Consider the following 115,343-nt stretch of genomic DNA (forward strand, 5'->3'; position numbering starts at 1 on the left):
TATCGTCACGATTTACGAAGCTTCAAGTGAAGGTGATGCAACCTATATTGCAATGGAATATCTGCAGGGGCGCGAACTCAACAAGATGCTGGATGGCGGCCATCGCTTCACGGCCAGCGAAGTAGCTTCCATCAGCTGGAAGATAGCCGATGCGCTCGAACATGCACACAAGAATGGCGTCGTGCATCGCGACATCAAACCGGCCAATATCTTCCTCAGCGCCGACCTGCAACCGAAAGTGGTTGATTTCGGTATCGCCCGTGCGCCGAACCGGGTCACAGACCAAATGCACAAGGCGGAAGAGCCTTACACCCTGTTCCATGACAACCTGCTCGGCACGCCGAACTATATGTCGCCGGAACAGGCGATGGGACATGCGGTCGACGCCCGCACCGATATCTATTCGCTGGGTGCGGTGATGTATGAAATGCTGACCTTCCGCAAACCCTTCCAGGCCGAAGATACCGACAAGCTACTACACCAGATTTCATTCAAGGCGGCAGCCGACCCGCATGCGATAGAAGCAAGCGTGCCACTGGCCTTGTCGAAAATCGTCATGAAAGCGATGAGCAAAAAAGTCGACAAGCGTTATCAAACTGCGGAGGAAATGGCGCTCGATATCAAACGTTTCCTGGCCCGCACCCGGCGTGACCAGGGTCGCAAAGCCAAGTTGGAAGATATAGAAGCGATAGTCGAACCATTGCCGCTGCGGCACTCCCGCCTGTTCTGGCCTGTATGCGGCGGCATCGTCGCCTTGCTGATCGCAGCCTATTCCATCTGGCGCGGCTAAGCGCGCGGCGACACACGGTACTGGCGGGCAAAACCCGCAAAACCGAATCGTATTAAAATCTCGTGTTTGGAAAACTGTATTTCTCATGAGTCCCACCGATATCCTGCTTGCACTTGCGATAGTCAGCATCTGGGGCCTCAACTTCGTTGTCATCAAAATCGGTTTGCAAGACCTGTCACCGATTGCGCTCACCGTACTACGCTTCGCCTTCGCTGCTTTTCCGATGGCTTTCTTCATCAAGCGCCCGGCGATTCCATGGCAGCTGTTGTGCGCCTTCGGCCTGTTCCAGTTCGCGTTGCAATTCACCTTCCTGTTCACCGGCATGCAGCTGGGGCTGACATCTGGCTTGGCTTCGCTCGTCATGCAGTTGCAGGTATTCTTCACGATCGCACTCGCCATCCTGTTCGTCGGCGAACGTCCGCGTGTCACGCAGTTGGTCGGTGCGCTTATCTCCTTCTGCGGCATGGCGCTGGTTGCCTACAAACTGGAAAGCAAGGCGACACTGATAGGCTTCATGCTGGTCATCATCGCCAGCATGTGCTGGGCCAGCGGCAATATCGTCACCAAGAAAATCGGCAAGGTAAATCCCCTGGCCCTGATGATCTGGGGCTCACTCATCTCGCTACCGCCATTGCTGATTGCATCGCTGCTGATGGAAGGTACGCAAGGCTGGGTAACAGCCGCCCACAACATGAACTGGCGCGCCTTCGCCACCGTCCTGTATCAGGCTTATCCGAATACGATGTTTGCCTTTGGTGCGTGGGCGGTATTGATGCGTAAATACCCGGCGGCTACGGTTGCACCGTTCACCTTGCTGGTTCCCATCATAGGAATGGCGTGTGCTGCATTGATACTGGATGAGTCTTTGCAGTGGTGGAAATTTGCCGCTTGTGGGCTGGTGCTGGGAGGCTTGGCGTTTAATCAGTTCGGACAAAAATGGCTAGCGCGGCGCGGGATCATTTGAGTTGCAGTCGCTTATCGCATGATCCGTTGAGCCATAAAAAAAGCGCACTTCACAGTGCGCTTTTTTTCAAGCATGCCAACAATTATTTGCCGGCGCTCTTCTTGTAAGCTTCAACGCCAGACAAGATTTCGGCTTTAGCTTCATCCGGACCAACCCAACCATCAACCTTCACCCATTTGCCTTTTTCCAGATCCTTGTAGTGTTCAAAGAAGTGCTGGATCTGCTGCAAACGCAGGTCGTTGATATCTTCCGGCTTTTGCCAGTGGCTGTAGATAGGCAGGATTTTGTCGATAGGTACTGCCAGCAATTTTGCATCGCCGCCGGCTTCGTCCGTCATTTTCAGCATGCCGATTGCGCGGCAGCGTACAACTACGCCCGGGTACAGCGGGAACGGTGTGATCACCAATACGTCAACCGGGTCACCATCGTCCGACAAGGTTTGTGGAATGTAGCCGTAGTTGCACGGATAGTGCATCGCGGTGCTCATGAAGCGATCAACAAACATCGCGCCCGACTCCTTGTCAACTTCATACTTGACCGGATCGGCGTTCATTGGGATTTCGATAATGACGTTGAAGTCGTTCGGCAGATCTTTGCCGGCTGGGACGTGATTCAGACTCATATTTGTTTTCTCAAAAGTGGGGAACAGTGCTGCAAACCCTGAATTATAGCGGCTTTCAGCATTTTTCTTGCTGGGGTATTACGGATGAAATGGCAGGAAATATTGCCCGGCGGCGATACCGGCAGGTGTGAAGCTACACACCTGCCATTACAGCAGTCTTACAGGATGGTCGCCACCGCACATTGACGGTAATGCGACGCAGCCTCTTGTTCATGACCCAGTGCTTCATGCAATTGCGCCAGTTTCAAATGTACTTCCTGCAACATGCGCGCACCGTTTGCATCTGACAACGCTTGTTCCAGATGACGCTGCGCCTTGCCCCACAGGTTTTGGCGCAGGCACAAAGTACCCAGCGTCAACGCCAGCTCAGGATCGGTCGGATGGGTTTTGCTCCACTCTTCGCAACGCTCGATCTGCGCCAGCAAAGCCGGTGAACCCTCGCCTGCAGCCGACGCACGATAAGGACGCAACAAACGCTCGTCCCATTCAACGGCCATTGATTTTTCAATAATTGCACGCGCGTCATCATGCAAGCCGCGCTGGTTGAAAGCATTTGCACCGTGGATCGCGACATAGGCCTTGACGCGGTCTTCGGCCGGGATGGCCCACCAGATATTGCGCAAGGATTCAGCATCGTTGGATGGATTCTTCAGCAAGTCCTGATACGCCAGCTCGCGCAAACGGCTCGACAAGGCCGGATGCAAGGCATTGTTCTTGTCCAGCGTGCGCACCAGGCGCAAGACTTCCGGCCAGTTGTTCGCACGTTGGTTCGCCTTCAATGCCATGCGCAAGGCATGGATATGGCGTGTTCCGTTTGCGTTCAATTCCTTGACCACGTCCAGCGCCAGTTCCGGCTGGCGTTCATCGACCAGCAATTCGATCGCCGTCATCAGGCGTGCGGTTTTCAGCGACTGGTCTTCTTCCACTGTCGCCAGCCAGGTATCGCGGCGCTCGGTCTGTTGCATCCGATGCGCAGCACGTGCGGCGATCAGTGCGGCCAGGCCCGAGTTATCCGGCGAATCCGACGCGCGCATCGCGGCTTTTTCGGCATGGCCGAAGCGACCTTCAAAATAGGCTTTCAGTGATTCACGCAAAGCCAGGTTGCCCTTGCGCTCCTGTTTGTCGCGACGATAGGCGGCGACCTTGCCCGGCATTTTTTGCGCCACGCGTACTGTTTTGAGTACTGCATAGATCAGGAAGAACAGCAGGACCGACAGCAGGATAAAGAAATTCAGCGACAGGTCGACCCGGTACGGCGGGTAGAAAAACACCACGTTACCGGCGTTGAAGCGTGCCACCACCGCCAGTCCGATGGCAGTGGCAAACAGGACGAGGAGCCAGAGGAATATGCGCATATTAAAAACGGTAGGCAATCATTGTGGTTTTAAAGCGAAGCTTGCAGCCGGAAGCCGGCATCAAGGCTTCGCTTTGTAATTACGGACTGCATTCAGGCTTTCGGCCAGGGTCGGCATCTCAATTGCCAGATTGCTCGACTGCACTTGCTTCAACAGCGCCTGCACAGTTTGTGTTTGTTTGGCACGCGTATCGAAGTATTTGCTGATGGCATCCTGCGACGCGATCATATCGCTGCGGAATGCGACTTCATTGCGCGACAACAAAGCCAGGCGTGCGTTGAGCAAGCGCAGCTTGAGGTTTTCACGTGCGTAGTAAGCCTGGGTCGGCGACAACAGCAAGGCATCCGAAGTATCGACGCTGCGCACCCGTATCAATTGTTGAATATCGCCCCACATTTCATTGCTCAGGCTTTCCCACTTGGCTTTGGCCACAGGCCACCAGTCATTCGCAAGCGGCTCAGGAGCTGGTGCAGCCTTGGCATTTTTTGCCGCAGGCTTGACCGGTGCCGGACGATTTTTCGGTTCGCTGGCTGGCAACGCCGGTTTTTCATCGGACAACAAAGGCATGGTGTCGATCTGGCCGATGACGCTGTCCAGGCGCAATGCGATGCCGGTCAGGTCCAGGCTGGGCAAGGCTTTCAGGCGCGCGATATCGTGACCAATGGCGCGACGTACACTGACGAATTGCGGCGTGTCGGCACGCGACAGGCGGGCATCGGCGTTTTGCAAAGCGATCAATGCACCTTGTACATTACCGGCCAATTGCAGCTGCTGGCTGGCGGTAGACAACACTTGTTCGATTTCCGCCAATGCCCAGTCTTCACGCTTCTTGAACAGATCCTGATACAACTGTTCCAGCGCCAATTGCTGGCTTTGCGCTTCTATCTGTTTGCCTTCCAGTACATTTACCTTGGCTTGCAGCTCGGTGATGGTTTCCTGTGCCGACTTCACAATGACCTTGGTTTCGGTATTGATCGCATCGCCACTCTGAATACGGCGTGCCACTTCAGTCCGTACCGTGGACAATTCCTTGTGCGACATCCACCACTGCACGCCTACCAGGGCAGCGAGTGCAACTAGTGCCACATAGACCAGGCCTTGCTTGCCGGCAGCGCTATTCTTGTTCGCCGGCGGCGGGTTCGGCGGCACGCCATGGGATGGCGCCGCAGCAGGAGTTGGCGGCGGCGTAGATTCGGGAGATGTTGGCATATCGTTCATGAGCAAGATTGTAACGCGGCTAACAGCCCGTCGTCGCCTGATCTGGTTAGCGTAATATTGGGGAAACCCAGCAACTGCGCGGTTTCTGCGATGCGAACGTGGGATACGATAATTCTTTGTTGTTGCATTTTTGCGACGCTCCCTGCTTCATCAAGTTGTGCAACCATCTCTGTCAGGAAACGCAAACCTTCGGAGCTGGTCACGATCCAGTCATTCTGACAACTTAATAAACGTTTCAGTTCGCTACGTTTTGCATTATTCAATTCCGGCGCTATCCGCCGATACGCTGCAAGTGGCGTCACGCCTACGCCTGCGGCACGCAAGGTATCACCCAATAATTCGCGTCCGGTCTCACCACGTACGATCAAAACCTGCTTGCCGCGCAAAGCGGGCAGGTCAAGTTCAGCCAGCAGGGTCTGCGAGTCGGTACGATCCAGGTCGGTCGGGCTGATGATGGTGGCCTTGGCCTCAGTCGCGCCATGCCGCAGCAAAGCCATGCGACTGCCCTCGCCCACCACCGCCAATGGAATATGCCAGGGCCAGTCGGGTCGGGCGCTAAAGGCGGCATCGATGGCATTCGGACTGACAAAGGCGATCAGCGCATATTGATCGAGCTCACGCAAAGCCCGGCGCAGCGGTTCCTGATCATCCAGCGGCAGGATTTCCAGCAAAGGGAAAATCACCGCCTTGCGCCCCAGCTCCGTCACGCGTTGTGCCAGCACATCGGCTTGCGCCGATGGCCGTGTAATTACTACAAACTCAGACATCCCCGTCCGCATCCGATTTACACAAAGCCAGGATCGCAGCAGCATCCTGCAGCTTCAAAGCGTCGGCGATCTGGCGTCCCAGTGCTTCCGGCTCATTCGCCGCAGCGCTGAGATCAGCGCTGGCGATTTTTGAACCGTCCGGCGTCGCAATGATGGCGCGCAAACGCATGTCATCACCGTCGATGGTGGCAAAAGCCGCCAGCGGAATCTGGCAACTCCCGCCAAAATTACGCGAAACCGTACGCTCCGCGGTGACAGCCAATGCAGTTGCTCTATGGTTCAACGGTGCCAGCCATTCCTTCAGGTCAGCACGCTCGGAGAGGATTTCTATCGCCATCGCGCCCTGCCCGGGTGCGGGCAGGCTTTGCTCCGGCGGCAGGTAGGAACGGATGCGCTGCGCCAGGCCGAGGCGCTTGAGACCGGCTGCGGCCAGGATGATGGCCGCGTATTCGCCACCGTCGAGCTTGCCGAGGCGACGATCCAGGTTGCCACGCAAGGGGCGTATTACCAGTTGCGGATAGCGCGCGGCGATCAGCGCCTGCCGACGCAGGCTGCTGGTGCCGACTATCGCACCGGCAGGCAAGGCTTCCAGCGAGTCAAACTCGTTAGAGACAAAGGCGTCACGCGGATCTTCGCGCTCCAGCACAGCTGCCAACTCAAATCCGTCCGGCAGCGTCATCGCCACATCCTTCAACGAATGCACGGCGATATCCGCCCGTTGTTCAGCGATCGCAACTTCCAATTCCTTGACGAACAGGCCTTTGCCGCCGACTTTGGAAAGGGTACGATCGAGAATTTGATCACCCCGAGTTGTCATGCCGAGAATCTCTATCGAACACTGCGGATATAATATGGCTAGTTTTTCGCGGACATGCTCGGCTTGCCACATGGCCAGACGACTTTCGCGCGAGGCAATGACCAGTTTTTTCGGGGGCGGAAATTTCAACACGGCTTCTTTCGATTTTCTGTCAGGGGCGGCCAAATTTGCTGAATTCTTCTTTGTTTTCAACAAGTTCGATATGCTTTCGAGATCATCACAGTATCGATGACCTCGCAGATTGTTGCATCATGAGTTCCTTGAAATTTTAGCATGTACCCTCGTAGAAGACGCCGCATTACTCCATCCTTATCACTCTGAACAAGCTGACTGCATTTTTTCAATATGGCAAAACAACCGACAACCCCGCTTCGCGTGCGCGCTCCATCTGCCAATAAAGCTGTGAACAAAGCTGCAAATCCAGCCGCCAATAAAGACGCCCCACTCAAAGAAGATATTCGTTTACTTGGGCGTATCCTGGGTGACGTCTTGCGTGACCAGGAAGGCGATGCCGTATTCGAAGTGGTGGAAACCATCCGCCAGACCGCCGTGCGTTTCCGTCGCGAAGCCGATGTACAGGCAGGTACCGACCTGAACAAATTGCTGAAGAAGCTGACCCGCGAACAAACCATTTCGGTGGTGCGCGCGTTTTCCTATTTCTCGCACCTGGCCAATATTGCGGAAGACCAGCATCACAACCGCCGTCGCCGTGCACACCTGTTGGCAGGTTCGGCACCGCAGGAAGGCAGCGTTGCCTTTGCACTGGAAAAGCTGGCGCATGCAGGCGTCAACGGCGCGACCGTACGCAAATTCTTCAAGGATGCACTGATTTCCCCGGTCCTGACCGCGCACCCGACCGAAGTGCAGCGCAAAAGCATACTCGACGCAGAACACGACATCGCCCGCTTGCTGGCGGCACGCGACCTGCCGATGACGGCCAAGGAACGTGCAGCCAATACTGAATTGCTGCGCGCACTGGTCACCACCCTGTGGCAAACCCGCTTGCTGCGCTATTCGAAATTGTCAGTCGAAGACGAAATCAATAACGCGCTGTCTTACTACCGCATTACCTTCCTGCGCGAACTGCCTGCGCTGTATGAAGACATCGAAGACGAAATCGCCGAACAATTCCCGCAGCGTGCAAGCAGCGCCCATGCCAACCGCGACCAGCACTCCTACGTGCAAATGGGTAGCTGGATCGGCGGCGACCGCGACGGCAATCCAAATGTCAACGCCGGTACCATGCAACTCGCATTGGCACGTCAATCAACCACCATCCTTGAGTTTTACCTGGAAGAAGTGCACGCACTCGGCGCGGAACTGCCGGTCTCGACCTTCCTCGCCGGCGTCAGCCCGGAAGTACAGGCCCTGGCCGACAAATCGCCGGACACTTCCGAGCATCGCGCCGATGAACAATATCGCCGCGCGCTGATCGGCATCTATGCGCGCCTGGCGGCTACCGCACGCGCGCATGGCGCCACCAATATCCTGCGCAAGGAAGTCGGCCCGGGCGCACCGTATGAGAGTGCAGTCGAATTTTCGGCCGACCTGCAACTGCTGGTCGATTCGCTCAAGGAACGCCACGGCACCGTACTGATCAAGCCACGCCTCGCGCCATTGCTGCGCGCTGCCGAGATTTTCGGCTTCCATCTGGCAACGCTGGATATGCGTCAAAGCTCGGACGTGCACGAACGTGTACTGGGCGAATTGTTCAAACGCGCCGAAGTCGAAACTTCGTATGCAGATTTGCCGGAACAGAAAAAAGTTGAATTGCTGCTGACCGAGCTGGATAAACCTCGCCTGCTCTACTCGCCGTATATCGATTACTCGGACGAAACCAATTCCGAGCTGAACATCCTGCGCGCCGCACATCACATCCGTCAACGCTACGGTTCACGTGCGATCCGCAACTACATCATCTCGCATACCGAAACCGTCTCCGATTTGCTGGAAGTCCTGCTGCTGCAACGCGAAACCGGTTTGTTGCGCCCGGATACCGATGTTGCATCGGTCGGTGAAGTCGAACTGATGGTGATCCCGCTGTTTGAAACCATCCCTGATTTGCGCCTCGCTGCAAACATCATGGAACAAGTGATGGCGATCCCGAAAGTGCGCCGCCTGATCGCCAAACAAGGCCACTTGCAGGAAGTCATGCTCGGCTATTCGGATTCGAACAAGGATGGCGGCTTCCTGACATCGAACTGGGAACTGTACAAGGCAGAAACCGAACTGGTGAATGTATTCAACCGTGCCGGCGTCAAGCTGCGCCTGTTCCACGGTCGCGGCGGCACCGTCGGTCGCGGCGGCGGACCAAGCTATGAAGCGATCCTGGCGCAGCCGCCGGGCACCGTGAACGGCCAGATCCGTCTGACCGAACAAGGTGAAATCATTGCGTCCAAATTCTCCAATCCGGAAATCGGTCGTCGCAACCTCGCGCTGCTGGTTGCCGCCACGCTGGAAGCCAGCCTGACGCCGCCACCGGCAGATCGCAAGGCAGCGAAGAAACTCGCTGAATTCGAAAGCGTGATGGCCGAGTTGTCCGAGCTGGCTTACAAAGGCTATCGCAACCTGGTGTATGAAACACCGGGCTTCACCGACTACTTCTTCTCGGCCACGCCGATTGCAGAAATCGCCGAATTGAATATCGGCTCACGCCCTGCGTCACGCAAGGCGACCCGCCGGATTGAAGATTTGCGTGCGATTCCATGGGGCTTCTCGTGGGGCCAATGCCGCCTGCTGTTACCGGGCTGGTACGGCTTCGGCAGCGCAGTCGAACAATGGCTGGAGCAAGGTGAAAATAAGGCGAAACGTGTCGCAACGCTGCGCGCGATGTTCAAGGAATGGCCATTCTTCGTCACGCTGCTGTCGAATATGGACATGGTTTTGTCGAAGACCGACCTGGCGGTCGCTTCGCGTTATTCGGAAATGGTGGTTGACCGCAAGCTGCGCAACAGCATTTTCAAACGCATCGTAGGCGAACATGAGCGCACCTCGTCGTGCCTGACCCTGATCACCGGCAAGAAAGAACGCCTGGCAAATAACCCCTTGCTGGCCCGTTCGATCAAGAACCGCTTCGCTTACCTCGATCCGCTGAATCACTTGCAGGTCGAGCTGATCAAGCGTCACCGTGCAGCCATGCGCGATGGCAAGGTTGATGACCGTGTCCGTCGCGGTATTCACCTGTCAATCAACGGTATCGCTGCCGGCTTGCGCAACACCGGCTAAGCATGCGCCAGCCAACAAAAAAGGGAAGCAAATCTGCTTCCCTTTTTTTATGCATCGAAGATTTAACGCACCAGCGCCTTGACCCCGGCCCATTGCCGACGCGAAATCGGCAGGCGGTCATCAATATGCTGCAGGATCACCTGCCACGATTCCTGCGCCTTGTCGGCCTCGCTGTCGGCATCCACGATTTGCGCGCCACGCTCCACGCCTATGATGGCTTCGCGGGCCACCAGTGCATTGCGATGCACGCGTATGAATTGCGTCGCGAACTCCTGCTCCAGTGCGGACAGTGATGCTTCCAGCAAATACTCCCGTTGGCGGGTGCGTAAAGTCACATACTTTGCTTCTGCTTTCAGGTACAGCACATCCGCTACCGGTACCAGCAGCAAACGCCCTCTTTCCTGCACCGAAAAATTCTTGCGTACGCTTTGCAAGGTAGCGACCGCATCGCCCATCATTTTTTTCTGCGCACCGGCCTGCAAACTGCCGACGCGCCGTATCGCATCAGCCAATCGCGATGCGCGTACCGGTTTCAGCAAGTAATCAAGTGCGTGCACCTCAAAAGCCCTTAAAGCATATTCATCGTAGGCGGTCACGAAGATGACCGCCGGCGCAGCTTTATCGTCCTGCGCCAGGTGTGATGCCAGCTCTATGCCGGTCATGCCCGGCATTTGCACATCCAGTAAAACAATGTCCGGCGCCAGCGCGGCGATGCTATCGAGCGCCTGCTGCGCTTGTGCCGCCTCTCCTACCAGTTCATGCGGACACTCTGCCGCAATGTCGGACAGCAAGGTCGTCAGGCGCGCCCGTGCCGGTGCTTCATCGTCAACGATCAGGATGCGCGGTCTCATGCACCCGCCTTTTGGTAAGGGAGATAGAGACGTACTTCGAATTGTCCATCCACCACCTGCGTCGTCAATTGCGCCTCCATATCGTATAAAAGCGTCAGGCGTTCACGGATGTTATCCAGCGCCATATGGTTACCGGTCGATTCCACATCGGCATGATACGGATTCGTCATCATGATTTCTATACGGTCACTCACGCGGGCAATACTGATTGTGATCAGGGCGCTGTCCGGCGACGGCTCGACACCATAATGCACGGCATTTTCCAGCAAGGGCTGCAACAGCAAGGCTGGCGTCCGGGCCCGTTGCAGGGTATCGGCGGAAATACCGTCGGTATCCCATTTCACCAATAGCCGCTCACCGAGGCGTACTTTTTCGATCGACAGATACTGCATGCCGATGCGCACCTCATTACCCAGGGTAGTGATATCGCGCGCATCCCGCATCAGCACGCGAAACAGGTCGGCCATATCTTCCAGCGTGGTTTCGGCGCGGCGCGGTTCACTGCGGATCAGCGACAAAACGGCGTTCAGGCTATTGAACAGGAAGTGCGGCCGGATACGTGCCTGCAAAGCCTGCAGGCGGGCTTCAGCCAGCGCCGGCGAAAAAGCACGGGTCCGCAATTCAAAGTAATGCTGCAAGGCGATGCCGAACAAGGCGGCACACACTACCCCCTCCAGCGCCGACAACCGGCTCAGGCTGGCCAGCAATAACGCGTCATTCAGCAGGTAATGGATGATGAGGCCGGTAATCGCAGCCGGTACCAGCGCGCAAGCCAGGCGCTGGCCCCACGGCGGGATCGAACGCACCAGCCGCCGCAAACCGCACAATGCAAACAGTGAAGTCAGGCAAGCCAGCTCCAGCAACATCGACGCTTCGCCAAATGCCAGCAAACCGGCTTGCAGTGAGCCCGCATTAATCAGCATCACCACCAGCACCACGCCGTTGACGCACAGCAAAGACCTGACCATGATGCCTATATTGCAACAGTCTGGGATCACGATTTCCAGCGGGGAGATGGACACGGAATCTAGCGATGGCGGCATGAGTGAAGGATTTATCGGGGCTAGGGTGGGATTGCGGGGTGCGCTTGTTCTATAATCGCGTATTCATTAGGACCCAATTATGACAGCACAACTCTCCAAAAAGAGCGAGGCCTGGTCGGCACGCTTCAACGAACCCGTTTCCGATCTGGTCAAACGTTACACTGCTTCTGTATTTTTCGACAAGCGCCTGGCCCAGGTAGATATCCAGGGTTCGCTCGCACATGCAGAGATGCTGGCGCACCAAAACATCATCAGCCAGCAAGACCACGCGGAAATCCAGCGCGGCATGGCACAAATCCAGGAAGAAATTGCTTCCGGCAAGTTTGAATGGTTGCTGGACCTGGAAGACGTCCACCTGAATATTGAAAAACGCCTGACCGAGCTGGTCGGCGATGCCGGCAAACGCCTGCACACCGGTCGTTCGCGCAATGACCAGGTTGCCACCGATATCCGCCTGTATGTACGTAGCGAAATCGACAATATCGTCGGCTTGCTGCGCGACCTGCGCCTGGCACTGCTGGACTTGGCTGAAAAACACGCCGACACCATCCTGCCTGGCTTCACCCATATGCAAGTGGCACAACCGATTACTTTCGGTCACCACATGCTGGCCTATGTTGAAATGTTCAGCCGTGACGCCGAACGCATGCTGGATTGCCGCAAGCGCGTCAATCGCCTGCCGCTGGGTGCCGCTGCACTGGCCGGCACCACCTTCCCGATCGACCGTGAACGTGTCGCACGTACACTGGACTTTGAAGACGTTTGCCACAACTCGCTGGATGCGGTGTCGGATCGCGACTTCGCGATTGAATTCTGCGCCGCTGCTGCGCTTATCATGACGCACGTGTCGCGCATGTCGGAAGAATTGGTGATCTGGATGAGCCCGCGCGTCGGCTTCATCGATATCGCCGATCGCTTCTGCACCGGGTCGTCGATCATGCCGCAAAAGAAAAACCCGGACGTCCCTGAACTGGCACGCGGCAAGACCGGTCGCGTCAATGGCCACCTGATCGCATTACTGACCCTGATGAAAGGCCAGCCGCTGGCCTACAACAAGGATAACCAGGAAGACAAGGAACCGCTGTTCGACACCGTCGATACCGTGGTGGATACGCTGCGCATCTTTGCCGATATGGCGACCGGCATCACGGTCAAGCCGGATGCCATGCGCGCCGCCGCTTTGCAAGGGTATGCAACCGCGACCGACCTTGCCGACTACCTGGTGAAAAAAGGCCTGCCATTCCGTGATGCACATGAAGCCGTCGCACATGCAGTGCGTGCCTGCGTCGACCGCGGCTGCGACCTGAGCGACCTGACACTGGAAGAAATGCGCGTCTTCTCGTCCCTCATCGAAGCCGATATCTTTGAAGTGTTGACACTGGAAGGCTCGGTCGCTGCACGTAACCACGTCGGCGGCACCGCACCACAGCAGGTACGCCTGGCTATCGCCCGGCACCGCAGCAAGCTGAATTAAACGGTAATTCCGGGCATGCAACTCTGCATGCCCGTTTTGTATCCGGCCTTAAGTTTTTCAGAATATTACATAACCCATTTTTTGTAGGGTCTTTATGTGATCAATACCCTCTGAAAATCGCATCATTTCCCTCTGTCGTAATCTTCATGTCAGCTAGGCGCTGTATTGTGCTGCCTTGTGAAAATGGGATATGTGTGTACGTATTAAAAACGCTTTCGTAACATGGGCGTCAATTGATATGACTTATACTCACATGGCAATAAAAAGCATCTTCGCAGGCATTAATAAACAGGGGCATGCGCACGTGCTTCATTCAAAATCAATCTGGAGACAAAAATAATGTCTTTTTTGCTATCGCTATCGCGATTCATTGATGCCCTCAATGAAAAAATAGGCCACGGCATCAGTTGGGCTTTATTGCTCGCTGTCCTCATCTGTACCGGCAATGCCGTTATGCGCTACATATTCAACATCAGCTCCAACGGCTGGCTTGAAATTCAATGGTATTTGTTTGGCGCCATCTTTTTGCTGGCAACCTCGTACACGCTGCGTCGCAATGAACACGTCCGCATCGACGTGATCGTAGGCCGTTTTTCCAAACGTACGCAAGTCTGGATTGATTTGCTCGGCTTCCTGCTGTTCCTGATGCCTGCGACTTTGCTGATCTTGTACTACTCCACGCCTTACGCGCTGATTTCGATCGAAAACCAGGAAGTTTCCAGCAATGCCGGCGGCCTCATCGTTTGGCCTGCGAAACTGCTGATTCCGATCGGTTTCGTATTGCTGGCCCTGCAAGGCGTATCGGAAATCATCAAACGGATCGGTTACCTGAAAGGTGTGGTCCCTGCCAGCGCCTTTGAAAAACAGGCCGCTACTCCGGAAGAAGAAATTGCGGCGATCAAAGCTGCGAACAAACTTAACTGATCGCCAGGAACAAACATGACTGAATTTCTCATTGCGAATATGGCGCCGATCATGTTCGGCGCGCTCGTGGTATTCCTGCTATCAGGTTTCCCGGTTGCTTTTTCACTGGCCGCCAACGGCCTGTTCTTCGGCTTGATGGGCATTGAACTGGGCCTGCTCAAACCGGAACTGCTGCAAGCCTTGCCGAATCGTATTTTCGGCATCATGGCGAACGACACCTTGCTGGCGATTCCATTCTTTACCTTCATGGGCCTGATCCTTGAACGTTCAGGGATGGCGGAAGACTTGCTCGACACCATTGGCCAGTTGTTCGGCCCCCTGCGTGGTGGTGTAGCGTATGCGGTTATTTTCGTCGGTGCCTTGCTGGCGGCAACTACCGGTGTGGTCGCTGCATCGGTGATTTCAATGGGCTTGATTTCGCTGCCTGTGATGTTGCGCTATGGCTATGACAAGAAAATCGCCAGCGGCGTCATTGCCGCTTCCGGTACCTTGGCGCAGATCATTCCGCCATCGCTGGTGCTGATCGTGATGGCCGACCAATTGGGCCGTTCCGTTGGCGATATGTACCAGGCAGCCTTCTTCCCAGGCCTGATGCTGACCGCGATGTATGCAGGTTACATTCTGCTCATCTCCATCCTGAGACCAAAATGGGTTCCAGCCTTGCCGGCTGAAGCACGCAACTTGCGTCAGCCTGACGGCTCCAGCGGTGTTATTTCCTTGCTGATTTTGATCGCCGGAACTGTCGGCGCTTGCCTCGTATTGGAAAAAATCCTGTTGGCAAGCAATTCGAAGCTGCATGCAGATGAAGGTTTGATTTACGCAGCAACATTGAGCATTGCCGGTGCTTTCCTGATCGCCTACATCAATCGCAAGATGAAACTGGGCATGTTGTCGAAGATCGCTGAACAGGTTGTTTTCGTACTGGTTCCGCCACTTGCACTGATTTTCCTGGTGCTCGGCACCATCTTCGTCGGTATTGCAACCCCGACCGAAGGCGGCGGCATGGGTGCTTTTGGCGCGATCGTCCTGGCATTGATGAACCGTCGCTTGTCATGGGGCTTGCTGAAACAGGCCATGAATTCGACTTCACGCCTGTCCTGCTTCGTGATGTTCATCCTGATCGGTTCCAGCGTGTTCGGCCTGATCTTCCGCGGCGTCAACGGTGACCTGTGGGTAGAACACCTGCTGACCTCTTTGCCAGGCGGTACTGCCGGCTTCCTGATCGTGGTCAACATCCTGTTCTTCGGCCTCGCCTTCTTCCTCGACTTCTTCGAACTGGCGTTTATCCTGGTACCTTTGGTTGGTCCGGTAGCCGAAAAAATGGGTATCGACCTGATCTGGTTCGGCGTGTTGCTGAGCGTGAACATGCAGACTTCCTTCATGCATCCACCTTTCGGCTTCGCCCTGTTCTATTTAAGGTCAGTCGCGCCGAAAGAGGTCAAAACCTCGGATATTTACTGGGGCTCGGTACCGTTCGTGCTGATCCAGGTCATCATGGTGACGCTGATCATCGCCTTCCCGAAACTGATCTCGGTCGACTCCAAAACCGATATGCATGAAAAGATCGAGTTGAAGATCGACATGGGTGAAGGAGGCGTCGACTATGGCAATGATGGCGCTACGGATAGCAGCAGCGACAAACCTGCCGCCAGCGACGATGAAGCACCACAACTGAACTTCTCGACTGAAGAACCGGCCAAGAAGTAATACAGGACTCCCCTGACAATCCCGCACGATGCCTGTGCGGGATTTTTTTTGCCCGTAGCAAATACCCGTCACCAGAGCAGCCCTGCCGCACCCTTCTCATGCTTTTATCAACAAACGGCGCGATGGAAGGCTGTTTCAGGCAGGCATAAAAAAACCCGCAGCACAGGCTGCGGGTTTTAATGAAGCGGTAAGGATTACTTACGGCCGATCATGAAGTTCTGGATAGGCACTTCAGCCACCGAGAACCATTGGTTCTGGTCTTGACGGAAGCGTTTCCATGGTTCGTAGATCTTCTGGAACTTGGCATTCTTCGCGGCTTCTTCATCCATCGTTTCAACGGCAGCCTTGTAGCAAGCTTCCATGATCGGTTTGGAGAATTGACGCAGCTTGACGCCGTTCTTCAGCAAACGTGCCAATGCGGCTGGATTACGTGCATCGTATTCCGCTTGCATCACGACGTGTGCTTCGTAGGAAGCGGCTTCTACTGCAGCCTGGTATGCCTTAGGCAGTTTTTCCCATTCCTTGATACCGATGTAGAACGAGAGTTGCAGGCTAGGCTCCCACCAGCCTGGTGTGTAGTAGAACGGCGCGACTTTGTTGAAGCCGAGTTTTTCATCGTCGTAAGGACCGATCCATTCTGCTGCATCGATGGTGCCTTTTTCCAGTGCCGGGTAGATATCACCACCGGCGATCTGTTGCGGTACCAGGCCGAGGCGTTGCATGACGCGACCGGCGAAACCACCGATACGCATTTTCAAGCCTTGCAGGTCTTTAACTTCCTTGATTTCCTTGCGGAACCAGCCACCCATCTGGGTACCGGTGTTACCGCCCAGGAAGTTGACGATGCCGTAGTCTTTGAAGAATTCGCGGGTCAGTTGACGACCACCGCCCTGGTCGAACCAGGCGGTTTGCTGACGCGAGGTCAGGCCGAATGGAACAACAGCGTCGAATGCGAATGTAGGGTCTTTACCAAAGTAGTAGTACGAAGCGGAGTGACCGATTTCAACGGTACCGGCCTGTACTGCATCCATCACTTGCAGGGCCGGGACGATTTCGCCGCCTGCGAAAGGACGGATATTGAATTTACCATCCGTCAGTTGCGATACGCGTTTGGTAAATACATCCGCTGCGCCATAAATCGTGTCTAGCGATTTAGGGAAGCTGGAAGCCAGACGCCAGTTAATCGTCGGGTTGGTTTGTGCAAAAGAAGGCACGGCAACCGCACCTGCGGTAGCGCCGACTGCTGCTTTCTTAAGGAATGAACGACGTTCCATTTTGTCTCCTGGAGTGGTTAACGACAACAGCTATTTGAAATTTTCTTGCCGATAAAATCAGCCGTTAAATCTCATTCAAATTATTAGTTGTAAGGGTGACGTAAGTTGCCCGAAGTAGAAAAAATCTTCCTGCTTTACGCTATAAACAACTGGTATAACCATACACCGAAAATGCCGTATTAACCACCCGCAACAACCATATTTTCAATTAACACCGAACCGGTTTGTTTGGTTCCACGCACCAGGGTATCGGCGCCGATCGCGACTACCTGCATGAAGATATCCTTCATATTGCCGGCGATCGTAATCTCTTCGACCGGATACTGGATCACACCCTTCTCGACCCAGAAACCGGAGGCGCCACGCGAATAATCGCCGGTCACATAATTGACGCCCTGGCCCATCAATTCGGTTACCAGCAAACCGGTGTCGAGCTTCTTCAGCATCGCCTTGAAGTCGTCGGTGGATTTCGTCAATGACGAAGTCATCGCAAGATTATGTGAACCACCCGCATTGCCGGTGGTTTGCATGCCGAGTTTACGGGCCGAATAAGTCGACAGGAAATAACCTTGCACGATGCCGTCCTTGACCACATCACGGCGGCTGGTCTTCACGCCTTCTTCGTCAAATGGCGACGAACCGACGCCGCCTATCACATGCGGATCTTCCACGATCTGTACATGGGGTGCGAACGCAGGCTTGCCCAGCGAATCCAGCAAAAAAGTCGATTTGCGATACAAGGCGCCGCCGGATACGGCCTGCACGAAAGCACCGAGCAAACCCGCCGCCAATGGTGCTTCAAACAGGACCGGGCATTTGCGGGTGTCAATCTTGCGCGCATTCAGGCGTGCCAGTGCACGTTGCGCCGCGTACTGGCCGACCGCTTCCGGTTTGGCCAGCTTCTTGGGATCGCGCATCGATGAATACCAGTCGTCGCGCTGCATATTGCTGCCCTTGCCGGCAATCGGTGCGACCGAAATGGTGTGGCGCGAATATGGATAACCGCCGATAAAGCCGCGTGAATTGGCCGAAACGAAGTGCGATTGCTGCGCATAGACGCTGGCACCTTCGCTGTTCGTGATGCGTTTATCGACAGCAAACGCCGCCGCTTCACCACGTTTCGCCAGTTCCACCGCTTCTTCACTGGAAATCAGCCATGGATAGCACAATTGCAAATCCAAGGGATTCCGCTCCAGCATGTCGGCGTCCGGCAAACCGGCGCAATCGTCTTCCGCGGTAAAGCGGGCGATGTTGTATGCCGCCTCTACCGTGTCTTTCAGCGCCTGTTGCGAAAAGTCGGAAGTACTGGCATTGCCGCGGCGCACGTGGCCATCGCCGCCCAGGTAGACGGTGACGCCCATACCCTTGTCTTTATTCTGTTCTATCGTCTCGACGCCGCCTTTACGCACCGAAACCGACAAACCACTGCCCTCATTGATCTCTACGGCGGCATCGGATGCGCCTTTTTCCTTCGCATAACGCAGTACGTCCTGCGCCAATTGCTTTAACTGATCTTGACTATGTATAAACACTGATTCGCTCATGAGGGGTCGTTTTCTTCGGAAATACCTATAAAACAGTTATCATAGCAGTCGTTTACAGAATGGCTCTACGCCTTATCAAATCAGATCATGCCAAATCCTAACCGAGGCTCCTGCGGCTTCCAGTCGACCGAATTCGAACAGGAATACGAACGCCCATCAAAATCCGAGCTGAAGCGCCAAATGACGGCCTTGCAAAAGCTCGGTGAAGAGCTGATCGCCGAACCGCGCGACCGCGTCAAACGCGTGCCGATGCCGGAAGATGTGCGCGACGCCATCCTCGAATGCCAGTTGATCAAGGATCACGAAGGACGCCGCCGCCAGACACAATATGTCGGCAAAAAAATGCGTACGCTGGAACCGGACGAAATCGCCGCTATCCAGAAAATGCTGGATAGCTGGAAAGGCGCATCCAAATCCGAAACCGCAGCCCTGCACGCGATTGAACGCAAACGCGACAAACTGCTGGCCGACGACAAGGCCTTGACCCAGTTACTGGAAAGCAATCCGGAACTGGATGCACAGCACCTGCGCACTTTGATCCGCAACGCCCGCAAGGAACAGGCAGAGAACAAACCGCCGAAAGCCTATCGCGAAATTTTCCAGATCCTGAAACAACTGCAGGCAGCTGCTGCCGCATCAACCACGGATGAAGAAGACGATGTCGAAGAAGACTAACCCGGATGAATTGAAGATCGGCCTGGTATCGATCTCTGACCGCGCCTCCAGCGGTGTGTACCAGGACGAAGGCATACCTGCGCTGCAAGCGTGGTTCACCTCGGCCCTGACCAGTGAATGGCAAGTGGAAACCCGCTTGATCCCGGACGAACAATCCGCCATTGAAAAAGCCTTGATAGAACTGGTCGACATCGAACGCTGCGACCTCGTCATCACCACCGGCGGTACCGGTCCGGCCCGACGCGATGTCACGCCGGAAGCAACCATTGCTGTCGGCACAAAGGAAATGCCGGGCTTCGGTGAACAAATGCGCCAGATCAGCCTGCACTTCGTTCCCACCGCGATCCTGTCGCGCCAGGTCACCGTCATACGCGAGACCGCCGATCATGCGGCGCTCATCATGAACCTGCCGGGCCAGCCGAAATCGATCAAGGAAACGCTGGAAGGTTTGAAAGATGCCGACGGCAAACAAATCGTAGGCGGTATCTTCGCGGCCGTGCCTTATTGCATAGACTTGATGGGCGGCCCGTATATCGAAACCAATGAAGCGGTCTGCAAAGCCTGGCGTCCGAAGCACGCAATCCGTCCGGCCAAATAATTTTTTAACTACCCGTAATTTTTACTCACGATCATCATGACCTTAGAAACAGTCGAACTTGAAACAGCACCCAACCCAACCGTTTCCATCATCTGGATGCATGGCCTAGGCGCCGACGGCAACGACTTTGTTCCTATCGTCAGAGAACTCGACCTGAGCGGCTTGCCTGGTATCCGCTTTGTATTCCCGCACGCACCGGAAATCCCGGTTACCGTCAATGGCTTCCGCGAAATGCCGGCCTGGTACGACGTCGTCGTTACCGAATTCGGCCGTGAAGAAGATGAAGCCGGTTTGCGCGCATCGCAAGTGTCGATCAATGAATTGATAGAACGCGAAAAAGCACGCGGCATCGCCGCCAACAAGATCCTGATCGCCGGTTTCTCGCAAGGTTGCGCGATGACCTTCCAGGTCGGCCTGCGCTATCCGGAACGCCTGGGCGGCCTGCTCTGCCTGTCCGGCTATGTACCTATCGACTCGACGCTGGAAGCCGAAGCCAGCGCAGCCAATAAAGACATCCCTATCTATTACGGCCACGGCCGCGGCGACCAGGTCATCCCTATTACGCGCGCACAGCGTTCGCTGAGCCTGCTGCAAGCTTTGGGCTATAACGTGGAGTGGCATGAGTACAATATGCCGCATTCGGTTTGTGGTCCGCAGCTGGATGATATTTCCAATTTCCTCAAACGCGTTCTGAATTAAGCGTTGGGTTAGGTAATAAAAAAGCACGCTATATGCGTGCTTTTTTCTTTTTTGGATGAACCTAAGAGGCTGTGGTGGTTGCCCGCTTTGACGCAGCCGTTTGTGCGAGGCAAAAAATGGAAAAAGAAGTGGACGTTGTTTGAGCGTAGCGAGTTTCGTCCGCTTCCCATTTTTTGACTTGCACAAACGGGGACCCCGTAGGGGCTGTGGCTTCGCGGTCGCCTTCTTTTGCTTACTTTTCTTGGCGAGACAAGAAAAGTGAGCGGCTGCCGGGCCGCTCCCGGCAACCCAAGCATGATCGAAGAAAGAGCAGCATCAAGACCAGGAAACCAGAACCTACTTAAACACCACCGTCTTATGTCCATTAAGCAAAATGCGATGCTCAATGAAATACTTAACCGCGCGCGCCAGCACCACACACTCAACATCGCGACCAATCGCAGTAAGCGTAGCCGGATTCATCGCATGATCCACCCGCTCCACATCCTGCTCGATGATAGGACCTTCATCCAGATCACCAGTCACGAAATGCGCAGTCGCACCGATCAGCTTCACACCACGTTCATGCGCCTGGTAGTAAGGCTTGGCGCCCTTGAAACTGGGCAGGAAGGAATGATGGATATTAATCGCACGTCCTTGCAAGGCCAGGCACATTTGCGGTGACAGGATTTGCATATAGCGCGCCAGTACCACCAGGTCGATTTCCGCACTCTTTGCAATTTCCAGCACCCGATCTTCCTGTGCGCGCTTGGCCCCTTCTGATGCACCGGGTGCCAACGGTAAATGATGGAAGGGAATGTTGTAACTGGCTGCCAGCTGATAGAAATCAGTGTGATTGGAAACAATGGCAGGAATTTCCACCGGCAACAAACCGCTTTTATAGCGGAACAGCAAGTCGTTGAGACAATGCCCTATCTTCGACACCATCAACATCACACGCGGTTTCTTTTGCGCATCGTGCAGTTGCCATGTCATCTGCATCGTTTCGGCCATCGCAGCGAAATCGGCGCGCAAGACTTCATCGTTGACAGATGAATCTTCCGCGGCGAAGTAAACACGCATGAAGAAGAGTTGCGACTGTGCATCACCGAACTGCGCCGACTCAATAATATTGCAGCCGTGCCCGGCCAGAAATCCGGATACACGTTGCACGATACCGCGTTGGTCGAGGCAGGATAGATTAAGAACGTATTCGGGATGCATGATGGGTACCTGAATGACAGCGCTTGCAGTTCAAGCGGGGAGCCATATTGTCGCACGGCTTTCTTGATCGCGAGAAACCCTGCCTGCCCAGGCGCACAAAATCCCTCGCAGCACCACTGGCGGTGCTGCGAGGGATCAGCTTACTGCTAATGACCAGCTTAAACGATCAGACGCTTTTTGCGACTGCCAGGCCTTTCGCCTGGGCGCTGGTGCCACCGACTTGCACATCACCCGCCAGTTGGCCACCTTCTTCGATTACGACATTGCCGTAACGAATTTTTCCGGAGACTTTACCGGATGCATAGATCACCAGCTTCTGGCGTACCGTCAGCTCGCCATCGAAGGTGCCGTGGATCTCAGCGATATCGATACCGGCCGAACCTTTGAAAGAACCGTCTTTCGCAATCTGGATCACGCGTGAATCCATCGTCGCTTCAACGAAGCCTTCCACTACCAGCGTATCGCAATCCGTGATCTCGACACCTTTGAGTTTGATGTTGGGGCCGACAATCAGCTTGCTGCCAACTTCATTGGTATGTTGGTTCGATGTTGCACCGGACGAATTGAAACCGGTAGCAGGAGTTGATGCTTTAGGAAAACTGGAGCTGCCTGTGCTTGAACTGGACAAAGGGGACGAATTGGTTGTGCTCATAGGAGGGTTTGGCGTATTGGATTCTCGCTTGCCAAAAAGCGTGTCTGATCGAAGCATGAAATCTCCTGAAAATAATTGTCGCGATGACGTAATAAAAATAAATGAATACGCTGGCAGCATCGGCAGTACATCGCGCGTAACGGCATTCCGGCTTATCTGTTTTGCGTGGTGGCAATGCGACGTGTAGAAAAAACATACTCTCTACCTCACACAACCAACGCTTGGTGTCCCACGCGTTTTTAAAGTTCACATTTGTTACATTTTTATTAAAAATATTTTGCTTAAATTTTAGGCAGCACATTCCTGTCGCTTGAATTTGAAATCAGCAAATAAAATGTGAAATGAAATGCCGTGTAATAACTACATGCAAGCAGACGGCATGCGATGTGCACAGAGAAATGGATGGAGCAATTTATTGCCGGGAGTTATCTGAAAGAAAAATCACAAGACGTCCGCAAACATCCGCACATCTCCATCATCCACTTTATCCGCCCCCACCTCCATCGAGAGCTGTCATATAGCCGATATATTTGGCCTGCATACTCGGCGCACGACTGTGCTTGACAATTACTTATCAACAAGTAACCTTGTGCAGTCTTACTCGCAGTACTTAATAACAATAAACCCGCAGGGAGCAAAAATGACCGACGCAGCTGTAGTCCACGAAATACCCGAAAGCAATTCCTTCCAGTCCGACACACCGATACGTTTTTCCTTCAGCGGTACCGGCAGCGAATATTTCCGCATCTGGATCGTCAACTTGCTGTTTTCCATCCTCACACTGGGCATTTATTCCGCCTGGGCAAAAGTACGCCGCACCCGTTACTTCTACGGCAGCACCAGCGTCGCCGGTACCAGCTTTGAATATCACGGCAATCCGGTTGCCATCCTGAAAGGACGCATCATTGCCGTCCTCTTGATCATCATCTACAACCTTGCCTTCGAAATGTCCGGTGTTATCGGCCTGTTGATGGTGCTGCTGGTGATGGCGCTGACGCCGTGGTTGATCTGGAAGAGCCTGCAATTCAAACTGTACAACTCCAGCTATCGCGGCATCCGCTTTGGTTTCCGTGGCGCATTGAAACAAATTTACTGGGTGTACCTGGCTTTGCCTATCCTCACCATGCTATCCGTCTTCGTGCTGGCACCCTTCACGCATCAACGCGTCAAGAAATTCCAGCATCAGGAAAGCCGCTTCGGCACCAGCCACTTCTCTTTCAGCGGCACAGTTGGCAGTTTTTACAAAGCTTATCTGCTGGTCTTCGCCATCTGGCTGGCTGGCGTCATTGCCATCTCAATCGCACTGGGCGGTTCTTTATTTGCCATCATTACAGCTGACAACATGGACCGCGAAGCAGCAGCAGCTGCAGGCGCTGCCGGTGTCATCCTGTTCTTTGGTGCGCTGTATGTCTGGATGTTCCTGCTCTTCCCTATCTTTGCGACCCTGATCCAAAACCTGATCTGGAACAATACGCAGCTCGAAAAGCATCGTTTCCTCAGCGATATGAAATGGACACGCATGACCTTCATTACCGTCACCAACATCATCGGTATTATCTGCACCTTGGGACTGTTCCTGCCATTCGCCCAGATACGGATAATGAAGTACCGCATCGAGTGCATGTCCATGCTTCCTAACGGCAGCCTGGAAAATTTCATTGCAGCAAGCCAGCAACAGGTTTCCGCAACTGGCGAAGGCGTAGCCGACCTGCTTGATTTTGATTTGTCGCTGTAAGTGCGGCAGTCAGGCATGAGCATCCCCGCCCTTTATTTCGATGGCAAGACTTCGCGTGCGCATCACGTCACGCTATCGGTAGAGGGCGGGCTAGCAACGATCTCAGGTGATGCTGAGCGCAGCTGCCCCATCAGTGAGTTGCGCGTCTCCGAGCGTGCGCGCAACACCAAGCGCAAGGTTACCTTCCCGGATGATGCATATCTGGAGATAGTCGATACCGCAGCTTTCGATGCACTGCTGGCAGATACCGGCCATCAGGATTCCTTTGTCGTACGCATGCAGCAAAGCTGGCGGGGAGCGCTTACGGCCGTAGTCGCGACCCTGGTCGTGCTGACGCTGAGCTATCTGTACGTGTTGCCGCTGGCATCCGAAGGTATCGCCAAGATGCTGCCGGAAAAGGTCGAACGTTCCATCGGCAAAGGCATGCTGGATTTCCTCGATAAGCAAATCTTCGCGCCAAGCAGATTGCCACCGGCACGACAACAAGCGCTGATCGAGCAATTCAAGCACCTGCAGCCACCACGGGGAGACCTGCCGGATTACCGCATCCTGTTCCGCAGGAGCAAGATAGGTCCGAATGCATTTGCCCTGCCCTCGGGTGAAATCATCATCACCGACGAACTCGTCCAACTGATGAAAAATGATGAGCAAGTCATGGGAGTACTGGCACATGAACTCGGCCACTTGCATGAACGCCACCTGATGCGACGGGTGGTGCAGAGTTCGGCGATAGCTGCTTTGACCACCGTGGTGTTTGGCGATGCATCGGCGATCGTGGCGAATATTCCGACCTTACTGCTGGATATGAAGTACTCGCGTGATGCTGAGCGTGAAGCGGATGACTATGCGATCGCGATGATGAAAACAAACGGCATAGACCTGGCGCATATGGCCGGCGGCTTTGAACAGTTACAAGCGGCGACCAAGGAAAGCACGCCACCGCCCTATCTGTCCAGCCATCCTTCAACTGACGAGCGTATAGAGCACATACTCAAGTCACGTTAAGCCATGCATATGGCGCAGACGAAAAAAAAGCTGCCTGATCGGCAGCTTTTTTATTTTCAAGCGCTGATTAGTTACGAACCACGCGTTTGTATTCATTGGTACGGGTGTCGATTTCGATCACGTCGTCCTGGCTCACGAACAGTGGCACCTGGACAGTGTGGCGATGTGCTTCAACCGCATTTTCGATTTTCGCTTCTTTCAAAACGTTACCCGAAGTGTTGCCCTTAACTGCCGGCTCCGAGTACACAACTTGACGTGCGATGGTGATAGGCAATTCAACCGAGATTGCTTTACCGTCATAGAACACCGCTTCGCATTCCATACCGTCTTTCAGGTAGTGCAATGCATCGCCCAGGTTTTCTTCTTCGATTTCATACTGGTTGTATTCTTCATCCATGAATACATACAGCGGATCAGCAAAGTACGAGTAAGTAACTGGTTTCTTGTCGAGAACTACAACGTCGAACTTGTCGTCACCGCGGAATACGTTTTCCATCGGGGTGTTCGTCAGAAGATTTTTCATCTTCCATTTGTATGTGAAGCCCGTGCGGCTAGAACCATTGACATCAGAACGCAACACGATCATAGGTTTGCTATCAACCATAATGATGTTGCCAACGCGAATTTCTTTTGCAGGTTTCATAAAAAGTGTACGTAAAAAGTGGGTTGCATAAAAATCATCGGTCGCCTCCCGCCCAACAGCGCCGTAAGCTCACGTTTGATCGAATTCTAAATTAGCCGAGAATTATACCTTTTCTGCGCGCACGACTTAAGGCAGCGTAGTGGCAAATTTCAACAAATTTGACGCTAAATCGCCATTTTTCAGCATTTGACGCTGCCAATCGGCTGATTTTTCTACTATTTCAGCCATATCGGCTTCTACCGCAGCCCATAAAACACCCCAGTCCACGGCTTCATCGCCATCTGTCACCCCGGCACCGTTCCAGTACAGGGAAAATGCCGCGAGGCTGGGTACAGCCGCCACATAGCGTTGCAAAAATGCACGCAACTTCTTGTGATGCAGGTTTTCATCCTGCGGATAGATATGCCAGACAAAAGGCCACCCGGCCCATTGTGCGCGGACAAAGGAGTCTTCCCCGCGCACGAAATTGAAGTCGCATGCCCATAGCAACTTGTCGTAATCCGGCTGCGGTACAAAAGGCAGTACGCGCACCGTCAAGCTGCCGTGGCTGGCAAACGCACCGGCTTTGGCTTCTGTACCGAGGAAGGCTTGCACCGCTTCGGTTGCCACGCCTTCCGGCACCAGGCAGCAGACTGGCGCAGTACCGCTTTGCCATACCCGGAACAATTCGGCGACCGGCGCATACGGATAACAAAACAAGGAAACCCTGGTCGCCGCCATCTCTGCCGGCGTCACCCCAAACCGGGCGAGGAAGTCCACCATCGCAGCCGGATCAGCCTGGAACTGCAAGCGCTGTTGCTCCAAACCTGCTTCACGCAACAAACCACCGGTTTTATCCGTAAAGCCTGGAAAGAAAAAGTGCTTGGTCAGCGGCAAGCGTGGATGCGGCGAAGTCAACAGATGACAACCTTCAACCCACTCCTCTGCGGTCAGGCCTTCGAGGTTAAACCAGCGCGGACGCGGTTCGCATTGCGCCATGGCGGCAATGTAGCCGGGAGGAATATCCACCGCAAAGAATTCGATCACGATATCAGCCACGTCGGCCGTCGTGTATTCACCATCCTGGCCCCGCCAGTGGCGGACGGTGACGCCGGCCACCTGCTGCAGTTCGAGATCCAGTACAACTTGCGGACAAATACGCCGGAAGCTGGCCAGGTCATCAACCCACAGGGTGACCGCGATATGGTGTTCTTGTTGCAGCTGGCGCGCGAGGCGCCAGCAAATGCCAATGTCGCCGTAGTTATCGACGACACGGCAAAACAAATGCAGGGTAGTTGGAGAAGTCATGCTGCCGGCCAAAATTCAATCCCAGCATGATAGACGATCAGCCACCCGCTGCGCTGAATCAATGTGCGCCTGCGGCATCGGCACCACCAGCCGCCTTGCTGCGTTTGGTAATCCAGATGAAACCGATCAGGCACAGGAACATGATGGCCGACATCCAGAACAGGTCGGTTGCCGCCAGCGTACTGGCCTGCACCGTCATCTGACGGTCTATCACCGCCCAGGCCGCCTGCTCCGACATGCCGCGCGCCATCAGCGTACTCACCGCCTGGCCGAAGGCCGGGTTATGCGCACCGGTGTATTCCGCCAGTTGCGCATGATGCAGGATGGTACGGTTATCCCACATGGTCGACATGACCGAAGTACCGATACCGCCGAACATGATACGGACGAAGTTAGACAAACCCGCAGCTGCCGGAATCTTGTCCGGTGCCTGTCCGGACAGGATGATGGACGTCAGCGGAATAAAGAACATCGCCATCGCCGCACCCTGGATCACGGTCGGGATCATCAGCGTCATCATGTCCACGTCCTGCGTGAATTGTGCGCGCATGAAGAACACCAGTGAAAAAATCAGGAAGGCAGTCGTCGCCACCCAGCGCGCATCGATCTTCGGCAGCATCTTGCCGACGATAGGCGACAGGATAATCGCGAAGATACCCACCGGTGCCATCACCTTGCCGGCCTCGGTGGCGGTATAGCCTATCTGCGTCTGTAACCAAAGGGGCAGGATCACCAGGCTGCCGAAGAACAAACCATAGGCAACCGAAATTGCAATCACACCGCCACTGAAGTTGCGCCCCTTGAACAGGGACAAGTCCACCACCGGATGTTCTTCACCTATCTCCCAGATCACGAAGTAAATGAAGGCCACTACCGCGACGGAAGCAAGGATGATGATTTCGCCAGAATGGAACCAGTCCAGTTCCTTGCCCTTATCCAGCATCAATTGCAGTGAGCCTACCCATAACACCAGCAAGACCAGGCCGACCTTGTCGATAGGCAGCTTGTAGGTTTTGGATTCGCGCTCTTTATATATGGACCATGTCGCCCACGCAGCAAAGAGGCCGATCGGAATATTGATAAAAAAGATCCACGGCCAGGTGTAGTTATCCGAAATCCAGCCACCGAGCAGCGGCCCCATGATAGGCGCCACCAGCGTCGTCATGCCCCAGAAGGCAAGCGCCATCCCACTCTTGGCGGGCGGATAACTGGACAAGAGCAAAGCCTGCGACAAAGGAATCATCGGCCCCGCCACCGCACCCTGTAACACGCGTGCTGCAATCAGGATTTCAATACTGGGGGCAAAGCCGCACAGGCAGGAAGCCAGCACGAACAAGAGGATGGAACCGATGAAGAGGCGTACCTGGCCTATGCGTTGCGTCAGCCAGCCGGTCAGTGGAACCGAGATGGCATTCGCCACCGAGAACGAGGTGATAACCCAGGTGCCCTGCTGCGGCGACACACCAAGGTCACCGGAAATTGCAGGGATCGATACGTTTGCAATCGAAGAATCGAGCACGTTCATGAACACTGCCAGCGATAAAGCCAGCGTGCCAATAATGAGCGGCGTGCCGCTCAGTGGCGGCACGACAGAACGAGGAGTGGCGCTCATGATTTAGTGTTTGCCTGTGTTCGCAGTGCTATTGTTGTTGGCGGCAATAATCTGGGTGACGCGAGCTGCGGCCTGGCTGCCTGCATCTTCAAACACGGCGGTCTGGTATGCCGGTTCGGCGCGCGGTGCAATCGTCGAAGTCAGCGAAGTCCCTTCCGATTTGGCGACATCGACATCAACCTGCATCGACAAGCCTACGCGCAAAGGACGCTCTTCCAGCTCCTTCGGATCCAGGGTAATCCGCACCGGAATACGCTGCACCACCTTGATCCAGTTGCCGCTGGCGTTCTGTGTAGGCAACAGGGCAAACGCAGCACCGGTACCGGCCGACAGACCCGCCACCTTGCCGTGATACTTGACGCCGCTACCGTACACATCGGAATACAGTTCTACCGGCTGGCCGATACGCATCTTCGCCACTTGTACTTCCTTGAAGTTGGCATCCACCCACAAGGCATTCAAAGGCACTACCGACAACAATGGTGTACCGGGTGCAACGCGCTGGCCGACCTGCACCGAACGCTTGGCGACATACCCGGTGATTGGTGCCAGCAAGGTATTACGCGACAAGGCGAGGTAAGCCGCTTGGACCTGCGCTGCTGCACGCTGCACATTAGGATGCTGCGCAACCGTCGTCCCATCGGTCAAAGCCTGGTTCGAAGTCAATTGATCACGCGCCGCCTGCAAGGCAGACTCGGCAGCGATCAATGCAGTCCGTGCATGTTCGAGATCTTCTTTCGCTACCGCACCGGTGCCGCTCAATTCCTGGCGACGTGCCAGGTCGTCACGGGCACGGGCGACATCGGCGACACGCTGTGTCACTGCGGCACCCAACGCACCGTTGTTGACGAACAGCGTACGTACTTCACGTACCGTCTGTGCCAATTGTGCTTCGGCCTGGTCCAGCGCGACCTTGGCATCACTGTGATCGAGGTCTACCAGCGGTTTTCCGGCTTGCACCAGCTCGGTATCATCGGCATGGATCGCCACCACCGTGCCGCTTACCTGCGGCGTCACCTGTACGACATTACCGGCGACATAAGCATCATCGGTATCTTCAAAATGGCGCGCGTAAATCGCCCACCAAATGCCGTAGGCGATCAGTAACAAGGCCAGCAGGATGGATACCGCAATCAGGCGTTGGCGGCGTTTACCGTTGGATTTAGGTGTTTCTGCTACTTCTGGGCTGGTCGTATTCATGATGCACTTCTCACGGAGGTGGAAACGGTAGTTGAATTGGAATGATCTTTATCGAGGTCCAGCGCCTGCGCGTCGAAACCACCGCCCAGCGCCTTGATCAGGGTGATGCGCAAATCGCTGCGACGCGCCTGTGTATCGAGGTCTATCCGGCGTTGCGACAGCAAGGTCATTTGCGCCGACAGTACCGGCAGCATATTGGTGGTACCGACACGCTCGCGTTGTTGCGCCAGCTGGAAGCTGTTCGACGAAGCCTGGGTCGCCAGGCGCTGCTGTTCACTTTGCAGGGTAGCCGCGCGCAAGGATTGCACCTGGTCAGCCACATCATGCAGCGCTTCGTTCAGGGTTTCGTTATACGTCGCGACCAGGCCGTCATAGGAAGCGACCTGCCCTTTCAGATTCGCGCGCAGGCTGCGATCGAAAATCGGCAAATAGATGGCGGGTCCGACGCCAAACGTGCGGCTTCCGCTTTTGAGAAAATTAGTAAGGCCCAGGCTGGAGAAACCGGCAAAAGCCATGATATTGACGTTCGGGTAAAACTCGGTTTTGGCGGCATCGATATTGCCTTGCGCCGCTTCGACATTCCAGCGCGCAGCGACGATGTCCGGACGACGACCGACGAGATCCAGCGGCAATGCATCCGGCAGGGCAATTGCTGTTTCGGCCGGCAAATAAGGACGGGCTATTTGCAAGCCACGATCCGGGCCTTGGCCCAGCAAGGCCGCCAATTGATTGCGTGTGAGGGAGATCGCTTCATTCAGTTGCGCGTTTTCCGCACGCAGGCTGGCGAGGCTTTGATTCGTTTGTTGATTCTCGCTTTGTGTACCGAGGCCGACTTTAAAACGCAATTGCGTCAGGCGCTGGATTTCCGCACTGGCTTGCAACTGCTGCTGGTTCAAATCCAGCTGCCCATACTGGCGCGCCAGCTGGACCCAGGCACGCGCGACTGCGGTGGCTATCATCAGGCGTGCATTGTATTGCTCGGCCTGCGCTGCTTTGCCACTCGACAAAGCACTGCGCAATTCAGCCGCATGCTTGCCCCAGAAATCAAAATCGTAGGAAAAGTTCAGCGACAGTTCATTGTCCGATTTATAGGAACCGCCCAGGGGTGGCGGGAAAATACCATTTTCGGAATAGCGCTGGTAAGTACTGCTGGCATTGGCCGACCACGATGGACGCGCCCGCGCGCCGGCGGCATCAACAGCGGCTTGCGCACCGGCGACGCGTGCCGCCGCCACCTGCAAGTTTGGATTACCGGCAATCGCCTCATCCACCAAGGCCTGTAAAGGTGCACCACCTATTGCCTGCGCCCATGACGCATCCGGCCATTGCCCGCCCTGCTGCGGCAAGGATGCGGTACTCGTGTAATCGCTGCTTTGCTTCAGGCTGGCGCTCGGCTCTATGCCCTTGAAACTGGCACAGGCACTCAGCAAGACGGCAGCACAACAGGCCGTCACTACACCGCGGAGCGGGAAGCTGAAACCTTGGTATGAAGAAGTTTTCATGATTGATCCTGCTAGTTATTTACTGCTTGCTTGTCGCTTTTTCTGCGACGGGGACATCACCAGCATTGCTATCCAAAAATTTGCGCAACAGGCTTTTCAATGTCGTTACTTCTTCCACGCTGAAATCGGCAAAACTCTGGTTCAACACCACGGAATACAGGGTCGGCAACTGCTCGGCCAGCGCAGCACCGGTTTCGGTCAAATGCAGGTCGATCACGCGGCGATCATCAGCACGCGGTTTACGCACCAGCATGCCGCGCTTTTGCAGGCGATCAACCATGCGCGTCATTGAAGCCGAATCAAGGTAGAGCTCGCGCGACAATTCGGCCGCGGTCGAAAAATTACCGCTGGCCAGCATCATCACTACCGCACCCTGGGCCGAGGTAATGTCATGCGCAGCCAGTTTGGCATCGACTCTTTTCGCCAGTTTGGTACGCGAACGGGCGAGCAGGTAACCAACGCTGTCTTCAATGCAATAGCTGCCGGGAGGAAACTTTTCTTTCATCTTTGTCAAAATAGGGGTCATGTCAATAACTGCATAGGCAGCTATTATGCCGAAAAGTTCAAAAGCTTGCACGAGGCCGCCAAATCCGGGGCAGCGCGTTTTTTTGGCTATCGGGATGGAGGGAGTTAAACGACGTCCTGGTGCAGCAAATCCTGATAGAGCGCGTGTAGTGATCCGCCTTTGGCGAATTCAGTCTTGATCCACTGCGTCACTTGCCCAGATGTACTTTGCTGGGTCGCCAGCAGCATATTGGAGTTTTGTCGCGGGTTCTGTACCTGCTTCCTGACCAGCGCGCCGCTTTGCAAATGTTCGGCTACCAGGTAATCCGGCAGGAAGCCGATGCCATTCCCCAATATCTGGCATTGGCACTTTGCATTGAAGTCCGGCACCTGTATCGCTTCCTGTCCGTACAACAGCCATCCCACCTTCTTGTTGATCGTATAGGCGCTGTCTTTTACCGTGATCGCGGGGAACAGGCGCAATTGGCTCTCGGGTATCGGCTCCTGCTCACGTGCCAATGGATGGCTGGGCGCGAGGACAAATTCCCATTTGATATAACCGATCTCGGCATAATCAATGCCACCGCCTTCCATTAAGGTACCCGGCGCACCAATCGCAATGTCGACATTATTATTGATAATCGCATCCCACACGCCGTTGTAGACCTCGGTGGTTACCGCAATCTGGCAGGTCGGGAAATGTTTTTTCAGGGCTTGCAGCAACAAGGCGGTGTGTCGCGGCGTGTGCAAGAGGCTATTGATGCATATCCTGATCTTGGCTTCTATGCCCTGCTCCATCGTATAGATGCCACGTTTGATGGCGTGGAATTCATGCAGCAGTTCTTCGGCCTTGCGATAAAAGTAAAAGCCTGATTCAGTCAGTTCAATATTGCGCGTATTGCGTATGAAGAGCGTAACCTCCAGATAGGTCTCCATCCGTTTGATCGTATAGCTGACTGCCGAGGTCGTGATCCCCAGTTCTTCGGCAGCCTTGCGGAAGCTGGCGTGTTTGACCACCGTAGTGAAGGTGTGGAGGTTTTCTTCTGAAAAAATCGAATTCATACGGTCTCTGCAGGAAACTGCTTACGCTCAAAACGGCGGAACTGGGAAATTCATACTACCAGTTAGCGTACCCATCCCGCCGTTCAATCACTATACCGTCACGATATGGGTTCCGGTTTCCCTTTTTATCGCCTGTGGCAATTTTTCCGGTGTAGTAATAATGACCCGGCTGCCACCGCTGGCGAGGAAATTAAGGCTGGCCTCGATTTTAGGCAACATGCTGCCGGCCGGGAAGTGCCCTTCCGACATATAGCGGCGCGTCTCTTCCGAAGTAATCTGTCCGAGTGCCTGCTGATTCGGTTTGCCGAAGTTGATGCAGACTTTTTCCACGCCGGTCGTAATCGCCAGGATATCGGCATCCAACTCCTTCGCCAGCAAGGTCGTGGCAAGGTCCTTGTCAATCACGGCATCCACGCCGCGGTACAAATGATCGCCATCCTGCACCACCGGTATGCCGCCACCACCCAGCGCAATCACCACGAAGCCACGCTCCAGCAATGAAGTAATCGCATCGGTTTCCAATACTTTCACCGGCACCGGCGACGCCACGACGCGACGATAACCGCGTCCCGAATCTTCGACGAATTTCCAGTCCGGATGCTCCTGCACCAGCAAATCACGTTGCTGTTCGCTGAAGAACGCACCGATGGGCTTGGTCGGGTTGCTGAAGTTGATATCATCAGCGGCAACCTCGACGCGGGTAATCAGTGTAATCACCTGTTTATTAATGCCGCGTTGTGTCAGCTCGTTGACCAGTCCCTGTTGCAACTGATAGCCGATACCACCCTGCGTATTGGCAACGCAATTTGCCAGCGGCACGATAGGAATGTCTTCATACTGGCTCGCCACTTCGGCACGACGCAGGTCCAGGCCAACCTGCGGACCATTGCCGTGCGTAAGAACAATGTTATATCCCCCTTCCAGCATATCGGCGATATTGCTGACGATGGCCTTGATCGCCTTTTCCTGATGCTGGATACTTTGCTGTTCATTACTGGTAATAATGCTATTACCACCGATGGCGATAACTACGAGTTCGTTCATGAGTATGATCCCGAAAATTAATCTGCACGGAGGGCCAGTGCCGCCCCGTGCAGCGCTACAAAAAAATGTTGAATAAAGCCAGATACTTACGACGCCAGCTTGCCGCCGTCTGCGTCAACCGCCAGCGGCACTGCCGCCTTCACATCCATGTAATGCTTGACCAGGAATACGCCAGCCATCATCAGGTAGGCATACACAAACGGCATCGAAGCAGGAGCTGCAAAACCAACTACCGGTGCATGGATAATTCCGAGCAAGGCCAGCAATGCGCCGGTGCCAGCCGCCACCGCACCACGCAATGGATGATTCAGGATTGCGAAGATCGCGATACAACCCCACAACATGCTGGCCAGCGGCGCACCACTACCCAGGTGCAGCAGCCCGTTGTAATACACACCCTTATGGGCCAGCGCTTGCGTGCCCAATACCTTGGCTGAAGTTCCCGCCGTGGCCATCACGTTGTTGACGATCGTCAAAGCCCAGTTGGCGATCCACGGGAACATGCAAATGAAGATGACAGGTACCTCGACCTTGGGTGTCTCTCGCACCACCTGATTGGCCGTGACAACACCGATGAAAACCAGGATGGGGACGATCGCCGTCATCGGGATCACCGCCAGCAGGAAGGCACCCAGGCCAAACAGCGATACCAGCAGCATGGAGACACCGGTCGCGACCGTATAACCGATGCCTGCACCCATCGCTTTCCAGCCGGCATGACCAACATACACGGTGACCGGGAATGGATTGCCGCAGAAGCAACCCAACGTGGACGACAGGCCGTTAGCCAGCATCACATTGCGGGTATCGTATGGATCACCGGCAGCGTGGGCGCTTTCAATGTTTTCCAGATCGAAGATGTAGTTAGCCAGGCCCAGCGGTACGGCAGAAGCCAGGTAGGGCAAAGCGTGCGGCAAACCTTGCATGAAGCTATCGATGTGCACGGATGGCGGATTGAAGCCAAACGAAGCCAGCGATGCCTTGATCGCTTCCGGGCTCTGCAAGCCGAAGGCCCATGCCAGCACCGTGCCGACTACCAACAACAACAAACCGGTAGGAATACGTGCGAACAATGGCGACTTGCCAAACCAGTTAATGAAGATCAGCAACAGGACGATGAAAGAAACCGTCGGTGTTTCAAATGCCTGCAGCATCGGATTCATCGCCAGCAACAGCAAGCCGAGGCCGGACAGGCAAGACAACAGCACCGTGCGTGGAATCATCTTCCTGACGGTTTCACCGATGAAGGAGCCACCTACCAGGATCATCGCTTCGACGAAGCACCAGACCAGCGCGATCTGCAATGCAAACTCGGCATCCTTGGTTTGCTGGTACACCGGCATCAGGACCAGGAAAGTCACCGTGAAAATCGAAGGTGCGCTCGGTCCCGAAGGCAAGGCGGTAATGTCCTTGCGATGTCCGGACTTCGCCATCTTGATCCCGAAGTAACCATAAAACATACTGGCGCAAAACACGGCCAGGCCAAATGCCGGCGTGATCCGGCCATAGACCATTTCTTTCGGCAAACCGACCACGAAGAGCAAGAGCCCCATCATGGTTAATAGATTCGTCAGGTTGTTGGTCAGCAAACCGAAGTAGGCTGCCCAGTCACCTTTTTTCCACCATATCTGCTTTTCCATACAGTCAATCTCCTCGATATAGACGAGTTATTTTTTATGTGTATTCACTTTCTGCAGGCGCGAGTTGTCCCACACCCGAATCGGATGAACAAAATTTTTCTGTCGTTTATTTAGCGGCCGGGATTACGGCGCTTACTGAAGTACTTGCTTATGAAGAATTCATCGCATTTCTCCCCCGGGATCACCCTGCCACCAGCCGATGGCAGGGTTGCTCACATAATGAAATCAGCCGTGGCGATAGCGCTGTGCGTAAGCAACGATCGCTTGTTCGAAGCATTCGAATGGCGGATAAACGATGCCGGCACCGATCATGCCTATGCCCGCATCCTTATGCGCGATCGCCGTATTGATGACCGGCAGGATGCCGCTTTGCGCTACCTTGATCAGGTCGATACCGGTCGCAATGCCCTGAAATTCCAGCAAGGGAATAGTGACGTTGGGATTTTGTGCGGTGGTGATTTCTGCCATCTGGCGCGAGAAATCAATCGCTTCATCTACCGTGCCGCCGACCAGCGCCACGATGGCAGGTGCCGTCGCCATCGCAAAGCCGCCTATGCCATAGGTTTCGGTAATCGCGCTATCGCCGATATCAAGGCCTGAATCTTTCGGTTTGTAACCGGCAAACATAGGACCTATCACCTGCTGCGATGGTCCGGTGAACCAGACATTGCCCGGAATGCCGCTGATACGGATGCCGAAGTCCACGCCATTACGTGCCATGGTGGTCACGATGGTGCTGTACTCGATGCCGTGTGCGGAATCCATTGCCGCCTTGCACATCGCCATCCAGGTCGGACCGGAGAAGTAATCGCTGCTGGCCACGAACTCAAACACTTCTTTCTTTTGCTGCGTCGTGAAATCGGTCTGGATGATGTAAGGCGTCAGGGCCTGGATCAGCAAGACGGTACCGGCGTTGTTGCGGTTGTGGCATTCGTCGCCCATGTGCAGCGCCTGTGCCAGCATCAGGCGCAAATCAATTTCCTTCGCCAGTTTCATCGCATCGCGCAGGATAGGACCCAAGGTGTCACGCATCCAGTTCAGGCGTGTAATCACGCTTTCATCGTTGGCACCCATGCGCAGGATTTTTGCCATCTGCTCACTGAGGTTGGTGTAAGCACGATTGCCATAGGTTTTGTTTTCCACGATGTGCATATACATCGAAGCCGAGGTCACGCCTGCCATCGATCCCACGCAGTCATGTTCATGACATGGCGAGAAAGTAATCGCACCGGAAGCCGCCACACGTTCTGCGTCAGCCAGATCCTTGGCCAGTCCCTCGAATACCAGTGCACCGGTCACAGCACCTTTCATCGCACCACACATGCGTTCCCAGGTAATTGGCGGACCGGAATGCAGGATGGTGGTCCTGGTCATGCCAGGCACCACATTGATTGCCTGGTCAAAACCGATCAGTACCGGTTGCGACTGGATGATGCGTTCAACCGCCTGCGCATTGGCCTTGGCGATTTTTTCACCCAGTGCCGATTGCTCTACCTGATCCAGCGCGCGGATGATGTCCACGTTGCCGCGCCCTGGCGGCATCCAGTTCAGGTGCGTGACAGGTACCTGTTGTTCTTGCAGGTCATCGCGGAACATTTCGATGCCGACATTGATAACGCTCAGTTTCTCTTTAAACAATTGTGGGCTGGCCATCATTTCGCCTCTCCTTTGCAAACAAATTCCCGCGATAACAAGCCGGTATTGGCACTGCTGCTGGCGACCGTGACGCCGGCCGCACTCAGCCGCTCAATCTGGTCCTGCAGATTCGGACGATCCAGGTCCGTACCCAGTACATAAGCCAGGATTTCCAGATGGCGCTGCTCTTGCGCAGCGATCGATTTCGCTTCATGGATAGCATCCAGCATGACGCCGACCGGATCGGCATGCGAGCCGTAACCGAGGATGAAATCCATCGTGATTACGCCGACTTCCGGATCGCGCGCTTCCTGCAGCAAGCGTTCGATACGATTGGATGGGTCTATCATTGGATGCGGCTTGCCGTTGGTGAAATCGTCGTCACCAAAATCGAGGAAGGTGTGTTCCTTGCTCTTGCTGACATCCTTCAGGCGATATTCCGGATTGAGCTGGATGTTGCTGTAGACCTGCGGATACTTTTCCATCGCGGCATACATGGCTTCATCACACAGCGTGCCGCCGCAAAATAATCCGCGGATATATTTTTGTTCCGGCTTGAGCTTGGCGCGGACTTCTTCTATCAGTGGCCAGTTCAGTGGATGCAGGTCGAGGTCCTCTTCCTTCACACCTGTCAGCAATACCGCCTTCAACGCCGCTTCTTTGGTTGACTTGGCGAACACACCGCCGGCCTTCACCACATCTGCTTCCTTGCCGCCGATGAAACAAACCACGACCGGTTTGCTGCAACGGCTGATTTCGGCCAGTACCTTTTTTTCCACCGATGCTGCCGGCGGTTTGGAGATGAGGACGATGACCTTGGTCTGGTCGTCAGCGTCCAGCATGCGCATTGCATCCAGCATCATGATGCCGCCGATTTTTTCATGCAGGTCGCGTCCGCCGGTACCTATCAGTTGCGAAACGCCGCCGCCGAAATCGTGGATACGTACGCTCAGCTCCTGGCTGCCGGTACCCGACGCGCCTATGATGCCGATATTGCCCTGGCGCACATGGTTACCAAAACACAGTGCCTTGTTATTGATAATGGCGGTGCCGCAGTCCGGCCCCATCATCAGCAGGCCCTTGCTATGCGCCAGCTGCTTCAATGCCAGTTCATCCTCGACACTGACGTTATCGCTGAACAGCATGACATTCAGTCCCTGCTCCAGCGCAGTGCGTGCTTCGCGCACTGCATATGCACCATTGACTGAAACCACGGCCAGGTTGCTGCTCGGGACGTTTTCCATCGCCGAAGCCAGCGTTGCATACTTGGCTTGATGTTCGCCTTTCGCGCCCGGCTTCTTCTTGAACAATTCTTCTATCGCCAACAGGGATTGTTCATTCAATTCATCGCTGGCCCCTTTGATCAAAATCATCAGGTCGCCATTTTTTGCTTCTTCGAGTTCAGGCGTCAGCAAGTTCAGGTTACGCAATACGCCTTTATTCATCTCTGTCGCCATCGCGACGAAAGCCTGCTCCACGTCCGGCAATTGATTCGCCTTGGTGGATATCGACATCAATGAGACCGAGTCGAAGTAAGTGTTTTTCTTGATTAAAATCTTAAGCGGCATGTGGACTCCCCAAGTGATTACTTAGTAACAAGCCGGCCGTGATCCCGCTGAGAATATCCGCTCCCGAGCTGGAACCTATGTTTAAAACCGGCTTGATACGCTCCTTTAACAAAGACAATTCCCCGTTAAATATTGTTGCCAGCAAGGCGCCGATACTGGCCCGCGTCTTACCCTCTACGGCTTTGATCAAAGCCATATAGCTAATCGTGTTGGTGCGTGACTTACCGTCCCTGATAACTTCGGCTATCAATCGCATATAGCCGTGCGCCGGATGCTGCGGCAAAGCCAGCACCGCACACAAACCAACGATGTAGTCATCTCCGGATGGCGTCAGCCCTATTCCCAAGCCCAGCAATTCGGTCAGCCCCTTGCGTATTTGCGGCTCATGCGCAGTCCGCATGCCTTCCATCAGGCGCGTACTGCCACGCACCAGGTGTTGACTCATTGCCTGGTAGAAAACGTCATTGCCGTCGTACTCAAAAAACGATATGCTATTGTTTGCAAATTTTTCGTCCTGAATCCTTGAGCTAATATTTAAAAAATATTCGGGTGGAAAGGCACGAAACACCACTGGCGGCGGCAACCATTCGCCACACGCATCCAGCTCTATCTCCAGCACCTTCCCCAGCCGCAACATCCCGCCACTCAGCGACAACTCTGCATCTTCGCCCAGGGGCAAGGTGTCGAATTCGCTCAGGCCTATGCGCAAAGTATTCGGCGCATCATCCAGCGCCGAAGAGACCACTGAATACAAGAGCCCGCTCTGGCTGCAACGCAAATTGACCACCCGGCTGAAGCGACTGTGCATCCGCAACTGGAAATCACCTTGCTTCAGTCGCGACATGAAATCCGCATCTGCCGACAAGGCGCGCACCCTGAGCGCTCGCATTTTTGGCTCTCCAGTGTGCAATCAGATTTATGCGCCGGCCGCGATCAGCAGCTTGGCAATTTCGGCATACCCTTTTTCCTGCGCCAGGAACAAAGGTGTCTTGCCCCACATATCGGTCATGTTCGGATTCGCACCATGGTCCAGCAGCAACTTCACGATCTCTTGCTGTTTGGCACCACCGTCATTGAGGACAATCGCCTCCAGCAGGGGAGTCCAGCCGACGAAGTTCGTATGGTTGACGTTGATATCGGTACGCGTCACCAGCTCACGCACAATTTCGACATGCCCTTTTTCACTGGCCGGCGTAATCCCGACACCACCGAAACGCGTGAGGCGCGTCAAATCAGGATGACCTTTCAGGACGATACGCAACAGCGCCAGATCGTTGTTCAGGCAGCTAAGGAGGAATGGATTGAAGCAGGTTTCGTCCTGCTTGTTGATATCTGCACCTGCGGCGATCAGATATTCAACACTGGCATATTGCTTCTTCAGGCTCGCCACCACGATAGCGGTACGTCCCTGGCGATTCGTGACATTGATATCCATACCGCTTTCCAGCAACGCTTTCAACGTTGGGATATCGCCATTTTCGGCAGCCAGCAAAAATTGAACGGCAGATTCGCTATTCGACATAAAATTCCTCTTGAGTCAGTCTCGTTGTAATAATTTTTCCTGTATCCCCCCTGGTGGGAGACACGGTTGTATGTTTTGTTCTCAGTACTAATGGAGCTTTATTGGGACTCACAGTAGCAAGAAGTTTTGCTTTGCATAAGGCACCTAAAATTAATTCATCACTCGCCCTTTTATCCTTGAATTTTTTTTAACAGTCGACTTTTGGCACTGGCAACAGCCGTCAACCACGATACACAGCCGTACGCGCAAGCGACACCCGCATCAGGCAAAACGCGAGCGTAGGCATCACAGATCAAACACACACGAAAAAGTGAACGCGGATTAAATACTCGCATACGGAGCAAGCAGGAGGGATCCCTGGCAAGGCGATACTGAAGGATGAGGCATGGACCGGCGGCAAACCGAAAAGACAAAAAAAAAACACCACGCAAAAGCGTGGTGTTTTTAACTTGGCGTCCCCAAGGGGATTCGAACCCCTGTACTCACCGTGAAAGGGTGATGTCCTAGGCCTCTAGACGATGGGGACAGAAAACTGCCCTTATTACTGGCCTTACTACTTCCTACACATTCTCAACCACAAGTTGGTGGTGGAGATAAGCGGGATCGAACCGCTGACCTCTTGCATGCCATGCAAGCGCTCTCCCAGCTGAGCTATACCCCCTCGAGTGCAGAAGCGAGATTATAGCAAAGCATTTCTCTCTGTGTAAATGCCCTTTTGAAAAAATATTAAAGATTTTTTTCCAAACGCGCCAATACCACCTCGCGACCGAACAATTCGACCACTGCATCGATGGATGGCGTCTGCAATTGACCGGTGATCAGCAAGCGCAAAGGCATCGCCAGTTGCGGCATCTTCAGCTTGTGTGCGGCCAGCACTTCTTTCAATGTAGCCGACAGCGCTTCCTTGCTCCACGCCACTGTCTTCAATTGCCCGACGTATTGCGCCAGCGCCGGTTTGATTGCATCGGTCAGGTGTTGCGCCAGCAATGCGGCATCCGCCGCCGGTTGGCGATAGAACAGCATCGCCGCAACCGCCAGTTCATTCAGCGTATTGACGCGCTCCTTCATCAAGGCGATGACAGCAGCCAGGTCCGGCGCATTCTCAAACTGCGCACCCAGGCCTTCCATCATTGGTCGTACCAATCCGGCCAAGCGGGTATTGTCGGCTTGCTTGATGTAGTGGTTATTCAACCAGTCGAGTTTTTCCGGATTGAATTGCGCCGGCGATTTGGTTAAATGGTCGAGGTCAAACCATTGCGTGAATTGCTCCATCGAGAACACTTCATCATCGCCATGGCTCCAGCCCAGGCGCGCCAGGTAATTCAGCATCGCTTCCGGCAGGTAACCTTGCGCCGGGTAATCCATCACACTGACCGCACCATGGCGCTTGGACAACTTCTCACCGTCAGTACCCAGGATCATCGGCAGGTGGCCGTAATGCGGCAGCGTCGCGCCCAGGGCTTGCAGGATGTTGATCTGGCGCGGCGTGTTGTTAACATGGTCATCGCCACGGATCACATGCGTAATCTTCATGTCGGAGTCATCTACCGCCACGCAGAAGTTATAAGTAGGCGTGCCGTCCGGACGCGCAATCACCAAGTCATCCAGTTCACGATTCGAAATCGTGATCGAGCCCTTGACCACATCCAGCCAGGTCACATCGCCTTCGGTCGGATTGCGAAAGCGCACCACCGGCTTGCGGCCTTCCGGAATCGCCGGCAGGGTTTTGCCCGCTTCCGGACGCCAGGTGCCGTCGTAGCGCGGCTTTTCACCGGCCGCGCGTTGACGCTCGCGCATCGCTTCGACTTCTTCCGGCGATGAATAACAATGGTAGGCAGTACCGGCCGCCAGCATCTGGCCTATCACTTCGCGATAGCGATCCATGCGCTGCATCTGGTAGAACGGACCTTCGTCGTGATGCAGGCCGAGCCATTCCATGCCTTCGATAATCGCCTGTACGGCTTCCGGCGTCGAACGTTCCAGATCTGTATCTTCGATACGCAAAACAAAGGTGCCGCCGAAATGGCGTGCATAGGCCCAGGAAAAAAGTGCGGTGCGCGCACCGCCGACGTGGAGATAGCCGGTCGGGCTGGGAGCAAAACGGGTACGTACTGTCATGGCAAATAAAAACGGCCTTGGAGTGCCAAAGCCGTCCTGTATAAAAAGGCTATTTTACCTCGCCGGCCCCTGTCTAAGCCAGCCTTGCTCGTGATAACTGCGCCCCGGCAAATCAATATGTAAATGCATATATATAGAGGCAACTATGACAGCGGACTGCGCTTAAGCCCCTGTCACTGCTAAAATTACGTCTTTATTACCTTATTGATCGCAAAGTACCGCCTTATGAGTAAACCATTGCCACGCAAATTATTCGTTACAACCGCCCTCCCTTACGCCAACGGCGCATTCCATGTCGGCCACATCATGGAATACATCCAGGCAGACATCTGGGTCCGGTTCCAACGAATGCAGGGCAATGAGGTGCATTTTGTCGGCGCGGATGACGCGCACGGCGCACCTATCATGATTGCGGCAGAGAAAGCCGGCCTGACGCCGCAGCAATTCGTTGCCAATATTGCTGCCGGACGTAAACAGTACCTGGACGGCTTCCATATCGAGTTCGATAACTGGAGCTCGACCGATAGCCCGGAAAACCACGAACTGTCGCGTGAAATCTATCGCCGCCTGCGCGACGACGCCAAACTGATCACGACCAAGTCGGTCGAGCAATTCTACGACCCGGTCAAGGAAATGTTCCTGCCGGACCGCTATATCAAGGGTGAATGCCCGAAATGCGGTACCAAGGACCAGTACGGCGATTCATGCGAAAACTGCAGCGCGGTCTACGCCCCGACCGACCTCAAGCATCCATACTCGACGCTGACCGGTGCCACACCGGTACGCAAATCGTCGGATCACTTCTTCTTCCGCCTGTCGGATCCGAAGTGCGTCGCCTTCCTGCGCGAATGGGCGCTGGATGGTCAACGCCTGCAATCCGAAGTGGCGAACAAGGCCAAGGAATGGCTGGAAGGCGAAGGCGGCCTCGGCGATTGGGATATCAGCCGTGACGCACCTTACTTCGGTATTGAAATCCCGGATGCACCGGGCAAGTACTTCTATGTCTGGCTGGATGCACCGGTCGGCTACCTGGCGACGCTGAAGAATTACTTCGACAAGACCGGGCGCGACTTCGACGCCTTCATGGCCGATCCGACTACCGAGCAGTATCACTTCATCGGCAAGGACATCACTTACTTCCATACGTTGTTCTGGCCCGCGATGCTGAAGTTCGCCGATATGAAAGTGCCGAACAATGTCTTCGTGCACGGCTTCATCACCGTCAGCGGTGAAAAGATGTCCAAGTCACGCGGCACCGGCATTTCGCCGTTGCGCTACTTGGAAATCGGCATGAATCCGGAATGGCTGCGCTACTACATCGCCGCCAAACTGAGCTCCAAGGTGGAAGACATAGACTTCACGTCGGATGACTTCATTGCGCGTGTCAACAGCGACCTGATTGGCAAGTACATCAATATCGCCAGCCGCGCCGCTGGTTTCATCACGAAGAAATTTGATGGCCGCGTTGCGACCGACTGGGCCACCAGCGATGATGCTTTCCTCAGCCGACTGCGCAATGTCGCACCGGAAATCCAGGCACTGTACGACCAGCGCGAATACGGCAAAGCCTTGCGCGCGATCATGGAACAGGCTGATGCGATCAACGCCTACGTTGATGCGAACAAGCCATGGGAACTGGCGAAAGATCCGGCCAAGGAAGCCGCATTGCAGGAAGTTTGCAGCCGTTTGCTGGAAGCCTTCCGCATCCTGACGATTTACCTGAAACCTGTGCTGCCTGCACTGGCGAAGCAAGTTGAAGCACAGCTCAATATTGCGCCGCTGGAATGGCCTCATATCATTACGCCACTGCCGCACGGCCATCAAATCAATCCATACGTACATTTGATGACACGCGTTGAACCGAAAATGCTGGATGCTTTATTCGATATGCCCGCACTGGTAGACGCTACCGTTGGCGTACCGACCGCGCCGTCGAGCAAGGACAGCAACGGTAATGGCAATGGTCACGCCGCGATCGAAAGCATCGCGCCGGAAATCAAGATCGATGACTTTGCAAAAATCGATTTGCGTATCGCAAAAATCGTCAATTGCGAACATGTCGAAGGCTCGGACAAATTGCTGCGCCTGACGCTGGATGTCGGCGAAGGCCGCACACGCAATGTGTTCTCCGGCATCAAGTCGGCGTATAAGCCGGAAGACCTGATCGGCAAACTGACGGTGATGGTCGCCAACCTGGCACCACGCAAAATGAAGTTTGGTATATCGGAAGGTATGGTACTGGCCGCTTCAGCTGCGGATGAAAAAGCCGATCCTGGCATTTACATCCTGAACCCATGGCCGGGTGCGGAGCCAGGCATGCGCGTCGGCTAAGACTTCCTGCATTTACAACAAGGGCCATGATCGTCATCGATGATCATGGCCCTTGCTTTATGCAGGCCGGCCCTGCGTCTTATCCAGCCATGCCAGGGTGTCGGCCAATACCTGTTCAGATAAGGCAGAATCATCCACTAGGCGCGACAACATCACTGCCCCCACCATCGTCGCCCACGCCCCGGTAGCAGCCTGTCGCCGCTCTGCTGCGGTTTTACCCTGCGCAGTCTGCGCGAAGTTCTCGATCCGGTACTTCACATTCTCAGTCAACGCATGGCGTGTCGCATCTGAAGAGCGCACCGCTTCGGTACCCAGGCTGGGGAAGATACAGCCCTCGCCCGGATTATCCCTATGCTGGTCACTCAGGTAGTTCGCAGCAAAATCCATGATGCCCACCACCGGCGCATCCTCGGCCCGGAACGGCGTCAACACGTGCGTACAGGTCTGGGCGATCAGATCATCCTTGGATGCGAAGTGCCCGTAAAAGCCTCCATGCGTCAGTCCGGCCGCTTTCATCACTTCCGCCACCGTCACACCCTCGAAGCCGCGTTCGCGAAACAGCGTCGCAGCGGCGTCCAGTATGGCCTGTCGGTTTTCAGCAACCTGCTCACGGGTAATTTTCATGGCAACTCCTGCTTCCTTGGATTTATTTACAAATTATTTTTCAACTTAGGCTTGACATTATACATGACGATCATCATGATTATATTAATTATGATCATCATGATTAAGAAAATGACGATTTTAAGCGCCGGTTTCAGGCGGTAACACCCCTATTCTTGTCTTAACAGCAGCCCACACACCAAGGAAATGATATGAACCAGCAAGATCGCGATACCCAAGTAAGCACCGCCCTGATCACAGGCGCATCCACCGGCATAGGCGCGGTCTACGCCGACCGCCTGGCGCGCCGTGGCCACAATCTGGTGCTGGTCGCACGCAACGCCGCCCGCATGGAAGAACTGGCGGCCAAGTTGCGCCAGGAAACCGGTGTCCGGATTGAGGTCATCGCCGCCGACCTGACCAAGGCCGCAGACCTGGCCCGGATCGAAGCCCGCCTGCGCGATCATCGTGATGTCGGCATCCTCATCAACAATGCGGGTGCAGCGGCACCCGGTGGTTTTGAAACCTCAGACGTGGAAGCACAGGACAATCTGATCAAACTGAATGTCACCGCCCTGACCCGCCTCGGTGCCGCCGTCGTTCCACGCTTCCTGGCGCAAGGACAAGGCGCAATCGTGAACATCGCATCGGTCGTCGCCCTCGCTCCGGAATTCCCGCTTGGCGTATATGGCGCAACCAAGGCTTATGTACTGGCCTACTCACAGGCATTGCAGGTTGAACTCGGTGCACGCGGCTTGTATGTACAGGCCGTGCTGCCAGCCGCAACGCGTACCGAAATCTGGGAACGCTCCGGCCGTGACGTGGAAGAGATACAAGGTGTGATGGAGGTGGATGAGCTGGTCGACGCGGCATTGGTCGGCTTCGATCGCGGTGAATTGATCACGATCCCGCCGCTGCCGGATGCCGCGCAATGGGAAAGCTTCAATGCCGCACGTCAGGCCATGCTGCCTAACTTTGCGCAAACCCACGCGGCAGCGCGTTATCAGTCTTAAAAATTGAAATGAAGTACGAAGCAGCGCAGGCAGCCCTGCCTCGTATTGTCGCTGACAGGTCCTGCTGCTAACATGGCCCATGCCGTGCCACGCGCGTCTTACGCGTGGCACGCATTTGATCGTGAAGGCGCAAGACCATGAAGCCGTTCAAGTTTTCATTTCATCCGCGTTTAATCGACTGCTTACGCGCATATGATGGCAGCAAGTTCTTCCAGGATTTGACCGCCGGCCTGACGGTGGGCATCGTTGCGCTGCCACTGGCGATGGCGTTTGCGATTGCCAGCGGCGTCAAACCCGAAGCCGGCATCTTCACCGCAGTGATTGCCGGTTTCCTGGTGTCTGCGCTCGGCGGTTCACGTGTACAAATCGGCGGCCCGGCCGGTGCCTTCATCGTCATCATTTACGGCATCGTGGAAAAATACGGTGTCGCCAACCTGCTGATCGCCACTGTCTTTGCCGGCATGATGTTGTGTGCCATGGGGGTGTTCCGCCTCGGCTCCCTCATCCGTTACATCCCGGTTCCCATCGTGATCGGCTTTACCAGCGGGATTGCGGTGTTGATCGCGCTTTCGCAAATGAAGGATTTTTTCGGTTTGCATATCGAAAAAATGCCGGGCGACTTCTTCGCACAAATCCAGACCCTGGCGCAAAACGCCGATAGCTTCAACCTGACCAGCATCGTTATCGGCGTGCTGTCGCTCGCACTGATTTTCGGCTGGCCGCTGCTGCTCAAACCCAAAGCGACCGAGCTTGAACTCCCGCCACGCGCAACTACCCACCGTATGCGCCGCCTGCTGCGCGCGCTGCCCGGCACCATCATCGTATTGGTACTCGCAACGCTTGCAGTCAGCCTGTTTGACCTGAAGGTCGACACCATAGGCAGCAAGTTCGGCGGCATTCCGCAAGGCGTACCGGATTTCGCCTTGCCGGAATTTTCATGGGCGCTGGTCCAGCAACTATTCGCACCAGCGCTGACCATCGCCTTGCTCGGTGCGATTGAATCATTGCTGTGCGCCCGCGTGGCCGACAATATTACCGGCGACCGCCACGATCCGAACCAGGAATTGATGGCGCAAGGCATAGCGAATGTAGTCACGCCATTCTTCGGCGGCATCCCCGCTACCGGCACGATTGCACGTACGGTGACGAATATACGTGCCGGCGCGGTCTCACCGGTGTCCGGCATCCTGCATGCGCTGACCTTGCTCTTCATCGTCCTCATCGCGGCACCATTGGCCAACAATATCCCGCTCGCGGCGCTGGCTGCGATCCTGCTCTACGTCGCTTACAACATGGGGGATTGGCACGAATTTGCACGGCTGCGGCATTTCTCGATGAATTACCGCATCCTGATGCTGTCGACTTTCTTCCTGACGGTGATTGTCGACCTGACGGTGGCGGTACAGGTCGGCCTGGTACTGGCTTGCGTGTTCTTTATTTACCGGATATCGAGCCTGACGCGGATCGAGCAAATTCCAAATGAAGAGATGGTCGTCGAGCTGCCGCCCGGCGTGCACGCCTATTCGATCTTCGGTTCACTGTTTTTTGGGGCGGTAGGCAAGCTCGAAGGCTTGATCGAGCCGAAGGCAATGCCGGAAAGAGCCTTGATCCTGGAGTTGCATCAATTGATCAATCTGGACGCCACCGGCCTCGATGCGCTGGAAACCATACGCAAGTCTTTGCAGAAACACGGCAGCCAGCTCATCCTGTGCGGACTGAACCGGCAGCCACGTGATCTGATGCGGCGCAGCGGCTTCCTTGATCGCCTCGGTGCCGACCACTGCCTGCCCAACCTGCAGGCGGCGATCGATGTCAGCGCCGCACTGGACGGCACATTGGAGAGATACCCGGCTTAACCGTAAGTAGGGTCGGACACCGAAGTACGCGTGACCTTGCCGGTTTCCAGGTCAAAGTGCACATTGAAGAAGCGCTCGATCGACGGTCCTTCCAGATAGCGCCAATCCCATACTTCTTCATTCTTCAGGTTGAATTTACCGACAGTGCGCGGCTTGCCCAGCTTGCGGCGCACTTCTTCCCGCGTCATGCCGACCTTGATGGTGGCGAAGTTATCGTTCGTTAACACTTGCGTGTAATCGCGCAACTTGCCCTGCGCATCGATATCGACCATATAGGTACGATGCCCGGCCGGGCCTTTCGGATATTCCAGTGTGCGGGAGCCGTTATGCTCTTCCCACACGATTTCGGGCTCGCCCATGGTGCTGCGCACATCGGCTTCGGTAGAAACGCCTTTTGTCAGTTTTTCCAAACCAAACTCCGATTGTTGGCAGCCCAGCATCAACAGGCTGCAAAAGAAGCCCAATAAGGTACGCATGATTTTTCCCATTCTCAACCTCTTCCAGGGCACTACATTGCGGCCGGAATACGACCGCCCGGTGACATTCATCCTTATTGCAGAAAACACATGATAACAATATTACAGGCAACAAAATAATGCCGGATTGACATATCTGAGACACTTACCGTTTCGATAGCAGCTTAGCCGACAAGACAAGGTAAAATAGCGTCTGACTCTAACTTGTTGCCAATTTATTCATGAAACTTAGCAAACAGCATTCCAACTACCAGTCTGAAATCACTCAATTCATCAGCTCGCTGAAAGAAAAGAATCCGAACCTGGAAGAATCGCAGCGCGCAGGCCGCGCCTTGCTGTGGGATAAAAGCCCGATCGACCTCGACCAGCAAGCGCGCATCAAGGCGTCCAACGTCAGCCAGCAAGCCTACGTGTATCAAAACAAACTGAAATAAATGAGCACGGGCCCGAACACGATGCTGGCGCACTTGCCCTCAAGCGCGCCTGATCTTGTAGTCGAAGGCAGACCGGATACCACGCCGGATGTCATCGATGGCGTCGCATATGCACGCCTGTACGGTGAGCCCTTGTTCCGCATGCCGACGGATTTGTATATTCCGCCGGATGCACTCGAAGTTTTCCTCGAAGCCTTTGAAGGTCCGCTTGATCTCCTGCTGTACCTGATCCGCAAGCAAAACTTCAATATCCTCGATATCCCGATGGCGCAGGTTACTAAGCAGTACCTGCAATACGTCGACCAGATCCGCCTGCACAATCTGGAACTGGCTGCCGAATACCTGCTGATGGCAGCCATGCTGATTGAAATCAAATCGCGCATGCTGCTGCCGGTACGCAAGGCCGATACCGGCGAAGAAGCGGCCGATCCGCGTGCGGAACTGGTACGTCGCCTGCTCGAATACGAGCAAATGAAACTGGCTTCGCAACAAATCGATGCGCTGCCGCAGCTGGGCCGCGATTATGTACGCACGCAGATTTACATCGAGCAAAGCATAGTCACGCGCTGGCCAGAAGTGGAAGTCGTCGATCTGCAGCAAGCCTGGGCTGATTTGCTCAAACGCGCGAAGCTGACCGCGCATCACATGATCAGCCGCGAAGAATTATCGGTGCGTGAACACATGACCGCCATCCTGCGTCGTTTGCAATCCACCAAATTTGTTGAATTCGCCGACCTGTTCGACCCGTCACGCGGCGTGCCGGTAGTCGTGGTCAACTTCGTCGCCCTGCTCGAGCTGGCCAAGGAAACCCTGATCGAAATCACGCAGGCGGAACCGTTTGCGCCAATTTACGTGCGACTGGCCTACGCGCCAAGTTAAGTTAAATACTCGCCCTTATCATCCCGGATTACTCACTCGTCGCCTTCGCGCTGAAGCACTGAGGCGGCGACCAATTCACTAAGACAGATTTATGAAGATCATCTCTTGTATCGAAGAATTGCGCGATCATTTGCGCGGACAATTACGTACTGCTTTCGTCCCGACCATGGGCAACCTGCATGACGGTCATTTGTCGCTGATGCGCCTGGCGCGCAAGCATGGTGATCCGGTAGTCGCCTCGATCTTTGTGAACCGCCTGCAATTCGGTCCTAACGAAGACTTCGACAAATATCCACGCACTTTCCAGGCTGACGTCGAGAAGCTGGAAAAAGAAGGCGTCTACATCCTGTTTGCACCAACCGAGAAAGACCTGTACCCGGAACCGCAGGAATTCCGCGTACGGCCGCCGGACGATCTCGGCAATACGCTGGAAGGTGAATTCCGCCCTGGTTTCTTCTCCGGCGTCACTACCGTCGTATTGAAATTATTCTCTTGCGTGCAACCTAGCGTCGCGGTGTTCGGCAAGAAGGATTACCAGCAGTTGATGATCGTGCGCAATATGTCCAAACAATTCGCACTGCCGACCGAAATCATAGCCGCCGATACCTATCGCGCCGAAGATGGCCTGGCCTTGTCGTCACGCAATGTCTATTTGTCGGCGCAAGAACGCGCTGAAGCACCAGCCCTGTTCCAAAGCCTGAATGCGGTCGCCAATGAAGTCCGCAGCGGCCATCTGGATATCTTCGAACTGGAACGCAAGGCCATGGCCGACCTCAGCCAGCGCGGCTGGAAACCGGACTACATCTCGATCCGCAAACAGAGCAATCTGCAACCACCATCAGCCGGCGATATGGCCCAAGGTGAAAAACTGGTGGTACTGGCCGCTGCCAAACTCGGCGTCACCCGTTTGATCGACAACCTGGAAATTTAATCATGCGCGGCGGACCTGGAACGCTGTAGCTAATCAGCCCAGGTCACGCGTCGTGGTCGAACAAGTAGCAATAATTTTCTGCAACTGCAGTTGATGCACTTCCACGCTGCCATCGATATATAAGCTGGTACGAAACCCCTGGATACCTGCGAGTGTGCAATCCACCGCCTTGCCGGTGAACTTCAATTGCATCATGCGTCCGCCCACCAGCGCTTCCAGCATAATGGCGCACACCTCGCCGGTCCGGACTGGTTCCGGCCCCATCACTCCCATCCCTTGCGTGGAAACATCGACAGTATGGATTTGCGTGGTCGTCGCACCACGCGTCATCAGCCCGCGTCGGCGAAAGACGAAGCGTTGTTCCTTGCGACGGGGTTCGGAATTGGGTAAAGCACCATGCGCATTCATGAAGACACACTCTCCAGGATGAGTAAGTGTCTGCATGCTACCCACGCTGCATTACTTCTTGATGACAGCTGTCACCATTGATTACGTCTCTCTTGGCATCATCATTAAATCAGTCGCGCCGATATCGACACGCTGCTGCGACAACAAGGTCGTCACTTGTCCTCTATGATGAGTCTGGTGATTGAACATATGCGCGACAGATTGCCAGGCCGGGCCACTGCGCATGCTTTTGGTCATGCCGCTATACCAGCTGAAATCATTTGCCAGCCAGTTCGCATCCAGGCTGGCGGCCCATACCAGCAACTCTTGGTCCAGCACAGCACGTGCCGCTTTCAACTCATCCCAGTCAGCATGTACATCGACGCCGCCGGGTGTAGTCGGCATAGACCGTTCCAGCGCGGTGCCTTTGGTGAAACGCCCCAGCCACATTGCGTCACCCCATACCAGGTGGTTCAGGGTGGAATGTATGGATTTGAAGAAAGCGCCGCGGTCAGCCTTGCGCTCGGTGTCACTTAACTGCTCGCTGGCGGTGTAGATCTTGTCATTCATCCAGCGGTTGTAACGTGCCAGCAAATTCGCGTATTCAGGTGTAATCATTTCTTCCCTAGCCACTGCACCAGATCCTGCCACTGCTCCAGGTCCTTTTCCACACGTGACGGTGCGATATCCCATACGGTGCTGCCATGTGCGGCGAGCTGCACATAATTTTGCGTATCGCGCAAAAAGCCCAGTACCGGGATTCCGAGTCCGTTCACGTATTGTGTCAATTGGTCGGCAGCGCGGGTGCGGCCATTCACCCGCATCCCGAGCACGCCCAGGTCAAATTTCTCTTTGCGCCCTGCCAGCTTTTGCAGGAATTCCTGCGTCGCCAGGATATCGAACATCGACGGCTGCAAAGGTACGATGACCTTGTCCGCGATTTGCATGACTTTTTCAAAGCGCTTGCCGCTAAAACCGGCTGGCGTATCGAGCACGATATGCGTAGTGCCTTTGGGTGGTTTGGCGACATGGCCGTCATCAATTTCCCAGGCCTGGATGGGTGGCAGCGTAGCGGGTCGCAAGGAAAGCCAGGAACGGGAAGATTGCTGTACGTCGACATCACCCAACATCACACTATGTCCCTGCGCGGCAAAGTAGCCGGCAACGTTGGTGGCTAGCGTACTCTTTCCTACGCCGCCCTTAGGATTGGCGATGACGATCACTGGCATGAATTTCCCCTTTTAATGTGGTATTCCGCACTCGCTGCTGGCACTCAGGGTGAGGCCGGGCTGGAAGCCAGGCTACAGGTCAAATGCCCCTGCAGTCCGCAAATTGACTTTCAAACAAGAATATCATGCTGCGTTGCAAGGTCAATACGGCATTGTGCTAACAGCCGCCGCGTCGCAGGAATGCTACAGTCAGCAGGGAATCGGGGCCTGGTCAGGCTTGGTAGTCGGGCAAGGCGCGCAAGGCCGCCAGCAAGGGACGCGCGGCATCCGCCAGACGCTGCAGGCTGGCTTCGCGCAACTGCGCGGTATCTACCGTCACATCGCTGTCCAGGCCGGCCCAACGCAACAAGGCCGAGCATGCCGACGGTGTATCGAACAAGCCGTGCAGGTATGTACCCAGTATGTGGTCGTCGTCCGAACGCGCGCCCTCTGCCCGTCCATCTATCATAAAGACAGGGCTGGAACGTGCCGCACCTTCCGAGGTACCCATGTGGATTTCATAGCCGCTGACTCCGGCATCTGCGAATGCACATGTACCGCTGACTTGTTCCAGACGCTTTTCACGTGTCAACTCGGTGGCGATATCCAGCAAACCCAAACCTTGCGAAACGCCAGGCCTACCCTCGACACCGTGCGGGTCAGCCACCGTCATGCCCAGCATTTGATAACCACCACAAATACCGATGATCTTGCCACCGTAACGCGCATGGCGCAGCAGTGTTTCGCGCCAACCGTTGGCTATCAGCCAATCGAGGTCGCCGCGGGTGTTTTTACTGCCGGGCAGGATGATCAGGTCGGCAGGCGGGATCGGCTGTCCCGGCCCCACCAGTTGCAGGTCGACTTCCGGATGCGCACGCAAGGCATCGAAGTCGGTGTGATTGCTGATGCGTGGCGGCACCGGTACCACCACGCGGAAAGCGCCGCGCGCAGCCTGCGTCGTTTCCACTGCATCTTCCGCATCAAGGAACAGTCCATGCAAATAAGGAAGAACTGCCAACACCGGTTTACCGGTTTGTTCTTCCAGCCATTTCAGGCCGGGTTCCAGCAAACTGATATCGCCACGGAAGCGATTGATGACAAAACCCACGGTACGCTTGCGCTCACTCTCGGACAGGCAGGCCAGCGTGCCGATGATGTGCGCGAACACACCGCCGCGATCTATATCGGCCACCAGGATGACCGGGCAATCCACGGCTTCGGCAAAACCCATATTCGCGATATCGCGCTCACGCAAATTCACTTCGGCCGGACTGCCGGCACCTTCCACCAGCACCGACTCGTACCGCGTTTGCAAGCGTTGATAAGATTCCAGCACCGCCTGCATCGCGACCGGCTTGTACGCATGGTAATCGCGCGCATTCATATCGCTACGCGCCTTGCCATGGATGATGACTTGCGCACCGGTATCGCTGGATGGCTTGAGCAGGATGGGATTCATATCCGTATGCGGCTGCAAACCTGCGGCGATCGCCTGCAATGCCTGCGCACGCCCGATCTCACCGCCATCCGCCGTGACTGCACTGTTAAGCGCCATATTCTGCGGCTTGAAGGGCACGACCCTGACACCTTCCTGTGCCAGCAAACGGCAGAGCGCGGCAACCAGCGTCGTCTTGCCGGCGTCGGAAGTGGTGCCTTGCACCATCAGTGTGTGTAGTTTCACTTTGTTTATGGCTTGTTGGTGCGACGGCTGCGTGCGAGTTCCAGCTTTTCACACACCATCGCAGCGCCTTCGATCAGGCGTGGACCGGCACGATTCACCAGGTCGGCATCGACCGAAAACATATTGTCGTTTTTAACCGCGAGCATATTTTTATATTGTTTCCAGATTTCGAGTCCGCCCGATTTTTCCGCCTGGCGATCACCGGTCATCATCACTTCCGGGTTTTCCAGCAATACCGCTTCCGTCGTCACGATCGGTGCAGGAATCGATAAATTGGCAAAGATGTTTTCACCACCGCACAGGCGGATCACGTCGCTCATGATATTGCCACCATTCAGCGTATACACCGGCTTGCCCCACACCTGATAAAACATGCGTACCGTCGGCCGATTGCGGTATTGCGCCGCCAGTCGCGCCAGTTCGACACGTTCTGCCGCGGCGACTTTACTTGCTTGCTGCTCGGTACCCATCAGCATACCCAGGCGTTCTATGCTGGTCGGGATATCGGCCAGCTTCTTCGGTTCACTGAAATAAAAGGGAATGCCGAGCTTGCGCACATGCTCGAGCTGGCGCTCGGAATTGCCGTGCAGCCAGACCACCAGCAAGTCTGGTTTGAGCGCGATGATGCGCTCCACATCAATTTGCTGATGGCTGCCGACGCGCGGGATCTTCAAGGCTTCCGCCGGATAATCGCTATAGCCGACCGTGCCGACAATACGATCACCACCACCGGCGGCAAAAATCAATTCGGTTGCATGCGGTGCCAATGAAATGATGCGCTGTGCCGGTTTGTTCAGCGTAACGGTATTGCCGCCATCGTCCTTGACTGTGATTACAGCACTCGCACCGCCAGCGATAAAGGCAGTGCTCAGTAGCAGGGCTTGCAAGAAAAACTTATTCATATCATTTCCCGTGAATTTTTTATGTCTGTGGCGCATCTTCCAACGTCTGTTGCAAACGCTGCCAAGCTGCTTCATCCGGCGGTAAACCAAGACGGACACCATGCGAAAAAATCCTGATCCAGATGCCGTGCTGCGCCATATACGCGACAAATCCTGCGGCATTGGATGTCGGCCAGTATTGGAACAGCTCGGTGCCGTTTGACTGTATCCCTTGTGCCTGCAGCAACTGCTGCAAGCGTTTGCCGCTATCCTGCAATTGCCTGCGCATCTGCTGCTGCCAAACGGTATCAGCCAGCGCTGCAGCGCCTATCTGTTGCGCCGGGCCGCTGACGGTCCAGGGGCCCAGCAGATCCGCCAGTTCTTGCAGTAAGTCAGGATGCGCAGCAACAAAACCCAGGCGCAAACCCGCCAGTCCAAAAAACTTGCCGACCGAGCGGAATACGATCAAACCTTTTTGCGCCGTATATGCAGCCACGCTTTGTGCCGGCATGGTATCGCCAAAGGCTTCATCCACCAGCAGCCAGCCGCCACGGGCCGCGAGTCGCGCCGCCCATTCGAGTAATAGCTGCGGGCTGATTTTTTCACCGGTCGGATTATTCGGATTACAGATGGACAGCACATCGCAGTGATCAACTTCCGCTGCCAGCCGGTCGTAGGCCACTTCACGTACTTCATGACCTGCCTGCCGCCACTGATAACTGTGTTCCGCATACGAAGGAGCGGCAATCACCACGCGGCTGTGCGCACGCAAGCGCGGTAATGCCTGTATCGCCGCCTGGGTTCCGGCCACCGGCAAAAGTTGTGGCGCGCCATAATAAGTCTGCGCCGCCTCCAGCAAAGCGGTACTCGGCTCAGGCAAGCGATGCCAGGCATCAGCGGCCAACGGCGGCACCGGATAAGCTTGCGGGTTGATGCCTGTCGACAAGTCCAGCCACTCTGCGCGTGGCCGCCCATAACGCTGTATTGCATCGCGCAGGTTGCCGCCATGCTCAAGCATAGAATACTCCCGCGATACAAATCAGCAGCAGCCACAAAACAGTCGTCAAACGGACCAGGCGCCAGGCGCGTGCGATATCTTTACCGGTTGCCAAGGGGCCGGTGCCGAGCGGCGGACGCTGCTCCAGCTCACCGTCGTAAATTGCCGCACCACCCAATGATATGCCGAGCGCACCGGCACCGGCCGACATCACTGGCCCCGCATTCGGGCTCGACCAGGCCGGTGCTTGCGCACGCCAGCATTGCCAGGCCTGCTTCGTATTACCGAGTACGGCATAAGAGAGTGCCGTCAGGCGCGCTGGAATGAAATTCAAGACATCATCGATGCGTGCTGCGACACGACCAAATTCGTTATAGCGTTGCGTGCGGTAACCCCACATCGCATCGAGGGTATTCGCAAGGCGGAACAAAACCACTCCGGGACCACCGCCCAGGGCAAACCAGAACAGGGTGCTGAACACTGCATCATTGCCGTTTTCCAGCAGGGATTCAACTCCGGCTTTCGCCAGCTCGGCTTCTTGCGCCTGCGTGGTATCGCGGCTGACAATACGTGCGGTTAACAGACGTGCCTGCGCCAAATCGCCATCCATCAAGGCATGTGCTATCGGTAAGGTATGGTCGCGCAGGCTGCGCAAGCCGAGACTGAAGTACAGCAACAAGGCATGCACGCCAAGTGCGAACAAGGCATCGAATTGCGCCAACCAGAAAGTCAGCAACCAGGCGATGACGACAAACGGTGTGACGACCAGTATCCACGCCCATGCACCGAGTGCAATCCGCGAGCCACCGGTGTTGAGCTTCTTTTCCATGCGTATCGCCAGGTTGCCGAAGCCGACCAGCGGATGCCAGCGTGTCGCTTCACCCAGGCGCATATCCAGCAATACGCCGAGCAACATCAGGATCGCGATCGCACCGCAAGACAAACCAAATAGCATCTCAGCCCTTCAGCGCCAGCGGCAAACCGGCCACGACCAGCACCGCACGCTCACATGTTGCCGCTACTGACTGGTTCAGGCGTCCGGCTTCATCAACAAACCAGCGCGAAATCGCGCCTTGCGGCACGATACCCTGTCCGACTTCGTTCGAGACCAAGATGATGTCACCGGCGGCTTGCGCCAGGGCTTGCAAGAAAGCAGCGCGCTGCTCGGTGAAATAAGCCGGTTCGGCGATCACACCGACCTCGGGGAATTCCCGGTTTTCAGAGAACAGCAAATTGGATAGCCAGACTGTCAGGCAATCAAGCAGGATCAGGTTGTCCTCGCGACTGTATTGCTGAATCGCGTCGCCGAGCGCGAGTGTTTCTTCTACCGTTTGCCACAGGCTATCGCGGCGGGCGCGATGATGTGCGATGCGCAGCTGCATCTCAGCATCACCGGCTTGTGCGGTGGCGATATACACGACCGGCTTGCCGGATGCGGTTGCCAGCGCTTCCGCATGCGCACTCTTGCCGGAACGTGCACCACCAATTACTAGTGTGCGTGTCATTACTTACCCTCCGCCGTAAAAATCCGCGCGGTCGCCGCCGGGCAGGATGAGAAGTAGGCGTGGAAGTAGGTCGCAGTCAATGCACCTTGTTTGTACACCGCCTCACCTTGTGCGCCATTTGAACGTTTGACGGTTTGCGCCTGTGGCTCGACCGGGGTACTCAGCGTCGAGTAATGAAAGGCATGGCCGCGCAATTCGCCGTCTTCAGTTGCCAGCGACTGCATGCCAAGACCGGCCAGTTTGCCTTGCATTACCACCTCACCTGGCATCAAACCGACCATAGGCCATTGCTGGCCCTGCACATCGGTCAAATGATCGGCAATCACCATCATGCCGCCGCATTCAGCGAGTATCGGCATATGCCGCGCATGGGCCGCACGCATGGATTCCTGCCAGTTCTGCGCTGCCGCCAAAGTCGCGCAGTGCAGTTCCGGATAGCCACCGGGGATATACACGGCATCCGCATCGGCCGGTATCGCTTCATCATTCAGTGGAGAAAAGAATGCCAGCTTCGCACCGGCAGCGCGCAGGCATTCAAGGTTCGCGTGATACACAAAGGCGAAGGCTGCATCGCGCGCAATCGCGATGGTTTTACCTGCCAGCAATTGCGGCGTTGTCGCTGCAGCCAGGTTCTCATCCAGCGACACGGGCGCGATCGCTTCCCATGCCGCCATATCGATCTCGATCTGGTCGGCCATCTGGTCGAGGACCTGGTCAACTTGTGCAATTTCGTCCGGCTGCACCAGTCCCAGGTGGCGCTCCGGTAAAGCCTGCACCTGCTTCGGCAAAGTCGCGAGGATAGGCACATTGCGTATGCCCTGCGTCACCATCTTGGCGTGTGATGCGCTGGCAATACGATTGACAATCACGCCGGCCAGCTCAACCGGGCCGTATTGCTGCAAACCGAGTACTACCGCCCCCACCGTCTGCGCCATCTTGGCTGCATCCAGTACCACGACTACCGGCACCCCAAACGCACGCGCCAGGTCCGCCGATGAAGGATCACCATCGTACAAACCCATTACGCCTTCGATCAGGATCACATCAACTTCGCTTGCTGCCTTAGCCAGCAATCGACGGCAATCGTCAAGTCCTACCATCCATAAATCGAGCGCATAGACTTCAGCTCCGCTGGCACGCTGCAAAATCATGGGATCGAGGTAATCAGGCCCGGTCTTGAACACGCGTACACGCAAACCCTGCCGTATCAGCTTGCGTGCCAGGGCTGCGGTGACCGTAGTCTTGCCCTGGCCGGATGCGATGCCGGAAATCAGGACGATGCGTGCGCTAGCCATTTACCACTCCACGCCCTGTTGCGCGGCGATGCCATTCGCAAAAGCATGCTTGACCGGCTGCATCTCGGTGACGGTATCCGCCACCTCTATTAATTCCGGCGGCGCACCGCGACCGGTGACCACGACGTGCTGCATCTCCGGACGTGCCTGCAAATCGGCGATCACCTGTTGCACATCCAGGTATTTATATTTCAATGCGATGTTCAATTCATCCAGTACCACGAGGCCGATGGCCGGATCGCTCAGCAAGACTTGCGCGCGCTGCCAGGCTTTCTCCGCATTCGCCACATCGCGTTCACGGTTCTGTGTTTCCCAGGTATAGCCTTCGCCCATGACATGGAAACTGATTTCATCCGGAAAGCGCCGGAAGAAGTTTTCTTCACCGGTGGCGATTGCACCCTTGATGAATTGCACCACGCCCACCTTCATGCCATGGCCGAGTGCACGTGCCGCCATGCCGAAGGCGCTGGAGCTTTTGCCTTTGCCATTGCCGCAGGTAATCACCAACACACCTGCATTGCGCTTGGCGGCCTCTATCTTTTTATCGACGACTTCCTTCTTGCGCGCCATACGCGCATTGTGCCGCTCGTTCAAGCCGTCGACATCCTTGCTGTTCTGTTCTTCACTCATTGTTCTTCCTCAACTGCCAGGTAAATTGTGCGCTTGCCATGCTGCACGATTTCAATCGGATGGCCCAGGCATGCACTTAATAATGATGCCTGCATCACTTCAGCGACCGGACCGGCATGCCAGCGTCCGTCACCCATCAAGAGCAAGGCATGCGTCGCCACGCTATGTGCGAGATTCAAATCATGGCTGACCATCACCACGGCCTTTTGCTGTTCACGGCACAGTCTGGACAAGAGGCTCATCACACTGACCTGATGCGCCAGGTCCAGCGCGCTGGTCGGCTCATCCAGCAACATCAAAGGCGTATCCTGCGCCAACACTGCGGCTATTGCCACGCGCTGCCGCTCCCCACCTGACAGCGAACGCACATCGCGTTCCGCCAGGGTATCGGCATCCATGACCTGCAAAGCCGTGTGTGCGGCCGCATAATCCGCATCGGACTCCCAGTAAGCCGACTCATGGTAAGGATGGCGTGCCGTCAATACTGTTTCAATCACACGGTAACCAAAAGCATCGCTGCGCCCCTGTGGCAAATACGAACGTTCACGCGCCAAATCCTGTAATGGCCATTTCGCCAGCGCGCGTCCACCCAGTTCCAGCTGGCCGCCATCCGCGTCACGCAAACCAACCAGGGTGCGCAGCAAAGTACTCTTGCCTGCGCCATTGCGACCTATGACACACCAGCATTCACCGGGGCCGACCTGCCAGTCCAAAGCGTCGACCAGTACACGGTCGGCAATACTTAATTTGAGTTTGACGGCCTTCATCAGCGTTTCCTCAACTGGTGCAATTGCAGGAGGAAAACCGGCACACCGATGATGGCGGTAATGACACCCACCGGCAACTGCTGCGGCGCGACGATAGTGCGCGCCAGCGTATCCGCCAGTACCAGGAAGGTACCGCCGACTAAAGTGGCGGCAGGCAATAACAGGCGATGATCAGGGCCCAGTACGAAGCGACAGGCATGCGGCACGATCAGGCCGACAAAACCGATGCTGCCGGCATTGCTGACAGCACTCGCTGTCAACAGCGCCGAACATATAAACAAACCACCTCGAAATCTCGCGACATTGATACCCAGCGTAGACGCCGCTTCCGCATGCAGCGCAATCACATTGATCGCACGTGCCGCGCGTACCGAAAACGCGAGCGCTCCCGCCAATACTATCCACGGCACCCAACGGAACTGGGTACCGGACAAATCCCCTATCAACCAAAACACCATGCCACGCAAACGATTATCCGGCGCAACCGACAGCATCAGTGTCACCAGCGCGGCACAACCGGAGGCGAGGATAACGCCTGTCAGCAATAGCAAAGGCGCACTGCCATCCGCACCGGACGCACCGCGTAAATCGCGACGCGCCAGCAAAAATAGAATCAGCGATATCGTAATCGCACCGGCAAAAGCGGCCACATCGATTACCCACGCCAGCGTACAAAACAGCATCGCCGCCAATGCACCGACCGCAGCACCGCCCGACACACCCAGCACATAAGGTTCCGCCAAAGGATTGCGCAACAAGGCCTGCATCATCACCCCGGCCAGCGTCAGCGACGCCCCGGTCACGAAAGCGGAAAGTGCACGACTCAGGCGCAGCTCAACCAGGGTCGCCGCCATCGTCGAGGCCGTACCCTGCAGCAATTCACGTGTCGCGTCGGCGATATCGCCAAACGACAAGGTAACGGAACCCATCACGCCTGAAACAACAAAACTCAGCAAAGCGAGCACCAACAAAACAGACAACACCGCCCACGCGCGGGTCCGCCCCTGCAACGCTGCAATATGCGTACTCTTACCGGCCACCGTACTCATGGGCGCAACAACATTAGGACTTCCTCATAAAATTTGCGCATGCGATGCCGGATGACATCTCCGGGCATGCATGCGCAATCGTGCAACAAACGCTATTTTACTGATGCTTTATTTAAAACCGTAGCGCACACCCAGCAAACCGTTTGAACCCGGGGTGTTATAGCCACGTGCCAACACGTAGTCCTTATCAAGGACATTGTTCCAACGTGCAAACAATTGCCAGTCATTGCTCAAATTATAAGTGGCATTCAGGTTAAGCAAGGCATAACCGCCCAGTGGCTGGGTATTTTCGGAATTTGAAAAACGTGAGCCACTGAAACCGATATCGGCACCGGCGGAGAATTTCTCATTGACATAGTCAACACCGAGGGTGCCGTGATACCGGGCCCGACGTTCCAACAATGTATTCTTTGTCTTGTCTTTCGGATCCTGCAAATCAAGCGAACCATACAACCTGAAGTCACCAATCCGTCTGCCACCACCGACTGATAAGCCGGTTAACAAGGCCTCGTTGACGTTATAAGCACAGCTGCCGATACCTGTCATGGAACAAGGACGTTGCGTGATAATCATATTAGTCACACGATTACGATAGAAGGCAACGCTAAAATCCGATTTACCATCATCGTAGTAAATCCCGACTTCCGCATTTTTACCTTTTTCCGGTTGTACGTTAGGATTGCCGTAGCCGGTGTAATACAACTCATTAAATGTCGGGGCACGGAAGCTGGTTCCGATACTGCCACTGACACGGAGTACCTTACTGATGTGATAGCCATACCCGAGGCTGCCCGTGACATTGGAGCCGTAAGTGGAGTTATCGTCATAACGGGTGCTGATACTTCCCAAATGTGCCCCGCGCTGAAGCTGGTATGCAAGTGCCAGCGACTTCGTCGTACGTTCACGGTCAATCGGCAGGTTTGTTACAGCTGCTTCCTTCCGATGTTCGGTAATGACCTGCAATAAATCCGTACCAATTTTGATATCGTTTTGCCAGCTAACAAGTGTGCTGTCTGAGTTGATTGAACTCGTGCCTGTCGAGGTATAGCTATTTTGTTTATCGTAAGCCTTCGACACCTGGAAAAAACTTCCCCAGTTCGACGTGATCTGGTTTCGTGAATAGACCGAATAGACACCGACATCGCCTATGCTGCGTGCATCATAAGCGGGCGAACCACTATCGTATTGAGAATTACCGTGGCTTTGCAAGAAACTGGCACCAAGTTCCTGGCCTTTTGCCAGTTCCCATGCGAGTTGACCACTTATGCTGTTTTTGGCGTAACCATCCTTGTCTTTGCTATAGCCGCTGCCAACCAGCGGTACTGTTGCATTAAAACCTGTTGCCTCTTCTTGCGATGCATTAAACGAATAACGGATTTTGTGATCGCCATCGGTGGAACCCGCCACGCCCAATGAGTATTCTTTTGTGCCATAGGTTCCGGCACCAGCAGAAGCTGTCACACGCGGCGCGCCTGCGCCTTTCTTCGTGAAAACCTGAATCACGCCACCGACAGCATCTGCACCATACATACTGCTCATCGGGCCAAAGACCACTTCAATACGATCAATTTGCGATAAGGGAATCGAGGACCAGCTCGGTTCACCTGTTGTCGCCGAAACCGAGCGGACACCGTCAATCAACAAAACTACTTGTTTGCCGGAGGAACCGCGCATGTACAAGGTTGACGAGCTGCCGGCACCGCCATTGCGGGCAATTTCAATACCGCGCTTGCGTTGCAACAGATCGATCAGCGACGATTGTCCGGACTGCTGGATTTCTTCTGCACTAATTACGAGGTTATCGCTCAGTACATCGCCGGCTTTTTGCGCGGTGCGCGAAGCTGTTACCAAAACTGGTGTTAGCGATTGATCGGCAGGAGTTTGCGCAAAACTCAAAGGAGAAAATGCAGCGGAAACGGACAAGGCAATAGCCAGCGGCGGAAACGCCAGATTGGCGCGCCGTAAAACAGATGAGCTCATGATTACTTTTCATAGAAACAGCACCCAGCCCACCTCCCCGCAGGCTGGATTGAAAAGAAATACCGGAACCGATTAACGACGCAAACAGACAGGAAGCAGCTCGAAGCGGCACATGAACGAATCGCGTCGCGAACATCCCCGTTCGCGGCATTTCCACCTGTCCTGGCCGGTATCCGGGCTAGCAAGCACGAGCGCCCCACCTTCCCATGCAGCTTGCACAGTGGTTTGAGAGACGATCTGTCATTGAAAATGACGCTTGATTACCGTTGCGGGGGCAGCACACGTTAGCCTGAGGCATCGTGTTTCCCGTTTAACTACAGACATGAGCATGTCCGCGAGCACCAAAACTGGCGACATTGTAAGGGGCATGCGGGTGAGCCGCAACTTTGCAGGCGATTTAGCCTGTTGTGACGTCCTATTTGTGCAACACACAATAATATCCGGGGCCGGAAAAAAACAGTTCCATCCCCTGTACAGCTGATGGCTTCGTGAAGCAAGCCACCGCCACGCAAGCATCGGCCATAAAAATTGCGCATCCGGGATCGGGGCCTCTGCCCTATCTTCGGATGCGCAACAAGTTTTCAAAGATTCAAACTACTAGAAATCTTTACGCACCGACACCCTCAAGGAACGACCTGCCTCAGGATATATATTGGCGTCACTGCTGCACTCACCATAAGCCTGGGTGTAATAGTTTTTATCGGTCAGGTTGGCACCGCGAACGGCGAATTCCCAAGTTCCGACACGCACTGCATAACGCGCATCAAGCGTCGTGAAAGCCGGGATTTTCGAATTGCATGCGTTTGTAAAATCACCCGCATAACGTTGTTTATCGACCCACTGCAAACCAACATCAGCACTTTGACCGTTGCCCGGTACCCAATTCAAACGCAAGGTCGCAGTATTTTTTGGAACCAGCGTCATTTCCTTGCCGGCATAAGGGCCTTCGATAAATTTAGCGGAAACATGCTGCAAGACCGCCGACAAGGTAAACGCTTGTGCCAAACGTGTACTTGCCTCTATCTCTACACCTTCGCGTTCGGTCGGATCCAGGTTCACATTCGCGCCGTTACAGAATCCAAAACCACACGGCGGTACCAAAGGATCAAAATATATCTCGTTCTTCAAACGATGCCTGAACAACTTGGCTGTCAGCTTCCGGTTAGCATTACCCAGTGTCGCACCCAACTCATAGTCATTGGATACTTGCGGTTTGAGCGGCACATTGTTTTGTGTGTAACCGTTATCGTCCACATTCGCTACGCGATAACTGCGACCCGCTTTGGCAAAAATACTGGCGATTGGGGTCAGTTGATAACTGCCTTGCAGGTCCCAGGCATTGAGCGAAAATTTCTGGTCATACGGAATACCGCCCCTGAAAGATTGATCGAATTGCTCATGCCGTGCACCTACTGCAACGCGCGCATCGCCAAAACGCAACTCATCTTTGAGATAGATGGCCTGTGATTTCTGGTCACCGTTTTTTACCAGGGGATTGCCATCCGTACTCACCCGGCGGCTGGCGTCGGAAAAATCCAATCCAACGACAAATTCATTCTTTATCGCCCCAGCTTGTGACAGATAACGTGCCCTTGGGGAAAACTGCGTTGCGTGGCCGTCATAGGTCGACACCGGCCCTTGCACCAGGGGTTGGAAGAACGGGGAATAAGATGTTTTTACTACACGATCCCGATATGAAAGATCGGCAGCCAATTCCCAATTTCCCAAACGCTTTTCCGCAAATATTGTGTAAAGGTTTGAATCGATAGACGCATAGTCCAATGGCGTCGTTGTTTGTCGTGGATTCTGGGCAAACTGTGCCGGCGACAGGGCCCCCGCCAAACCGGAATCCTGGCGCGCTGAAGCAACACGCAGACCAATCCGGCCATCGGCAAACGCCCATTGCATACTGCCGCTAAAGTTATCCTGCCGGAGCTTGTTATTGTCCCGGTAATTGTCAGTGTGGATACTGCTTAAATTCGCATCAATCGAGAAGTTATTCCAACCCTTGGCAAGCGATGCGCGTACCTCTTTCGAGTTAAAGCTACCAACTTCGGCAAACAAAGATGCGCGTGTCGCCCCGGTCATTCCTTTTTTGGTAATGATCTGAATCGTGCCGCCGGTTGCTCCTTCGCCATACAGCACGCTGCTACCACCACGCACTATCTCTATCCGCTCTATCGCATCGATCGGAATCGCTGACATGAGCGGAACGGCCTGTTCGTTTTCAGAAATACGAATACCATCGACCAGCACCACCATATTTTGATCACTGGTTGCACCGAATCCGCGTAAATCCAGCGAGTAATCGGATGTGCCGTATGGGCTTTGTCGACCATACACGCCACCAATCTTGCGAATGGCCTCATTCACATTCCCTATCCCCGCTTCACGGATCTGCTCCGCGGTTATCACCGTTGCGCCTATCGGTGCAAACGACGGATCGTTTTCAAACCGCGAAGCCGACACAGTAACCGGCGCCAGCTTCTGACCGGTTTCAACTTGTGCAACAGCAGGAAAACTTAAAGTGGCGAGTGCGGAAACCAGTGCGAGCGGTTTCCATGCAGCGGTGCTGCGAGGTGGTGGCAGGGATTTCATTTTTTGCTTTATTCAATGGGAAGCACCCGACCAGCCTCCCCGCGGATCGAGTTCAACGAAAGCACGGGCGGACAGCGCCGCATTGCTTTCACCTGTCCTGGCCGGTATCCGGGCTGGCAAGTCTGAACGCCCCACCTTCCCATGCACCTGCACAGTGGTTTGAGGGGCAATCTGTCGGCCTGCGCCGACGCTTGCTTACCGTTGCGGGGGCAGCACACGTTTGCCATCGGACATCAGGCATCGTGTTTCCCGTTTAACTGCGGACATGGACATATCCGCGGGCACCAAAACTGCGCCATTGTAAGGGTGGCGCCACTTATCGGCAAATTCACAAGGAATTAACAGCGCCTTTCCTGTGCCTAAACCACCACAGTCGCAAGCAGCTTTCTGGCCATGCAGAATGCCACCTGGCAAGGGCTCTGGTCTATAATCCAGCCTTCCCTGCTTACCCGCTCCTCGCATGCTAACTCCCGACCAAGTGCAAACGATCACCGCGCAACTGGCGCGCAAGAATGACCGCACGCAATTGGTGGATCTGGACGGCACGCCCGTTATCGTCAAACGACTGGAAGCACCTCTCAAACACTGGGGTTATCCGGTACTGAATACGCTCGCCCGCTTGCTCGGCCAGCCTATGCTGCGCGCCGTGCCGGCACCGGGCGGTAGTGAAGCCCAGGCAATTGAAGTGGCACGCCTGCGCGCACTGGCCGCCGCCGGCGTCTCGGTGCCTGAAGTCCTGCATGTGACACCGCAATGGTTTGCGCTGTCTTTCCTCGGCGCAAACTCGGTCGATCAATTACTGCGCCAGCAACCGGCACAAGCACGGGACTACTGGCAAATGGGCTTGCAGGCGATACTTGAGCTGCATCGCCAGGGCCAGACTGCCAGCCAATGCTTTGCACGCAATATGATTGCGCATGAAGGCAAGATCAGCTTCATCGATTTTGAAGATGATCCTAGCAAAGTCATGCCATTGGCCGCTGCGCAGGCCCGCGACTGGCTGCTCTACCTGCACTCGACGGCTTATATCCTGCCGATGGACAGACAAGAGATCGCCCGGTTGTTTATCGATTATTTATTGCAGGATGATGTCGCTGTACAGCGTGAAGTACGACGTGCGGGAGCTGCATTCAGTTGGTTGCGTATTTTGCCCAAAGAACGCAAGCCATGGGGACGTGATGTGGTGTCGGTACAGGCGGCGGCACAAGTGCTGAATATCGTTGTACAGCTGATGCGCAAGCAGGCGCGCTAACAATCCACTACCAGTAATTCACCGTAGCGTATCTTGTGCGGCTTTTGCGCTGCATATAAAGCCATTTCCGGCACCGACAAGCCATGTTCACAGGCTGCCAGCAAACGGATAATCCCGGCATGGCAAATCACGATCGCATGCTCGATTTGCAGCTCGGTCAATTCATCCCGGAAGGCACGTACGCGCTGTGCCACCTGCATCACGCTTTCGCCACCGCCGGGCTGGTACTCGACCATATCATTGCTCCACGCATCAATCGCGGTGCGCGGGATGTCGTCCCAGGTACGCATTTCCCAATCGCCGAAATGCATTTCCGCCAAGCGCTCGTCGTAAGTAGGCTTGGCACAGCCCAAGGTTTGCGCCAGGCTTTCCGATAAATCCATGCAGCGCCGCAAAGGGCTGGAAAACACCATCGCATTCCTCGGCAATACCGGCAACAAGGATGCATGCGCCGAAGCCAACTCTTCCGCGGCAACAGCCAGATCAGTGCGGCCATAACAAGTATTGGCAGCAACAATGGGACGTGGATGGCGGACGAGATAGAGATGCATGGCACTCCTCAATGACTGATGACGGTCAGGACTCCAAGATAAAATGCAACTTCGGCAACTTGCTGGACAGCGCCCAGGGTGTCACCGGTATACCCTGCGATACGGCGCTGGAACATGCGCGCCAGCCAAAATGCGGCAAGCGCGGCAAAGAATATCCCGCACGCGACGCCAGAAACAGGGAGTAAGCCGGTGAGGCAAAGCAATGCTATTGGCAAAAAGGTGGTGCCGGCGGCAATGCCGAATTCCTTGTTAGACATCTGTTGCGCAATTGGTTTCGCTTTGCCGTTGGCTTTTGCATATTCCATGCGCCACACCAGGCTGATCGCTGCCAAACGGGATAATGGATGCGCAATCAGCAAGGCGGACACCACCGCCGGCGATGGCAAACTGGAAAGTGCCATCCACTTCAGGGCCAGCATCAAACCTATCCCGATCGCACCATAAGCACCTATGCGCGAATCCTTCATGATTTCCAGCGCACGCTCCGCTGTACTGCCACCACCGAGCCCGTCGCAGGTATCAGCAAAACCATCTTCATGAAACGCACCGGTCAGGTAAATCCCGGCTATCGTCGACAGCAACACGGCTATCGACTGTGTCCACAATAACGAAGCAATGATGTAGACAATAATCGTCGCCAATGCCACCACGATGCCGACCGCCGGAAAGTAGCGCGATGCATGCTGCAACCATTGTGCATCAAACCCTACCCAGCGCGGAACCGGGATGCGTGTAAAGAATTGCAAAGCTACAAAGAACAGGCGCAGCTGATGCAGGCAACGTGCAGTGAAACTGTGGTGAGGGACGATTTCCGATTCCATGATGTGCAGGTGTTATATGTTTATGCGTTTTGTTGACTGACGTCAGCCGATTCAAAGGTGGCCATTTCGCGCAGGAAATTGACGGCTGCATGCAACAAAGGCAAAGCCAGCACACTGCCGGTGCCTTCGCCCAGGCGCAAACCCATTTGCAGCACAGGGCGACCACCGAGGTGCTGGATCATTTGCCGGTGCCCATGCTCATCCGAGCAATGCGCAAAGACACAGTAATCGAGGATAGACGGTTGCAGGCGCGCCGCCACCATCAAGGCGCTGGTAATAATGAAACCGTCTATCAGCAATACCATGCGGCGCTCTGCCGCCTTCAGCATGGCGCCAACTATCATCGCGACTTCAAAGCCGCCGAAGGTGGCGAGGATGTCCAGAGGCGCATTCGTCGCGACAATCGCCGCGTGGTGCGCGACTGCATCCTGTACCACCTTTTGCTTGTGCAATATCCCTTCCTGCGCGAGGCCGGTACCGGCACCGACGCATTCTGCCGCCGGTAAGTTGGTCATCGCATGCATGATGGCCGCCGCCGCCGTGGTGTTGCCGATCCCCATCTCGCCGAAGCCCAACACATTGCCCTTGATCCCGTCGACCAGGTCCATCCCGGCTTGCATTGCTTGCGCACATTGTTCGGCACTCATCGCCGCTTCCCGTGCAAAGTTGCGCGTACCGTAAGCGACCTTGCGATCCAGCAATCCGGCACGCAGACCGAAATCATGGTTCACACCGGCATCCACGATATGCAAGGCACATTGATTTTGCCGGGCGAAGACATTAATCGCCGCGCCGCCGGCCAGGAAATTTTCCACCATCTGCCAGGTCACGCTCTGCGGATAGGCAGAGACATTCTCGGCCACGATGCCATGGTCGGCGGCAAAAACGATTAATGCAGGATCAATAATCTGCGGCTGCGTCGTTTGCTGGATCAGGCCGATCTGGCGCGCCAGGACCTCCAGCATGCCGAGGCTGCCCAGCGGCTTGGTTTTGTTATTGATCGCAGCCGCCAACCCGGCGGATAAAGCGACGTTCTCGGTAGAAGGAATGGTAATCATGTTTGTTATGCAAATCGGGGGCTTGGATACTCCAATAGCGCCCGTGGAATAAATGCCAATACGTTAATAAGGTTCTGCAGATCCGCAGTGCACGAAAGGCTGGCAGGCTATGCCCAAAATGCGCGGGCATGAAAAAGTGTTTGCAGTGTAGGCGCGCGCTCCCGCTGCGTCAAACGACATCCGGGCAGGCATGGCCCTGCCATTTCCGACCATATACATGCAACACCGACCAGCATGGCAGGCGGCGATGACAAGCCGGTTACAGAAATACAATGTAAATCCGGTCCGTTTAACAATATTTTGCAAGTGTTGCCAACAGCCGCCAACTTCGAGTGATTTACTATGCGCCCCTCTCAAATCTGGGTATTATTGCCTTGGATCAACGCGCAAATTGCGCGTACCAAAATCCATAGTCTGCCGGGCTTTTAGCGCCAATCAACGCGCGCATCGCGACCGGCATCGATATAAATGGATAACAGACAGGGAAAGGTATTACATGAGCGGCGATTTAGATGATTTTGATGCACTGTTTGAAGAGATTTCCGCGCAACGAGCGGAAACGATAGCTGCGCCTGCCGCTACACCTGCCAGCCCGCCGCCTGCCGCAGTGACGCCCGCTGCGGCAGCCCCTGCTCCTGCCGCCGCTGCCGCGCCATCGACACCAGCCAGCGAAAACAGTGAAGACCTCGGTGACAAACCGATGTTTGAACGCCTCGGCGGCATCGTTCGCCTGCTGCACGATTCCCTGCGTGAGCTCGGTTATGACCGCTCGCTGTCCGATGTCGCGTCGGAAATCACCGATGCACAAGGTCGCCTCGAATACGTCGCGACCCTGACCGAACAAGCGGCCAACAAGGTATTGAACGCGATTGATGTCGGCATGCCGGAACAGGATGCATTGTCCAAAAGCGCCAAGGATATGGATGCGCGCTGGGCCCAGTTATTCGAAGGCAAACTCAGCGTCGATGAATTCAAGGCACTGGCCCATGATTCACGTCAATTTGCCGGCAAGGTCACCGAAGTGACCGAGGCGGAAAAAGCCCGCCTGCTGGAAATCATGATGGCGCAGGACTTCCAGGACATCACCGGCCAATTGATCAAGAAAATTGTCACCATCACGCACAAGGCCGAAAGCGAACTGGCGCAGCTGTTGCGCGACAATGCACCGGCCGAAGTCAAGGCAGCCCATCCGGAAAGCAAACCTGCCGAACTGATGAACGGTCCGTCTGCACCTGCGATCGCAATGGTGCAGGATGATGTCGATAGCCTACTTGCCGATCTGGGGTTCTGATGGATGACATGCTCAAGGATTTCGTCGTTGAGGCGCTGGATCTGGCGACGAATGTAGAAGAGCACCTGCTTACACTGGAGCGTAATCCAGGTGATCTCAATACGCTGAATGCGGTTTTCCGTTCCTTCCACACGATCAAGGGCGGTGCCGGTTTCATGAACCTGCCCGCGATGGTCTCGGCCTGCCACCTGACTGAAAACCTGTTCGATGCCTTGCGCACCGGGCAAGTACCGGTGACGCCTATCGCCATCGAAGCGGCGCTGCAGGCGAGCGGCTTTGTCGCCGATCAACTGGATGAACTGGCGAACGGTGCACAGCCGGAAAGCCTGTCGGCCATGCCAAGCTCGCTGGAAGATATCCTCAACAGCGCGATTGCAGGCACCAGCGAAACCAGCGCACCGGTGGCCGAAACAGTCGCCGCTGCGCCCGCAACAGCGGTTAGCACAGTCGGTGCCGACGGCCTGGACTGGAACGCACTTTACCTCGCGGTAGTGCCAGCTGGTACGGCGCCTGAATTGGTCGCAAATGCAGCCAGCACTGTGCCGTCAACAAGCGCGGCCCCGGTAGCGGCCGCACCTGCGAAAGCGGCGGAAGCCGGTGCCAACAAACCCTGGGACGGCATAGACCGGCGCGGTGGTGGCGACAAGCAAGGCGGCGCAACGCTCAAGGAAGACAGCATACGGGTCGACGCGGTCAAGCTCGATACCCTGCTCGAAGTTGCCGGTGAATCGGTACAAGCCGCCAACCAGGCCAGCGTGTTGCTGGAAAAACTGGCACAGTTCCCGGTCGAAGGACATGCCGCAACCCTGATGGCCGCATTGGCGGAAACCCTGAATCGGGCATCGCGTTACTCGACCGAATTGCAACGCGCCACATTGGCGACACGCATGCAACCGGTCGGCAAGCTGTTCCAGAAATTCCCACGCCTGGTACGTGAATTGGCGAAAGACCTGGGCAAGGATGTCGAGTTACAAATCGAAGGGGCGGAAACAGAAGTCGACCGCGTCGTGGTCGACAGCCTGTACGATCCTTTGGTGCATATGTTGCGCAACTCGCTGGACCACGGCATCGAAGAAGCCGCAGTCCGCGCCAAGTCCGGCAAGCCGGTCAAATCGACCATCCTGCTGAAAGCATGGCAGGAAGCCAGCAGCGTCATGATTGAATTGTCGGACGATGGCAAAGGTATGGATGGGCAGCAATTGCGCGCCAAGGCGATTTCAAAAGGCCTGATCTCCGACAACGCGGCACAAACCCAGGAAGAAATGCTGCAACTGGTATTCCTCCCGGGCTTCTCGACCAAGGAAGTTGCAAACAGCGTGTCCGGTCGTGGCGTCGGCATGGACGTGGTGAAGACGGCAGTCGAAAAACATCGCGGTGCAATCACCATCGACTCGGTGCTCGGTGCCGGCACCCGCTTCTCGATCCGCCTGCCGATCGAATTGTCCATCGTTCCCACCATGCTGGTACGCAGTTCCGATGCAGCACTGGCATTGCCGATGGCGGTGGTACAACGTGTCGTCGAGTTGCCGGAAGAATTCGAACAAGTCGGTGGTGCCCCGGTCCTGCGCGACCAGGGACGTCCATTGCCGGTACGTTCGCTGGCCGGTGCCCTCGCCTATGAAGTAGGTGTGGAAAAGGTCGGTATCGTTATCGCCGCACCGCAACCTTACATCCTGTCAGTAGGCATGGTGGAAGGCACGGCAGACCTGGTGATCAAACCGATGACCGCGATTACGGTACCCGGTATCGCCGGTACCGCACGCTCGGCAGAAGGCGAACTGGTGCTGGTCGTCGGCCTCTCCTTCCTGCTCGAAGGTTGTCGTTCCACCCCTAAACTGGCTGCATAAAAAACTGCGGGTGGTGATGTTCTTGCAGACATCACCACCTGCCAGCCATCCTGCAAATACCCCACCCCTCTTAGCGCGTTTTCTTGCCCTTGGCCTTGCTGGTCGCTTTGACCGCCTTCACTGCAGCCTTCGGCTTGCCCTTGCCTTTTTCCGCCTTGAACACTTCATAGAATTCGGTCGCCATATTACGGATTGCGCGACCGATATTCGCATAGTCGTATTCATTCAGGTTGGCCAGCGATACCCGTCCCGATGGACGGGTCGTGCCAAAGCCGCGACCCGGCAACAGGATGACGCCGGTTTCTTCGGCCAGGCGGAACAAGGCTTCATTCGGTTTCAGGCGCTTCAGCAACCATTGCGAAAACTCCTTGCCATGCATTTGTTCGGACAGCGATTCCATATCCAGCAAATGGTAGTAACGCACCGAATTAGGATCATGTTGCATAGGCAGGCCCAGTTCGCGATACAGCGCCTGCTTGCGACGCAGGACGATGCGCTTCATCTCGGCCTTATAGCTATCCGCCTCATCCATCAATGCAAACAGTGAGAACAGACTCATCTGCGCTTGCACCGGTGTCGACAAACCGGCGGTATGGTTGAGCGCTACGGTGCGGCTATCGGCCACCAGGCGGTCGATGAACTTCAGCTTGCGTGGTTCGGTGGTGATCGAGTGATAGCGCTCATCCAGTTCCTTGCGCAGTGATTCCGGCAATTTCGCGATTTTCGCATCCAGGATGTTGTTTTCATGCGTTGCCACCACGCCCATACGCCAGCCGGTTGCACCGAAGTATTTGGAGAAGGAATACACCAGGATGGTGTTGTAAGGACACATGGCAAACAGCGAAACAAAGTCATCTGCAAATGTGCCGTACACATCATCGGTGAGGATGATCAGGTCCGGACGTTTTTTGACGATCTCGACGATATAGGCGAGCGTCTTGTCATCGATCTTGACCGAAGGCGGATTGCTGGGATTGACGAGGAAGAAAGCTTTGACCTTCGGATCGAGCAGCTTGTCCAATTCCTTCTTGGTGAATTGCCAGTTATTCGATTGCGGCGCATCGATCGTCATTTCCACCAGCTTGTAATCGTTGAGCTGGGGGATTTCGATATACGGCGTAAAGATAGGCATGCCAAGTGCGATGGTATCGCCTTCCTTGATCAGGTGATTCGCCTTCAGGCTGGCGAACAGATAAGTCATCGCTGCAGTACCGCCCTCCACCGCATACATATCGAAATTACCGACAAATGGATGCGTACCTATCATTTCCTTATGGATGTACTGACCAACGATTTTTTCACTCAGGGTCAACATGCGATCCGGCACCGGATAATTACAACCAAGGATGGCTTCACACATTTCATAAATAAAATCGCCGGCCGAGAGGCCGAGCTGGTCGCGCACATACGAAACCGCCGCTTCGATAAAACGGATACCGGGGACAGTGGAATGTTGTTTCGCAAAAATTTCAAAACGCGACTCTATGCCTTCGCGTTGCGGAAAACCGCCGACATCTTTCATGTAGATATACGAACGCTCCGCTTCCGTCATCGCGAACAGGCCGAACTGGAAGAAGCCGTGGCGTGGTGTCGTCGCCAGGAAGTTAGGATTGCCGCGCCCTGCATTCAACATGTGCTGATTGCTTTTCTTCGCTGTCTGTATCAGCGCATCCTTCAATTCAAAAGGGCTTAACAATGCGAGTTTGTCTGGGTTACTGAAGTCCATTTGCACTACTCCTTATCAATAATGAGAAGCCCCGCACCAGCGGCCTCGGAACGGTATAGCTACTGGTCACACCAAAGCCACGATCAATGGCCCAAGCAAAGTCAGGAACACATTCGCCAACGCATACGTAATGGCGAAAGGAACGGTAGGAATCGAATTTTCGGCCTTATCCAGCACTTCACCGAAAGCCGGATTGGCGCTGCGCGAGCCGCTGAGTGCACCGGCGAAGATGGCGGTATTGTCATAACGCAGCACATACTTGCCTATCAACATGGTCAGGATCAAAGGCAGGATGGTGACCACGACGCCGACGCCGAAGATAGTGAAGCCGTGCTCTTTCACCGTCTGTACCGCCTGCAAGCCGGAAGACAAACCAACCACGACCACGAAGCCGGCCAGGCCAAGATCCTTGAGGATTTGCACTGCACCGCTGGGCATGGCACCGAAGGTCTGGCGCTTGGCGCGATACCAGCCAAACAGGAGGCCGGACAAGAGTGCACCACCGCCGCTACCCAGCGTCAATGGAATCGAACCTATCTTCGCCGTCAGCATGCCGACCAGCAAACCGACGACCAGGCCGGCGCCCATATATACGAAGTCGGTTTTGACGCTGGGTACGATTACATAACCGACCAGTGCCGCAATCCGCTTCACATCCTGCTCGGAACCGTAAATCGTAATGACGTCGCCGAGTTGCACCACGGTGTCCGGCAGCATCGGCAAGACCTGCCCCATACGACTGATCTGCAAAACATAAATACCGTGGCTGATGCTATGTGAAGTCTGGCTACGTATTTCACCGACCGTCTTGTTGTGGTATTCCTTATTGGTCAGCACCAGTTCTTTACGCTGCATGGTGAGTTCCATGCCTTCGACTGCATACAATTCCTTGCCCAACTGTGCAGCCACGCCAACCATTGCTTCACGACGCCCGACCACCAGCACGATGTCGCCGACCTCCAACATCAATTGCGGCGTCACCTCTATGATCTGGCCATGGCGCTTGATGCGCTCTATCGTGATCGATACCGAAGGATTCGCGGTTTCTATTTCCAGTACGGTACGCGCATTGCCCTGGGCAATCTGATAAATACGGCCAACCAGATCCGGCGCCGCAGCATGTTGTCCCTGCCCCAGCACTTGCACGCCGGCTTGCATCGCCGCCTCCGCCTTCACCGCATCTTCCTTGATGGTACGTCCCATCAGTTTCGGCAGGATATTCACGCAGACGATAATGGCACCGAAGGAACCGAACACATAGGTCACCGCATAGCCGACGGCAACATTGCCCTGCAGCCGCATCACTTCATCTGCCGCCAGTCCGAGCTTGGCTATCGCATCGCCGGCAGTACCGATAATCGCCGACTGCGTCAGGCCACCGGCGGCGACGCCGGCGGCCAAACCTTTATCCAGACCGAACAGTTTCGCCATGATGACGACAGTCGCCAACGCGGTAATCGCAAGCACTGCGGCCAGGATGATTTCGCGTATCGATTGCTTGCCCAGCGAATTGAAGAACTGTGGCCCGCTCTCATAGCCGACCGCGTAAATGAACAAGGCAAACAGCACCGCTTTTACACCGGGGTCGACCTGCACGCCAACCTGGCTCACCACCACCGCTACCAGCAGTGAACCCGCCACGCCGCCCAGCTGGAACTTGCCAAACTTGATCTTGCCTATGTAGTAGCCCAATGCGAGCGACAGGAACAGGGCAATTTCGGGGGCCTTCTTAAATAACTCGTGTAACCATTCCATGGCATTCACCTTTCGGTTCGTGGAAATTAAAATTGAATTGCATGTCAACTATCAGCGGTGCACATATCCGACCAGGCCCACAATCAGCGGCCCCATCAGTGGCAACACCACATTGGAAATTGCATAGGTAATCGTATAGCCGAGCAAGGGCGTGGAATTGCCGGCCGCATTTTGAATCGCGCTCAAAGCAGGCGTACTGCATTGCTGGCCGGCGATAGCCCCCAATAAAATCGGCGCTTCCAGCTTCAGGATGAAATGTCCGACCAGCAGCGAAATGGATGCCGGCAATACCGCAATCGCGACGCCGATCAAAGGCAGCGCAACGCCGTATTGCTTGATCAGGGTCAGTGCTTGCGGTCCGGAAGCGAGGCCGACGCAGGCGATGAAGCTGGCAAGGCCGATATCCTTCAGCAAGGACAGCGCATCCGGATGGATGCCCATTAATCCCGGACGTTTCGATTGATACCAGCCAAACACCAGGCCGGTCAGCAAGGCACCGCCACCGGTGCCCAGGGAAAATGGAATGCCGCCCAGCTTGACACTGAACGTGCCAATGAACACACCCAGCACGATGCCGAGCCCGGCATACACGATATTGCTGCGATCGGTCCGCTCTATGCGTGTTCCTATCATCGCAATCGCTTCGGCCATCGCTGATGACTTGGCATCTGCCGAACCGTATAAATGAAGCACATCGCCCAACTGCAATTGCATGTGCTGTAGCGGCGGTAAAGTCTGTTCGCCACGCGTAACGCCGGATACATGGACCCCGGCCGGCAAAGCGAGCTGCCCCAGTTGCAGCCGCGCCAGCGCCTTGCTCTTCAGCATGGCTTCTATGGTTTGCACCACCATATTCAGCTGGCTGGTATCTGCAAACTCGGGGCCCAGCAAACTGCTTGCAGTCAGCAAAGCACGCCTGCGCCCTATTACCAGCACCTGGTCACCGCGCTGCAATTTCAGTGCAGGCGTCACTTCCAGTTTGCTGCCATGGCGGATGACCCGTTCGACATTGGCCTGGCCGGCAAACAAATCATGCAGGGATGCAATGCTACGGCCGGCACCGACATCAATGCGATACACCCTGCCGGTCATTTCCCTGACTGCATTCACTTCATCCGGCGCAGCTTCCTTGCCACCCATTTGCGCCCATAGCTTGTCGGCTTCCTCTCGCAAATTCACGCGCAAGAGCAAAGGGAAAATCTGGCTGGTCACAATCACGATAGTGATCAAGCCAAAGATATAGGTGATCGAATATGCAGTTACCACATTTGCCTGCAATTGCTGGATCTCGGCTGCCGGCAGCGCCAGTTTGGAAATCGCATCGGTTGCGGTACCCACCACTGCCGATTCGGTCGCGGCACCGGCCATCAAACCGGCCGCGGTACCGGCATCCAGGTTCATGACTTTAGTGGCGACCAGCACCAGTGCCAGTACCACGACCACTTCGATCAGGCACAAGATACCAAGGCGCAAGCCTTTGAGATTCAGATTGGCGAAGAATTGCGCACCGCCGGCATAGCCGAGGGCGAAGATGAACAACATGAAGAAAACATTTTTGACGCTGGCGTCGAGTGTGACGCCGAGCTGCCCGATGAAAAGTGCTGCAATCAATGTACCGCAGACCCCGCCAAGCTGGATCGGACCGAATTTGATCTGTCCTATTGCATAGCCAATTGCCAGCGCAAGGAACAAAGCAAGTTCCGGTACCTGACGCAAGAGATCAGTGATCGAGCCGAGCATAAGTTACTTCTTTCGAATTCGCAGGACTTCCACTGAAACAAGCATGCTGATGCCTTGCTTCTGTAGCGCCCTATCTTTATCAATAGAAAGCTGCACTTAGTACTGTATTGCTAACGGTGCGTATCCACGGATATATGCACCGTTATATATATCCGCATATTGCGGATATCAGAAATTGATTCTCGCAAGCCTACCATATTGAACAAACAAAGGTAAATTGCAGGTGTTAACCGATGTCACAGACATTTAACACGAAAAAAAACGGGCTACCTCATCGGTAGCCCGTCCTTCTTGCGTATCCCGCTTGTCTGCCGTTTATTGTCCGCATGTGTTATCAGACTTTGCAGTGGCAAACAATACGCCGTTCACCTAATCATCTTTTGCGCCATCTATACCCAGTTCATGGATTTTACGAGTGATGGTATTACGCCCGATACCCAGGCGTACCGCTGCATCGTTCTTGCGACCATGCGTATGTTTAAGTGCGGTCTTGATCAGTGTTGATTCGAACTGGCGACCCAATGCATCCATCACTTCCGGCTGGCCTGCGGCCAACAATGCCGCCGCTTCGGTTTCCAGCAAGGTAATCCAGTTACCCGCTTCAGCCGGCGCACTGACTGCATATGTCGTTGCCTGTGGCACACCGTTCGTGCTGGCGGCATCATCCGATGCAGCATAACTATGCGCCGGCGGCTGGCTGCCAGCGAAGCTGCCGGATGCGCTGCCTGCAAAAGCCTGCCCTTCGGTCAGTTCATGCGGCAAATCCTTGGCTTCCACCGTCTGGCCCGGCGCCATCACCGTAATCCAGTTACACAGGTTTTCCAATTGCCGCACGTTACCCGGTAATTCAAGGCTGCTGAGGAATTGCATCGCGCCATCCGACATGCGTTTGACTTCAACGCCGAGCTGCTTCGCGCTTTGCTGCAGGAAGTGACGGGTCAGGATAGGAATATCTTCACGGCGTTCGCGCAAGCTCGGCAGGCGCAGGCGTATCACATTCAGGCGGTGATACAAATCCTCGCGGAACAAACCTTCACGCACACGGTGTTCAAGGTTTTGATGGGTTGCAGCGATCACACGTACATTCGCCTTCAACGGTTGATGACCGCCGACGCGATAGAAATGACCGTCGGACAGCACACGCAATAAACGCGTTTGCAAATCGAAGGGCATGTCCCCGATTTCATCGAGGAAGAGCGTACCGTTCTCGGCTTGTTCAAAACGACCACGACGTGTCGCTTGCGCGCCAGTGAAGGCACCCCGTTCATGACCGAACAATTCGGATTCCAGCAAATCCTTCGGGATCGCGGCGGTATTCAATGCAATGAAAGGTTGCGATGCGCGCGGACTGTGTTTATGCAAGGCGCGTGCGACCAGTTCCTTGCCGGAACCGGATTCACCGGTGATCAGCACCGTCACATTCGATTGCGACAAACGGCCGATGGCGCGGAACACATCCTGCATCGCCGGTGCCTGGCCGAGGATTTCCGGCGTTTCGGCCGAAACCTGTTCGACACTGGTTTCACGCAGGCTTTCTTCCAGCGCACGACGTATCAGGCCGACCGCATGATCGATATCGAAAGGTTTTGCCAGGTATTCGAAGGCACCGCCCTGGAAGGCCGCCACTGCCGAATCCAGGTCGGAGAAAGCGGTAATGATAATGACCGGCAAGCCCGGATGCTTGGCTTTGACTGCCTGCAGTAATTCAAGGCCGGATTCACCCGGCATACGGATATCGGAAACCAGAACTTGCGGTGCACCGGTTTTTAAAGCCTCCAGTGCATCACGTGCATTGGAAAAACTCTTGGTTGGAAGATTCTCGCGCGCCAGTGCTTTTTCAAGGACCCAGCGGATCGATTCGTCGTCGTCAACAATCCAGATTGGCTTCATATATTTATCGTGTCCCGCGTCATGTGGCTAGGTTTATAGATTCATCGCCAAATCGAGCTCAAGCTGCTCATGGTAATGGAATCAAGATTCTGAAATCCGTGCATCCCGGCCGACTCTCGCATTCGATCAAACCCATATGCTGTTGTACGAATGTCTGCGCCAGCGTCAAGCCCAATCCACTACCGCCATCCCGGCCAGAGACCAAAGGATAAAAAATACGATCGCGGATGTCCGGCGGGATGCCCGGTCCGTTATCGATGATATGCAAGTCTAATGCCAGCCGGTATCGCACCTTGGCCAGCGTCACTTGTCGCGCAATCCGGGTACGCAAAGTCAGCTCCGCATCGCCCGCTTTCATACGTGCCGACAGCACTTGCGCCGCATTGTGTGCAATATTCAATACGGCCTGGATCAGTTGCTCCTTGTCACCACGGAACTCGGGTACCGACAAATCATAATCGCGCTTGATCTTCAGGCCATTCGGAAACTCCGCCACGATCAGGCTGCGTACCCGTTCGCACACTTCATGGATATTCACATCGCCCACGATATGCGGACTGCGGTGCGGTGCCAGCAAACGGTCAACGAGTGTTTGCAAGCGATCAGCTTCCTTGATGATGACCTGCGTATATTCACGGAATTCCTTCAGGTGGCGCTCAGGCAACTCCATTTCCAGCAATTGCGCGGCACCACGTATGCCGCCCAAAGGGTTCTTGATTTCATGCGCCAGGTTGCGGATCAACTCCTTGTTGGCCTGGCTTTGATCGATCAGGCGCTCTTCGCGGTCCAGCTTCAGTTGCTGCACATTTTCGCGCAATTCAATCAGGACCGGGGTTTCCGCACTATCCAGCGCCGACACCACCACATGCACCTGCAAGGGATCACGCCCGAGGCGCTCCAGTACCAGGTCCAGCCGCTTGTCGGCGAACTGGTGCTCGAGGGCTTCCTGGAAGACCTGCTCCAGCTCCTGGCAATTGATAAAAAGTTCGTTCAGTTTGTGGTTGGTCAGGGCCTTGCTGGAACTCGCCAGCAGGATTTCCGCCGCCGGATTGGCATAGGCGATATCGCTGTCCGGACGCAGGACCAGTACCGCCGAAGCCAGCAAATCCAGACCATCTAAAGCTATTAAAGGTTTTTTCACAGGAATCCAAAAAAGAAAGGCCGCTACACGCGGCCTGATTCAAGCAAACATCGTACCGATGTTGATCCAGTGATCTTACTTCAAGTTATTGAGTTCGCGTTTCAATGCTTCGACATTCTTCTCGGACCGCGCCAGCTCGTCCTTCAGCGTCGCGGTACGCTCCTGGTACTTCGCATAGTTACGCTCGTCACCACGGCGTTCGGGTTCGCCATTATTGTATTCGCGCTTGATATCGGCGAGTTTCTGTTCCTCGGTTTTCATTTCATCCTGCAGGATCTGGCGCCGGTCGCTGTCACGCGCCTTCTGGATAGTGTTGTCTACCTTGGGGAAGTCGCTGGGCGAAGTGGTCTTGGCGCTTGCCGTTTGCGAGCTTGCCGATTTCTTCACGGCCGGGATAGTGGTCACGCCGGGCAGGTCTACCTTTTTGCACTTATTGGTAGGGCCGGTATTTTTGTACTCGCGGTTGCCATTGGCGTCTATGCACAGATAGACATCATTTTGCGCATACGCGGAAACAGCGAGGGAAGACAGTAGCAGGATAGCGAGTTGACGTTTCATGGACTTGTTTCGTTGAAACTGTTAAATCGGATACTTAGTGTAGGGCAACAATCATAGCCTGACAAACACTGATGATCCATTTTCTGCCTCCTAGCAACAAAAAAAGCGGAGAAAGCTTACGCTCTCCCCGCTTTTCATCTTGCGGTAACAATCAGAGATTGATTACAGCGAGTAGTACATATCGTATTCGACTGGGTGAGCAGTCATGCGGAAGCGTTGAACTTCTTGCATTTTCAATTCAATGTAAGCATCGATCATCGAATCGCTGAATACGCCGCCACGGGTCAGGAACTCGCGGTCTTTGTTCAGGTTTTCCAGCGCTTCTTCCAACGATACGCAAACGGTTGGGATCAGTGCGTCTTCTTCTGGTGGCAAGTGGTACAAGTCTTTCGAGGCTGCTTCACCTGGATGGATCTTGTTTTGTACGCCGTCCAGACCTGCCATCAGCAAAGCTGCGAAGCACAGGTACGGGTTAGCCAGTGGATCCGGGAAACGCGCTTCAACACGGCGGCCTTTAGGGTTCGCAACGTGTGGAATACGGATCGAAGCGGAACGGTTACGTGCCGAGTAAGCCAGTTTGACCGGCGCTTCAAAGCCTGGAACCAAACGTTTGTACGAGTTGGTACCTGGATTGGTGATCGCGTTCAATGCTTTAGCATGCTTGATGATGCCGCCGATGTAGTACAGGGCGAAATCAGACAGGCCTGCATAGCCGTCGCCTGCGAACAGGTTTTTGCCGTCTTTCCAGACCGATTGGTGCACGTGCATACCCGAACCGTTGTCGCCAACGATAGGCTTAGGCATGAAGGTCGCGGTTTTGCCGTAGGTGTGCGCAACGTTCCAGACCACGTATTTCAGGTTCTGGGTCCAGTCAGCGCGCTCAACCAGGGTCGAGAATTTGCTGCCGATTTCGTTTTGGCCAGCGCCTGCAACCTCGTGGTGATGTACTTCAACCGGAATGCCGAGCGATTCCAGGATCAGGCACATTTCCGAACGCATGTCCTGGAAGCTGTCGACTGGTGGCACTGGGAAGTAGCCGCCTTTGACGGTAGGACGATGACCTGTGTTGCCGCCTTCGAGTTTCTCGCCGGTGCTCCACGATGCTTCTTCCGAATCGATCTTGACGAAGCAGCCGTCCATGCCGATTTTCCAGCGGATGCTGTCGAAAATGAAGAATTCTGGTTCTGGACCAAAGTAAGCGGTGTCGCCCAGGCCCGAGGATTTCAAATATGCTTCTGCGCGTTTGGCGATCGAACGTGGATCACGATCGTAGCCTTTGCCGTCCGACGGTTCGATCACGTCGCACTGCATGAATAATGTGGTTTCTTCGAAAAACGGATCGATATTTGCGGTGTTCGGATCCGGCATCAACAACATGTCGGATGATTCGATACCTTTCCAGCCAGCGATGGAGGAACCGTCAAACGCATGACCGGATTCAAATTTATCCATGTCGAAATGCGAAACCGGCACAGTGACGTGCTGTTCCTTGCCTCTTGTGTCAGCAAAGCGAAAATCAACGAATTTAACTTCGTTGTCTTTCACCATCTTCAAGACCTCTGCGGCCGTCATTGCCATGCGAATCTCCTAAAATTTGAGCAAAGTAATACAGAATTAGTGAATGGGTTGTGAGGCCTGCGTGAACAAACAGCATGCGTCCATAACTCGCCCGAAATGATAGCAGATTCCATGCCACCACCTTTCAAAAATTCGCGCAGCCGCACTGCAACGGAGCGCCCTAGCCAATAGATGGCACATCGCTATTTTTCTGCATCAAAGGAGGCGAAACCATACGCACCAAACATGTGCAAACAACCATATTTGCACCAAAATAAAACGTTTTTAAAGAGGAGGTCTGTTTACGCTCCAAATTAGTGCAAACTGACCTTATTCCGGCTTTTTACCGGCCCTGCCAAATTGCCTGCGGGTACCGCTTGGTGTAAAATCATGGCAGGGTGTTTGCGCTGCATACCGCAGCGGACAGGTAACGCGTCGGTCGGGCCGCCACGCGGGGATACTCACGCACATGACTCCAAATACGTCACAAGGCTCCACCCTGCCGCGCGCGCAAGTTCTTGCGGAACGCGCATTTTCCACCTTAGAAAAATTCCTGCATATCGAAGCCTTCAGCGGCGTCGTGCTGCTGCTCGCTGCCGCTGCCGCGCTGATCTGGGCCAATTCTCCATATGCCGACGGCTATCACCACTTCTGGCATACCGCGGTTTCCTTTTCAATAGGCAGCTGGAGCGTTTCCGAATCGCTGCACTTCCTGATCAACGATGGCTTGATGACCATTTTCTTTCTGGTCGTCGGGATGGAAATCCGCCGCGAGATCCACGAAGGTGCTTTGGCCAATATGCGCCTGGCCGCCTTGCCGCTGGCTGCCGCCCTCGGCGGCGTAGTGGTACCGGCCCTGATTTACTTCGCACTCAACCCGGGCGGCGAAGCAGCCCATGGCTGGGCGGTACCGACTGCCACCGACATTGCCTTCGCAGTTGGCGTACTGGCCTTGCTTGGTCGCTCCATTCCATCCAATGTCCGCGTCTTCCTGCTGGCGCTGGCGATCATAGACGACATCGTCGCAGTACTGATCATCGCCGTCTTTTATTCCGGCGGCATGGATTACAGCGGTTTCATCATCGCCGCCATCGGCATCCTCATGGTACTCGGCATGCAAAGGATAGGCATCGCATCGGCGTATGCATATGTACTGCCTGGTGCGGTCCTCTGGTTCGGTTTGCTGAAGACCGGCGCGCACCCGACATTGGCCGGCGTGGTGCTTGGCTTGATGACACCTGTATTCACCACGCGCAGCCTGATACACCCGCTGGAGATGGCAAGCAAGGCCGTACGGGATTTGCTGAACCATGCAGAAACCGACAAGCAGGATCCGCATCACCTGGCCCAGCCACTGAAGCAATTGCGCCAGGCACAACGTGATTTGCTACCGCCGGTCAGCCGTGTGCAAATGGCCTTACATCCTTATGTCGCTTTCGGCATCATGCCGCTCTTCGCGCTCGCCAATGCCGGCGTTTCACTGGACGGCATCGATATGTCCGCCAGTGCTTCCATGAGTGTCATGCTCGGCGTGTTGATCGCGCTGGTCGTGGGCAAGCCGCTCGGCATCATCGGTGCCAGCTTCCTGATGGTACGCATGGGCTGGTGTGCACTGCCGCCGGGTGTGAGCTGGGGCGGCGTCTGCCTGATCGGTTTGCTGGCAGGCATAGGCTTCACCATGTCGATCTTTATCGCAACGCTGGCCTTCAATGATCCGAACCTGCTGGGTGCAGCGAAACTGGGCATCCTGCTTGCTTCCTTAAGCGCGGCGGTACTTGGATTGGCCTGGGGATTTTTACAGGCGAAACCCAAACAGCCGGCGATCGCCTGAACATGTGACGCAAAGGCCAGAGGACTTTATACTGCAGGCGATGTCGTCGCCAAAGCCGCCATCGTTTGCAGTTCAACTGAAAACCGGAAAGACAAGATCATCATGACGAAGTCCGCAGATATACTCGCCGCCGCACGGCTGCGTGGCCAAGACAATGCACTCCCCTATGCCGGCGCACTGACACCGCAGGAAGCCTATGCGCTCCTGCAAAGTGAGCCGAATGTGAAGCTGGTCGATGTCCGTACCAATGCAGAACGTGACTGGATCGGCCGGGTCGCGATCCCGCCTGAACAACATCTGGCGGTGGAATGGAATGTGTACCCGGGCGGCACGCCGAATCCCGACTTCCTGCCGCAACTGAAGAACGCAGCCAGCAAAGATACTGTGCTGCTGTTCCTGTGCCGTGGTGCCGTACGTTCACGCCATGCCGCCAAGCTTGCAACTGAAAACGGCTTTGCCCATTCCTTCGACATCCTCGAAGGCTTTGAAGGCGAGAAAGACGCCGACGGTCATCGCAAGAACGTCAACGGCTGGTGCAAGGCCGGCTTGCCGTGGATTGGTGCTTAAAGCGATGACTTAAGCCGACGCCGGCTTGACCTCTTCTTTCGATTCCTGCGTCTCCTGCTTCGCCTCACACAGCCACAAGATACGCTTGCGCACCAGATTGATATGGCTGCGCAAGCGATATAACTCATCCGCAAATGAAAGCGGGATCGAGATCTGGTTCACTCTCTCTTCAATTTCAGCCAGGCGCTTGAGCTGCGCCGGATAAACCGTAGCGCGCTTGCCGGGCGGCACATCTTCTATCGCCTGTTCGACGGTGCGCAATTGACCATACCAGCGGTACACGCGCGACCGCACCTTCCATACATACAACGGCGGCACGATGCGCGACAACGGCAGGATCAAGGCACCGAGCGCGACGATCACCACCCACATCCGCTCAAAAAAGTTCGCCAGCCAGAACGACATATAACGTTGCAGGAAAGGCGGGCCGTCCTTATAGAATTTTTCCGCTTCGGGAATGACCGGAATCTCGGTATAGCTTGCGTTCGGAAACTCACCCTGTTTGCGGAACCAGCCTGCGCCACCATGTATGGTCCCGGCTGCCTGTACGAATAAATCGATCAGGGCCGGATGCAAATCTTCACGCGCAACCAGCGTCGCGGTCGGTGCAATCAGGTGATAATTTTTCGGCGGCAAATCACGTCCGAGGTCAACGATGCCACGCGGTAAAACAACATGCGTCAGGAACGGAAACCGTCGCGAGTAGGCTTCCGCCTGCGTGAAATCGAATAACTTGATGCCCGGCGTCTGCAATAGCATTTGTATCAGCAAGGCATCCGGTGCCGAACTGAAGACCAGCGCATCAATGCGCCCTTCCAGCAATTCCACTGTGGCCGGCGTGTTTTCCAGTTGCTTGATTTTGACGTCACTGGGTTCCAGTCCATTCACGGACAAGATAGTTTTGAATAACTTCGGCACACCGGTTCCCTCCGGTCCGACGTTGACGCGCAAGCCCTTCAATTGCGTCAGTTGCGTGATCTTTTTGCTTTCGCGATAAAACAACCAGACCGGCTCCGTAAACAAGCTGCCCAATGACACCAGACCGGCATCTTTCGCCGCCTGCTGCTCGATGGAGCCGCTTTGCACGAATGCAATATCAACTCCCGAATCGGGATCCATCAGGCGCTGCAGGTTTTCCTGCGAACCCATCGACGGCACCAGAGTCACTTTGATGCCGAACTTGCCAAGTGCTGCTGCATACTTTTTACCGAACTCTTCGTAAGCACCGTTTTCCTGCCCGGTCGCCAGCGTCACCTGTTTCGGCGGCGACGGATCAACCAGGCGATAGGCGACATAGCACAAGGCAATCACCAGCACCGTCATCGGCCCCGCCGTGACGATTAAATCGCGCAGCGAGAACTGGGTGAACTGGGAAAATTTGAAAATCTTCGGCATGGTGTCCTTATTGCGGGCAATTGCCTACACGATGCCAAGAATGCAGGCATACGGCAAGCACCGCCACTACTCTTGCAGGGCGGCAAATCAGGATAAGGGGGATTTCATCCCGCCACCACGAGCGCAGCAACGGGACACTTGAAGGAATGATCAGCCCAGCTTGACCGCGTGTTCACGCGTCTCGTGGAACGTAACACCCGGCCAGCGCTCTTGTGTCAAACGCAGGTTGACACCCGAACTCGCCAGGTAAGCCAGGTTGCCGGCAGCATCATGCGCAAGATTATGTCCGGCCGACGATTTCTCGAATTCGGCCAGCATCTTTTTATCATCACATGTAATCCAGCGCGCGCTGCTGATGCTGGTGCCTTCGAACACGGCATCCACGCCGTATTCGTTGAGCAAACGGCTGGCAACGACTTCAAATTGCAGCACGCCTACACCGCCGAGGATCAGGTCGCTACTATTGACCGGTTTGAAAACCTGGATCGCGCCTTCTTCACCCAACTGCTGCAAACCCTTGTGCAATTGCTTGATCTTCAGCGGATTGCGGATACGTACCGAGCGGAAGAAGTCCGGTGCGAAATAAGGAATACCGGTGAACTGCAGCAATTCGCCTTCGGAAAAACTATCGCCGATTTGCATATTGCCGTGGTTAGGCAAACCGATGATATCGCCGGCGTAGGCTTCCTCGACCTGCTCACGGCTGGATGCCATAAAGGTCACGACACTGGACACCTTGATTTCACGGTTCAAACGCAGATGCTTGATCTTCATGCCGCGTTCAAAGCGTCCCGAGCAAACGCGCAGGAAGGCAATACGATCGCGATGTGCCGGATCCATATTCGCCTGGATCTTGAACACGAAACCGGAGAATGGCAGTTCGGTCGGCTTGACCGAACGCACGGTGGCATCACGCTCACGCGGCGGTTGCGCCCAATCCAGCAAGGCATTCAGGATTTCGCGCACACCGAAGTTATTGATCGCGGAACCGAAGAAGACCGGCGTACGCGTGCCGTTGAGGAAGGCGTCCAGTTCAAACGGATGCGACGCACCATGCACCAGTTCGACTTCCATCTTCAATTGTTCGATTTCCTGCGGGAACATTTCGGCCAGGCGCGGATTATCTATGCCCTTGATGACTTCAAAGGTTTGGTCGGCTTTCTCGTTACCGGCTGCGAACAGCATGATTTCGTCGCGCAGCAAGTGATACACGCCGCGGAAATTCTTGCCCATGCCGATCGGCCAGGTCACCGGTGCGCATTCTATCTTCAGCACCGATTCCAGTTCATCCAGCAATTCCAGCGGATCGCGCGTTTCACGATCCAGCTTGTTCATGAAAGTGATGATGGGTGTATTGCGCATGCGGCAAACGTTCAGCAGCTTGATCGTTTGTTCTTCCACACCCTTGGCGGCATCGATCACCATCAACGCGGAATCGACTGCCGTCAACACACGATAAGTATCTTCCGAGAAATCCTGGTGACCCGGCGTATCGAGCAGGTTCACCACATGATCGCGATACTCGAACTGCATGACCGAGCTGGCGACCGAAATGCCGCGCTGCTTCTCGATGTCCATCCAGTCGGAAGTCGCATGGCGACCACTCTTGCGTCCCTTGACGGTACCGGCGAGCTGAATCGCACCCGAGAACAGCAGCAGCTTTTCAGTCAGGGTGGTTTTACCTGCATCCGGGTGAGAGATGATGCCAAAGGTGCGACGACGCGCAACTTCGCTATTGATCAGGTCGGAGGTAACGGTACGCGGTTCAAACGCTTCAGTTTCAGCGGAATCGGGTGTTGGTAATTCGGGCGCGGCGGACATGGAATAGCCCTTGGAAAAAGGGCTAAAGTCTACCGTCTCTTGGCCTGTAAGTCTATGACGGACGGGGAATTGAGGAGCGGCGGCGGATACCGCCGATCCGGGAAACGCTTAACGTTTTACCAAGCCTGCCGCTTCCAGGCGCGCCCATACTGCGGCTTTTTCGTCATCATCGTAAATGATCCAGTTGATCACTTCATCGAAGGTGCGACCGCAACCCTTGCAAATTTCATCGCCGTGCGAGGTCGAGCAATAGCCGGCACAAGGTGAATCGGGACGCAGGGTATTGCGGGGCTGGTCGGCGGCCGTGCCCGCAACAGGGGCGGCGTCGTTGACGATTTTTTCGGGATTATCAGGCTTACTCATGCGACAAATGACTCATACGGCAAATATCCGATCTTATTCGATATTTCCGTTCTGCGGCTCCGCGTGGCGGAAACCTGGTTAAGGCTGGCTGTTTAAGCTGGCAAGATTAATTCAACTGCAAAACATAATCGGTCAGCAAAACCTCTTGCACACTACGCGTCTGCAAGGCCTTGTTGGCGGCATCACGCAGCAAACCCTGGACATAGGCCACGCCCTCGGGGGTCTTCACGCGCTCGATATCGGCGCCGGCCAATGCAGTCTGCAAAGCCACTGCCAGTGCGGCTTTGTTGCCCTGCACCCAGGCGGCTTCCTCAGGTGCGGTTTGCAGCACGATAGTGGTTTTGATCGCGAATCCCGACGAACGCACCACGATAGGGTCAAAGCTGGCGTAGGCAATCGGCGGCACATGCTTCTTGTCCGATTCAAGGTAATACCAGGCAAAGGTAATACCGGCAGCAATCGCAATCATGACAGCCAGCATACCGACAAGGATAGCAAGTAAAGAATTGCCGGATTGCCGGACTCGTAACATGGCGATGCTCGTAAGGGGGAATAAGGGGTACTAGTTTAACTGATGTACCCCGTGCCGCAGGATTTTGTTGCTTATTTGCAAGTTTTATAACTTCCCTGCTTGCCTGCCCCTGCGGGTGCAGCTAATTACACAGGGCGATTGGGCGTAATCGTATTGCCGCCACGTTCCAGCCGGTCTTCCAGTTCACCTATATAGGCAGCCAGCGTATTACCGGATTGCTCAACCGCTGACACGACGCCGGTATCGAGTTTATCGAGACGCTGCAACAAAACGCTTTGTGCTTCCGCATCCTGCTTTGCCACGGCCTGGATTTCTTCTTCAATGAAGCGATGCAATTCGCTGAAACGCGAGGCTTCCAGTTCGCGGCTGTTTTGCAATTCTTTCGCATGACGACGCGCTTCCAGCATGACCGATGATTGCAGGTACAGGATACAAACCAGGAAATAAAACGTCAGTGCTCCGGTCAGGCCTAACATTACCAATCCCAACGGAGCCTGCACGGTTGCTACACCCAGCCACAGTGCGGTCGGTGTATTGAAAGCTTCCCAATTCAACGCTGCCAGCGCGCCGATAGCTCCGAAGATGATAACGAAGAACAGAGTACGGATTTGCATAGTGGTCTCGCTCCTTTGTTGGCACATCGATAAATAATAAGCAAACAACCTGACTATAGCTATGGGCTAACGCACATACCGACCATCATTTACGATCAAAACCGGTATTGCGCCATGTCCTGCGACAACCAGCCACTTACTTGGTATTGATATAAATTAAATAAATTGTTGTGCATTTATACGTGCAACTACAAGAAAAACGCTTTCGCTGTGCTTTGTTAATGTAACATTCACACTGGAATTAGTTACCCAATAAAAACAATTTTTACGGAGCGCCGCTTATGAAACTCGCATCTTTTTTGGCCATGACAGTATTGGCGGCCGGAATCAATTCGGCAGCTGCGCAAGACCTGGTCCTGGCCATCAATGAAGGCGTGACTTATCAGGAAGGCGGACCGGCCAGTGAACGTTACAAGCCTTTGCTGCAATTGCTGTCCAAAGAGCTCAAGCAAAACGTCAAGCTGCAAACCGTAGACAAATACGCGGTATTTGAAAAAGGCCTGGCCGAAGGCAAATACGACCTGGCTTTCATACATCCTGCCCATATCGGCCTGCAAGCCGTGAAAAAGAATGGCTACGAAGGCCTGGTGACTGCCAAAGGCTACACGGATTACCGTGCACGCGTACTGGTAGCGCAGAATTCGCCATTGAAAGCCTTGCCAGACCTGCGTGGCAAGAAGATAGGCGTACCGTCGGTCGAATCGATCACCACCGTGATGTTCACCGCTGCGCTGCATGAATTGCGCTTTACCGATCCGGAAAAAAGCTATACCCCGACCCGCTATCAGGATGCTGTGCCATTCATGATCGATAACGGCTTTGTCGATGCCGGCGTTACCGGTTCGGCGGCTGTGGCCAAAGCCTGGACGGCCAAAGGCGGTCGCATCTTGGCGGAGACCAAACCCGTCGCAATAAAGCAATTCCTGGCGACGAAAAAGCTCAGCGAATCCGACCGTGAAAAAGTAAAAACACTGTTGCTGACCTTGCCGGACAGCGAAGCAGGCCGGACCGCCTTGTCGAAAATCGGCATGACCGGCTTCGTGCCATGGAATACCGCCGTCATGGATGAAGCGACGGCGCGCCTCGGTCTCTAAAATTCGATCGCTGTAATGCAAAAAGGGGCCGCTTCATGCGGCCCCTTTGCTTTTCAAGCTGCGCGCAAAGCGACGCGCTTTTGCAATAAATCCAGCCAGCGCTCTCCGCAATTTTCATTACTGATACATAGTGCGTAATCGGTCACCGTGCGCGCAGCGCGTTCCAGCAACTGGATGTCGGCTTCGTGCTGGCGTGCCACGTGCGGGTCTTCCAGGAACAGCACACGGCGACACTGGTCCCTGTCGAGGATCAGTTCAGCAATCTGCGCGTCGCCGCCCATCGGACCGCTCAGGTATGGTTTGACCCAGTTGCGGCCTGCTTCTTCACCCTTGATTTTTTGCGCCAGCTTGTTCAGCAGGCTACCGGTGGTACCGGTTGCGCAACGAAAGCCGAACTGATCCAGTAAGTCAAAATGGCGTTCGGCGATTTCCAGCATGCGGCCTTTCATCGCATCGTGCGCAATCATTGCGATGCCTTCATTCTTCAGGTCGAAAGTCTCATCCAGCTCCGGATTCGGTGCGGCACCGATAGCAATCGACTCCAGCTCCAGCCATTCGCGCGCACCGGCCAGCGTCGACAGGAACGGTTTGCCATGGATGACGCATTGGCGTTTCAGCGCCACCGCTTCCGGAAAAATCGACGAAGGATCAACCGGATCCATCAGGTACATCACGGCATCCAGTCGCCGCGCCGGATCGGTATCGACGACGCGGGACACCAACTTCATCAGCCCGCCATGGCGGCCATACGGGAAACGTTCGATATGCGGGTAATTCTTCAGCAGGCCGAGATGGTCCATCGCATCCAGCGTACGCCCGACGACTATCAGTTGCGGTTGCAAATGTTGCTCTATCGCGATGCGGCTGCCGTTGAGCAAACGTGCCAATACGGAATTCGGCGCGTCCTGGTGGGTACGGCTGGTGGCTAAACCAATGCGGAATTGATGCGGGGTGGCAGACATAGGGAAAAGTGAAAACGGGCAATATTGCACCGCACAAACTTTATCATGACGACATGTTTTATTCACCTTCCGTACAACAATACCGAATATATTTCACAGACTTGATGTGGGCTTTTGATTTTTGCCGGATCCGATGTTATGCTGTGTTTATATACAGTATTTACCGTTTTCGTCGGGTCGCTCCCCCTCCAAGCTTTACTGTGCGACCCGACATTTCTATACCTGTGGTTGATGCCTGCCCGTCCAAGCACAGGCAAGTGTTGAACACTAAACTGCACTACCCACCCCGGACCTCAGGCATTTTCCAAAACGTTTTAATTCTTCTCCGGCATCGCAGATGAGTGATGGCTGGAGATCAGCCATTGACGGCCATCCCATTTGTACGTGTAGGTATAACGCGCCTTCACTTCCGAACCATCATCGAACTTGAATGTATACAGCCCGGAATCGCTGGCGCTGTTGCAGTTGATTTCTATCGCGCGGCTGTTGATGGTGCCGACCGGCTTGTGCTCTAGGAAGTGTTTGAAATAGTCCACTTTCTCGTCGGCCGTCAGGCGCGGCTTATTCGACAAGGTCGGCAGCAGTATGGATTTGCTGGCGTAGTTGGCGACCACTTTTTGCGGATCGCCGGTTTGCAACGATGCGTTCCAGCGATCAAATAAGGAAGCGACCTGTTTCTCCGTTGTGGCGTGACACACTTCAGACTTGGCATAAGCGTGGCCGGTAAAAGCGCAAGCAAGCATGACGACAACAGCAGTACGTGGAAAATACATAGAACCTCTCATCAAAAAATTAAAAAAATAAAGCATGCTCAAATGAAATCGTCACCTCCTGGGAGCAGCAGCTCTGCCGTTTTGTGAAAAAAAGATTATGAAGCCCGGATCGGCCGGTTTTTGGGAGTCTTTTCTGCTTTTAGCCTGCTTGGTCACCCTAATCACTTATAAGTTGCACAAGTCGGATTTGTCCTGCCTGCCACAAATCCGGCCAGCTGCCCGCAGAGGCTTGCCTATAAACGTTTTTTGGCTCAAAGTAGCGGCCTGTCTGAAAACTTGGCTCGGGGTCCTGCGCATATGCGTGGGTGAGAGATACCCGTTGAACCTGATTGAGGTAATCCTCGCGCAGGAAAGCACATAATCCATCGCCGCTCCCGCGGCATCGAATCCGCTGACCTGCCATCTATTTTTTGAAAGACCATGATGGCTTTACCAAACGCTCCTGCGGCCAGCAGCAATGCCGCTTTCACTCCTATCCCGGCAAACGAACGCGTCTTTTCCTTCCGCGATCATGCAGCACTGTGGTTCAGCCTCGGCGTCGGCCTGCTGGTCATGCAGATCGGGGCCTTCCTCGGCACTGCGCTCGGTACGCAAACCGCCTTGTTCGCCATCGTTGTCGGCTCCGTACTTGGTGCGGCCCTGCTCGCGCTGGTGGCATACATCGGCTTTGAACGTGGCCTGTCGAGCCCGGTACTGATGTGCCAGACCCTCGGCACATCGTTTGCCAAATTGCCGGTCGTGCTGAACGTGGTGCAATTGATAGGCTGGAGCGCGTTTGAGCTGGTCGTCATGCGTGATGGCACGACCGCGCTGATCAAGGACATTACCGGCCTCGATACGATCTGGCTACCCTACGTCACCGCCTTGTTCTGGGGCTTGCTGCTGGTCGGCCTGGCAACCGGCTCGATGATAGGACTGGTGCGCTGGTTCGTCGGTCGCTTCGGCCTGCCACTGGTAATCCTCTCACTGATCTGGCTGACCTACCAATTCGTCCTGAAAGCACAGGCACAAGGCCTGGACGCGATCTGGCATCGTGCAGGTGACGGCTCGATGAGCACGCTGGCTGGCATAGACCTGGTGATGGCGATGCCGGTATCGTGGCTGCCGCTGGTAGCCGACTTCGCGCGCTATGGAAAAGCCGGAGCCAGCACCTTCCGTGGCACCTGGCTCGGTTTTGCCGTTGCCAATATCTGGTGTCACGCCTTGGGCGTATTGATCGTCAGCACCTCCAATCCCGGCGCCGACCTGATGACCACCCTGTTGCTGGCGCAAGGCGGCCTGATCGCACTCGGCCTGATCCTGATCGATGAAATGGATAATGCTTACGGCGATGTGTATTCCGGTTCGGTTTCGCTGAATTTCCTGCACGGCAAATTCACGATACGCTTCTGGGGCATCACGCTCGCATTGGTCGCCACTGCCTGTGCCTTGTTCCTGCCGATGCATGGCCTGGAACCTTTCCTGCTGACCTTAAGCTCGGTATTTGTACCCTTGTTCGGTGTGGTGATTTCGCAGTTGGCTTTAAAAGGGGAAGCCACCGACAAAGGCGTGAACGTGGTACCGGTCGCGATCTGGCTGATAGGCATCGCAGCTTTCCATCTGTGCCCGATGATGTGGCCGGTAGTCGGCTCGGCTTTGCCTGCGCTGGCGATCACGCTGCTGCTCGGCAGCATTTATCGCATCGCACGCCGCCCCGCATTGCAATCAGCATAAATAAAAACGGCTGCCCGGTTTCCCTGGCAGCCGTTTTTCCTCACAAGCCGGCTTACTGCGCCGGCGTCCTGCTCCAGCCGCCACCCAGTGATTTGAAGACATCAGTGGTACCGGTCAGGCGCAACAAGCGCAGTTGCGCCAGTTGGTCATCAGCTGCAAACAAAGTGCGCTGCGCATCCAGCAGCGTATTCAAATCATCCGCACCTTCGCGATAACGCAATTCAGACAGCTGCAATGCACGCCGCGCTTCTTTCCTGATTTCAATTTGCGCCTGCTCTTGCGCCAGGTTGCGGCTGGCATTGCTGAGTGCATCGTCGACTTCTTTCAGCGATGCAAAGACGGTGCGACGATAACTCTCGACCAACTGGCGACGCACCGATTCGCTGGTCTGCACTTGCAGACGCAAACGATTACCGTCAAACAAGGTCTGCACAAAACTGGCCGTCAGTCCGACGCCGTATGCAGGATTGCCCAGCGCCAGCAAGGCGGCACTGGAATTCCCGGCACTACCCGTCAATGAAATCGTCGGCAGCAAAGCCGCACGCGCTGCAGCCACATTCGCGTCGGCGGCATACAACTGTGCTTCCACACTCGCCAGGTCAGGCCTGCGCGTAATCAGTGTCGAAGGCAAACCAGGGCTGACTTCCGGCACCGTCAATACATTCAAATCCTGTGCCGCTACCTGCAAGGCCTGTGGCTGGCGTCCCAGCAAGATCGCCAGTGCGCTGACCGTCTGCCGCTCCTGCACCTGCAAAGGCAGCAGGATGTTGCGTTGCGCCAGCACCGTGCCGCGCTGACGGCTCATATCGAGGGCCGAAGCGGAACCATAGCGGTAACGTGCTTCCACGATCGCATACACCTTCTCCGCGATCGCCAGATTTTCTTGCGCGACCTTCAGGCGCACGCGCAAGGCCAGCGTCTGGAAATAAGCATTCGCCACCCCTGTCGTCAGTGTCAGGCGCACGGTTTCCATGTCGTAGCGGCTGGCATTCAATGAAGCATTGGCACCGCTGGCGACTGCGGCTACCCGGCCCCACACATCGACTTCATAGGCGACGCTGAGCGCGACACCGGTGTTTTCTGTCTTGGTCCAGCCGGTAGGCGTAACGCCCGGCTTGTTGGAACCGACACCGGTATTCGCGCTGACGGTCAGCAAAGGAAATAAGGAAGCACCCGCCAGACGTGCCGTAATCTCGGCCTGTGTCACGCGTTCGGCGGCAATATTCAAATCAGGATTGTTGGCCAGCGCCTGGTCGATCAGGCCTGACAATTCATCCGAACCAAAACCGCGCCACCAGTCGCGTTGCAATTCGGCGGTAGCAGATGAGGATTCAGCCCAGCTGGCGGGCATTTCCAGATTCGGTTTGGTCGCATCAATGCGCCCGGCGCAGGCACTCAAGGCCAGCGCAGCAGCAACTGCCAGTGCCAGGCGGGTATGACGGAAAGTTAAACGTGGATTCATTAATTTCATTTCATTCTGCCGACAAGGCGACCACAGGGTCGAGTTGCGCTGCTTTCTTCGCAGGCAGGTAACCAAACACCAGCCCCGTCATGAAGGCACAGCCAAAGGCCAGCACCACCGGGGTCAGCGAATACTTGATAGGCGTGCCGAAGGCATCGATCACCGCGGCTGTCGCCAGCCCGCCAACCACACCTATCGCACCGCCTATAGCGGATACCACCACTGCTTCGATCAGGAACTGCTGCATGATGTTGGCCTCACGCGCACCGGTCGCCATGCGGATACCGATTTCCCGCGTGCGTTCGGTCACCGATACCAGCATGATATTCATCACGCCGATACCGCCGACCAGCAGCGAGATCGCCGCAATCGAACCGAGCAGGATGGTCAGCGTATTTTGTGTCTGTTCCATCGCCTCCATGATGGAAGCCATATTGCGGATCTGGTAATCGACGGTGCCGTGGCGTTCCAGCAGCAGCTTGTCGACTTCTTCCTGCGTATCATCTATGTGCTCGACATTCTCCACCGCCACCGTCACGTTGCGCAGATAGCGCTGGCCGGACAAACGCAAGCTGCTGGTCGAGTAAGGCACGAACACCACATCATCCTGATCCGAACCCATAGGTGACGCACCGCGTTCCGACATTACACCAACCACCTGGAACAACAGGTTATTGACCAGGACAAATTCACCGATCGGATTTTCATCCGCAAACAAGGCCGTTGCCACGGTTTTGCCCAGCACCGCAACCGCGGCATAATTCGATTCGTCTTCCTCACTAAAGAAAGTACCTTGCGCGACTGGCCACTGCCGCGCCAAAGGGAACTTGGCCGAGGTACCGGTCACACTGGTCGAAGTATCCGAAGTACCAAAGCGCAAAGTCACGCTGCTGCTCTGTTCAGGTACCGCTGCCAGCACATTCGGCAATTCGTCGATCGCACGTACGTCTTCAACCACCAGCGTTGCCGTGCTATTGAAGCCACGTTGATTCGGTACACCCGGACGCACCAGCAAGAGGTTGGAACCCATCGCACTGATGCGCTCCACCACTTCGGCCTTGGCACCGTCCCCGATCGCCAGCATGGCAATCACCGAAGCGACGCCAATCACGATGCCGAGTAGCGTCAATACTGAACGGAAGAAATTCGCACGCAGGGAACGCAGCGCCATCTTGGCCGCTTCCAGCATATCGCCCAGACGTGAGCCGACACCTGTTACCAGCGGTCGTACGAATTCCGCCTGTGTCGGCATTTTTCGTGCAGGCCCCGGATCGGACAGGATGTGGCCATCCTTGATCTCAATCAGGCGTTGCGCGTGGTCGGCGACTTCCTTCGCGTGTGTAATCAGCAAAACGGTATGACCGCGGGCCGACAAGTCAGCCAGCAACTTCATCACGTCCTGTCCGCTTTTACTATCCAGCGCACCGGTCGGTTCATCGGCCAGGATGATGCGGCCACCATTCATCAATGCACGTGAGATGGACACCCGTTGCTGCTGCCCGCCGGACAATTGATTCGGCCTGTGATGCGAGCGCTCTTCCAGCCCCAGTTCTGTCAGCAAGGCCAGTGCCCGTGCATGCCGTTCAGCTGGCGGCAAACCGGAATACATCGCAGGTACTTCGACGTTCTCTGCCGCGCTGGCTGAAGCAATCAGGTTATAGCTCTGGAACACGAAACCGAAATCATCGCGGCGTAACATCGCCAGCTCGTCACGCTCAAAGCCGGAAACGTCACGCCCCATGAAGTAGTAACTACCAGTGGTCGGTCGGTCCAAACAGCCGAGGATGTTCATCAGCGTCGATTTACCTGAACCTGATGCCCCCATGATGGCGACGAATTCACCTTCATAAATCTTCAGGTCTATGCCGTGCAATACCTCGACTTCCAGCCCGCCATTACGGTAAGTCTTGGTGACACCGCGCAACTCTATCAGCGGCGTTTCGTCATGTGGACGCGTGATATTACTCACAATGTCCATATCCATCTGCTCATCCGGCTTCCGTTCTTCCATTAACGACCCCGACCCGATGGCCCACCCATGCCTGGTGGCATACCGCCTTGCTGGTTAGCAGGCGAAGCCGGACGCTTGGTCGATGGCGGCAGTTTGATGCCGAGGATGACGGTGTCGCCCTCTTCCAGGCCACTCAGGACTTGCATCTGTACCCGATTGGTCACACCCAGCTCGACTTTGCGCTGTTCGATATTGCCGTCCTTAGCTATCACTTTCACGGTGCCGGTGCGGGCCGTACGGGTCGTACTTTGCTCGGCGAAACCGCTGCTGGATGCTTCCGCCGGCGGATTACCTTTGGCTGCGGCATTAGCGGCCTCGGCTTTTTCACCTTTGGCAGATTTAACTTCTTCTTTTTTTGCTGCAACAGCAGCGACCGCGGTATCCGTCGCCGGCGTTTCTGCCAGTTTCTCGGCTTCGCGCAAGGCACGACGACGGTCGCGCATGGCTTCACGCTCACCCGGCGACATTTTTTCCAGGGCAGCACGACGTTCTTCCGGCGTCATATTTGCAAACGGATTCGCTGCAGCTTTGGCTTTGTCCGTATGTGCCGCAGCAGCAGGTGCCGCCGGTTTGGCTACAGCCGGCGCTTCCGGCTTCTCTGCTTTCTTGTCTGCCGCTTTCTTGTCGCCGGCTGCACTGTCTTTTTGTTCGACTGCTTTGCGTTCATTGCCATCGCCACGATCACGACGGCCACCAGTACCACGGCTGGTCGTCACTGCGGCAGTCGGTACCAGCAAGGCATCTTTCGCGGTTGCCGCGATAAAGAAAACTTGCGTCGTCATGCTCGGCAACAAAGCCTGGTTTTTATTCGGTACGTCAAACAAGGCGTTGTACAAGACCACGTTATTGGTCACGGTAGGCGTAGGTTCAACCTTGCGTAAAGCGCCATACCAGCGCCGCCCCTGGCTACCCAGTGTGGTGAAATAGACTTCCATGCCCTTGCGCAGTTTGCCGACTTCAGCCTCCGACACCTGGGTCTGTACTGTCATCGTCGACAGATCGGCGATGCGCAGAATGGTCGGCGCAGTCTGGTTCGCATTCAGGGTCTGGCCCTGGCGTGCCGTCAATGACACCACCGTGCCATCCATAGGTGCGTAAATCTTTGCGTAGTTAAGATTGGCTTCGTCGGCACGCAAGGTTGATTGTGTTTGTTCGATCTGTGCCTGCAAGGCATCGATTTGCGCCTTGGCCGAACGCAATGCCGCTTCTGCGGTTTGCATGGAATCAGCAGTGGTGGCATCGGCTGCCATCAGGTTTTTCTGCCTGTTGTATTGCAGGGTCGCCAGTGCCAGTTGCGATTCGCGATCTTTCATCGTCGCCAATTGATTGCGCAAACCGGCACGACGCGCATCCACTTGCGCCAGGAAAACCGTGGGGTCGATCTCGGCCAGCAAGTCGCCCTCTTTCACGACCGAACCAACTTCGATATACAACTTTTTCAATTGTCCGGATACCTGTGCACCGACATCCACATATTCCAGCGGCTGCACGGTACCGGTCGCCGTCACCAAATCCTGGATATCGCCGCGTTGCACTTCAGCGACCTGATACATTTCACGCGGATCTTTTTTGCCATAGAACTTCTTCCAGGCCCAATAGCTGGTAGCAGCCACCAGCACAATCAACAGGGCGATCAGCGCACGACGGCTGAAGAGACGTTGGCGCAGGCCGGCGAAAAAGGAAATGGACTTCATGGGCAAAGGCATTCGAAAAGTGAACGATTAAATGGTTTGAATCAAAATACGTTGATAGCTCCTGCTACAACGTGGAAACACATCCGGAGCGGCTGCCGCCATCTTAAGACGTGGGCGTGACAGCGGGATTACCTTTGCGTGGATGACTCCAGCGCAAGAAAGTGAACCAGCAGTGAATAAGCCCTGACCGGACTGGCTGGCTATTCCAAAACATGATGGCGTGGCTGGCGGTGTCGTCAATGCAGCTATGACAGCATCGGATTAACGGTAGCTAAAGATAACGAGTCTGCCGCGTATTATCAAGACAAACCCCGGCCCTGCAAGGTAAAGAATTGTGAAGAAGATCAGACCATAAAAAAATGGCGTTGAATGTTCGTACCGACATTCAACGCCATTTTTTGATTCCAGCAGCTCGGCAAGGCCAAGCCCGGATCCTGTCCTGCTTAACCGCGATCGACGAAAGCGCGTTCGATCACATAATCACCCGGCTGGCCGATACCCGGCGATACTTCAAAGCCGAGCTTGTCGAGTTCACCGGCGGTGTCTTTCAACATGTCCGGGCTACCGCAAATCATCGCGCGGTCGGTCAATGGCGTCATCGGATCAATGCCCAGGTCTTCGCACATTTTGCCGGTCGAAATTGCAGTCGTGATACGACCTTCATTGACGAAGGGTTCACGTGTCACGGTTGGGTAATACAGGAGCTTGGCTGCAATCTCTTCACCCAGGCCTTCGATTTGCAGCAATTCATTTGCCACGTAATCGCGGTAAGCCAGTTCACTCACCAGGCGCACACCGTGCACCAGGACTACCTGGTCGAAACGCTCATAGGTATCCGGATCACGGATGATGCTCATGAATGGTGCCAGGCCGGTACCGCTGCCGAACAGGAACAAGCGTTTGGCCGGCAACAAGTCGGAGATAACCAGCGTACCGGTCGGCTTGCGACCAACCAGCATCTCATCGCCGACTTTCAGGTTTTGCAGGTGTTTGGTCAGTGCGCCGTCCTGTACCTTGATCGACAGGAATTCCAGATGCTCTTCCCACGCCGGGCTGGCAATACTATAAGCACGCAATACATTCTTGCCATCAATCGGCAAACCGATCATGACGAAATGGCCGCTTTCAAAACGGAAGCTTGGTTCGCGAGTGGTAGTGAAGGAAAACAGCGTGTCGTTCCAGTGGTGTACAGAGAGAACACGAACAGTGTCAAAAGCAGCCATAAAATCAATACATCCTAAATATCAAATTGTCTTGTACAAGCAAGCAGGGGCAGGCGGGCAAACCGGTTGCGACGCGTGCCGACAGGCGCTCCCGGGTTTCCCCGGAAAAAGGAGCGCGTATTTTACCAGTCGGGACTGAACTATCGCAGACATCAGCAAGCCGGCCTGGATGCGCTGCATGATGGATATTGGTCAGAACAAACTACTTGAGAATCGTTCTCATTATAACGAATGCCTTATAACTCGGCAACATTGTCCGTCAGGATACCGCGTCCGCCGAGTTCTGATAATGACGGAATTGTCATTTGCTTATAACCAAAGCGATTAAAGACAAACTTTACAAGCGTATACAAAGCACGCTTTGGCGCTCCCGAAGGGCCTCCGATTTTTGTTGTTCATTCATCAAACCGTAACAAAACTGTAATCGGCTTGTCATTTGGCCTACGCATAATCCGGCAATTTATTCGGAGACATAAGAATGCGTTTCAGCCATCCCTTGCGCCCGCTTCCCCTCGTCATCGCTTTGCAGGCAGCCTTGTGCTCCCCTTTGTGGGCGGCATCCTTCTCCATTCCAACCGATTCCGGCACAACGGCCAAGACCCTGACTGCCGGTGACACCGGAGCCGTCAATAGTGGCTCAAGCCTGAGCCTGGGCGGTGCGAACATCGGCGTAACGGTGACAGGCACCAGCGGCATAGCAACGCTGAATAACGCTGGCACTATCGAACAAACCGGCACCGAGCGCACCATAGATGTAACCGGCAACGGGGTCAAATTCGTTCTGAAAAATGAGGCTGGCGCAACCATATCCGCTGCCGCCAATGATGTTATCCGCACCAACAAAGCCAACATCGTCGTCGAGATCAATAACCAGGGCACCATCTGGCAAAAGAGCACGGGCAGCGCAGCCGGTGGGCAGGCGATTGATTCACGCGGCATTACGTCATCAAGCGGCAGTCTGATTACCAATGGTTCACTGACGAATACCAGCGCAACGATACGTGCGGATGCCGATGACGCGATACGCGCCGGCGCCAACACCACCATCAGGAACTACGGCACGATCATCAGTAATGGCATAGTCAATACCAAATGCCCTGACTATCTGGGCGCAGCCTGCGCCAGCGGGATCAGCGCCAGCGACGCAATCGATATCGGCGGTAACACTGGCGTCGTGATTGAAAACTACGGAACAATCAGCGGCCCACGCCATGGCATTACCGCGGATAACGACGTGACGGTAACGAACCAACGCGGCGGTCAAATTATCGGCCGCAACGGTTCCGGTGTCGGTAGCGACGGCACAGGAACCGTGATCAATTACGGCACGATCAGTGGTCAATATGCCGGTGCCGGCAACGTATTCCAGCAGCCGGGAACCGGCGGCATCAGCACCACCAGCAACGGCGATGGCGACGGTGTTGATATCGACGGTGTTGCATACATAGAAAACTATGGCCGTATCCAGGGGCTGGGCGCTGGTGGCGTTGATTCCGGCGGTGCACCTAACGGTGCAGACGGCATTGCTGCAGGTGGCGGCACCATCATCAATCATGCGGGTGCAACCATCTACGGCCAATCCAAAGGTATCCTGATTGACGACGGTTCCGACGGCACTGCAGTCGCCAGTGGTCGCGGTACAGCCACCGCAGCAGCCGCAGCCATCAGTATCGCCAACGAAGGCACCATCATCGGTGACAAAAAAGTCGCGGTCGGCCTGGTCGGCACTTTTAACGATACGCTGATCAACTACGCAACTGGTGTCATCACCGGCGGTGCAGACGCCACACGTCTTGGCGAAAACAATAGCACCGTAGCCGGTGCCGCCGTACAAATGGGTGCGGGCGATGACGTGCTGGTCAACTATGGCCGCATCGAAGGCAAGAATGGCCTGGCGATTGATATGGGTACTGGCAATGACACCTTGCGCCTGCTCGGTGGTGTGGTGGTCGGCACAATCGACGGCGGTGCCGGCGTCAACCTGCTGGAAACCAATGGCACACAAACATTCAACGCCGGACAACTGAGCAACTTCCAGAACATCACGGTTCTGGGCGGTAATACCACCTTCAACTACGCGCTGACAGATGCCAACAATATCCAGGTCGATGCCGGCGGCAATCTGCGCATTAATGGTAATGTCACTGCCAGCGGCAACCTGACCGTCAACGGTACTTTGCAGGCAGCCAGCGGCGACACCTTCCGCAACATGACTGTCGCCGGTGACTATACTCAAGGTGCCAGCGGTGTACTGGAAGCACGCATCGGTGCCAACAATATCAGCGACAAGATCACCGTAACAGGTAATGCGACCTTCGCTAATGGCGCAACGATACGTCCTTTGATCACAGGCACGGTAGCTGACGGCTCGAACTACACGCTGGTTTCGGCCGGTACATTGAACGCTACGACCGGCAACCTGCAAATCAACAATGGCAGCGGCGCTTTCTATACCTATAGCCTGCAAGGCAGCGGCAATGACCTGCAACTTGTCGCACACCGCCAGAATGGCGTGGCCAATGCGGTGTCACCAAACCTCGGTGGCCTGGCTAATTCGCTGAACCAACTGGCTTCGAGTGGTTTCTCCAATTCGGAACAGGGCCTCAAGCTCCTGAACAGCCTGCAATCCTTGCCAAACGCACGCGCCCTGTCTGACGCCGCTTCACAACTGGCACCGGAAACCAATGCAGCGGCACAATCCACCGCTACTGCAGCACAAGGCAGCGTATTCTCCGCCTTCGACAACCGCATGGATGCAGCGCGTGGTGGTGAACAGGTCGCAATGAACAAGACCGGCCTGGCCGGTGGCGATGCTTCCGGCAACCGCTTCTGGGTACAAGGCCTGGCTTCCATCGCAACGCAAAAAGCACGCAAAGGTGCGAACGGCTTTGACCTCGATGCACAAGGCCTGGCAGTCGGTTATGAAAGCGATTTGAACAAGAGCGATATGGTCGGCATCTCCGGTGGCTACACCCAGGCCGGTAGTGATGGTCGTGATGCCGGTGTCGGTGATAGCAATGATGTCAAATCGCTGCATATCGGTGGCTACTTCAGCCGCACCGAAAGCAACTACACTTTGGATGCCAGCCTGGCGATTTCTGCCAACCGTTACACCACGCAGCGCCTGGTCAGCATTCCCGGCTTTAACGAAACCCTGCGCGGCAAATTCAACGGCAACCAGATCGGTGCACGCTTTGAATACGGCCTGCCTTTCGTTCTGGATGCTACATGGAGTGGTCGCTGGTTGCTGGGTGCACGTGTCAGCCGTCTCGACAACGGCAGCTATACGGAAACCGGTGGCGCATCGGCACAAACCGTTGCCAGCACCAGCGCCAATTCAGTACAAAGCGTCTTGGGTGTGGAATTCAGCAACAAGCTGAGCGCGTCTTCCAGCGCCACGCTGCGTGCCCGTTACCTGCATGAATTTGCCGATACTCCGGCGATCGAAGCGACCTTCGTCAGCGGCGGCCCGGCCTTCAAGATCGACGGTGTACAGCCAGGACGCGAAGCACTGCAACTGGGCCTCGGCTATCGCAAAGTCACTGCAAGCGGCACCACGATTGCAGTTGGCTACGATATGGAAATCAGGGATAAGTATCTCGGCCATCAATTGACGGCAAAAGCGCTCTGGAACTTCTGATCCGGCTTAAATCGAGAGGCATGCGCATCCGGTGATCAATACCCGGCAGGGTCACAAGCTCTGCCGGGGCATCCGCCGGATAGCCACGCAAAAAATCCTGCAACAGGAACGGCGGCACTATCTTGTCGTCGGCTCCCACCACATGCAGTTGCCGCACACGCGACAATTTCTGCTGTACGGCGACCACACTCAAAGATGCATGTAAAGGCGTGACCTTGTGATACGAGGTCCATGCTGCATGATCGAGCGGCGACGCCACCGTCAGCAACAAGGCAACATCATCACGACGCGCCGCCAGCAAGGCAGCCATTACCCCGCCCCCCGAATAACCGGCCAGCACGATCTGCCGCGCCTGCGTCATGCGCTTGGCCTGGTCGACTGCGGCATCCAGGCGCTGTACCCATTTCCCGGAAAAACGGCCATCGGTCCAGTCAGACACCGAACAGGCATCCAAATCCTCGCTGGATACATATTGGCAAGGACGTGCCAGGTAGAGCACCGTCTTTTGCGAGATATCTTTTGCGAGCCGCCAGCCGACCGCATCCACCGGTGTCGGGTCCATTGAGGGTTCACGCATATTCAGCCATGCGCGTCCATCGCCTTCTATCACTACCCATAGATACGCAGGTGTTTGCTGCTGCTGTGCCGACATACGCAGCAAACCGGTCAGCGGCGGCGCATTGCCAAAACTCACAGGTGCAAACCCCGCTGCCTTGCCCTCCTGCGCTATCAGTTGATAACGCTCAGCGGTCGAGCTCGCGCAGGCAGATAAGAAAAGCGCCGTCAGGCCCAGGGAAACGTAGCGCAACAGGCTTCGTTTAATTTCTAATTGAGTGAAATGAAAATCCATCACTTAATGTCCCTGCAATCGCAGGCTACGTCAAGTTGATGGATTAAAAATGCCGGAATACGAAAGGAGTGACACGGTCGGCAGGTACCGACCTTATGCCATGGCCGGGCTTCTGTTCAGGAGATTCCAGTAAAAGCCCGCACGCGAAACTTCTTCCGCGAACTTCACCGGCAGCACCGGTTTGACTATATAGTTATTCACACCGTATTCGTAGCAATACGTGATATCCGGTTCTTCCGCGCTGGAAGTCAGCATGATGATGGGAATGAACTTCGTCTTTTCGGTGGTCTTCAATATCTTCAACACATCCAGGCCGTTGACCTTGGGCATTTTCAAATCAAGCATGATCAGGGTCGGCACATCGCCCGTGCGGGCACTAAACGGTCCGGTGCAAAAGACATAGTCCAGTACTTCCTGTCCATCCTTGACCCAAACCACATTCGCGGCCAAACCTACTTCTTTCAATGCGAGCAAGGTCGCTTCCGCATCGCTCTGCGTATCTTCCGCCAGGAGAATTTGTATTTTTTGCAAATCACTCATACGTCCGTCCACCCAAATATTCAGAAACTGCCCTTCCTCGTTGTGCCTCTCCGCTTTTGCAACATTAAAAGCGGTGAAAAAATCAGGAATGATGCAACGGTACATGAAAGCCGGCAACTGATATATCTGTTGTCAGCAGAATTTTGAAATGTTTGCATTTGCCCTAAAGCATTAATTTCATTGGAAATATTGCTTCCCAGAGCGGGAAAGCTGGTATTGCGAACCCCGGCCTCACTCCGCAACTGTCGCGCCCGCCCCACAAGCCCGGGCAACAGAAAAAACCGACCCGTTCCGGCACGAGGCATACAATGTAGGCATCTCCGCAACAAACTCATTATTGGAATAAAAGATGGAAAACGCCGTATATAACAAGGCTCTCGCCGCATTGAAAACCCAGTTCGGCATGCCGCGCCCGCTCGGCGGGCAAAATGGCGCGCGCTTCCTGCGCAACGGCACCATCACGATTTATCACACCGAACTGGCGCCGGGCAACCTCGCCGAAATCGCTTTCAATGTGCAGCCGATTTCATCGTCATACGGGATTTCACCGGCAAACCTGAACAGCTTCCTGGAAGAACTGCGTCAGTTGACCGGCCGTCCGACCGAAGTCAATAAATTGCAGAACTGGCCGCGCATCGGCCTGGCGACCGAAGAAGACGTCACACTGGTGATGGATAAACTGGCTGCTGTATTAAAAAAATAACAGCTGCAAATCCCCTCCACAAAGTTGTTGCACGCGTATAAACTGGAAGCACTAGCCGCTCGTGCCACAGGCTCGCCGATGTAATGTGACAAGGGGGAAATCATGGATAAGCTGAACGTACACTTTCATGTCTCCGTTTTGACCGTACCGCATTTCGTCACGGCAGATCAGTTCCCGGAATGGCTACAACGCGAAGCACTCGCCATCCAGGAGTTAAGCGAAGATAACGGCCTGACTATCGTCAGGCTCTTTCTCGCTGCACGGATACGTGAAGTGTGGCCGAAGAAAAAACTCGATGGCCTGCTGCAGGGTATTACCGACAAGTACCCGCATATTTTCCGGGTCGAGATGGTCGTCATCGACGATACGCTGGATTTCGATGAGATAGAGCTGATCCAGTCGGATGCCGAGGATGAATTGGCGCAAGTACTGGAAACCGTGAAGCAATTCCAGGAACTCAAGGTCGCACGCAGCAAGCTGCATTAAATCACGCTGAAACCTGCATTCCAAACCGGCCATGCACATGGCCGGCTATCCCCTACTAACTGAAAACAAAGGCCAGCATGGCCGCGTCTTCTTCCAGCATGACGATCAGCGTCAGGGCCCAGAGCAGGCCATGGGCTTGTAGTAATGCCAGCAGATCTTGAAAGTCGGGCTTGATTTCCAGCTCCGCGAGGAAGGTTGCGATGCGCCATCATACTCCGATGGCGCAGGCACCAACCAGCCTCCCGATGCTTAAGCTGTCAGCTTCTGCATCTCGCTATACAGGTCCGCCTTGCCCTCAAAACCGATACCCGGCAAATCCGGCAAAGTGATGTAACCGTTCTGCACCTTTACGCCATCCGGGAAACCACCGTATGGCTGGAACAAGTCCGGATACGATTCATTACCGCCCAAACCGAGGCCGGCCGCAATATTCAATGACATTTGATGACCACCGTGCGGAATGCAGCGTTTGCGCGACCAGCCATGTTCATGCAGCATGTCCAGCGTACGCAGGTATTCGACCAAACCATAGCTGAGCGCACAGTCGAACTGCAGCCAGTCGCGATCCGGACGCATGCCGCCGTAACGGATCAGGTTGCGCGCATCCTGCATCGAGAACAGGTTTTCACCTGTTGCCATCGGCTTGTCATAGTAACTGCGCAGCGTTGCCTGTAATTCAAAGTCGAGCGGATCACCCGCCTCTTCGTACCAAAACAAATCGTATTGCGACAGTGCTTTCGCATACTGGATAGCGGTATCGAGGTCGAAGCGACCATTCGCATCCACTGCCAGCTTTTGTCCGTCACCCAGTACGCTCAGGATGGAATCGATACGACGCAGGTCTTCATCCAGCGATGCACCACCGATTTTTTTCTTCACCACGGTATAACCACGGTCGATATAGCTGCGCATCTCATCCTTGAGCTTGCCGTGGTCCTGTCCCGGGTAGTAGTAGCCGCCGGCCGCGTAGACGAAGATCTTGCGGTCCGCCTGGCCATTGCCATAACGATCCGCCAGCAACTGGAACAGCGGCTTGCCTTCAATCTTGGCGACCGCATCCCACACCGCCATATCAATGGTGCCGATCGCGACCGAACGTTCGCCATGGCCGCCCGGTTTTTCATTGGTGAACATGGTGTTCCAGATCTTGTGCGGGTCGAGATTATCACCGGCGTCATTGATCAGCGATGCCGGATCGGCTTCCATCAGGCGCGGGATGAAGCGTTCGCGCATCAACATGCCCTGCCCATAGCGACCATTCGAGTTGAAGCCGTAGCCAATCACCGGCTTGCCGTCGCGTATGACATCTGTCACCACCGCCACCAGGCTCAGCGTCATCTTGCTGAAGTCGATATAGGCATTACGGATGGGCGAGCTGATCGGCAGGGTCTTTTCGCGTATTTCAACTATCTTCATGGCGGCTCCTCAAAATATCGCTGTATGCCGGGCTGGATACGAGCATCTATGGAGCGCTAGCTTATTCGCAGACGAGCGCTTTATAATTCACTTAAATTCATATAATTATTTACTTATAGTGAAAACTGACATCACATCCGAACTCGAATTCTTTACCCTGGTTGCCCGCTTCGGCAATCTGTCAGCCGCTGCACGCGCACTCGATATCACGCCACCGGCCGCCACCAAACGCCTGGCGCAACTGGAATCCCGGCTCGGCGTCAGGTTGGTCAATCGCACCACGCGCAGCATCAGCCTCACCAGCGAAGGCGAAATCTACCTCGGCTATGCGATCAAGATACTGGCTGAAGTCAAAGAGATGGAAGACGCAGTCTCATCCGGCGGCGGTGCACCGCGTGGCTTGTTGCGCGTGAATGCGACGCTGGGTTTTGGCCGCACCGCGATCGCACCGCTGGTCTCCGAATTCGTGCGGCGCTATCCGCAGGTCGAAGTACAGTTTGAAGTCAGCGACAAACCGATAGATTTGGTCGAAAACGGCTTTGACCTGGCGATACGCTTTGGCACCTTGCCGGATGCGCGTCTGAATGCGCGCAAGCTGATGTCCAACCGCCGCTTCCTATGCGCGTCGCCCATTTACCTGGAACGCCACGGCACACCGCAGACACTGGCCGACCTCAGCCGGCATCGCTGCATCACGCATAGGCAAAACGATGAAGCTGCTGCGACCTGGCGCTTCACGCGCGACGGTCGGAATGAAGTCATCAAAGTGGAGAGTGCATTGTCGAGCAATGATGGCGACATCGTGCTCGGCTGGGCCCTGGACGCGCATGGCATCCTGATCCGTTCGGAATGGGACCTCGCCAAGTATGTAAAAAGCGGACGCCTGAAAATCGTGTTGCCGGATTATGTCTTGCCGTCAGCCGACCTGTTCGTCTATTACCCGAACCGGCGTAATCAAAGCACACGCGCCCGTGCCTTCATCGATTTCCTGATTGAGCACATTGATATGCTGGCAGCGCTACCGCTGCCGGATTAAATCAACGCGGACAGGGGGCGGAAGGATAGGTAGCCAGCGTCGCCAGATGTTGCGCGATCATTTGCGCCGCGCGATCCGTAATGCGTTGCGCACCCTGTGCCAATGCATCCATACCGCTGCCGACTGTTTCACTACCTGACCACTGGCAAACCGCATTGCCACCGGTATCGCTACGTCGCGCAGTCCAGCTGAAAGCGGCATCAACCCGTGTATTTTCTATCGCATCGAACTGGCGCAGCTGCACCGCTATCCGCCACACCGCTTGTCCTTGCGAACGCCCGCTCTTGCTGACGTCCACTGCACCAAGCCGATTCGTAATCCCGGCCGACAAGGCGTCGCGCATTTCATTTTCAAATGATGAAGTCCAGCGATACTGTTCGAGCAATTCCAGCTCGGCACTCTGCCCGGCCGGCTTGCTCAACACCATCTGCGGCCGCGCCAGACGTTCCGGTACGGCAACCGGCGCCAGCTCAATGAAGATCGGCGTAGCCGATGCCGCCGGCGTAAGCGTACTCGCGGTCGGCCCCGTCAACGTGTAGTAACGTGCATTCGATGTATTCGCACATGCCGTCAGCAAGACTGCCGAGGCCAGCACACATGCACCTGTCAATAGACGTGAACGCAGCGCGCCGGTTGTTTTGACACTATTCGGCAATTGCTTCATTTCTTTTCCTCCGGTTTACCGCGCAACAAGGATTCAGGATGACGTTCCAGATAATCGGTCAATACTCTTACCGAGCCGGCCGCACGTGTGATCTCACGCATAGCCTCGCGCATGTCCTGTTGCAACGGTGAGTCTTGCGACAAGGTTTGTTCGGCGCTATTGATGGTCTTGCGTGCATCCTTCATCGCTGCGGTGATTTCCGGCGAGACATCATTGTTCAGGGTACGCGTCAATTCTTCCGCGCTGATCAATGTCTTGTTCAGCGTCGCCAGTGCGGTACGCAAATCCTTGCCTATCTCGTCAAACGGCACCTTGTTGAGCTTGGTGGCGATGTCCTTGATTTGTGCCTGCAACTCATCGAGGCTGTTCGGCACGGTTGGCAATTCAAACGGTTGCTTGTTCAGCTCTACTTTGACCGGCGGCAGTTTCGGGAAGAAATCCAGCGCTACATAAACTTGCCCGGTCAGCAAGTTGCCCGGACGCAGTTGCGCACGCAAACCCTTGTTGATCAGGAATTGCAGGCGCTGCTTTTGCGTATACCTGGATTCCTTGCTTTCATCCGTAGACTGGCGACGCAGGCGGTCCGGATAAATTTGTATCAGGACCGGCATGCGGAATTCGCGCTCATCGCGGTCGAACTCCACGCCTATCGATTTCACTTCACCGATCACTACGCCGCGGAAGTCAACCGGGGCTCCAGGTGACAAACCGCGCAAGGATTGGTTGAAGAACAGCAGCATGGTTTCTGAAGAACCGTCCTTTTGCTTCATCGCTGCAGCTTCATCCTCCGCCAATGCGAAAGCGGTATTCTCGAGCGCTGCCGGTGAGGCTGATGGTGTACCAAGGTCAGGCGTACCGAAGGCGATACCGCCGAGCAGGATGGTTGCCAACGATTGGGTACGCAGTGTCAGTCCACTCGCATTCACCTGCATATCTAGGCCGCTGGCATGCCAGAAACGCGTATTCGCTTCGACAAATTTTTCGTAAGGCGCATTGACGAACACGCGCAAGGTCACGCCCTTGCCGTCCTTGTCCAATTCATAGGCCGCCACTTGCCCGACCTTCACGCGACGGTAATAGACTGGCGAACCGACATCGAGCGAGCCGATATCGTTTGCACGCAACAGGAATTGCCGGCCCGACGCATCCCGGGTGACGATAGGCGGCACTTCAAGGCCGGCAAACTCTTCCGCGGTCGCCTCGTCCGTTCCCGCATCCACCCCGATGTAAGCACCCGACAACAAAGTACCGAGACCGGAAATACCGGAAGTATCGAGGCGCGGACGCACGACCCAATAACGCGTATCTTTTGCGGTAAAAGCTTCGGCATCCTTATTCAACTGCACCGACACACGAACATGCGAGCGGTCACGCGATAAACGCAAACCATCGACGATACCGATCTGCACATCCTTGTACTTCACTGCGGTCTTGCCCGCCTCCAGCCCCTCAGCTGTCTTGAAGGTCAGCACGATTTCCGGTCCGCGTTGCATCAGGATATGCGCAACCAGCGTGATGCCGACCAGCGCCGCGATGATCGGGATAAACCAGACCAGCGAAGGCATCCAGTCGCGACGGCGTGCAACCCGCGGCGACGGTAGCGGTTTTCGTTCTTCAGTGTTTGTCATGATCTGCTTTCAGGGTCGATCCGGCTTCATTCAAATGTTCTTGTGTCTCGTCGTCGCCATCCCAGGTCAGCTTCGGATCAAAGCTCAACGAAGCCAGCATGGTCAGCACCACTACCGAACCAAATGCGGCGATCCCCAGGCCTGCGGTAATTTCCGCAAAGCCCTGGATACGTACCAGGCCGGCCAGCAGCGCAACGACAAATACATCCAGCATGGACCAGCGGCCGATCAATTCGATCACGTGGTAAAGCTTGGCGCGCTCGCCTCGTCGCCAGTTACTGCGGCGCTGTGCCATCAGTACCAATATGAACAAAGCCGCCAGCTTGAACAGCGGCACCAGGAAGCTGGCGACAAAAATAATCGCCGCCAATCCGTAGGCACCGCTGACCCAGAAATAAATTACGCCACTCAAAATCGTGTCGTTTTGCGAGCCGAATAAAGTTTTGGTAATCATTACCGGCAGCAGATTGGCCGGCAGGTACATCATGCAGGCGGCAATCAGCAAAGCCCAGGTACGGTTCAGGCTATCGGCCTTGCGCGTGCGCAGTTTGGCACCGCAGCGTCCGCAGGCAGCACCTTCTTCCGCCTCTTCCCATACCGTATCGCAATGGTGGCAGGCAATCAGGTCCATATTGATGGCGCGACGCGACTGGTCGCACGCCTGTTCACTGCTGTCAGCGGCATCGCCCGGCAAAACCAGATCCAGTGTTTGCATACTCATCGTGTTTCTCCCACGATGCCCTCGTCTTTTCGCTCATCCTCGATGCCTTCGACCATATTCCAAAAGCCGCGCGGATCGAAGGACACCACCACTGTCAGCAATACCGTCAGTGCCATGAAGGCCCACAACGCAGGCCCCGGCAATACCGTCGCCATGCTGGATAACTTGATGATCGCGACCAATACGCCGAGCAGGAAGACTTCGATCATGCCCCATGGTCGCAGTGACTGCATGATGCGCACCAGCCACGCAAAGCCGGTGGCGCGATGCTGCTGTTGCAAAGGCAGCAGCAGCCATAACAGGATCAGCAACTGCAGCAAGGGAAACAACAAAGTCGTCGCCAGCACCAGCATCGCCACCAATGACATACCCTCACCCGCCAATGCCATCACGGCACCGGTCAGCGTAGTCTGGCTACGCAAGCCGCGCAGTTCGATTTCCACAATCGGAAACAGATTCGCAATCAGGAACATGATCAGGCTGGCCACCGTCAACGGCAGGATGCGCTGCTGCTGGCTGCCTGTATCACGCTCGAGTTCGGTCCCGCAACATGGACAGCGCGCGACTTCGCGCGCGCGTAGCGCTACCCGCGCATACACTGCGTCGCAGCCTTCACACACAATGACGTCGTGGACTTCTTTCATCTGGACCTGAATGCCCGTAAAAACATACGTATGCTGTAACTGCAAGAGACACGATCCCGCTCCGGCGGACCGTCCGTATAACCACCTTCTATCCGCGCTTCCTGTGAAATGCCGGTGATCAGGTTGCCCAGCGTGCGGGCCGCCTGCTCCGGATCATCGATCTGCAATTCACCGCGTGCACATGCGATACGCAAACACCGTTCCAGCGGCGCATAAATCTGCAGCGCCATTTGCTGGCACAGATAATCCTGCATTTTTTCCAGGCGATGGCATTCCGCCATGACCAGGCGATAAAAACGTACCGAGCGCTGTTGCACCGCATGCGCCACCATGCGTTGCGCAATTACTTCCAGCGCTTCGGCTACCGGCAACTCGAATACCGTCGCGGGGAATGCCTGCTGGCGCAATTGTTCCAGCTCGCGCTCCAGCACCGCGATCAGTAATCCTTCCTTATTACCAAACAATTGATAAGCCGTCGAGGCGGAACCACCCGCATTGCGCACGATAACTTGCATCGATACATCGGCATAACCGAATTCGAGGAAGGCATTCGCCGCCGTTTCCAGCAAACGCTGGCGCCGCGCCTCCCCTTTAAGGGTAGCGGCTACACGAGACGATTCAGGGGCGCTGGCGAACATGTGGGTAGCTGGATTGGAAGTCAATTTAAGCAGTAATGTACACTACATTACAGAAAATGATCATTTTCTTGTACGAGGTCACCCTGACATCAAGCTGTTTGCAACTACTGCTTGTGCGCGACGATGGAATACATCAATGGAATACGCGGCATCCCGGCAGGCGGCACCATGCGCCGTCCACCGCTATCCTGCATATCGTCAAAACCTTTCCAGCCATTGGCGTAAGGGTATTCATCCAGGCGTGCGATCGCCAAACCGCTCTGGCTCAGCGCGGTAATCACCTGCCCCAAACCCCAGGTGAATTCGTGGCTGGGATGCGGATTGGCAAAATCCTGTTCGCCCGCCTGGTATACACCCAGCGCCAGGCCGTCGCCGGATTCGGCGACATAATCACTGACCCCGTCCTGCGCAAGCGGAGCGCTATTGAAATAATCGTAGTGCATGCGCCACTGCTCATCGAAAACCATCGCATACGGATGGAATTCAACAAACACAAAGCGCCCACCCGGCTTAAGCACACGTGCAATGCCTTGCGCCCACGCAGTTAAATCAGAGAGCCAGCAAATGGTGCCGTAGGAACTGAAGACCAAATCAAAACTCCGGTCCGGCACTGCGGCACTGCCCAGGTAATCAAATACATCTGCGCGCTCGAAATGCGCGGCTATGCCGGAGCCAGTCGCCAGCTCGCGGGCAAAAGTGATGGCTTCATCGGAAATATCGACACCTGTAAGGTCGGCCCCCAGGCGGGCGATGCTCAAGCTATCTTGACCGGAATTACATTGCAGGTGCAAAACCTTGAGACCCTGCACCTCACCCAGCAAACCCTGCTCTTCCGGGAACAGCGTGGAACCGCCATTGCGAAAGAACAGGGCCTGGTCACCCTTGTGGCTATTGTGCGCGCGTGTTGCGGCGTTCCAGGACAGCCGGTTGGCTTCGTGTAAATCTTTATGCATGTGATGTTTTTACGTGCAGCACACGCAAATTGCAGACAGCGGGCTTAGCTGGTCGCTACACTCTTTTCTTCTGTCTTTTTATCTGCGGACTGCTCGTCCTTGTCTTTATCGTTATCCAGTGAGACGCCTTGCGTCAGCATGTACTTGGTATAGGCTTCTATCAATGCGGCCATGAAGGACTCTTCGGTTTTCACCGGGCCCC

The 115,343-nt window shown here is 55.2% G+C and carries 100 protein-coding genes, 2 tRNA genes and 3 riboswitches (2 of these 105 cut by a window edge); of the genes, 28 read left to right on the forward strand and 74 right to left on the reverse strand.

What is annotated here, in order from left to right; all coding sequences use genetic code 11:
- Both ACFQPC_RS08370 and ACFQPC_RS08375 read left to right on the forward strand, forming a co-directional pair.
- Positions 1–790, forward strand: the 3' portion of a protein-coding gene (locus tag ACFQPC_RS08370) for a serine/threonine protein kinase (protein WP_382271420.1). The gene continues 248 nt to the left of window position 1, outside the view; the window shows 790 of its 1,038 coding nt (coding positions 249–1,038); the start codon falls outside the window, past its left edge; its stop codon occupies positions 788–790.
- Positions 791–875: 85 nt separating this feature from the next.
- Positions 876–1,754, forward strand: coding sequence for an EamA family transporter (locus tag ACFQPC_RS08375; RefSeq protein ID WP_382271421.1), 879 nt, complete (start codon positions 876–878; stop codon positions 1,752–1,754).
- A gap of 82 nt (positions 1,755–1,836) precedes the next feature.
- Here ACFQPC_RS08375 and ppa read toward each other — a convergent pair whose 3' ends face one another.
- The 5 genes from ppa to hemC form a co-directional block, all read right to left on the reverse strand.
- Entirely contained in the window at positions 1,837–2,376 is a 540-nt protein-coding gene (ppa, locus tag ACFQPC_RS08380) for an inorganic diphosphatase (RefSeq protein WP_012079003.1), read from the reverse strand.
- Between the two features lie 158 nt (positions 2,377–2,534).
- Positions 2,535–3,731, reverse strand: a complete 1,197-nt coding sequence (locus ACFQPC_RS08385; RefSeq protein ID WP_382271422.1) for a heme biosynthesis protein HemY — start codon at positions 3,729–3,731, stop codon at positions 2,535–2,537.
- Between the two features lie 60 nt (positions 3,732–3,791).
- Positions 3,792–4,949: a uroporphyrinogen-III C-methyltransferase gene (locus ACFQPC_RS08390; RefSeq protein WP_382271423.1), complete on the reverse strand. Its 1,158-nt coding sequence runs from the start codon at positions 4,947–4,949 to the stop codon at positions 3,792–3,794.
- Positions 4,946–5,716 (reverse strand): uroporphyrinogen-III synthase, encoded by a 771-nt coding sequence (locus ACFQPC_RS08395; protein ID WP_382271424.1) that lies wholly within the window; start codon positions 5,714–5,716, stop codon positions 4,946–4,948. Before ACFQPC_RS08395 ends, ACFQPC_RS08390 begins: the two co-directional genes overlap by 4 nt.
- A complete protein-coding gene (gene hemC, locus ACFQPC_RS08400) occupies positions 5,709–6,662 on the reverse strand; it encodes a hydroxymethylbilane synthase (protein ID WP_382271425.1) in 954 nt (317 codons plus the stop codon). The genes ACFQPC_RS08395 and hemC overlap by 8 nt, the downstream gene beginning before the upstream one ends.
- A gap of 216 nt (positions 6,663–6,878) precedes the next feature.
- Here hemC and ppc point away from each other — a divergent pair, with 216 nt between their 5' ends.
- The gene (gene ppc, locus ACFQPC_RS08405) at positions 6,879–9,758 is read left to right on the forward strand and encodes a phosphoenolpyruvate carboxylase (RefSeq protein WP_382271426.1); all 2,880 of its coding nucleotides are present in this window, start codon (positions 6,879–6,881) and stop codon (positions 9,756–9,758) included.
- Between the two features lie 62 nt (positions 9,759–9,820).
- Here the strand turns inward: ppc and ACFQPC_RS08410 are convergent, their stop codons facing one another.
- Both ACFQPC_RS08410 and ACFQPC_RS08415 read right to left on the reverse strand, forming a co-directional pair.
- Positions 9,821–10,609 (reverse strand): LytR/AlgR family response regulator transcription factor, encoded by a 789-nt coding sequence (locus ACFQPC_RS08410; protein WP_382271427.1) that lies wholly within the window; start codon positions 10,607–10,609, stop codon positions 9,821–9,823.
- A complete protein-coding gene (locus tag ACFQPC_RS08415; protein WP_382271428.1) occupies positions 10,606–11,631 on the reverse strand; it encodes a sensor histidine kinase in 1,026 nt (341 codons plus the stop codon). Before ACFQPC_RS08415 ends, ACFQPC_RS08410 begins: the two co-directional genes overlap by 4 nt.
- Positions 11,632–11,731: 100 nt before the next feature.
- Between ACFQPC_RS08415 and argH the strand changes: the two genes are divergently transcribed.
- The 3 genes from argH (at position 11,732) to ACFQPC_RS08430 (ending at position 15,757) form a co-directional block, all read left to right on the forward strand.
- A complete protein-coding gene (argH, locus tag ACFQPC_RS08420) occupies positions 11,732–13,126 on the forward strand; it encodes an argininosuccinate lyase (RefSeq protein ID WP_382271429.1) in 1,395 nt (464 codons plus the stop codon).
- 339 nt (positions 13,127–13,465) lie between these two features.
- Positions 13,466–14,050, forward strand: coding sequence for a TRAP transporter small permease subunit (locus ACFQPC_RS08425; protein ID WP_382271430.1), 585 nt, complete (start codon positions 13,466–13,468; stop codon positions 14,048–14,050).
- Positions 14,051–14,065: 15 nt separating this feature from the next.
- Positions 14,066–15,757, forward strand: coding sequence for a TRAP transporter large permease (locus ACFQPC_RS08430; RefSeq protein ID WP_382271431.1), 1,692 nt, complete (start codon positions 14,066–14,068; stop codon positions 15,755–15,757).
- Positions 15,758–15,951: 194 nt separating this feature from the next.
- On the opposite strand, the gene ACFQPC_RS08435 is transcribed toward ACFQPC_RS08430, so the two are convergent.
- Together ACFQPC_RS08435 and pmbA are read right to left on the reverse strand one after the other, a co-directional pair.
- Positions 15,952–17,031: a TRAP transporter substrate-binding protein gene (locus ACFQPC_RS08435; RefSeq protein ID WP_382271432.1), complete on the reverse strand. Its 1,080-nt coding sequence runs from the start codon at positions 17,029–17,031 to the stop codon at positions 15,952–15,954.
- Positions 17,032–17,210: 179 nt separating this feature from the next.
- On the reverse strand, positions 17,211–18,575 hold the full coding sequence (gene pmbA / locus ACFQPC_RS08440; protein ID WP_382271433.1) for a metalloprotease PmbA: 1,365 nt from the start codon (positions 18,573–18,575) through the stop codon (positions 17,211–17,213).
- Between the two features lie 87 nt (positions 18,576–18,662).
- Here pmbA and yjgA point away from each other — a divergent pair, with 87 nt between their 5' ends.
- From yjgA to ACFQPC_RS08455, 3 genes are read left to right on the forward strand one after another with little or no spacing between them, the layout of a single operon-like run.
- A complete protein-coding gene (gene yjgA, locus ACFQPC_RS08445; protein ID WP_382271434.1) occupies positions 18,663–19,250 on the forward strand; it encodes a ribosome biogenesis factor YjgA in 588 nt (195 codons plus the stop codon).
- Complete coding sequence (mog, locus tag ACFQPC_RS08450) at positions 19,234–19,848, forward strand: molybdopterin adenylyltransferase (RefSeq protein WP_382271435.1); 615 nt, start codon at positions 19,234–19,236, stop codon at positions 19,846–19,848. Before yjgA ends, mog begins: the two co-directional genes overlap by 17 nt.
- A gap of 36 nt (positions 19,849–19,884) precedes the next feature.
- Positions 19,885–20,547: an alpha/beta hydrolase gene (locus ACFQPC_RS08455; RefSeq protein WP_382271436.1), complete on the forward strand. Its 663-nt coding sequence runs from the start codon at positions 19,885–19,887 to the stop codon at positions 20,545–20,547.
- A 336-nt stretch (positions 20,548–20,883) separates the two neighbouring features.
- Here ACFQPC_RS08455 and purU read toward each other — a convergent pair whose 3' ends face one another.
- Both purU and ACFQPC_RS08465 read right to left on the reverse strand, forming a co-directional pair.
- Positions 20,884–21,753, reverse strand: coding sequence for a formyltetrahydrofolate deformylase (gene purU / locus ACFQPC_RS08460; protein ID WP_382271889.1), 870 nt, complete (start codon positions 21,751–21,753; stop codon positions 20,884–20,886).
- A gap of 163 nt (positions 21,754–21,916) precedes the next feature.
- Positions 21,917–22,459: a bactofilin family protein gene (locus tag ACFQPC_RS08465; RefSeq protein WP_382271437.1), complete on the reverse strand. Its 543-nt coding sequence runs from the start codon at positions 22,457–22,459 to the stop codon at positions 21,917–21,919.
- A 583-nt stretch (positions 22,460–23,042) separates the two neighbouring features.
- On the opposite strand from ACFQPC_RS08465, the gene ACFQPC_RS08470 reads away from it, so the two are divergent.
- Both ACFQPC_RS08470 and ACFQPC_RS08475 read left to right on the forward strand, forming a co-directional pair.
- Positions 23,043–24,137, forward strand: coding sequence for a YjgN family protein (locus tag ACFQPC_RS08470; RefSeq protein ID WP_382271438.1), 1,095 nt, complete (start codon positions 23,043–23,045; stop codon positions 24,135–24,137).
- Between the two features lie 15 nt (positions 24,138–24,152).
- Positions 24,153–25,142 carry a M48 family metallopeptidase gene (locus tag ACFQPC_RS08475; protein ID WP_382271439.1) on the forward strand — a complete coding sequence of 330 codons (990 nt, stop codon included), beginning with the start codon at positions 24,153–24,155 and terminating at the stop codon, positions 25,140–25,142.
- 67 nt (positions 25,143–25,209) lie between these two features.
- Here ACFQPC_RS08475 and ACFQPC_RS08480 read toward each other — a convergent pair whose 3' ends face one another.
- The 16 genes from ACFQPC_RS08480 to gltX all read right to left on the reverse strand — a co-directional run bounded on the left by ACFQPC_RS08480 (position 25,210) and on the right by gltX (position 42,479).
- Positions 25,210–25,785 (reverse strand): elongation factor P, encoded by a 576-nt coding sequence (locus ACFQPC_RS08480; RefSeq protein ID WP_012078983.1) that lies wholly within the window; start codon positions 25,783–25,785, stop codon positions 25,210–25,212.
- 126 nt (positions 25,786–25,911) lie between these two features.
- On the reverse strand, positions 25,912–27,072 hold the full coding sequence (earP, locus tag ACFQPC_RS08485) for an elongation factor P maturation arginine rhamnosyltransferase EarP (protein ID WP_382271440.1): 1,161 nt from the start codon (positions 27,070–27,072) through the stop codon (positions 25,912–25,914).
- A gap of 58 nt (positions 27,073–27,130) precedes the next feature.
- Complete coding sequence (locus tag ACFQPC_RS08490) at positions 27,131–28,687, reverse strand: DHA2 family efflux MFS transporter permease subunit (RefSeq protein WP_382271890.1); 1,557 nt, start codon at positions 28,685–28,687, stop codon at positions 27,131–27,133.
- A complete protein-coding gene (locus tag ACFQPC_RS08495) occupies positions 28,688–29,884 on the reverse strand; it encodes an HlyD family efflux transporter periplasmic adaptor subunit (RefSeq protein WP_382271441.1) in 1,197 nt (398 codons plus the stop codon).
- Positions 29,881–31,386 (reverse strand): efflux transporter outer membrane subunit, encoded by a 1,506-nt coding sequence (locus tag ACFQPC_RS08500; protein WP_382271442.1) that lies wholly within the window; start codon positions 31,384–31,386, stop codon positions 29,881–29,883. The genes ACFQPC_RS08495 and ACFQPC_RS08500 overlap by 4 nt, the downstream gene beginning before the upstream one ends.
- Before the next feature lie 19 nt (positions 31,387–31,405).
- The gene (locus ACFQPC_RS08505; RefSeq protein WP_382271443.1) at positions 31,406–31,912 is read right to left on the reverse strand and encodes a MarR family winged helix-turn-helix transcriptional regulator; all 507 of its coding nucleotides are present in this window, start codon (positions 31,910–31,912) and stop codon (positions 31,406–31,408) included.
- A gap of 104 nt (positions 31,913–32,016) precedes the next feature.
- The gene (locus ACFQPC_RS08510) at positions 32,017–32,952 is read right to left on the reverse strand and encodes a LysR substrate-binding domain-containing protein (RefSeq protein ID WP_382271444.1); all 936 of its coding nucleotides are present in this window, start codon (positions 32,950–32,952) and stop codon (positions 32,017–32,019) included.
- Between the two features lie 90 nt (positions 32,953–33,042).
- Entirely contained in the window at positions 33,043–33,996 is a 954-nt protein-coding gene (locus ACFQPC_RS08515) for a carbamate kinase family protein (protein ID WP_382271445.1), read from the reverse strand.
- Positions 33,997–34,082: 86 nt separating this feature from the next.
- Positions 34,083–35,636 carry a xanthine permease gene (locus ACFQPC_RS08520; protein ID WP_382271446.1) on the reverse strand — a complete coding sequence of 518 codons (1,554 nt, stop codon included), beginning with the start codon at positions 35,634–35,636 and terminating at the stop codon, positions 34,083–34,085.
- Positions 35,637–35,861: 225 nt separating this feature from the next.
- Positions 35,862–37,292, reverse strand: coding sequence for a YlbE family protein (locus ACFQPC_RS08525; RefSeq protein ID WP_382271447.1), 1,431 nt, complete (start codon positions 37,290–37,292; stop codon positions 35,862–35,864).
- A complete protein-coding gene (fdrA, locus tag ACFQPC_RS08530) occupies positions 37,289–38,839 on the reverse strand; it encodes an acyl-CoA synthetase FdrA (protein WP_382271448.1) in 1,551 nt (516 codons plus the stop codon). Before fdrA ends, ACFQPC_RS08525 begins: the two co-directional genes overlap by 4 nt.
- Positions 38,829–39,728 carry an oxamate carbamoyltransferase subunit AllH family protein gene (locus ACFQPC_RS08535; RefSeq protein WP_382271449.1) on the reverse strand — a complete coding sequence of 300 codons (900 nt, stop codon included), beginning with the start codon at positions 39,726–39,728 and terminating at the stop codon, positions 38,829–38,831. The genes fdrA and ACFQPC_RS08535 overlap by 11 nt, the downstream gene beginning before the upstream one ends.
- Positions 39,729–39,755: 27 nt before the next feature.
- Positions 39,756–40,361 (reverse strand): ankyrin repeat domain-containing protein, encoded by a 606-nt coding sequence (locus ACFQPC_RS08540; RefSeq protein ID WP_382271450.1) that lies wholly within the window; start codon positions 40,359–40,361, stop codon positions 39,756–39,758.
- A 450-nt stretch (positions 40,362–40,811) separates the two neighbouring features.
- Positions 40,812–40,887, reverse strand: a tRNA-Glu gene (locus ACFQPC_RS08545).
- 59 nt (positions 40,888–40,946) lie between these two features.
- Positions 40,947–41,022 (reverse strand) — tRNA-Ala (locus ACFQPC_RS08550).
- A 65-nt stretch (positions 41,023–41,087) separates the two neighbouring features.
- Positions 41,088–42,479 carry a glutamate--tRNA ligase gene (gene gltX / locus ACFQPC_RS08555; RefSeq protein ID WP_382271451.1) on the reverse strand — a complete coding sequence of 464 codons (1,392 nt, stop codon included), beginning with the start codon at positions 42,477–42,479 and terminating at the stop codon, positions 41,088–41,090.
- Between the two features lie 225 nt (positions 42,480–42,704).
- Here gltX and metG point away from each other — a divergent pair, with 225 nt between their 5' ends.
- Positions 42,705–44,810 (forward strand): methionine--tRNA ligase, encoded by a 2,106-nt coding sequence (gene metG, locus ACFQPC_RS08560; RefSeq protein ID WP_382271452.1) that lies wholly within the window; start codon positions 42,705–42,707, stop codon positions 44,808–44,810.
- 57 nt (positions 44,811–44,867) lie between these two features.
- On the opposite strand, the gene ACFQPC_RS08565 is transcribed toward metG, so the two are convergent.
- Positions 44,868–45,434, reverse strand: a complete 567-nt coding sequence (locus tag ACFQPC_RS08565; RefSeq protein WP_382271453.1) for a TetR/AcrR family transcriptional regulator — start codon at positions 45,432–45,434, stop codon at positions 44,868–44,870.
- A gap of 191 nt (positions 45,435–45,625) precedes the next feature.
- On the opposite strand from ACFQPC_RS08565, the gene ACFQPC_RS08570 reads away from it, so the two are divergent.
- Together ACFQPC_RS08570 and ACFQPC_RS08575 are read left to right on the forward strand one after the other, a co-directional pair.
- The gene (locus tag ACFQPC_RS08570) at positions 45,626–46,426 is read left to right on the forward strand and encodes an SDR family NAD(P)-dependent oxidoreductase (protein WP_382271454.1); all 801 of its coding nucleotides are present in this window, start codon (positions 45,626–45,628) and stop codon (positions 46,424–46,426) included.
- Between the two features lie 137 nt (positions 46,427–46,563).
- Positions 46,564–48,282, forward strand: a complete 1,719-nt coding sequence (locus tag ACFQPC_RS08575; protein WP_382271455.1) for a SulP family inorganic anion transporter — start codon at positions 46,564–46,566, stop codon at positions 48,280–48,282.
- Here ACFQPC_RS08575 and bamE read toward each other — a convergent pair.
- On the reverse strand, positions 48,279–48,758 hold the full coding sequence (gene bamE, locus ACFQPC_RS08580) for an outer membrane protein assembly factor BamE domain-containing protein (RefSeq protein WP_382271456.1): 480 nt from the start codon (positions 48,756–48,758) through the stop codon (positions 48,279–48,281). The two genes, ACFQPC_RS08575 and bamE, sit on opposite strands and share 4 nt — an antisense overlap.
- A gap of 221 nt (positions 48,759–48,979) precedes the next feature.
- On the opposite strand from bamE, the gene ACFQPC_RS08585 reads away from it, so the two are divergent.
- The 3 genes from ACFQPC_RS08585 to panC all read left to right on the forward strand — a co-directional run bounded on the left by ACFQPC_RS08585 (position 48,980) and on the right by panC (position 51,002).
- The gene (locus tag ACFQPC_RS08585) at positions 48,980–49,192 is read left to right on the forward strand and encodes a DUF3460 family protein (protein WP_175625406.1); all 213 of its coding nucleotides are present in this window, start codon (positions 48,980–48,982) and stop codon (positions 49,190–49,192) included.
- A 21-nt stretch (positions 49,193–49,213) separates the two neighbouring features.
- Positions 49,214–50,071 carry a segregation and condensation protein A gene (locus ACFQPC_RS08590; protein ID WP_041296897.1) on the forward strand — a complete coding sequence of 286 codons (858 nt, stop codon included), beginning with the start codon at positions 49,214–49,216 and terminating at the stop codon, positions 50,069–50,071.
- A 91-nt stretch (positions 50,072–50,162) separates the two neighbouring features.
- Positions 50,163–51,002, forward strand: coding sequence for a pantoate--beta-alanine ligase (gene panC / locus ACFQPC_RS08595; RefSeq protein ID WP_382271457.1), 840 nt, complete (start codon positions 50,163–50,165; stop codon positions 51,000–51,002).
- A gap of 33 nt (positions 51,003–51,035) precedes the next feature.
- On the opposite strand, the gene ACFQPC_RS08600 is transcribed toward panC, so the two are convergent.
- The 14 genes from ACFQPC_RS08600 to ACFQPC_RS08665 all read right to left on the reverse strand — a co-directional run bounded on the left by ACFQPC_RS08600 (position 51,036) and on the right by ACFQPC_RS08665 (position 65,980).
- The gene (locus ACFQPC_RS08600) at positions 51,036–51,446 is read right to left on the reverse strand and encodes a PilZ domain-containing protein (protein WP_382271458.1); all 411 of its coding nucleotides are present in this window, start codon (positions 51,444–51,446) and stop codon (positions 51,036–51,038) included.
- Positions 51,447–51,491: 45 nt separating this feature from the next.
- Positions 51,492–52,007, reverse strand: a complete 516-nt coding sequence (locus ACFQPC_RS08605; protein WP_382271459.1) for a DinB family protein — start codon at positions 52,005–52,007, stop codon at positions 51,492–51,494.
- Entirely contained in the window at positions 52,004–52,618 is a 615-nt protein-coding gene (locus tag ACFQPC_RS08610) for a nucleotide-binding protein (protein WP_382271460.1), read from the reverse strand. The genes ACFQPC_RS08605 and ACFQPC_RS08610 overlap by 4 nt, the downstream gene beginning before the upstream one ends.
- 211 nt (positions 52,619–52,829) lie before the next feature.
- A complete protein-coding gene (locus ACFQPC_RS08615) occupies positions 52,830–54,260 on the reverse strand; it encodes a cobyric acid synthase (protein ID WP_382271891.1) in 1,431 nt (476 codons plus the stop codon).
- A 23-nt stretch (positions 54,261–54,283) separates the two neighbouring features.
- The gene (locus tag ACFQPC_RS08620; protein ID WP_382271461.1) at positions 54,284–55,180 is read right to left on the reverse strand and encodes a cobalamin-binding protein; all 897 of its coding nucleotides are present in this window, start codon (positions 55,178–55,180) and stop codon (positions 54,284–54,286) included.
- Between the two features lie 19 nt (positions 55,181–55,199).
- The gene (gene cobD / locus ACFQPC_RS08625; RefSeq protein WP_382271462.1) at positions 55,200–56,177 is read right to left on the reverse strand and encodes a threonine-phosphate decarboxylase CobD; all 978 of its coding nucleotides are present in this window, start codon (positions 56,175–56,177) and stop codon (positions 55,200–55,202) included.
- Complete coding sequence (gene cbiB / locus ACFQPC_RS08630) at positions 56,170–57,111, reverse strand: adenosylcobinamide-phosphate synthase CbiB (protein ID WP_382271463.1); 942 nt, start codon at positions 57,109–57,111, stop codon at positions 56,170–56,172. The genes cobD and cbiB overlap by 8 nt, the downstream gene beginning before the upstream one ends.
- Position 57,112: 1 nt before the next feature.
- Positions 57,113–57,661: a bifunctional adenosylcobinamide kinase/adenosylcobinamide-phosphate guanylyltransferase gene (gene cobU, locus ACFQPC_RS08635; RefSeq protein WP_382271464.1), complete on the reverse strand. Its 549-nt coding sequence runs from the start codon at positions 57,659–57,661 to the stop codon at positions 57,113–57,115.
- Positions 57,661–58,956 (reverse strand): cobyrinate a,c-diamide synthase, encoded by a 1,296-nt coding sequence (locus ACFQPC_RS08640; RefSeq protein ID WP_382271465.1) that lies wholly within the window; start codon positions 58,954–58,956, stop codon positions 57,661–57,663. Before ACFQPC_RS08640 ends, cobU begins: the two co-directional genes overlap by 1 nt.
- On the reverse strand, positions 58,957–59,586 hold the full coding sequence (cobO, locus tag ACFQPC_RS08645) for a cob(I)yrinic acid a,c-diamide adenosyltransferase (RefSeq protein WP_382271466.1): 630 nt from the start codon (positions 59,584–59,586) through the stop codon (positions 58,957–58,959).
- Positions 59,583–60,353 carry an ABC transporter ATP-binding protein gene (locus ACFQPC_RS08650; RefSeq protein WP_382271467.1) on the reverse strand — a complete coding sequence of 257 codons (771 nt, stop codon included), beginning with the start codon at positions 60,351–60,353 and terminating at the stop codon, positions 59,583–59,585. The genes cobO and ACFQPC_RS08650 overlap by 4 nt, the downstream gene beginning before the upstream one ends.
- Entirely contained in the window at positions 60,353–61,402 is a 1,050-nt protein-coding gene (locus tag ACFQPC_RS08655; protein ID WP_382271468.1) for a FecCD family ABC transporter permease, read from the reverse strand. Before ACFQPC_RS08655 ends, ACFQPC_RS08650 begins: the two co-directional genes overlap by 1 nt.
- Before the next feature lie 108 nt (positions 61,403–61,510).
- Positions 61,511–63,382, reverse strand: coding sequence for a TonB-dependent receptor plug domain-containing protein (locus tag ACFQPC_RS08660; RefSeq protein ID WP_382271469.1), 1,872 nt, complete (start codon positions 63,380–63,382; stop codon positions 61,511–61,513).
- Positions 63,383–63,529: 147 nt separating this feature from the next.
- Positions 63,530–63,743: riboswitch (cobalamin riboswitch) on the reverse strand.
- Positions 63,744–63,979: 236 nt separating this feature from the next.
- Positions 63,980–65,980, reverse strand: coding sequence for a TonB-dependent receptor (locus ACFQPC_RS08665; protein ID WP_382271470.1), 2,001 nt, complete (start codon positions 65,978–65,980; stop codon positions 63,980–63,982).
- Between the two features lie 82 nt (positions 65,981–66,062).
- Positions 66,063–66,284, reverse strand: a riboswitch (cobalamin riboswitch).
- A gap of 156 nt (positions 66,285–66,440) precedes the next feature.
- Here ACFQPC_RS08665 and ACFQPC_RS08670 point away from each other — a divergent pair.
- On the forward strand, positions 66,441–67,232 hold the full coding sequence (locus tag ACFQPC_RS08670) for a BUD32 family EKC/KEOPS complex subunit (RefSeq protein ID WP_382271471.1): 792 nt from the start codon (positions 66,441–66,443) through the stop codon (positions 67,230–67,232).
- On the opposite strand, the gene ACFQPC_RS08675 is transcribed toward ACFQPC_RS08670, so the two are convergent.
- Genes ACFQPC_RS08675 through cobT form a run of 3 tightly spaced genes read right to left on the reverse strand, consistent with a single transcriptional unit; the run spans position 67,229 to position 69,662 of the window.
- Positions 67,229–67,783 carry a histidine phosphatase family protein gene (locus tag ACFQPC_RS08675; protein WP_382271472.1) on the reverse strand — a complete coding sequence of 185 codons (555 nt, stop codon included), beginning with the start codon at positions 67,781–67,783 and terminating at the stop codon, positions 67,229–67,231. The two genes, ACFQPC_RS08670 and ACFQPC_RS08675, sit on opposite strands and share 4 nt — an antisense overlap.
- Before the next feature lie 8 nt (positions 67,784–67,791).
- Positions 67,792–68,604 (reverse strand): adenosylcobinamide-GDP ribazoletransferase, encoded by an 813-nt coding sequence (locus ACFQPC_RS08680; RefSeq protein ID WP_382271473.1) that lies wholly within the window; start codon positions 68,602–68,604, stop codon positions 67,792–67,794.
- Between the two features lie 20 nt (positions 68,605–68,624).
- Positions 68,625–69,662, reverse strand: coding sequence for a nicotinate-nucleotide--dimethylbenzimidazole phosphoribosyltransferase (cobT, locus tag ACFQPC_RS08685; RefSeq protein WP_382271474.1), 1,038 nt, complete (start codon positions 69,660–69,662; stop codon positions 68,625–68,627).
- A 496-nt stretch (positions 69,663–70,158) separates the two neighbouring features.
- Here cobT and ACFQPC_RS08690 point away from each other — a divergent pair, with 496 nt between their 5' ends.
- Complete coding sequence (locus ACFQPC_RS08690; RefSeq protein ID WP_382271475.1) at positions 70,159–70,953, forward strand: protein phosphatase CheZ; 795 nt, start codon at positions 70,159–70,161, stop codon at positions 70,951–70,953.
- On the forward strand, positions 70,953–72,800 hold the full coding sequence (locus ACFQPC_RS08695; RefSeq protein ID WP_382271476.1) for a chemotaxis protein CheA: 1,848 nt from the start codon (positions 70,953–70,955) through the stop codon (positions 72,798–72,800). Before ACFQPC_RS08690 ends, ACFQPC_RS08695 begins: the two co-directional genes overlap by 1 nt.
- Before the next feature lie 70 nt (positions 72,801–72,870).
- Here ACFQPC_RS08695 and ACFQPC_RS08700 read toward each other — a convergent pair whose 3' ends face one another.
- From ACFQPC_RS08700 to glnA, 7 genes are all read right to left on the reverse strand, one after another.
- On the reverse strand, positions 72,871–74,526 hold the full coding sequence (locus ACFQPC_RS08700) for a bifunctional aspartate transaminase/aspartate 4-decarboxylase (RefSeq protein WP_382271477.1): 1,656 nt from the start codon (positions 74,524–74,526) through the stop codon (positions 72,871–72,873).
- 66 nt (positions 74,527–74,592) lie between these two features.
- Positions 74,593–76,281, reverse strand: a complete 1,689-nt coding sequence (gene aspT, locus ACFQPC_RS08705) for an aspartate-alanine antiporter (protein WP_382271478.1) — start codon at positions 76,279–76,281, stop codon at positions 74,593–74,595.
- Positions 76,282–76,332: 51 nt separating this feature from the next.
- Positions 76,333–78,021: an aspartate-alanine antiporter gene (aspT, locus tag ACFQPC_RS08710; protein WP_382271479.1), complete on the reverse strand. Its 1,689-nt coding sequence runs from the start codon at positions 78,019–78,021 to the stop codon at positions 76,333–76,335.
- Between the two features lie 369 nt (positions 78,022–78,390).
- The gene (gene ntrC / locus ACFQPC_RS08715; RefSeq protein ID WP_382271480.1) at positions 78,391–79,911 is read right to left on the reverse strand and encodes a nitrogen regulation protein NR(I); all 1,521 of its coding nucleotides are present in this window, start codon (positions 79,909–79,911) and stop codon (positions 78,391–78,393) included.
- 67 nt (positions 79,912–79,978) lie between these two features.
- Entirely contained in the window at positions 79,979–81,052 is a 1,074-nt protein-coding gene (glnL, locus tag ACFQPC_RS08720; RefSeq protein ID WP_382271481.1) for a nitrogen regulation protein NR(II), read from the reverse strand.
- 75 nt (positions 81,053–81,127) lie between these two features.
- Entirely contained in the window at positions 81,128–81,610 is a 483-nt protein-coding gene (locus tag ACFQPC_RS08725; protein ID WP_382271482.1) for a DUF4124 domain-containing protein, read from the reverse strand.
- Between the two features lie 162 nt (positions 81,611–81,772).
- The gene (gene glnA / locus ACFQPC_RS08730) at positions 81,773–83,188 is read right to left on the reverse strand and encodes a type I glutamate--ammonia ligase (protein WP_382271483.1); all 1,416 of its coding nucleotides are present in this window, start codon (positions 83,186–83,188) and stop codon (positions 81,773–81,775) included.
- A gap of 448 nt (positions 83,189–83,636) precedes the next feature.
- On the opposite strand from glnA, the gene nhaA reads away from it, so the two are divergent.
- Entirely contained in the window at positions 83,637–84,998 is a 1,362-nt protein-coding gene (nhaA, locus tag ACFQPC_RS08735) for a Na+/H+ antiporter NhaA (protein WP_382271484.1), read from the forward strand.
- A gap of 102 nt (positions 84,999–85,100) precedes the next feature.
- Positions 85,101–85,565, forward strand: a complete 465-nt coding sequence (locus ACFQPC_RS08740; protein ID WP_382271485.1) for a rhodanese-like domain-containing protein — start codon at positions 85,101–85,103, stop codon at positions 85,563–85,565.
- Positions 85,566–85,574: 9 nt separating this feature from the next.
- Here ACFQPC_RS08740 and ACFQPC_RS08745 read toward each other — a convergent pair whose 3' ends face one another.
- From ACFQPC_RS08745 to ACFQPC_RS08765, 5 genes are all read right to left on the reverse strand, one after another.
- Positions 85,575–86,960 carry a TAXI family TRAP transporter solute-binding subunit gene (locus ACFQPC_RS08745; RefSeq protein WP_382271486.1) on the reverse strand — a complete coding sequence of 462 codons (1,386 nt, stop codon included), beginning with the start codon at positions 86,958–86,960 and terminating at the stop codon, positions 85,575–85,577.
- A 150-nt stretch (positions 86,961–87,110) separates the two neighbouring features.
- Positions 87,111–88,781, reverse strand: coding sequence for a peptide chain release factor 3 (locus tag ACFQPC_RS08750; protein ID WP_382271487.1), 1,671 nt, complete (start codon positions 88,779–88,781; stop codon positions 87,111–87,113).
- Between the two features lie 108 nt (positions 88,782–88,889).
- Positions 88,890–89,144 (reverse strand): DUF1289 domain-containing protein, encoded by a 255-nt coding sequence (locus ACFQPC_RS08755; RefSeq protein WP_382271488.1) that lies wholly within the window; start codon positions 89,142–89,144, stop codon positions 88,890–88,892.
- Between the two features lie 106 nt (positions 89,145–89,250).
- Complete coding sequence (locus tag ACFQPC_RS08760; protein WP_382271489.1) at positions 89,251–89,676, reverse strand: flagellar basal body-associated FliL family protein; 426 nt, start codon at positions 89,674–89,676, stop codon at positions 89,251–89,253.
- Positions 89,677–89,801: 125 nt separating this feature from the next.
- The gene (locus ACFQPC_RS08765; RefSeq protein WP_382271490.1) at positions 89,802–90,290 is read right to left on the reverse strand and encodes a LapA family protein; all 489 of its coding nucleotides are present in this window, start codon (positions 90,288–90,290) and stop codon (positions 89,802–89,804) included.
- Between the two features lie 281 nt (positions 90,291–90,571).
- Here ACFQPC_RS08765 and ACFQPC_RS08770 point away from each other — a divergent pair, with 281 nt between their 5' ends.
- Positions 90,572–91,384: a phosphate/phosphite/phosphonate ABC transporter substrate-binding protein gene (locus ACFQPC_RS08770; protein ID WP_382271491.1), complete on the forward strand. Its 813-nt coding sequence runs from the start codon at positions 90,572–90,574 to the stop codon at positions 91,382–91,384.
- 53 nt (positions 91,385–91,437) lie between these two features.
- Here the strand turns inward: ACFQPC_RS08770 and ACFQPC_RS08775 are convergent, their stop codons facing one another.
- Both ACFQPC_RS08775 and ACFQPC_RS08780 read right to left on the reverse strand, forming a co-directional pair.
- Positions 91,438–92,346 carry a methylglyoxal synthase gene (locus ACFQPC_RS08775; protein ID WP_382271492.1) on the reverse strand — a complete coding sequence of 303 codons (909 nt, stop codon included), beginning with the start codon at positions 92,344–92,346 and terminating at the stop codon, positions 91,438–91,440.
- A 314-nt stretch (positions 92,347–92,660) separates the two neighbouring features.
- Positions 92,661–93,119, reverse strand: coding sequence for a nuclear transport factor 2 family protein (locus tag ACFQPC_RS08780; RefSeq protein WP_382271493.1), 459 nt, complete (start codon positions 93,117–93,119; stop codon positions 92,661–92,663).
- Between the two features lie 272 nt (positions 93,120–93,391).
- A riboswitch (TPP riboswitch) is annotated at positions 93,392–93,488 on the forward strand.
- Positions 93,489–93,542: 54 nt separating this feature from the next.
- On the opposite strand from ACFQPC_RS08780, the gene ACFQPC_RS08785 reads away from it, so the two are divergent.
- Complete coding sequence (locus tag ACFQPC_RS08785; RefSeq protein ID WP_382271892.1) at positions 93,543–94,832, forward strand: purine-cytosine permease family protein; 1,290 nt, start codon at positions 93,543–93,545, stop codon at positions 94,830–94,832.
- Between the two features lie 52 nt (positions 94,833–94,884).
- Here ACFQPC_RS08785 and ACFQPC_RS08790 read toward each other — a convergent pair whose 3' ends face one another.
- From ACFQPC_RS08790 to ACFQPC_RS08805, 4 genes are all read right to left on the reverse strand, one after another.
- Positions 94,885–96,294: an efflux transporter outer membrane subunit gene (locus tag ACFQPC_RS08790; RefSeq protein WP_382271494.1), complete on the reverse strand. Its 1,410-nt coding sequence runs from the start codon at positions 96,292–96,294 to the stop codon at positions 94,885–94,887.
- Positions 96,295–96,304: 10 nt separating this feature from the next.
- Entirely contained in the window at positions 96,305–98,278 is a 1,974-nt protein-coding gene (locus tag ACFQPC_RS08795) for a MacB family efflux pump subunit (protein WP_382271893.1), read from the reverse strand.
- Between the two features lie 26 nt (positions 98,279–98,304).
- Positions 98,305–99,999: an efflux RND transporter periplasmic adaptor subunit gene (locus ACFQPC_RS08800; protein ID WP_382271495.1), complete on the reverse strand. Its 1,695-nt coding sequence runs from the start codon at positions 99,997–99,999 to the stop codon at positions 98,305–98,307.
- A gap of 443 nt (positions 100,000–100,442) precedes the next feature.
- Positions 100,443–101,222, reverse strand: a complete 780-nt coding sequence (locus tag ACFQPC_RS08805) for a ferredoxin--NADP reductase (protein ID WP_382271496.1) — start codon at positions 101,220–101,222, stop codon at positions 100,443–100,445.
- A 478-nt stretch (positions 101,223–101,700) separates the two neighbouring features.
- Between ACFQPC_RS08805 and ACFQPC_RS08810 the strand changes: the two genes are divergently transcribed.
- On the forward strand, positions 101,701–104,862 hold the full coding sequence (locus tag ACFQPC_RS08810; protein ID WP_382271497.1) for an autotransporter outer membrane beta-barrel domain-containing protein: 3,162 nt from the start codon (positions 101,701–101,703) through the stop codon (positions 104,860–104,862).
- Here the strand turns inward: ACFQPC_RS08810 and ACFQPC_RS08815 are convergent.
- Both ACFQPC_RS08815 and ACFQPC_RS08820 read right to left on the reverse strand, forming a co-directional pair.
- A complete protein-coding gene (locus ACFQPC_RS08815) occupies positions 104,807–105,670 on the reverse strand; it encodes an alpha/beta hydrolase (protein ID WP_382271498.1) in 864 nt (287 codons plus the stop codon). The two genes, ACFQPC_RS08810 and ACFQPC_RS08815, sit on opposite strands and share 56 nt — an antisense overlap.
- A gap of 135 nt (positions 105,671–105,805) precedes the next feature.
- The gene (locus ACFQPC_RS08820) at positions 105,806–106,252 is read right to left on the reverse strand and encodes a response regulator (RefSeq protein ID WP_382271499.1); all 447 of its coding nucleotides are present in this window, start codon (positions 106,250–106,252) and stop codon (positions 105,806–105,808) included.
- Positions 106,253–106,601: 349 nt separating this feature from the next.
- On the opposite strand from ACFQPC_RS08820, the gene ACFQPC_RS08825 reads away from it, so the two are divergent.
- Both ACFQPC_RS08825 and ACFQPC_RS08830 read left to right on the forward strand, forming a co-directional pair.
- Complete coding sequence (locus ACFQPC_RS08825) at positions 106,602–106,955, forward strand: hypothetical protein (protein ID WP_382271500.1); 354 nt, start codon at positions 106,602–106,604, stop codon at positions 106,953–106,955.
- 102 nt (positions 106,956–107,057) lie between these two features.
- Positions 107,058–107,441 (forward strand): hypothetical protein, encoded by a 384-nt coding sequence (locus ACFQPC_RS08830; protein WP_382271501.1) that lies wholly within the window; start codon positions 107,058–107,060, stop codon positions 107,439–107,441.
- Between the two features lie 249 nt (positions 107,442–107,690).
- On the opposite strand, the gene ACFQPC_RS08835 is transcribed toward ACFQPC_RS08830, so the two are convergent.
- Positions 107,691–108,857, reverse strand: coding sequence for a mandelate racemase/muconate lactonizing enzyme family protein (locus tag ACFQPC_RS08835; RefSeq protein WP_382271502.1), 1,167 nt, complete (start codon positions 108,855–108,857; stop codon positions 107,691–107,693).
- A 118-nt stretch (positions 108,858–108,975) separates the two neighbouring features.
- Here ACFQPC_RS08835 and ACFQPC_RS08840 point away from each other — a divergent pair, with 118 nt between their 5' ends.
- Positions 108,976–109,893 carry a LysR family transcriptional regulator gene (locus ACFQPC_RS08840; RefSeq protein ID WP_382271503.1) on the forward strand — a complete coding sequence of 306 codons (918 nt, stop codon included), beginning with the start codon at positions 108,976–108,978 and terminating at the stop codon, positions 109,891–109,893.
- A 1-nt stretch (position 109,894) separates the two neighbouring features.
- Here the strand turns inward: ACFQPC_RS08840 and ACFQPC_RS08845 are convergent, their stop codons facing one another.
- The 7 genes from ACFQPC_RS08845 to ACFQPC_RS08875 form a co-directional block, all read right to left on the reverse strand.
- Positions 109,895–110,557 (reverse strand): PqiC family protein, encoded by a 663-nt coding sequence (locus ACFQPC_RS08845; RefSeq protein WP_382271504.1) that lies wholly within the window; start codon positions 110,555–110,557, stop codon positions 109,895–109,897.
- Positions 110,554–112,185 carry a PqiB family protein gene (locus ACFQPC_RS08850; RefSeq protein WP_382271505.1) on the reverse strand — a complete coding sequence of 544 codons (1,632 nt, stop codon included), beginning with the start codon at positions 112,183–112,185 and terminating at the stop codon, positions 110,554–110,556. Before ACFQPC_RS08850 ends, ACFQPC_RS08845 begins: the two co-directional genes overlap by 4 nt.
- Positions 112,172–112,816 carry a paraquat-inducible protein A gene (locus ACFQPC_RS08855; RefSeq protein ID WP_382271894.1) on the reverse strand — a complete coding sequence of 215 codons (645 nt, stop codon included), beginning with the start codon at positions 112,814–112,816 and terminating at the stop codon, positions 112,172–112,174. Before ACFQPC_RS08855 ends, ACFQPC_RS08850 begins: the two co-directional genes overlap by 14 nt.
- A gap of 86 nt (positions 112,817–112,902) precedes the next feature.
- Complete coding sequence (locus ACFQPC_RS08860) at positions 112,903–113,550, reverse strand: paraquat-inducible protein A (protein WP_382271506.1); 648 nt, start codon at positions 113,548–113,550, stop codon at positions 112,903–112,905.
- Positions 113,547–114,188: a TetR/AcrR family transcriptional regulator gene (locus ACFQPC_RS08865; RefSeq protein WP_382271507.1), complete on the reverse strand. Its 642-nt coding sequence runs from the start codon at positions 114,186–114,188 to the stop codon at positions 113,547–113,549. Before ACFQPC_RS08865 ends, ACFQPC_RS08860 begins: the two co-directional genes overlap by 4 nt.
- A gap of 104 nt (positions 114,189–114,292) precedes the next feature.
- Entirely contained in the window at positions 114,293–115,141 is an 849-nt protein-coding gene (locus ACFQPC_RS08870; RefSeq protein WP_382271508.1) for a class I SAM-dependent methyltransferase, read from the reverse strand.
- Between the two features lie 44 nt (positions 115,142–115,185).
- Positions 115,186–115,343, reverse strand: the end of a protein-coding gene (locus ACFQPC_RS08875) for a hypothetical protein (protein WP_382271509.1). The gene runs 532 nt beyond the window's last position; the window shows 158 of its 690 coding nt (coding positions 533–690); the start codon falls outside the window, past its right edge; it ends in the stop codon at positions 115,186–115,188.

It is taken from the genome of Herminiimonas glaciei (assembly GCF_042664955.1).
In the GTDB taxonomy this organism is placed as follows: domain Bacteria; phylum Pseudomonadota; class Gammaproteobacteria; order Burkholderiales; family Burkholderiaceae_D; genus Oxalicibacterium; species Oxalicibacterium glaciei.

Bases quoted from the DNA above. Each gene is read 5' to 3' on its own strand.
- ACFQPC_RS08375 (WP_382271421.1), top strand. From the start codon at position 876: ATGAGTCCCACCGATATCCTGCTTGCACTTGCGATAGTCAGCATCTGG.
- ppa (WP_012079003.1), bottom strand. From the start codon at position 2,376: ATGAGTCTGAATCACGTCCCAGCCGGCAAAGATCTGCCGAACGACTTC.
- ACFQPC_RS08385 (WP_382271422.1), bottom strand. From the start codon at position 3,731: ATGCGCATATTCCTCTGGCTCCTCGTCCTGTTTGCCACTGCCATCGGA.
- ACFQPC_RS08390 (WP_382271423.1), bottom strand. From the start codon at position 4,949: ATGAACGATATGCCAACATCTCCCGAATCTACGCCGCCGCCAACTCCT.
- ACFQPC_RS08395 (WP_382271424.1), bottom strand. From the start codon at position 5,716: ATGTCTGAGTTTGTAGTAATTACACGGCCATCGGCGCAAGCCGATGTG.
- ppc (WP_382271426.1), top strand. From the start codon at position 6,879: ATGGCAAAACAACCGACAACCCCGCTTCGCGTGCGCGCTCCATCTGCC.
- ACFQPC_RS08410 (WP_382271427.1), bottom strand. From the start codon at position 10,609: ATGAGACCGCGCATCCTGATCGTTGACGATGAAGCACCGGCACGGGCG.
- argH (WP_382271429.1), top strand. From the start codon at position 11,732: ATGACAGCACAACTCTCCAAAAAGAGCGAGGCCTGGTCGGCACGCTTC.
- ACFQPC_RS08425 (WP_382271430.1), top strand. From the start codon at position 13,466: ATGTCTTTTTTGCTATCGCTATCGCGATTCATTGATGCCCTCAATGAA.
- ACFQPC_RS08430 (WP_382271431.1), top strand. From the start codon at position 14,066: ATGACTGAATTTCTCATTGCGAATATGGCGCCGATCATGTTCGGCGCG.
- ACFQPC_RS08435 (WP_382271432.1), bottom strand. From the start codon at position 17,031: ATGGAACGTCGTTCATTCCTTAAGAAAGCAGCAGTCGGCGCTACCGCA.
- pmbA (WP_382271433.1), bottom strand. From the start codon at position 18,575: ATGAGCGAATCAGTGTTTATACATAGTCAAGATCAGTTAAAGCAATTG.
- yjgA (WP_382271434.1), top strand. From the start codon at position 18,663: ATGCCAAATCCTAACCGAGGCTCCTGCGGCTTCCAGTCGACCGAATTC.
- mog (WP_382271435.1), top strand. From the start codon at position 19,234: ATGTCGAAGAAGACTAACCCGGATGAATTGAAGATCGGCCTGGTATCG.
- ACFQPC_RS08455 (WP_382271436.1), top strand. From the start codon at position 19,885: ATGACCTTAGAAACAGTCGAACTTGAAACAGCACCCAACCCAACCGTT.
- ACFQPC_RS08465 (WP_382271437.1), bottom strand. From the start codon at position 22,459: ATGCTTCGATCAGACACGCTTTTTGGCAAGCGAGAATCCAATACGCCA.
- ACFQPC_RS08470 (WP_382271438.1), top strand. From the start codon at position 23,043: ATGACCGACGCAGCTGTAGTCCACGAAATACCCGAAAGCAATTCCTTC.
- ACFQPC_RS08475 (WP_382271439.1), top strand. From the start codon at position 24,153: ATGAGCATCCCCGCCCTTTATTTCGATGGCAAGACTTCGCGTGCGCAT.
- ACFQPC_RS08480 (WP_012078983.1), bottom strand. From the start codon at position 25,785: ATGAAACCTGCAAAAGAAATTCGCGTTGGCAACATCATTATGGTTGAT.
- earP (WP_382271440.1), bottom strand. From the start codon at position 27,072: ATGACTTCTCCAACTACCCTGCATTTGTTTTGCCGTGTCGTCGATAAC.
- ACFQPC_RS08495 (WP_382271441.1), bottom strand. From the start codon at position 29,884: ATGAATACGACCAGCCCAGAAGTAGCAGAAACACCTAAATCCAACGGT.
- ACFQPC_RS08500 (WP_382271442.1), bottom strand. From the start codon at position 31,386: ATGAAAACTTCTTCATACCAAGGTTTCAGCTTCCCGCTCCGCGGTGTA.
- ACFQPC_RS08505 (WP_382271443.1), bottom strand. From the start codon at position 31,912: ATGACCCCTATTTTGACAAAGATGAAAGAAAAGTTTCCTCCCGGCAGC.
- ACFQPC_RS08510 (WP_382271444.1), bottom strand. From the start codon at position 32,952: ATGAATTCGATTTTTTCAGAAGAAAACCTCCACACCTTCACTACGGTG.
- ACFQPC_RS08515 (WP_382271445.1), bottom strand. From the start codon at position 33,996: ATGAACGAACTCGTAGTTATCGCCATCGGTGGTAATAGCATTATTACC.
- ACFQPC_RS08520 (WP_382271446.1), bottom strand. From the start codon at position 35,636: ATGGAAAAGCAGATATGGTGGAAAAAAGGTGACTGGGCAGCCTACTTC.
- ACFQPC_RS08525 (WP_382271447.1), bottom strand. From the start codon at position 37,292: ATGATGGCCAGCCCACAATTGTTTAAAGAGAAACTGAGCGTTATCAAT.
- fdrA (WP_382271448.1), bottom strand. From the start codon at position 38,839: ATGCCGCTTAAGATTTTAATCAAGAAAAACACTTACTTCGACTCGGTC.
- ACFQPC_RS08535 (WP_382271449.1), bottom strand. From the start codon at position 39,728: ATGCGAGCGCTCAGGGTGCGCGCCTTGTCGGCAGATGCGGATTTCATG.
- ACFQPC_RS08540 (WP_382271450.1), bottom strand. From the start codon at position 40,361: ATGTCGAATAGCGAATCTGCCGTTCAATTTTTGCTGGCTGCCGAAAAT.
- gltX (WP_382271451.1), bottom strand. From the start codon at position 42,479: ATGACAGTACGTACCCGTTTTGCTCCCAGCCCGACCGGCTATCTCCAC.
- metG (WP_382271452.1), top strand. From the start codon at position 42,705: ATGAGTAAACCATTGCCACGCAAATTATTCGTTACAACCGCCCTCCCT.
- ACFQPC_RS08565 (WP_382271453.1), bottom strand. From the start codon at position 45,434: ATGAAAATTACCCGTGAGCAGGTTGCTGAAAACCGACAGGCCATACTG.
- ACFQPC_RS08570 (WP_382271454.1), top strand. From the start codon at position 45,626: ATGAACCAGCAAGATCGCGATACCCAAGTAAGCACCGCCCTGATCACA.
- ACFQPC_RS08575 (WP_382271455.1), top strand. From the start codon at position 46,564: ATGAAGCCGTTCAAGTTTTCATTTCATCCGCGTTTAATCGACTGCTTA.
- bamE (WP_382271456.1), bottom strand. From the start codon at position 48,758: ATGCGTACCTTATTGGGCTTCTTTTGCAGCCTGTTGATGCTGGGCTGC.
- ACFQPC_RS08585 (WP_175625406.1), top strand. From the start codon at position 48,980: ATGAAACTTAGCAAACAGCATTCCAACTACCAGTCTGAAATCACTCAA.
- ACFQPC_RS08590 (WP_041296897.1), top strand. From the start codon at position 49,214: ATGCTGGCGCACTTGCCCTCAAGCGCGCCTGATCTTGTAGTCGAAGGC.
- panC (WP_382271457.1), top strand. From the start codon at position 50,163: ATGAAGATCATCTCTTGTATCGAAGAATTGCGCGATCATTTGCGCGGA.
- ACFQPC_RS08600 (WP_382271458.1), bottom strand. From the start codon at position 51,446: ATGCAGACACTTACTCATCCTGGAGAGTGTGTCTTCATGAATGCGCAT.
- ACFQPC_RS08605 (WP_382271459.1), bottom strand. From the start codon at position 52,007: ATGATTACACCTGAATACGCGAATTTGCTGGCACGTTACAACCGCTGG.
- ACFQPC_RS08610 (WP_382271460.1), bottom strand. From the start codon at position 52,618: ATGCCAGTGATCGTCATCGCCAATCCTAAGGGCGGCGTAGGAAAGAGT.
- ACFQPC_RS08615 (WP_382271891.1), bottom strand. From the start codon at position 54,260: ATGGTGCAAGGCACCACTTCCGACGCCGGCAAGACGACGCTGGTTGCC.
- ACFQPC_RS08620 (WP_382271461.1), bottom strand. From the start codon at position 55,180: ATGAATAAGTTTTTCTTGCAAGCCCTGCTACTGAGCACTGCCTTTATC.
- cobD (WP_382271462.1), bottom strand. From the start codon at position 56,177: ATGCTTGAGCATGGCGGCAACCTGCGCGATGCAATACAGCGTTATGGG.
- cbiB (WP_382271463.1), bottom strand. From the start codon at position 57,111: ATGCTATTTGGTTTGTCTTGCGGTGCGATCGCGATCCTGATGTTGCTC.
- cobU (WP_382271464.1), bottom strand. From the start codon at position 57,661: ATGACACGCACACTAGTAATTGGTGGTGCACGTTCCGGCAAGAGTGCG.
- ACFQPC_RS08640 (WP_382271465.1), bottom strand. From the start codon at position 58,956: ATGGCTAGCGCACGCATCGTCCTGATTTCCGGCATCGCATCCGGCCAG.
- cobO (WP_382271466.1), bottom strand. From the start codon at position 59,586: ATGAGTGAAGAACAGAACAGCAAGGATGTCGACGGCTTGAACGAGCGG.
- ACFQPC_RS08650 (WP_382271467.1), bottom strand. From the start codon at position 60,353: ATGAAGGCCGTCAAACTCAAATTAAGTATTGCCGACCGTGTACTGGTC.
- ACFQPC_RS08655 (WP_382271468.1), bottom strand. From the start codon at position 61,402: ATGAGTACGGTGGCCGGTAAGAGTACGCATATTGCAGCGTTGCAGGGG.
- ACFQPC_RS08660 (WP_382271469.1), bottom strand. From the start codon at position 63,382: ATGAGCTCATCTGTTTTACGGCGCGCCAATCTGGCGTTTCCGCCGCTG.
- ACFQPC_RS08665 (WP_382271470.1), bottom strand. From the start codon at position 65,980: ATGAAATCCCTGCCACCACCTCGCAGCACCGCTGCATGGAAACCGCTC.
- ACFQPC_RS08670 (WP_382271471.1), top strand. From the start codon at position 66,441: ATGCTAACTCCCGACCAAGTGCAAACGATCACCGCGCAACTGGCGCGC.
- ACFQPC_RS08675 (WP_382271472.1), bottom strand. From the start codon at position 67,783: ATGCATCTCTATCTCGTCCGCCATCCACGTCCCATTGTTGCTGCCAAT.
- ACFQPC_RS08680 (WP_382271473.1), bottom strand. From the start codon at position 68,604: ATGGAATCGGAAATCGTCCCTCACCACAGTTTCACTGCACGTTGCCTG.
- cobT (WP_382271474.1), bottom strand. From the start codon at position 69,662: ATGATTACCATTCCTTCTACCGAGAACGTCGCTTTATCCGCCGGGTTG.
- ACFQPC_RS08690 (WP_382271475.1), top strand. From the start codon at position 70,159: ATGAGCGGCGATTTAGATGATTTTGATGCACTGTTTGAAGAGATTTCC.
- ACFQPC_RS08695 (WP_382271476.1), top strand. From the start codon at position 70,953: ATGGATGACATGCTCAAGGATTTCGTCGTTGAGGCGCTGGATCTGGCG.
- ACFQPC_RS08700 (WP_382271477.1), bottom strand. From the start codon at position 74,526: ATGGACTTCAGTAACCCAGACAAACTCGCATTGTTAAGCCCTTTTGAA.
- aspT (WP_382271478.1), bottom strand. From the start codon at position 76,281: ATGGAATGGTTACACGAGTTATTTAAGAAGGCCCCCGAAATTGCCCTG.
- aspT (WP_382271479.1), bottom strand. From the start codon at position 78,021: ATGCTCGGCTCGATCACTGATCTCTTGCGTCAGGTACCGGAACTTGCT.
- ntrC (WP_382271480.1), bottom strand. From the start codon at position 79,911: ATGAAGCCAATCTGGATTGTTGACGACGACGAATCGATCCGCTGGGTC.
- ACFQPC_RS08725 (WP_382271482.1), bottom strand. From the start codon at position 81,610: ATGAAACGTCAACTCGCTATCCTGCTACTGTCTTCCCTCGCTGTTTCC.
- glnA (WP_382271483.1), bottom strand. From the start codon at position 83,188: ATGGCAATGACGGCCGCAGAGGTCTTGAAGATGGTGAAAGACAACGAA.
- nhaA (WP_382271484.1), top strand. From the start codon at position 83,637: ATGACTCCAAATACGTCACAAGGCTCCACCCTGCCGCGCGCGCAAGTT.
- ACFQPC_RS08740 (WP_382271485.1), top strand. From the start codon at position 85,101: ATGACGAAGTCCGCAGATATACTCGCCGCCGCACGGCTGCGTGGCCAA.
- ACFQPC_RS08745 (WP_382271486.1), bottom strand. From the start codon at position 86,960: ATGCCGAAGATTTTCAAATTTTCCCAGTTCACCCAGTTCTCGCTGCGC.
- ACFQPC_RS08750 (WP_382271487.1), bottom strand. From the start codon at position 88,781: ATGTCCGCCGCGCCCGAATTACCAACACCCGATTCCGCTGAAACTGAA.
- ACFQPC_RS08755 (WP_382271488.1), bottom strand. From the start codon at position 89,144: ATGAGTAAGCCTGATAATCCCGAAAAAATCGTCAACGACGCCGCCCCT.
- ACFQPC_RS08760 (WP_382271489.1), bottom strand. From the start codon at position 89,676: ATGTTACGAGTCCGGCAATCCGGCAATTCTTTACTTGCTATCCTTGTC.
- ACFQPC_RS08765 (WP_382271490.1), bottom strand. From the start codon at position 90,290: ATGCAAATCCGTACTCTGTTCTTCGTTATCATCTTCGGAGCTATCGGC.
- ACFQPC_RS08770 (WP_382271491.1), top strand. From the start codon at position 90,572: ATGAAACTCGCATCTTTTTTGGCCATGACAGTATTGGCGGCCGGAATC.
- ACFQPC_RS08775 (WP_382271492.1), bottom strand. From the start codon at position 92,346: ATGTCTGCCACCCCGCATCAATTCCGCATTGGTTTAGCCACCAGCCGT.
- ACFQPC_RS08780 (WP_382271493.1), bottom strand. From the start codon at position 93,119: ATGTATTTTCCACGTACTGCTGTTGTCGTCATGCTTGCTTGCGCTTTT.
- ACFQPC_RS08785 (WP_382271892.1), top strand. From the start codon at position 93,543: ATGGCTTTACCAAACGCTCCTGCGGCCAGCAGCAATGCCGCTTTCACT.
- ACFQPC_RS08790 (WP_382271494.1), bottom strand. From the start codon at position 96,294: ATGAATCCACGTTTAACTTTCCGTCATACCCGCCTGGCACTGGCAGTT.
- ACFQPC_RS08795 (WP_382271893.1), bottom strand. From the start codon at position 98,278: ATGGATATGGACATTGTGAGTAATATCACGCGTCCACATGACGAAACG.
- ACFQPC_RS08800 (WP_382271495.1), bottom strand. From the start codon at position 99,999: ATGAAGTCCATTTCCTTTTTCGCCGGCCTGCGCCAACGTCTCTTCAGC.
- ACFQPC_RS08805 (WP_382271496.1), bottom strand. From the start codon at position 101,222: ATGGCTGCTTTTGACACTGTTCGTGTTCTCTCTGTACACCACTGGAAC.
- ACFQPC_RS08810 (WP_382271497.1), top strand. From the start codon at position 101,701: ATGCGTTTCAGCCATCCCTTGCGCCCGCTTCCCCTCGTCATCGCTTTG.
- ACFQPC_RS08820 (WP_382271499.1), bottom strand. From the start codon at position 106,252: ATGAGTGATTTGCAAAAAATACAAATTCTCCTGGCGGAAGATACGCAG.
- ACFQPC_RS08825 (WP_382271500.1), top strand. From the start codon at position 106,602: ATGGAAAACGCCGTATATAACAAGGCTCTCGCCGCATTGAAAACCCAG.
- ACFQPC_RS08830 (WP_382271501.1), top strand. From the start codon at position 107,058: ATGGATAAGCTGAACGTACACTTTCATGTCTCCGTTTTGACCGTACCG.
- ACFQPC_RS08835 (WP_382271502.1), bottom strand. From the start codon at position 108,857: ATGAAGATAGTTGAAATACGCGAAAAGACCCTGCCGATCAGCTCGCCC.
- ACFQPC_RS08845 (WP_382271504.1), bottom strand. From the start codon at position 110,557: ATGAAGCAATTGCCGAATAGTGTCAAAACAACCGGCGCGCTGCGTTCA.
- ACFQPC_RS08850 (WP_382271505.1), bottom strand. From the start codon at position 112,185: ATGACAAACACTGAAGAACGAAAACCGCTACCGTCGCCGCGGGTTGCA.
- ACFQPC_RS08855 (WP_382271894.1), bottom strand. From the start codon at position 112,816: ATGGACCTGATTGCCTGCCACCATTGCGATACGGTATGGGAAGAGGCG.
- ACFQPC_RS08860 (WP_382271506.1), bottom strand. From the start codon at position 113,550: ATGAAAGAAGTCCACGACGTCATTGTGTGTGAAGGCTGCGACGCAGTG.
- ACFQPC_RS08865 (WP_382271507.1), bottom strand. From the start codon at position 114,188: ATGTTCGCCAGCGCCCCTGAATCGTCTCGTGTAGCCGCTACCCTTAAA.
- ACFQPC_RS08870 (WP_382271508.1), bottom strand. From the start codon at position 115,141: ATGCATAAAGATTTACACGAAGCCAACCGGCTGTCCTGGAACGCCGCA.